111 protein-coding genes, 2 tRNA genes and 4 pseudogenes (1 of these 117 running past the window's edge) are annotated in these 113204 nt (G+C 70.4%); 54 read left to right on the forward strand and 63 right to left on the reverse strand.

Translation table 11 applies throughout. The features are described 5' to 3' along the window. Positions 1-364: 364 nt before the first annotated feature. Positions 365-617, forward strand: a pseudogene (locus tag CU044_RS10605) (Tn3 family transposase); the annotation flags it as partial. 72 nt (positions 618-689) lie between these two features. On the opposite strand, the gene CU044_RS10610 reads toward CU044_RS10605, so the two are convergent. Continuing rightward, on the reverse strand, positions 690-1448 hold the full coding sequence (locus CU044_RS10610) for an SDR family oxidoreductase (RefSeq protein WP_129768264.1): 759 nt from the start codon (positions 1446-1448) through the stop codon (positions 690-692). 148 nt (positions 1449-1596) lie between these two features. Between CU044_RS10610 and CU044_RS10615 the strand changes: the two genes are divergently transcribed. From CU044_RS10615 to CU044_RS39475, 5 genes are all read left to right on the forward strand, one after another. After that, complete coding sequence (locus CU044_RS10615; RefSeq protein ID WP_129768265.1) at positions 1597-2250, forward strand: TetR/AcrR family transcriptional regulator; 654 nt, start codon at positions 1597-1599, stop codon at positions 2248-2250. A 110-nt stretch (positions 2251-2360) separates the two neighbouring features. Next, on the forward strand, positions 2361-2831 hold the full coding sequence (locus CU044_RS10620; protein ID WP_240045480.1) for a hypothetical protein: 471 nt from the start codon (positions 2361-2363) through the stop codon (positions 2829-2831). 277 nt (positions 2832-3108) lie between these two features. After that, on the forward strand, positions 3109-4233 hold the full coding sequence (locus tag CU044_RS10625) for a site-specific integrase (protein ID WP_129768266.1): 1125 nt from the start codon (positions 3109-3111) through the stop codon (positions 4231-4233). Next, entirely contained in the window at positions 4230-4565 is a 336-nt protein-coding gene (locus tag CU044_RS10630; RefSeq protein WP_129768267.1) for a helix-turn-helix transcriptional regulator, read from the forward strand. Before CU044_RS10625 ends, CU044_RS10630 begins: the two co-directional genes overlap by 4 nt. After that, positions 4562-6091 (forward strand): hypothetical protein, encoded by a 1530-nt coding sequence (locus tag CU044_RS39475; protein ID WP_129768268.1) that lies wholly within the window; start codon positions 4562-4564, stop codon positions 6089-6091. The genes CU044_RS10630 and CU044_RS39475 overlap by 4 nt, the downstream gene beginning before the upstream one ends. Positions 6092-6116: 25 nt before the next feature. On the opposite strand, the gene CU044_RS10640 is transcribed toward CU044_RS39475, so the two are convergent. After that, positions 6117-6473 (reverse strand): hypothetical protein, encoded by a 357-nt coding sequence (locus tag CU044_RS10640; protein ID WP_129768269.1) that lies wholly within the window; start codon positions 6471-6473, stop codon positions 6117-6119. 630 nt (positions 6474-7103) lie between these two features. Between CU044_RS10640 and CU044_RS38475 the strand changes: the two genes are divergently transcribed. Then, positions 7104-8156, forward strand: a complete 1053-nt coding sequence (locus CU044_RS38475; RefSeq protein WP_240045507.1) for a DUF4157 domain-containing protein — start codon at positions 7104-7106, stop codon at positions 8154-8156. 100 nt (positions 8157-8256) lie between these two features. Here CU044_RS38475 and CU044_RS40015 read toward each other — a convergent pair whose 3' ends face one another. After that, positions 8257-8382 carry a hypothetical protein gene (locus tag CU044_RS40015; protein WP_275670185.1) on the reverse strand — a complete coding sequence of 42 codons (126 nt, stop codon included), beginning with the start codon at positions 8380-8382 and terminating at the stop codon, positions 8257-8259. Continuing rightward, a complete protein-coding gene (locus tag CU044_RS10655; RefSeq protein WP_240045481.1) occupies positions 8366-8575 on the reverse strand; it encodes a hypothetical protein in 210 nt (69 codons plus the stop codon). Before CU044_RS10655 ends, CU044_RS40015 begins: the two co-directional genes overlap by 17 nt. A 264-nt stretch (positions 8576-8839) precedes the next feature. Between CU044_RS10655 and CU044_RS10660 the strand changes: the two genes are divergently transcribed. Together CU044_RS10660 and CU044_RS10665 are read left to right on the forward strand one after the other, a co-directional pair. Continuing rightward, on the forward strand, positions 8840-10183 hold the full coding sequence (locus CU044_RS10660; protein ID WP_129768270.1) for a sensor histidine kinase: 1344 nt from the start codon (positions 8840-8842) through the stop codon (positions 10181-10183). Between the two features lie 110 nt (positions 10184-10293). Further along, positions 10294-10959 (forward strand): response regulator transcription factor, encoded by a 666-nt coding sequence (locus tag CU044_RS10665; RefSeq protein ID WP_129768271.1) that lies wholly within the window; start codon positions 10294-10296, stop codon positions 10957-10959. On the opposite strand, the gene CU044_RS10670 is transcribed toward CU044_RS10665, so the two are convergent. From CU044_RS10670 to CU044_RS10685, 4 genes are all read right to left on the reverse strand, one after another. Then, entirely contained in the window at positions 10920-11249 is a 330-nt protein-coding gene (locus CU044_RS10670; protein ID WP_129768272.1) for a DUF6332 family protein, read from the reverse strand. The genes CU044_RS10665 and CU044_RS10670 overlap by 40 nt on opposite strands. A 60-nt stretch (positions 11250-11309) precedes the next feature. Continuing rightward, complete coding sequence (locus CU044_RS10675; protein ID WP_129768273.1) at positions 11310-12056, reverse strand: maleylpyruvate isomerase family mycothiol-dependent enzyme; 747 nt, start codon at positions 12054-12056, stop codon at positions 11310-11312. A 23-nt stretch (positions 12057-12079) separates the two neighbouring features. Further along, complete coding sequence (locus tag CU044_RS10680; protein ID WP_129768274.1) at positions 12080-12427, reverse strand: hypothetical protein; 348 nt, start codon at positions 12425-12427, stop codon at positions 12080-12082. 95 nt (positions 12428-12522) lie between these two features. Then, positions 12523-13794 carry an MFS transporter gene (locus CU044_RS10685; RefSeq protein ID WP_165371849.1) on the reverse strand — a complete coding sequence of 424 codons (1272 nt, stop codon included), beginning with the start codon at positions 13792-13794 and terminating at the stop codon, positions 12523-12525. Positions 13795-13911: 117 nt separating this feature from the next. Here CU044_RS10685 and CU044_RS10690 point away from each other — a divergent pair, with 117 nt between their 5' ends. Next, a complete protein-coding gene (locus CU044_RS10690; protein ID WP_129768276.1) occupies positions 13912-15129 on the forward strand; it encodes an ROK family protein in 1218 nt (405 codons plus the stop codon). A gap of 76 nt (positions 15130-15205) precedes the next feature. Here CU044_RS10690 and CU044_RS10695 read toward each other — a convergent pair whose 3' ends face one another. After that, positions 15206-15730 (reverse strand): ATP-binding protein, encoded by a 525-nt coding sequence (locus tag CU044_RS10695; protein ID WP_193563926.1) that lies wholly within the window; start codon positions 15728-15730, stop codon positions 15206-15208. Between the two features lie 257 nt (positions 15731-15987). After that, entirely contained in the window at positions 15988-16305 is a 318-nt protein-coding gene (locus tag CU044_RS10700; protein WP_129768277.1) for a hypothetical protein, read from the reverse strand. A gap of 289 nt (positions 16306-16594) precedes the next feature. On the opposite strand from CU044_RS10700, the gene CU044_RS10705 reads away from it, so the two are divergent. Further along, positions 16595-17731 (forward strand): PLP-dependent cysteine synthase family protein, encoded by a 1137-nt coding sequence (locus CU044_RS10705; protein ID WP_129768527.1) that lies wholly within the window; start codon positions 16595-16597, stop codon positions 17729-17731. Positions 17732-17811: 80 nt separating this feature from the next. Here the strand turns inward: CU044_RS10705 and CU044_RS10710 are convergent, their stop codons facing one another. From CU044_RS10710 to CU044_RS10720, 3 genes are all read right to left on the reverse strand, one after another. Next, positions 17812-19896: a hypothetical protein gene (locus CU044_RS10710; protein WP_129768278.1), complete on the reverse strand. Its 2085-nt coding sequence runs from the start codon at positions 19894-19896 to the stop codon at positions 17812-17814. 162 nt (positions 19897-20058) lie between these two features. Further along, positions 20059-20493: an SRPBCC family protein gene (locus tag CU044_RS10715; RefSeq protein ID WP_129768279.1), complete on the reverse strand. Its 435-nt coding sequence runs from the start codon at positions 20491-20493 to the stop codon at positions 20059-20061. A gap of 70 nt (positions 20494-20563) precedes the next feature. After that, the gene (locus tag CU044_RS10720) at positions 20564-21451 is read right to left on the reverse strand and encodes a DeoR/GlpR family DNA-binding transcription regulator (RefSeq protein WP_129768280.1); all 888 of its coding nucleotides are present in this window, start codon (positions 21449-21451) and stop codon (positions 20564-20566) included. A 170-nt stretch (positions 21452-21621) separates the two neighbouring features. Between CU044_RS10720 and CU044_RS10725 the strand changes: the two genes are divergently transcribed. Beyond that, positions 21622-24087: a hypothetical protein gene (locus tag CU044_RS10725; RefSeq protein WP_129768281.1), complete on the forward strand. Its 2466-nt coding sequence runs from the start codon at positions 21622-21624 to the stop codon at positions 24085-24087. Here CU044_RS10725 and CU044_RS10730 read toward each other — a convergent pair. From CU044_RS10730 to CU044_RS10750, 4 genes and pseudogenes are all read right to left on the reverse strand, one after another. Then, a complete protein-coding gene (locus CU044_RS10730) occupies positions 24057-26483 on the reverse strand; it encodes a right-handed parallel beta-helix repeat-containing protein (protein WP_129768282.1) in 2427 nt (808 codons plus the stop codon). The two genes, CU044_RS10725 and CU044_RS10730, sit on opposite strands and share 31 nt — an antisense overlap. Positions 26484-26858: 375 nt before the next feature. After that, positions 26859-27470: a hypothetical protein gene (locus CU044_RS10740; RefSeq protein ID WP_165371850.1), complete on the reverse strand. Its 612-nt coding sequence runs from the start codon at positions 27468-27470 to the stop codon at positions 26859-26861. 281 nt (positions 27471-27751) lie between these two features. Continuing rightward, positions 27752-27850 (reverse strand): annotated as a pseudogene (locus CU044_RS39480) (MOSC domain-containing protein); the annotation flags it as partial. A gap of 155 nt (positions 27851-28005) precedes the next feature. Then, positions 28006-28491 (reverse strand): DUF6643 family protein, encoded by a 486-nt coding sequence (locus CU044_RS10750; protein ID WP_129768285.1) that lies wholly within the window; start codon positions 28489-28491, stop codon positions 28006-28008. A gap of 249 nt (positions 28492-28740) precedes the next feature. Between CU044_RS10750 and CU044_RS10755 the strand changes: the two genes are divergently transcribed. Next, positions 28741-30048, forward strand: a complete 1308-nt coding sequence (locus tag CU044_RS10755) for a TerD family protein (protein ID WP_240045482.1) — start codon at positions 28741-28743, stop codon at positions 30046-30048. Positions 30049-30110: 62 nt separating this feature from the next. Here the strand turns inward: CU044_RS10755 and CU044_RS10760 are convergent, their stop codons facing one another. After that, on the reverse strand, positions 30111-31376 hold the full coding sequence (locus CU044_RS10760; protein ID WP_129768287.1) for a glycosyltransferase: 1266 nt from the start codon (positions 31374-31376) through the stop codon (positions 30111-30113). 58 nt (positions 31377-31434) lie between these two features. Here CU044_RS10760 and CU044_RS10765 point away from each other — a divergent pair, with 58 nt between their 5' ends. Further along, complete coding sequence (locus CU044_RS10765) at positions 31435-32313, forward strand: aspartate/glutamate racemase family protein (protein WP_240045483.1); 879 nt, start codon at positions 31435-31437, stop codon at positions 32311-32313. A 182-nt stretch (positions 32314-32495) separates the two neighbouring features. After that, a complete protein-coding gene (locus CU044_RS10770; RefSeq protein WP_129768289.1) occupies positions 32496-33056 on the forward strand; it encodes a hypothetical protein in 561 nt (186 codons plus the stop codon). A 171-nt stretch (positions 33057-33227) separates the two neighbouring features. On the opposite strand, the gene CU044_RS10775 is transcribed toward CU044_RS10770, so the two are convergent. Further along, a complete protein-coding gene (locus CU044_RS10775) occupies positions 33228-34289 on the reverse strand; it encodes an O-antigen ligase family protein (RefSeq protein ID WP_129768290.1) in 1062 nt (353 codons plus the stop codon). Between the two features lie 331 nt (positions 34290-34620). Here CU044_RS10775 and lnt point away from each other — a divergent pair, with 331 nt between their 5' ends. The 4 genes from lnt (at position 34621) to CU044_RS10795 (ending at position 39792) form a co-directional block, all read left to right on the forward strand. Next, complete coding sequence (gene lnt / locus CU044_RS10780) at positions 34621-36228, forward strand: apolipoprotein N-acyltransferase (protein ID WP_129768291.1); 1608 nt, start codon at positions 34621-34623, stop codon at positions 36226-36228. Positions 36229-36237: 9 nt separating this feature from the next. Next, complete coding sequence (locus tag CU044_RS10785; RefSeq protein ID WP_129768292.1) at positions 36238-36717, forward strand: NUDIX domain-containing protein; 480 nt, start codon at positions 36238-36240, stop codon at positions 36715-36717. A 56-nt stretch (positions 36718-36773) separates the two neighbouring features. Further along, entirely contained in the window at positions 36774-37649 is an 876-nt protein-coding gene (locus CU044_RS10790; RefSeq protein WP_129768293.1) for a 3-hydroxybutyrate dehydrogenase, read from the forward strand. Between the two features lie 220 nt (positions 37650-37869). Beyond that, entirely contained in the window at positions 37870-39792 is a 1923-nt protein-coding gene (locus CU044_RS10795) for a GAF domain-containing protein (protein WP_240045484.1), read from the forward strand. Positions 39793-39844: 52 nt separating this feature from the next. Here CU044_RS10795 and CU044_RS10800 read toward each other — a convergent pair whose 3' ends face one another. Continuing rightward, on the reverse strand, positions 39845-41251 hold the full coding sequence (locus CU044_RS10800) for an MFS transporter (RefSeq protein ID WP_240045485.1): 1407 nt from the start codon (positions 41249-41251) through the stop codon (positions 39845-39847). A 683-nt stretch (positions 41252-41934) separates the two neighbouring features. On the opposite strand from CU044_RS10800, the gene CU044_RS39485 reads away from it, so the two are divergent. Then, positions 41935-42105, forward strand: a complete 171-nt coding sequence (locus CU044_RS39485) for a hydrophobic protein (protein WP_129768294.1) — start codon at positions 41935-41937, stop codon at positions 42103-42105. A 124-nt stretch (positions 42106-42229) separates the two neighbouring features. On the opposite strand, the gene CU044_RS10810 is transcribed toward CU044_RS39485, so the two are convergent. Further along, a complete protein-coding gene (locus CU044_RS10810) occupies positions 42230-42598 on the reverse strand; it encodes a low affinity iron permease family protein (protein ID WP_129768295.1) in 369 nt (122 codons plus the stop codon). Positions 42599-42852: 254 nt separating this feature from the next. Between CU044_RS10810 and CU044_RS10815 the strand changes: the two genes are divergently transcribed. The 11 genes and pseudogenes from CU044_RS10815 (at position 42853) to CU044_RS10860 (ending at position 49778) form a co-directional block, all read left to right on the forward strand. Then, complete coding sequence (locus tag CU044_RS10815; protein ID WP_129768296.1) at positions 42853-43167, forward strand: gas vesicle protein; 315 nt, start codon at positions 42853-42855, stop codon at positions 43165-43167. 64 nt (positions 43168-43231) lie between these two features. Then, positions 43232-43651, forward strand: a pseudogene (locus CU044_RS10820) (gas vesicle structural protein GvpA); the annotation flags it as partial. Positions 43652-43692: 41 nt separating this feature from the next. After that, positions 43693-44406, forward strand: coding sequence for a GvpL/GvpF family gas vesicle protein (locus CU044_RS10825; protein ID WP_129768297.1), 714 nt, complete (start codon positions 43693-43695; stop codon positions 44404-44406). Between the two features lie 23 nt (positions 44407-44429). After that, positions 44430-44687, forward strand: coding sequence for a gas vesicle protein GvpG (locus CU044_RS10830; RefSeq protein ID WP_129768298.1), 258 nt, complete (start codon positions 44430-44432; stop codon positions 44685-44687). A gap of 25 nt (positions 44688-44712) precedes the next feature. Further along, positions 44713-45351 carry a hypothetical protein gene (locus CU044_RS10835; RefSeq protein ID WP_129768299.1) on the forward strand — a complete coding sequence of 213 codons (639 nt, stop codon included), beginning with the start codon at positions 44713-44715 and terminating at the stop codon, positions 45349-45351. Further along, positions 45344-46522 (forward strand): SRPBCC family protein, encoded by a 1179-nt coding sequence (locus CU044_RS10840; RefSeq protein ID WP_129768300.1) that lies wholly within the window; start codon positions 45344-45346, stop codon positions 46520-46522. The genes CU044_RS10835 and CU044_RS10840 overlap by 8 nt, the downstream gene beginning before the upstream one ends. A gap of 60 nt (positions 46523-46582) precedes the next feature. Then, positions 46583-46815: pseudogene (gene gvpJ, locus CU044_RS39490) on the forward strand (gas vesicle protein GvpJ); the annotation flags it as partial. A 15-nt stretch (positions 46816-46830) separates the two neighbouring features. Next, a complete protein-coding gene (locus CU044_RS39495) occupies positions 46831-46971 on the forward strand; it encodes a hypothetical protein (protein ID WP_240045520.1) in 141 nt (46 codons plus the stop codon). Further along, the gene (locus tag CU044_RS10850) at positions 46968-47519 is read left to right on the forward strand and encodes a GvpL/GvpF family gas vesicle protein (RefSeq protein ID WP_240045486.1); all 552 of its coding nucleotides are present in this window, start codon (positions 46968-46970) and stop codon (positions 47517-47519) included. Before CU044_RS39495 ends, CU044_RS10850 begins: the two co-directional genes overlap by 4 nt. Then, positions 47500-47784 carry an STAS domain-containing protein gene (locus CU044_RS10855; protein ID WP_240045487.1) on the forward strand — a complete coding sequence of 95 codons (285 nt, stop codon included), beginning with the start codon at positions 47500-47502 and terminating at the stop codon, positions 47782-47784. The genes CU044_RS10850 and CU044_RS10855 overlap by 20 nt, the downstream gene beginning before the upstream one ends. A gap of 980 nt (positions 47785-48764) precedes the next feature. Beyond that, complete coding sequence (locus CU044_RS10860; RefSeq protein WP_129768302.1) at positions 48765-49778, forward strand: NADPH:quinone reductase; 1014 nt, start codon at positions 48765-48767, stop codon at positions 49776-49778. Positions 49779-50563: 785 nt separating this feature from the next. Here the strand turns inward: CU044_RS10860 and CU044_RS10865 are convergent. Next, a complete protein-coding gene (locus CU044_RS10865) occupies positions 50564-50860 on the reverse strand; it encodes a hypothetical protein (protein WP_129768303.1) in 297 nt (98 codons plus the stop codon). Positions 50861-51014: 154 nt separating this feature from the next. Then, positions 51015-51674: a tetratricopeptide repeat protein gene (locus CU044_RS10870; RefSeq protein WP_129768304.1), complete on the reverse strand. Its 660-nt coding sequence runs from the start codon at positions 51672-51674 to the stop codon at positions 51015-51017. 692 nt (positions 51675-52366) lie between these two features. Here CU044_RS10870 and CU044_RS10875 point away from each other — a divergent pair. The 5 genes from CU044_RS10875 to CU044_RS10895 all read left to right on the forward strand — a co-directional run bounded on the left by CU044_RS10875 (position 52367) and on the right by CU044_RS10895 (position 63807). Further along, positions 52367-55081, forward strand: coding sequence for a glycoside hydrolase family 97 catalytic domain-containing protein (locus CU044_RS10875; protein ID WP_129768305.1), 2715 nt, complete (start codon positions 52367-52369; stop codon positions 55079-55081). Positions 55082-55357: 276 nt separating this feature from the next. Further along, a complete protein-coding gene (locus tag CU044_RS10880) occupies positions 55358-56209 on the forward strand; it encodes a hypothetical protein (protein WP_129768306.1) in 852 nt (283 codons plus the stop codon). 337 nt (positions 56210-56546) lie between these two features. Further along, positions 56547-58298 carry a ThuA domain-containing protein gene (locus tag CU044_RS10885; protein WP_240045509.1) on the forward strand — a complete coding sequence of 584 codons (1752 nt, stop codon included), beginning with the start codon at positions 56547-56549 and terminating at the stop codon, positions 58296-58298. Between the two features lie 110 nt (positions 58299-58408). Beyond that, the gene (locus tag CU044_RS10890; RefSeq protein WP_129768308.1) at positions 58409-60961 is read left to right on the forward strand and encodes a PQQ-dependent sugar dehydrogenase; all 2553 of its coding nucleotides are present in this window, start codon (positions 58409-58411) and stop codon (positions 60959-60961) included. A 62-nt stretch (positions 60962-61023) separates the two neighbouring features. After that, the gene (locus tag CU044_RS10895) at positions 61024-63807 is read left to right on the forward strand and encodes a glycoside hydrolase family 95-like protein (protein ID WP_193563927.1); all 2784 of its coding nucleotides are present in this window, start codon (positions 61024-61026) and stop codon (positions 63805-63807) included. Positions 63808-63935: 128 nt separating this feature from the next. Here CU044_RS10895 and CU044_RS10900 read toward each other — a convergent pair whose 3' ends face one another. Next, complete coding sequence (locus CU044_RS10900; RefSeq protein WP_129768309.1) at positions 63936-64463, reverse strand: GNAT family protein; 528 nt, start codon at positions 64461-64463, stop codon at positions 63936-63938. A 105-nt stretch (positions 64464-64568) separates the two neighbouring features. Here CU044_RS10900 and CU044_RS10905 point away from each other — a divergent pair, with 105 nt between their 5' ends. Continuing rightward, the gene (locus tag CU044_RS10905) at positions 64569-64964 is read left to right on the forward strand and encodes a VOC family protein (RefSeq protein ID WP_129768310.1); all 396 of its coding nucleotides are present in this window, start codon (positions 64569-64571) and stop codon (positions 64962-64964) included. Between the two features lie 233 nt (positions 64965-65197). Here the strand turns inward: CU044_RS10905 and CU044_RS10910 are convergent, their stop codons facing one another. The 11 genes from CU044_RS10910 to CU044_RS10960 form a co-directional block, all read right to left on the reverse strand. Beyond that, positions 65198-65476 (reverse strand): gas vesicle protein K, encoded by a 279-nt coding sequence (locus CU044_RS10910; RefSeq protein WP_129768311.1) that lies wholly within the window; start codon positions 65474-65476, stop codon positions 65198-65200. Beyond that, entirely contained in the window at positions 65473-65703 is a 231-nt protein-coding gene (locus CU044_RS10915; RefSeq protein WP_129768312.1) for a gas vesicle protein, read from the reverse strand. The genes CU044_RS10910 and CU044_RS10915 overlap by 4 nt, the downstream gene beginning before the upstream one ends. A 2-nt stretch (positions 65704-65705) precedes the next feature. Continuing rightward, positions 65706-66557 (reverse strand): GvpL/GvpF family gas vesicle protein, encoded by an 852-nt coding sequence (locus CU044_RS10920; protein ID WP_129768313.1) that lies wholly within the window; start codon positions 66555-66557, stop codon positions 65706-65708. Next, entirely contained in the window at positions 66554-66913 is a 360-nt protein-coding gene (locus CU044_RS10925; RefSeq protein WP_129768314.1) for a gas vesicle protein, read from the reverse strand. The genes CU044_RS10920 and CU044_RS10925 overlap by 4 nt, the downstream gene beginning before the upstream one ends. After that, positions 66910-67848, reverse strand: coding sequence for an SRPBCC family protein (locus CU044_RS10930; RefSeq protein ID WP_129768315.1), 939 nt, complete (start codon positions 67846-67848; stop codon positions 66910-66912). The genes CU044_RS10925 and CU044_RS10930 overlap by 4 nt, the downstream gene beginning before the upstream one ends. A gap of 6 nt (positions 67849-67854) precedes the next feature. After that, complete coding sequence (locus CU044_RS10935) at positions 67855-68592, reverse strand: histone protein (RefSeq protein ID WP_129768316.1); 738 nt, start codon at positions 68590-68592, stop codon at positions 67855-67857. Next, complete coding sequence (locus tag CU044_RS10940) at positions 68571-68852, reverse strand: gas vesicle protein GvpG (protein ID WP_129768317.1); 282 nt, start codon at positions 68850-68852, stop codon at positions 68571-68573. Before CU044_RS10940 ends, CU044_RS10935 begins: the two co-directional genes overlap by 22 nt. A gap of 1 nt (position 68853) precedes the next feature. After that, positions 68854-69600, reverse strand: a complete 747-nt coding sequence (locus tag CU044_RS10945; protein ID WP_129768318.1) for a GvpL/GvpF family gas vesicle protein — start codon at positions 69598-69600, stop codon at positions 68854-68856. A gap of 3 nt (positions 69601-69603) precedes the next feature. Continuing rightward, complete coding sequence (gene gvpJ, locus CU044_RS10950) at positions 69604-70050, reverse strand: gas vesicle protein GvpJ (protein WP_129768319.1); 447 nt, start codon at positions 70048-70050, stop codon at positions 69604-69606. A 38-nt stretch (positions 70051-70088) separates the two neighbouring features. Continuing rightward, entirely contained in the window at positions 70089-70409 is a 321-nt protein-coding gene (locus tag CU044_RS10955; RefSeq protein WP_129768320.1) for a gas vesicle protein, read from the reverse strand. A gap of 221 nt (positions 70410-70630) precedes the next feature. After that, entirely contained in the window at positions 70631-70918 is a 288-nt protein-coding gene (locus tag CU044_RS10960) for a hypothetical protein (protein ID WP_129768321.1), read from the reverse strand. A 375-nt stretch (positions 70919-71293) separates the two neighbouring features. On the opposite strand from CU044_RS10960, the gene CU044_RS10965 reads away from it, so the two are divergent. Together CU044_RS10965 and CU044_RS10970 are read left to right on the forward strand one after the other, a co-directional pair. Next, positions 71294-71830, forward strand: a complete 537-nt coding sequence (locus CU044_RS10965) for a sigma-70 family RNA polymerase sigma factor (RefSeq protein WP_129768530.1) — start codon at positions 71294-71296, stop codon at positions 71828-71830. Then, a complete protein-coding gene (locus CU044_RS10970) occupies positions 71821-72453 on the forward strand; it encodes a hypothetical protein (protein ID WP_129768322.1) in 633 nt (210 codons plus the stop codon). The genes CU044_RS10965 and CU044_RS10970 overlap by 10 nt, the downstream gene beginning before the upstream one ends. Positions 72454-72484: 31 nt before the next feature. Here CU044_RS10970 and CU044_RS10975 read toward each other — a convergent pair whose 3' ends face one another. The 4 genes from CU044_RS10975 to CU044_RS10990 all read right to left on the reverse strand — a co-directional run bounded on the left by CU044_RS10975 (position 72485) and on the right by CU044_RS10990 (position 75007). Next, positions 72485-73381: an SRPBCC family protein gene (locus tag CU044_RS10975; protein WP_129768323.1), complete on the reverse strand. Its 897-nt coding sequence runs from the start codon at positions 73379-73381 to the stop codon at positions 72485-72487. A 6-nt stretch (positions 73382-73387) separates the two neighbouring features. Beyond that, the gene (locus tag CU044_RS38480; protein WP_165371851.1) at positions 73388-74017 is read right to left on the reverse strand and encodes a hypothetical protein; all 630 of its coding nucleotides are present in this window, start codon (positions 74015-74017) and stop codon (positions 73388-73390) included. 87 nt (positions 74018-74104) lie between these two features. After that, positions 74105-74545, reverse strand: a complete 441-nt coding sequence (locus CU044_RS10985) for an Asp23/Gls24 family envelope stress response protein (RefSeq protein WP_129768325.1) — start codon at positions 74543-74545, stop codon at positions 74105-74107. Positions 74546-74617: 72 nt separating this feature from the next. Further along, entirely contained in the window at positions 74618-75007 is a 390-nt protein-coding gene (locus tag CU044_RS10990; RefSeq protein ID WP_129768326.1) for a hypothetical protein, read from the reverse strand. A gap of 349 nt (positions 75008-75356) precedes the next feature. On the opposite strand from CU044_RS10990, the gene CU044_RS10995 reads away from it, so the two are divergent. The 5 genes from CU044_RS10995 (at position 75357) to CU044_RS38485 (ending at position 78708) form a co-directional block, all read left to right on the forward strand. After that, complete coding sequence (locus CU044_RS10995; protein ID WP_129768531.1) at positions 75357-76337, forward strand: acyl-CoA dehydrogenase family protein; 981 nt, start codon at positions 75357-75359, stop codon at positions 76335-76337. Beyond that, entirely contained in the window at positions 76334-77098 is a 765-nt protein-coding gene (locus CU044_RS11000; protein WP_129768327.1) for a PIG-L family deacetylase, read from the forward strand. Before CU044_RS10995 ends, CU044_RS11000 begins: the two co-directional genes overlap by 4 nt. Next, the gene (locus CU044_RS11005; RefSeq protein WP_129768328.1) at positions 77095-77712 is read left to right on the forward strand and encodes an SAM-dependent methyltransferase; all 618 of its coding nucleotides are present in this window, start codon (positions 77095-77097) and stop codon (positions 77710-77712) included. Before CU044_RS11000 ends, CU044_RS11005 begins: the two co-directional genes overlap by 4 nt. Beyond that, positions 77709-78461, forward strand: coding sequence for a glycosyltransferase (locus CU044_RS11010; protein ID WP_129768329.1), 753 nt, complete (start codon positions 77709-77711; stop codon positions 78459-78461). Before CU044_RS11005 ends, CU044_RS11010 begins: the two co-directional genes overlap by 4 nt. A 91-nt stretch (positions 78462-78552) precedes the next feature. Beyond that, on the forward strand, positions 78553-78708 hold the full coding sequence (locus CU044_RS38485; protein WP_240045510.1) for a DUF6131 family protein: 156 nt from the start codon (positions 78553-78555) through the stop codon (positions 78706-78708). 111 nt (positions 78709-78819) lie between these two features. Here the strand turns inward: CU044_RS38485 and CU044_RS11015 are convergent, their stop codons facing one another. The 4 genes from CU044_RS11015 to CU044_RS39500 form a co-directional block, all read right to left on the reverse strand. After that, positions 78820-80148, reverse strand: coding sequence for an enolase C-terminal domain-like protein (locus CU044_RS11015; RefSeq protein WP_129768330.1), 1329 nt, complete (start codon positions 80146-80148; stop codon positions 78820-78822). A 176-nt stretch (positions 80149-80324) separates the two neighbouring features. Further along, positions 80325-81662 (reverse strand): gluconate:H+ symporter, encoded by a 1338-nt coding sequence (locus CU044_RS11020; protein ID WP_129768331.1) that lies wholly within the window; start codon positions 81660-81662, stop codon positions 80325-80327. Positions 81663-81794: 132 nt separating this feature from the next. Next, positions 81795-82754, reverse strand: a complete 960-nt coding sequence (locus tag CU044_RS11025; protein ID WP_129768332.1) for a 5-dehydro-4-deoxyglucarate dehydratase — start codon at positions 82752-82754, stop codon at positions 81795-81797. A 356-nt stretch (positions 82755-83110) separates the two neighbouring features. Continuing rightward, positions 83111-83365, reverse strand: a complete 255-nt coding sequence (locus tag CU044_RS39500; RefSeq protein WP_240045488.1) for a hypothetical protein — start codon at positions 83363-83365, stop codon at positions 83111-83113. Between the two features lie 12 nt (positions 83366-83377). Between CU044_RS39500 and CU044_RS39505 the strand changes: the two genes are divergently transcribed. From CU044_RS39505 to CU044_RS11045, 4 genes are all read left to right on the forward strand, one after another. Continuing rightward, positions 83378-83767, forward strand: coding sequence for an FAD-dependent monooxygenase (locus CU044_RS39505; RefSeq protein ID WP_345790129.1), 390 nt, complete (start codon positions 83378-83380; stop codon positions 83765-83767). Positions 83768-83934: 167 nt separating this feature from the next. Then, on the forward strand, positions 83935-84504 hold the full coding sequence (locus CU044_RS11035; protein ID WP_129768334.1) for a TetR/AcrR family transcriptional regulator: 570 nt from the start codon (positions 83935-83937) through the stop codon (positions 84502-84504). A 109-nt stretch (positions 84505-84613) separates the two neighbouring features. Further along, entirely contained in the window at positions 84614-85798 is a 1185-nt protein-coding gene (locus tag CU044_RS11040; protein WP_129768335.1) for a GDSL-type esterase/lipase family protein, read from the forward strand. A gap of 150 nt (positions 85799-85948) precedes the next feature. Then, positions 85949-86035, forward strand: a tRNA-OTHER gene (locus CU044_RS11045). A 96-nt stretch (positions 86036-86131) separates the two neighbouring features. Here the strand turns inward: CU044_RS11045 and CU044_RS11050 are convergent. Beyond that, the gene (locus CU044_RS11050; RefSeq protein ID WP_129768336.1) at positions 86132-86521 is read right to left on the reverse strand and encodes a phosphopantetheine adenylyltransferase; all 390 of its coding nucleotides are present in this window, start codon (positions 86519-86521) and stop codon (positions 86132-86134) included. Between the two features lie 56 nt (positions 86522-86577). Here CU044_RS11050 and CU044_RS11055 point away from each other — a divergent pair, with 56 nt between their 5' ends. Further along, the gene (locus CU044_RS11055; protein ID WP_129768337.1) at positions 86578-87357 is read left to right on the forward strand and encodes an AraC family transcriptional regulator; all 780 of its coding nucleotides are present in this window, start codon (positions 86578-86580) and stop codon (positions 87355-87357) included. A gap of 26 nt (positions 87358-87383) precedes the next feature. Here CU044_RS11055 and CU044_RS11060 read toward each other — a convergent pair whose 3' ends face one another. The 8 genes from CU044_RS11060 to CU044_RS38495 all read right to left on the reverse strand — a co-directional run bounded on the left by CU044_RS11060 (position 87384) and on the right by CU044_RS38495 (position 95820). Further along, positions 87384-88754 (reverse strand): FAD-binding oxidoreductase, encoded by a 1371-nt coding sequence (locus tag CU044_RS11060; RefSeq protein WP_240045489.1) that lies wholly within the window; start codon positions 88752-88754, stop codon positions 87384-87386. Next, positions 88751-89293, reverse strand: coding sequence for a flavin reductase family protein (locus tag CU044_RS11065; RefSeq protein ID WP_129768338.1), 543 nt, complete (start codon positions 89291-89293; stop codon positions 88751-88753). Before CU044_RS11065 ends, CU044_RS11060 begins: the two co-directional genes overlap by 4 nt. Positions 89294-89417: 124 nt before the next feature. Next, a complete protein-coding gene (locus CU044_RS11070; RefSeq protein ID WP_165371853.1) occupies positions 89418-89933 on the reverse strand; it encodes an SRPBCC family protein in 516 nt (171 codons plus the stop codon). Beyond that, complete coding sequence (locus CU044_RS11075; protein ID WP_129768340.1) at positions 89930-92299, reverse strand: MMPL family transporter; 2370 nt, start codon at positions 92297-92299, stop codon at positions 89930-89932. The genes CU044_RS11070 and CU044_RS11075 overlap by 4 nt, the downstream gene beginning before the upstream one ends. Continuing rightward, a complete protein-coding gene (locus CU044_RS11080; protein WP_193563929.1) occupies positions 92296-93315 on the reverse strand; it encodes a hypothetical protein in 1020 nt (339 codons plus the stop codon). The genes CU044_RS11075 and CU044_RS11080 overlap by 4 nt, the downstream gene beginning before the upstream one ends. A 57-nt stretch (positions 93316-93372) precedes the next feature. Then, on the reverse strand, positions 93373-94812 hold the full coding sequence (locus CU044_RS11085) for a cytochrome P450 (RefSeq protein WP_129768341.1): 1440 nt from the start codon (positions 94810-94812) through the stop codon (positions 93373-93375). A gap of 17 nt (positions 94813-94829) precedes the next feature. Continuing rightward, positions 94830-95510 carry a methyltransferase domain-containing protein gene (locus CU044_RS11090; protein ID WP_165371854.1) on the reverse strand — a complete coding sequence of 227 codons (681 nt, stop codon included), beginning with the start codon at positions 95508-95510 and terminating at the stop codon, positions 94830-94832. 211 nt (positions 95511-95721) lie between these two features. After that, positions 95722-95820: transfer RNA gene (locus CU044_RS38495), tRNA-OTHER, on the reverse strand. A gap of 178 nt (positions 95821-95998) precedes the next feature. Between CU044_RS38495 and CU044_RS11095 the strand changes: the two genes are divergently transcribed. Further along, positions 95999-96748, forward strand: a complete 750-nt coding sequence (locus tag CU044_RS11095) for a GDSL-type esterase/lipase family protein (protein ID WP_129768343.1) — start codon at positions 95999-96001, stop codon at positions 96746-96748. Here the strand turns inward: CU044_RS11095 and CU044_RS11100 are convergent. From CU044_RS11100 to CU044_RS11130, 7 genes are all read right to left on the reverse strand, one after another. Beyond that, the gene (locus tag CU044_RS11100; protein ID WP_193563930.1) at positions 96735-97991 is read right to left on the reverse strand and encodes a beta-ketoacyl-[acyl-carrier-protein] synthase family protein; all 1257 of its coding nucleotides are present in this window, start codon (positions 97989-97991) and stop codon (positions 96735-96737) included. The two genes, CU044_RS11095 and CU044_RS11100, sit on opposite strands and share 14 nt — an antisense overlap. Next, positions 97991-98230 (reverse strand): acyl carrier protein, encoded by a 240-nt coding sequence (locus CU044_RS11105; RefSeq protein WP_129768344.1) that lies wholly within the window; start codon positions 98228-98230, stop codon positions 97991-97993. Before CU044_RS11105 ends, CU044_RS11100 begins: the two co-directional genes overlap by 1 nt. A gap of 20 nt (positions 98231-98250) precedes the next feature. Beyond that, positions 98251-98727 carry a hypothetical protein gene (locus CU044_RS11110; RefSeq protein ID WP_129768345.1) on the reverse strand — a complete coding sequence of 159 codons (477 nt, stop codon included), beginning with the start codon at positions 98725-98727 and terminating at the stop codon, positions 98251-98253. Beyond that, positions 98727-99242, reverse strand: coding sequence for an SRPBCC family protein (locus tag CU044_RS11115; protein ID WP_129768346.1), 516 nt, complete (start codon positions 99240-99242; stop codon positions 98727-98729). Before CU044_RS11115 ends, CU044_RS11110 begins: the two co-directional genes overlap by 1 nt. After that, positions 99235-100572 carry an aminotransferase class III-fold pyridoxal phosphate-dependent enzyme gene (locus CU044_RS11120; RefSeq protein ID WP_129768347.1) on the reverse strand — a complete coding sequence of 446 codons (1338 nt, stop codon included), beginning with the start codon at positions 100570-100572 and terminating at the stop codon, positions 99235-99237. Before CU044_RS11120 ends, CU044_RS11115 begins: the two co-directional genes overlap by 8 nt. Positions 100573-100586: 14 nt before the next feature. After that, complete coding sequence (locus CU044_RS11125; protein WP_129768348.1) at positions 100587-101726, reverse strand: acyl-CoA dehydrogenase family protein; 1140 nt, start codon at positions 101724-101726, stop codon at positions 100587-100589. A gap of 110 nt (positions 101727-101836) precedes the next feature. Further along, a complete protein-coding gene (locus CU044_RS11130; RefSeq protein ID WP_240045490.1) occupies positions 101837-103393 on the reverse strand; it encodes an aldehyde dehydrogenase family protein in 1557 nt (518 codons plus the stop codon). Between the two features lie 337 nt (positions 103394-103730). Here CU044_RS11130 and CU044_RS11135 point away from each other — a divergent pair, with 337 nt between their 5' ends. After that, the gene (locus tag CU044_RS11135; protein WP_129768349.1) at positions 103731-104738 is read left to right on the forward strand and encodes a DUF2156 domain-containing protein; all 1008 of its coding nucleotides are present in this window, start codon (positions 103731-103733) and stop codon (positions 104736-104738) included. Here CU044_RS11135 and CU044_RS11140 read toward each other — a convergent pair. From CU044_RS11140 to CU044_RS11150, 3 genes are all read right to left on the reverse strand, one after another. Then, positions 104722-105519: an AfsR/SARP family transcriptional regulator gene (locus CU044_RS11140; protein WP_129768350.1), complete on the reverse strand. Its 798-nt coding sequence runs from the start codon at positions 105517-105519 to the stop codon at positions 104722-104724. The genes CU044_RS11135 and CU044_RS11140 overlap by 17 nt on opposite strands. Positions 105520-106079: 560 nt before the next feature. Beyond that, positions 106080-106739: a response regulator transcription factor gene (locus tag CU044_RS11145; protein ID WP_129768351.1), complete on the reverse strand. Its 660-nt coding sequence runs from the start codon at positions 106737-106739 to the stop codon at positions 106080-106082. Next, positions 106736-108061 carry a histidine kinase gene (locus CU044_RS11150; protein WP_193563932.1) on the reverse strand — a complete coding sequence of 442 codons (1326 nt, stop codon included), beginning with the start codon at positions 108059-108061 and terminating at the stop codon, positions 106736-106738. The genes CU044_RS11145 and CU044_RS11150 overlap by 4 nt, the downstream gene beginning before the upstream one ends. A gap of 134 nt (positions 108062-108195) precedes the next feature. On the opposite strand from CU044_RS11150, the gene CU044_RS11155 reads away from it, so the two are divergent. From CU044_RS11155 to mptB, 3 genes are all read left to right on the forward strand, one after another. Further along, positions 108196-109104 (forward strand): ATP-binding cassette domain-containing protein, encoded by a 909-nt coding sequence (locus tag CU044_RS11155; protein WP_129768352.1) that lies wholly within the window; start codon positions 108196-108198, stop codon positions 109102-109104. Beyond that, the gene (locus tag CU044_RS11160) at positions 109101-109988 is read left to right on the forward strand and encodes an ABC transporter permease (protein ID WP_129768353.1); all 888 of its coding nucleotides are present in this window, start codon (positions 109101-109103) and stop codon (positions 109986-109988) included. The genes CU044_RS11155 and CU044_RS11160 overlap by 4 nt, the downstream gene beginning before the upstream one ends. 135 nt (positions 109989-110123) lie before the next feature. Beyond that, complete coding sequence (gene mptB / locus CU044_RS11165) at positions 110124-111662, forward strand: polyprenol phosphomannose-dependent alpha 1,6 mannosyltransferase MptB (RefSeq protein ID WP_129768354.1); 1539 nt, start codon at positions 110124-110126, stop codon at positions 111660-111662. A 45-nt stretch (positions 111663-111707) separates the two neighbouring features. On the opposite strand, the gene CU044_RS11170 is transcribed toward mptB, so the two are convergent. Beyond that, on the reverse strand, positions 111708-113204 hold the 3' portion of the coding sequence (locus CU044_RS11170) for an FUSC family protein (RefSeq protein WP_240045512.1). The gene runs 693 nt beyond the window's last position; only the last 1497 of its 2190 coding nucleotides appear in the window; its start codon lies off the right edge, out of view — the gene reads right to left on this strand; it ends in the stop codon at positions 111708-111710.

Raw genomic sequence — 113204 nt, forward strand, 5'->3', positions numbered from 1 at the left:
CCAACCGGCCCCTACACGAAGCAAGTTCATTCGCCCTCATACCATCAGGAAACCACCAAGACGACCACTTGCCCAGAGACGTAACAAAGCCCTACTAGGGCCTCTCGTTTGGATCATGCCGGGCTGATCCAAACGAAAGACCCTAGGCTAGGTGTGTCGTCCGGTTCGCCGGGGCGTCCCGTACTCCGGCCTCGGGGAACAGCGGTTGGCGCCGAGAACGATCATGGTCGGCCAGCACACCGGCTGGAGGCTCCGCTGGGGTTCGCGGAAAGATCGCCGGGCGGGTACCGGCGCTGGCTACGGTCCGCTCGTGCCGGTGGGGTTTCTGACTGATGAGCAGGCTGAGGCGTACGGGAAGTTCGCCGAGGACCAGCTCGGCGCGCCCGGTCTGGTCCTCAACGCCATCGTGCTCCGGACGACGCGCTACATCGACGCCGCCGTCGCCCAGCTCCAGGCTGAGGGCCACGAACTCCGCGAGGAGGACATCGCCCGGCTCTCCCCGCTCAAGCACCGCAACCTGAACCTGCTCGGCCGTTACAGCTTCACCGCCTCGAACCCCCGCCGCCGGCGTCCTGCGCCCGCTTCGGGACCCTGATGCGCCGGAGCTGGACGAGGACGAGACCGGCTGGGAGCGAGTCGGGGCCGTCGCTGCCTGCGTCTCTATAGGCCGTCGCCCGGTCACTCAGAGGTCAGAGGAGGGCGCCGCCGGAGACCTCGATGCGCTGGGCGGTGACCCAGCGCAGGCCCTCGGAGGCCAGCGTGGCGATGGCGTCGCCGATCTCCTCAGGTTCGCCGACGCGGCCGAGCGCGGTCTGTCCGGCCAGAACCTGGCGCATCTCGGCGTCGTCCCGCATCGCTCCACCGTTGAAATCGGTGGCGGTCGGTCCCGGGGCGATGGAGTTGACCCGGATTCCGCGCGGGCCGAGTTCTGCGGCGAGGGTGCGGCTCAAGGCTTCGACGGCGGCCTTCGAGGCGGAGTAGACCGAGGTGGCGGGGCTGGTGTGGCGGGTCAGTGACGTCGAGACGTTGATGACGCGGCCGCCTCGGGTCAGCAACGGCACAAGTGACTGGATGAGGAAGAACGTGCCCCGGACGTTGGTGCCCATCACCGTGTCGAAGTCGTCGATCGTGACGTCCTCCAGCGGTCCGAAGATCCCCACTCCCGCGTTGTTGACCACGATGTCGAGCCGCGAAGTACCCCAGCGCTCCAGCTGCTCGCTCAGTTCGGAGGTGAAGGACGCGAAAGAGGAGACGTCGCTGATGTCGAGCCGGAGAACAGCGGCAGTCCCACCCACCGCCTGCACCTGTTCCACCGTCTTCTCGGCCCCGGCCGCATCACCGCGGTGGGTGACCACGACCCGCACCCCGCGTGTGGCCAGAGCGATGGCCGCGCCACGTCCGAGGCCGCGATTCGCACCGGTCACCAAAGCGATCTTGTCGATCGTCATGAACTGTTCCTCCACCGCGCGGCCACCGGAATTCACCCGGCGCCACAGATACCATGCGAGTCACTCGACTCGCCTTGCTCTCGTACCGTAAGCAGGACTCCCGAGGCGAGTCAAGTGACTCGCCTCGGGTCTGCGGCATACTGTCCGCATGGCAGCAGAACTCTCCGCACACCACCGCAGACTCGCTCAGCAGAAACGCGAGGCGATCACCACCGCAGCCACAGAACTGTTTTTGGATCGCGGCTACGACGGCACCTCACTGGCCCGGATCGCCGAAGCGGCCGGGGTCTCGAAGTCCACCCTGTTCAAGCGGTTCCCCACCAAGGCGGCCCTCTTCGAGGCCATCGTCACCGAGTCCTGGCAGCGTGACGCCGGCGACGCTGCCGCGCGGCCACAGGCCGGAGATCTGCGCTCCGGACTGACAACCGTCGGCCACCGCTATGCCGACCTGGTCGGCCAGCCCGGCATGACAGCCCTGTTCCGGATCGTCATCGCCGAACTGCCTCGTTTCCCCGAACTGGGACGGATGCAGTTCCAGCTCGGCAAACTGCCCTACTTCACCTCCGTTCAGCACTACTTGGAATCCGAGCACGAGGCGGGCAACGCTGATGTCCCGGACGCGGCGAGCGCCGCGAACCAGTTCCTCGGCATGATCGCCAACTACGTCCTGTGGCCCCGCATGCTGCTGACCGACTGGAACCCCGCAGCCTCCGACATCAACGACGCCGTCGAACAGGCCGTCCAGACCATGCTCGCCAGATACACCCCGACCCGCCGGCCTGACCCGAAGCCGGAACGTTGACACTGGCGCGCAATGCTCAACATCCGCGACGCCTCCACTCGGCGGCGCATGTCGGTAAACGAGGGTTTGACGACAGGTAAGGTCCGATCCTCCGTACGACGGGGCCCGCAGTGGCGAACCTGGTGAACCTGGTCTACAAGCGGGTCTCGACCGACCAGCAGTCGACCGCCCGGCAGAACCTCGTCCTGGACGAGGCCGGGATCGAGGACCCGGTTGTCTTCGAGGAGGACCCGGGCACCTCCAGCCGCCTCCACCCGCTCCAGCGGCCGAGGTTTCGCGAACAGGACATCCCCGCCCCGGAGTTGCTGGTCACCCTCGACATGCCGGGCAAGGTCGCCGACTTCCTTCGCTCGGCCGACCTGGAGCCTGCCGAGCGGGCCGCGCTCGACGAGGGGGCGACCGTACGGCGAGGCCAGGGCTGCACCCTGCGCGTGACCGCCATCCCCGCCGTGCACCGTCAGCTCCTCGACCGCTGCCAGCCGCTCGACGGCGGCCAGGGTGTCCCGGCTGTTCCGGACCGGCGCAAGGCCCGTCGCGAGTACGAGAACCGCGTCAGCACGCTCGCGCCGATCGGACCATGATCGTTCTCAGCGTCAACGGCTGTACCGATGTTCCAATCGCCGCCAATTGCATTGGATGCGAACTGGCGACGGTTGATGTGTCGGCACCAGCAAGGGCGGACGACGCGTCGCTGAACAGGGGCGTCGGGCTCCGTTGCGTCGCGCGACGGTAGCGGCTGGCGAGCCCCGATGGCCAGCCGCTGTCACTCGTCCGGATGGGCGGCCTGCGGTTTCGCCCCTGACTCGCATCCGATGCGGTTTTCTCGCATTGGATGCGAGCTACGGAGAGTGGTGGACGGTGAGGTTCAACGGGACGGTCCCGGGGGCGGCGAGACTGCACCTGACGGACGGCGTCGCACTGTTGCGGCCGGAGGAACAGGTCTTCTCCGCGATGCTGGGCGGATTCGCCAATCAGCAACTCGCACGGAACCTGGCCCGCTCGACTGTCGAAGGGCGGGAGAACACGGTGAAGGCGTTCACCGCCTACGTGAACGCCTTCCCCTGGCAGTGGACGCCGGCCATGGTGGATGAATGGCTCGGTGACCTGCGCTCATTGCGTGATCTGAAGCGTTCGACGATCCGCTCGTACTCCGAGGCCATCCGCTCCTTCTGCCACTTCGCCACCGACCCCCTCTACGAATGGGCCACCACGTGTGAAGAGCGGTTCGGCTCCCATCCGGTCCAGATCGTGCACGAGTGGAACACCGCGGTGCACGTCCAGGACAACGAGTCCGAGGCGAAGAAGCGTGCCTTTACCAAGGCCGAGCTGCACGCCTTCTTCGCTCACTGCGACGACGAGGTGGCTCGCATCCGGGCCTTCGGCCGCAAGGGCTGGCTGCCCGCGTTCCGCGACGCGACGTTGTTCAAGACCGCGTACGCCTTCGGCACGCGACGCAACGAAACACGGATGCTGGACGCCGCTGACTTCGGCCGCAACCCTCACGGCGCCGAGTACGGCGAGTTCGGTCTATGCCGCGTCCGGTTCGGTAAAGCCAAGAAGGGCTCGCCGCCCAAGCGACGCACAGTGCTGACCGTCTGGGACTGGGCCCCCGACATCCTGGACGAGTGGTTCACCGAGGTCCGGCCGCTGTTCGGAGGCGAAGGGAACCCGGCCGCCTGGCCCTCTGAGCGCGGACTGCGGATCGGTTGCCAGCGGCTCAACTCCCGGTTCATCACCTACCGCCAGGCCCTTGGCCTGGACGAGGGACTGGACTTCCATTCCTTCCGCAGGTCCTACGTCACCCATCTGATCGAGGCCGGCTGGGACCCGCGCTTCGTCCAGGAGCAGGTCGGTCACGACCACGCAAGCACGACCGCGATCTACACCTGCGTGAGCTCCGACTTCCGCACCCGCACACTCCGCCGACATCTGGACGGCACCATTGCCGCCGCACTGGAGAGCCAGGCCGGGAGGCAGAGGTGAAACGCAAGGTCGGCTACACGTGGAAGCTGCGCGAACTGATGGGCACTCACGGCATGTTCACCACCACCGAGCTGGTGCCGCTACTACGTGACCGCGGCATCGACCTGTCAGCTTCCCAGGTCCACCGACTGGTCTCCGGCACCCCCGAGCGGTTGTCGCTCCAGGTCTTGGCCGCGCTCTGCGACATCTTCTCCTGCACGCCGGCTGACCTGGTCACCACGACCGCCGAGAACGCCGGAGTCCGCAAGACCGCGACCGGTGATCTCCCTGCCTTGCCGACGGCGGTCGCGAAACTGCGGCCCCGACCGGCCCGAATCCTTCCTGACGAATGAGCCCCGCCTACACCCCCGAGGAGTGCGAACGCTGGCACAAGAGGACTTGCGCCCGCTGTCAGCGCCACGGCTGGTTCGCCGCCCGCTGGTCGGACGGCTTTGTCTGCCGCACCTGCCACGACAAAGCTCTCTGTATTCGTGGAACCTGTCCCGAGTGCGGAGTCGAGCGTGCTCTTCTCGGCCTACGTCCGAGCGACCGCATGCAGATCTGCTCCGACTGCGCGGGCTTCATGATGTCCTATCGATGCTCCCGCTGCGGAGAGGAAGGCAAGCTGCACGGAGGCCGGCTCTGCACCCGCTGCACCGTTGCCGACCGGCTTTCCCAGCTACTGGACGACGGCACCGGCCGCATCCGCCCCGAACTCGTTCCGCTGGCCGACTTGCTTCGGACCATGGACAGGCCGTTGTCCGGTCTCGCCTGGCTCGACCGGAACAAGGAACGCCCCGATTCCACCGCCGACTGGCTACGCCGACTCGCCACCGGCGACATCGAGCTGACCCACGAAGCCTTCCACAGCCTCGAACCCTGGCGGGCCGCCGCCCACCTGCGGGAACTCCTCATGTCCTGCGGTGTCCTACCCGCCGTCGACAAGCGGATCTGCTCGCTCGAACGATGGCTCATCGGCCACCTCGCCGACATTCCTGACCCCGACCACGCTCAGGTCATCCGCCGGTTCGCCACCTGGGAAGTGCTCCCACGCCTGCGGACCAGCAGCCAGAAGAAGCCGATCACCCCGGCAGCCCGTCGACATGCCGCTGACCAGGTTAAGCAGGCCACAGCCTTCCTCACCTGGCTCGCCGCCCGTGATCACACCCTTGGCACCTGCGGCCAGACCGGCATCGACGCCTGGCACACCGAGCAGAACGAGTACACCCGCAACACCATGCGAGCCTTCCTGCTCTGGTGCTCGGCCAGCAAGCTCACCCGGCCCTTCCGGCTGCCCCCGGTCCACATCCGCCGGGCCACCCCGATGCCGCAGCCCGAACGACTGGAACTGATCGGGCAGCTCCTCACCGACCCGGACCTACCGCTTCGTACTCGGGTCGCGGGCGTGATCGTCCTGCTCTATGCCCAACCACTCAGCCGAGTCGTGCGCCTCACCCTGGACGACGTCGGCCACAGCAACGACCAGACGTTTCTCCGCCTCGGCGAACCGCCGTCCCCAGTGCCAGAACCGCTTGCGGAACTGCTACATCGTTGGATCAGCAGCCGGGACAACATAAACACCGCGACCAACCACGCCTCCCGGTGGCTGTTTCCCGGCCGCCGGGCCGGACAACCGATGCACCCCGACGCTCTTGCCGCGCTCATCAATGACATCGGCATCCCGATCACGGCTGGCCGCACAGCCGCGATCCGGCAACACGTTCTGGAAATGCCCGCGCCGGTCGTCGCTGAGGCTCTCGGCTATCACCGGGTCACCACAGCCAAGCTCGCGTCCGAGGCCGGAGGCACCTGGAGCCGATATGCCGCCGGAGACCACTGGCGGTCACCACCCGGCTGGACCCCACAGAGCAATGCCTGAATCTGCGGTCGGCCGAATGAACCTTCTACTCCGCAGGAAGAGGACTCAACGGGATCTGGGACAACGCCCAGCGCGTGAACGTGAGCAGATCCTCGCCGACGATGTCCTCAAGCCGTTCGAAATCCTCCGGCAGCACGTCGAGCAGGAAGTGCTCGACTTCCCGGTCGGCCCGCTTGATCAGGACGAGGCAGCGATAACAGGGCTTGGGAGGACGCTCAAGAAGGATCGCTCGCAGAGACCCCGTCGCATCCTCGGCCAGGTACTGATCCAGCCATCCAGGCTCGCGTCCCCTGCCGAGGTTGAGGCGCTCGCTCTTCGAACTCAGCTCTATGAGGACCTGCTTGGTCACACGCTTGATCTCTTTGGGGACGTTCAGCGGCATGAAGGCAGGTTATCCACCAACGGCCAGAACGCGAGGGGCTGCCAGCACAGACCATGGCCTGCGGCACCCCAACACACAGTGACTGCACCGACGCTTTGGCAGCAATACTCGCGACAGTTGAATACGCGAGTCCACCAGTACCGAGGCCGTAGAAGCCCCCGAGTTCGCGGAAACTGAAGGTTCTTCAGCGCGAACCCACGGGTTCACCGGTGTGCGTCAGGCTGATGCATCGGTGAGTTCGGGTGGAACACGAGGATGGTGAGCGATCCGAAGGGCTTCGACGGTGGTGTCGGCGGACATCTTCGCCTATGGAGGGCGCCCGCCGAACTGCCAGTTGTGCACCTCAATCGTTCCTTGACCGGGTTCCTCACGCGCGTGCAGCGATCCCCGGAACGGCCTCCGGTGCCCACTCGGGGGGGGGCATCCACTGTGACCGTGAGGGCAGTTGACCGGCTGCCCCGAGGTTGCCCCCACGGACCTTCCGCCGCCCTGAGCGGTCCGGTAGGACTGGAAGATCAGCCGTCCAGCGTGAAGGGGATCGTCGTGCGTGCACACCGAACACCAGCCCAGCGGGCCGCTGAACAGGACAAGGACCGCCGTGCGGCCGTGCCCATCACCCCGGCTCAGCGGATGCTGGCACTACAGCGCTCGGTGGGCAACGCGGCCGTGTGCCGTGCCGTGGAGGAGGAGCGGCACGTGCACGCGGCGGGCTGCGGCCACGACCAGGTCGTGCAGCGCCGGTCGGCCGTGCACGAGGTGCTGCGTTCGCCGGGGCGGCCGCTGGACGCGCCGGTGCGCGAGGAGATGGAGGCCCGGCACGACGGTGCCGACTTCGGCGGGGTGCGCGTCCACACCGACTCCGCGGCCATGGACTCGGCGGCGGAGATCGGTGCGAAGGCGTACACCTCCGGCTCTCACGTGGTGTGGGACGGCCGGGACAAGCACACCCTCGCCCATGAGCTGACCCATGTCATCCAGCAGAGCCGGGGTGTCGTGCCGGGTACGGACAACGGCTCGGGCCTGCGCGTCTCTGACCCCTCGGACTGGGCCGAACGCCAGGCGGAGGACACCGCCCGGCAGGTGATGACGGGCCCGGTGCCCGCGCTGCGGGCCATGCGGGACGAGACCACGGCCGGGCGCGTTGCGGCGGCGGGCGCGACCTCCGTGCAGCGCATGGAACTGGCCACCAACCCGACGACCCTCACCGAGAGCGACTCCGACTACAGCTCGGAGGACGACCTCAGCGCCCAGGAGAAGCAACTGCCGGCACTCACGTCCGAGAGCGCCGTGGCGGCCGCGGTTGCGGCGGGCGGCGAGACGGTGGTCACGCTGTGCCGGGGTGAAGATATGCCGAAGATTCGGGCGATGCAGCAGCAGAGTTCGGCTGGCGGCGCGGCCTCCGACTCGGCCACCCCCGCGCCCACTGCCGAACAGGCTGCGGCGCAGTTGGCCAGGGGCAGGCGCTACCCGGAGTTCACGACCTCGAGGTACACGGCACGGCAGTTCAGCCGGCAGGGACCGCGAGGCGTCGTGGTCGTCCGCATCAAGGCCAAGTACCTCATCAAGGGGTCCGAGCCCGAGGACGGTTGGGTCGCACTGCACAGTGCGCCGGTCGAGGTGATCGCCGTGGTCGACCGCAGTAAGGGCAAGTCGGCGTCGGGGAAAGCGGTCAACGCCTCCTGAGCAGCTCAGCCGGGCCGCCCGGCGGACCGTAGGGGCAGGCCGTCCGACCCCTTTCCGTGCTTCCGGATCTCTTCAAGGAGGCAACCAGGTCGAGCGGGTTTCATTGCGAGGGCTGCTCGGCGGCCTGCTGCAGCAGGGCCAGTGCTGAGTCTGCGTAGCGCATCGCGGTCTTCTCGTCGAGCCCGAAGACCTCCGCGAGGTGGAGTGGGTCAGGGCCTTTGGCCATGGCTTCTTCGAGCCAGGACCTGCATCTGATCCAGGTGCCCGACGTCCCCGCGGATGGTGCCGTCCGCCAGCCCTGCCGAGGCCCGTGCGAGGACGAACCCGGACAGGACGTCGGTCTCGAACCGCTCCAGCTCCTCCGCCGACGCGGGCGCCCAGTGCTCGCGCAGGTCCCGTACGACTGCCAGCGCCGCCAACCCGAGCCTCCTCACCTTCGACCCGACTGCGGATCGGTCGGACGAGATGAGAATGCTTCGGGAATCCCGAAGTTACGTCACAGGCCAGCAGAGCACACGAAGGAGGAAGAACCCCCCGGCCACAGGGGCAGGGGCTCGGCCGGGCTCAGGAGAACTCACGGGATGTCGCACACTCCCCGAGGCGTCCCGTACTCCTCCGGGAGTACGCCTGATCACCCCGCCCGGCTGACGCCCGGAACGCGCCGCCGGTTTAGCGTGACCGCTATGGAAGAGCAGCACAGCCGCCGGGGCCGGTGGCGGGAAGGGAGCCGGGCCGGGGGCCGGGGCGCCGACGGCCCCCACTGCCGGCGCACCGGTCCTCCCTGGGCGCGCGGCGTCGGCCACCGGCCGTACGACGGGCCTCTCCGGGGACAGGACGGACCGCCGTCCCGGCTGGACGGGGCACGCCGTCCCGGCCGCCGCCCCGGCGGCAGGAGAGGCCGGCTGCCCTGGCGGTCCACCCTGTTCCTGGCCGTCTTCGTCCTGGCGGGGACCGCCTTCGCCGCCGCCGACCAGCCCGATCGGCAGCCCCTGGACGTCTACGCGCGGCTGCTGCTGCTCGCCGGTCCCGCGCTGCTGCTGTTCCGCCGGAAGCACCCCGTCGTCGTTGTCTTCGGGGTCTGGGCGACCGCGCTCGTGTACTTCGCCGCCGGTTATCCGTACGGACCTGTCTTCGTCACCGTCGCGCTCGCCTGCTTCGCCGCGATCGTCACGGGTCACCGGCAGGCGGCCTGGTGGGCGGTCGGCACGCTCTGGGCGGGGCATCTGCTGATCGTGCACTGGCTCTACCGCTGGCTGCCCCCGGCCCACGACCGGCCCGCGCCCTGGGGAGAACAACTGGTCATCGCGGCCTTCGTGCTCGCCCTCTGCGCGGCCTCCGAACTCGTACGGCTACGCCGTGAACAGTGGGCCAGGGAAGGCGCCGAGCGTGCGGTGGCCAAGAAGCGCCGGGAGAACGAGGAGCGGCTGCGGATCGCCCGTGAGCTGCACGACGTACTGGCCCACTCCATCTCGGTCATCAACGTCCAGGCGGGCGTGGGGCTGGCCCTGCTCGACTCCGATCCCGAGCAGGCCCGCACCGCCCTCACCACGATCAAGGCGGCGAGCAAGGAGGCACTCGGCGAGGTACGGCAGGTCCTCGACACCCTCAGAACGCCCGGCGACGCCCCGCGCGCCCCCGCCCCGGGCCTCGACCGGCTGCCCGAGCTGGTCGAACAGGCCGCGAGTGCCGGACTGGCCGTCGACATCCGACGGGACGGGGAACGGGCGGCGCTGCCGCCCGGCATCGATCTGGCCGCCTTCCGGATCATCCAGGAGGCGCTGACCAACGTGGTGCGCCACTCCGGGTCCCGTACGGCCGAGATCGGCCTCGGTTACGCGCCCGAGCTGCTGGAGCTGCGTATAGACGACGCGGGCCCGGCCACCGGCGGCGACACGGGCGGCGGCGGCAACGGTCTGGTCGGCATGCGCGAGCGGGCCGCCGCGCTCGGTGGCACGATCGAGGCCGGCCCGCGTCCGGACGGCGGTTTCCGCGTACGGGCCACGCTCCCGCTGCGCCCCGGAGACTGAACACCCGGCGTCCGGAAGCGGCCCGCACACGCCAGGGCCGGAACACCCAGGGCCTGAGCCGAGCTTGAACACCCAGGGCCTGAGCAGGGCCTGAACGCCAAGGAGACACCGTGATCCGTGTACTGCTCGCCGACGACCAGTCGCTCGTACGCGCCGGCTTCCGCGCGCTGCTCGCCGCCCAGCCGGACATCGAGGTCGCGGGCGAGGCGGCGGACGGCGAGGAGGCGCTGCGACGGGTGCGTGAACTGAGCCCCGATGTGGTGCTGATGGACATCAGGATGCCGCTGCTCGACGGGCTCGCCGCGACCCGCGGGATCACCGAGGACGGCCGGCTCGACCAGGTGAAGGTGGTCATGCTCACCACCTTCGAACTCGACGAGTACGTCTTCGAGGCGATCCGTTCCGGCGCCTCCGGCTTTCTCGTCAAGGACACCGAACCGGAGGAACTGCTGCGCGCGGTGCGGGCGGTGGTGGAGGGGGACGCGCTGCTGTCCCCGGGGGTCACCCGTCGGCTCATCGCGGAGTTCGCGTCCCGCTCCAAGGCGCCGACGGGCCTCGCGGAACTGGCGGTACTCACCGAGCGGGAGCGGGAGGTGATGGCCCTGGTCGGGATCGGGCTCTCCAACGAGGAGATCGCCCGCAGGCTGGTCGTCAGCCCGCTCACGGCCAAGACACATGTCAGCAGGACGATGGTGAAGCTGGGCGCCCGCGACCGGGCCCAACTGGTCGTCCTCGCCTATGAGTCGGGGCTGGTACGGCCGGGCTGGCTCGGCTGACCGGCCCGCGTCTCCGGTCGCCGTCCCGGGAGTTGTCCTGTCGGGCCCCGGCCGGGGCGCGGGAAGCGCCACAGGACCTGGACGACGCGCGCCACGAACGCGAGACACGCGGCGACGGCGGCGACGCTCCGGAGCGCGTCGGGCAGGTCGAAGTACCACGCGGGTCCCGCGATGACGCCGTACACCAGCGCCGCCGCGAACGCACCCGTCAGTACGGCGAAGCCGATCTCGACCGTGATGGCGTCCCGTTCGGCGTCGCTGCGCGTGGTCCCCGCGATCCGCTTCCCCATGGTCCGAGTCTGACCTCGCCCGTGGCCCGGGGCAAGACGCCACCCGGGGACGGGACGCGGTCAGACGGCGGATCTCTCGCGCCAGAGCCGGGCGGTTTCCGGATCGCCGGTGAGGGTGAGGGCGCCCGGCGGCAGCCGGTTCCAGAGCGCCAGATAGAGCCGCTCGGCGGGACCGGCCATTTCGCAGTCCGCGGGGCCCTCCGCGGTGCGGTCGGTACGCGGAGGCCCGGCGGAGATCCGTACCGTCCAGACGTCGTCCGTGTCCGTCGTCCGTACGCGCAACACCCGCGGTGCGTCGGACCGTACCCGGCTGCGTTCGCGGCCGTGGAAGCCGGTGAGCAGCTCGTCGATGCCGTCCGCCGCCAGACCGGTGCCCAGCGGAGGGGCCGCCGTGTCCCGGACCGGCCCGAGCGCGGAGTGCGCGTCCACGCGGTGGACCGCCGTCTCGTGCGCCTGCCGCCGGGCCCAGAACGCGAGCGGTGTGGGCGCGGGCAGGAAGGTCCAGCAGGTCAGTCCGGCGGGCGCTTCGGCCAGCGCGGCCACCAGCAGAGCGTGTGCCTCCCGGTACCACTCGACGAGCGTGTCCCCGTCGAGATCAGGCTCGGCTTCGGGGCGGCGGGGATTGAGCTGCCCGTTCGTCACGAAGCCCGTCGCCCAGCGGTGGACGGTGCCCGCGTGCCGCAGCAGATCGCGGATCCGCCAGTCGGGACAGGTCGGCACCGGCGCGTCCGTACCGGCCTCGGCCGCCGCGTCGGCCAGGGAACGGCCGTCGCGGGCAAGGCAGATCAGGTGTTCAGCGGTCTCCACGCCCCGCATTGTGCCAGTCGGCGTCAGGCCCCGTGGGGGTGCGCCGACCCCTGCGTGTGACGGAGCAGCCGTACGAACGCCCCGATGGCCGCCGCCTGGATCAGCACCGAGAGCACCAGCGCCGGATAGAGGAAGCCGGCGGACTCCGCGACCGCGTCGCCGACCAGCCCGCCGCCGACGAAGAACGCGAAGATGGTCGGCGCGGCGAGGAAGAACAGCCACACCCCGGCGAACGAGGCGTCCTGGTGCTGTACGAAAAGGGTGTCGACCGCGACGAACACCGTCACCGCCGCGACCAGGCCGAGATAGACCTGCGACGCGCGATTGCCGAAGGTCAGCCGCGCGAGTCCGGTCAGCCGTCCTGAGTTCATTGCTCTGTCTCCCCTGAAGTGGTTGTCCCCTCCAGGGTGGTTCTGTCCGAACGGATGTGCCTGAGTACGGCTACTCATCCGTCGGTCGTGCTCACTCAGGCCGGCCGCGCGGACTCCGCGGGGTCCGCCGACGCGTTCCGCGCGGAGTAGCCGATGAGCGCGGCGGCGCCCGCCAGCAGGGCCACCGTGGTCAGCGCGAGAGGCAGCGTGAACCAGTCGGCGAGAAAACCGATCGCGGGCGGCCCCAGCAGCATCCCGCCGTACCCCAGCGTCGAGGCGGCGGCGACCCCGCCGGGCCCTGCCAGCGCCCCCGCCCGGCCGATGGCCACGGGGAAGATGTTGGCGAGGCCGAGACCGGCCACGGCGAAGCCGGCCAGAGCCAGCGATGCGCTGGGCGCGAGAGCGCCGACCAGCATGCCGAGCGCGGCCGTGACGCCGCCCGCGACCAGGGCGCGGGTCTGGCCGAGGCGCTCCAGCAGAGCCGTACCGGACAGCCGTCCCGCCGTCATGGCGAGGGCGAAGAGCGAGTAACCGGCCGCCGCCAGACCGGGGGTGGCGCCCAGGTCCTGGGTGAGATGGAGCGCGCTCCAGTCGGCCATCGCACCCTCGCCGTAGGCCGTGCACAGGGCGATCACACCGAAGAGGACGACCAGGCGCCGGGTGCGTCCGTCGAGCCGCCGCGGCCCGGCCGCCGTCCCCTTCACGGTCTCCGCCGGCTCGCGCTCCCGCTCCGTACCCTCCGGAACGGGCGCGTGGTGCCGGAGCAGCGCGGGGCCGGTGACGGCGGTGACGAGCAGACCGGTGCCGGTCAGGAGCGAGAGATGGACGGCGGGGGAGAGGCCGCCCGCGACCAGCCCGCCCAGACCCGCCCCGATCATGCCGCCGAGGCTGAACGCGGCGTGGAAGCTGGAGATGACCGGGCGCCGCAGGGCGGCCACGAGATCGACGGCCGCGCTGTTCATCGCGACGTTCAGCCCGCCGTACGCGGCGCCGAAGACCAGCAGTACCAGCCCGAGCGTGAGGGCCGAGTGCGTCTGCGGCGGCAGCACGATACTCAGCGAGAGCAGTACGGCACACACCACCGTCACCGGATGGCTGCCGAAGCGCCGGCAGAGCCGGCCGGTGAACACCATCGTCACGACGGCGCCCGCGGAGACGCCGAGCAGCGCGAGTCCGAGGGCGCTCGCCGAGGCCCCGGTCTGCTCCTTGATGGCGGGGATACGGACCACCCAGCCGGCGAACATGAAACCGTCGAGGGCGAAGAACACGGTCAGCGCGATGCGGAGGCGGGACAGCGAGGACCGGGAGCCAGGTTCTCCGTCGCGCCCTCCCGAGAGGACCGTCCTTACTTTGTTTAGGTGCGGCACAAAGTGAGCATAGGGGCCCTGGCCCGTGCTCACAAGCCGCCGGTGGCGCCCCGCGGGCCGTCGGCAGTGCCCGACGGACCGTCGGCACGGGGCGCGGATCATGGGAGACTCGCCCCCATGAACGGCAAGGGGACGACCGCCCGGACGAGGCTGGAGAGAGGCCGCGGCGCACTCGGTCCGGCACTGGAACTGGTGCACACCGGCCGTGCGCCCACCCGCGCGGTGCTGACCGCGGAGCTGGGAGTCACCCGCGCCACCGCGGGCGCGGTCGCCGCGGAGCTGGAGGCCCTCGGTCTGATCCGGGTCGACTCACGTCCCGGCGCCGGCGCCGGTTCCCAGGGCAGGCCCTCGCACCGGCTGTCCGTCGACGACACGGGGCCCGTCGCGCTCGCCGCGCAGGTCCACGCGGACGGCTTCCGGGCCGCGTTGGTCGGGCTCGGCGGCCGGATCGTCGCCACCGCTCCCGTGCGCGGTACGGTCACCGCGGATCCGGCGCAGATCCTCGGGGAGGTCGTCGAGGCCGGGGCGGGGCTGCTGCGGACCACCGGGCTGCGCTGCGTCGGCGCGGGCCTCGCCGTACCGTCGGCCGTCGCCGAGCCGGAGGGCACGGCGCTCAACCCCCTGCATCTCGCCTGGCCCGCCGGGGCGCCGGTGCGGGAGATCTTCGCCGAGCGGGTACGCGCGGCGGGCATCGAGGGCCCCGCGTTCACCGGCAACGACGTCAACCTCGCCGCGCTCGCCGAGCACCGGCACGGCGCGGGGCGCGGCGCCCAGCATCTGCTCTGTGTCGCGACCGGACACCGGGGGGTGGGCGGCGCGCTGGTGCTCGACGGCCGGCTGCACACCGGCAGTGCGGGCCTCGCCCTGGAAGTCGGCCATCTCACGGTCAACCCCGAGGGCCGCCCCTGCTATTGCGGCAGCAAGGGCTGTCTCGATGTCGAGGCCGACCCGCTCGCCTTCCTGACCGCGGCCGGCCGCGCCCCCGGCCCGGAGGTCTCGCTGCTCCAGCAGGCCCGCGACCTGCTCCGCACGGAGCACGCGGACCCCGCCGTACGACGGGCCACCGAGGAACTGATCGACCGGCTGGGGCTCGGGCTCGCGGGGCTGGTCAATATCCTCAACCCCGACCGCATCATCCTGGGCGGCCTCCACCGGGAACTGCTCGACGCCGACCCGGAACGGCTGCGCGCCGTCGTCGCGGACCGCAGTCTGTGGGGCCGTAGCGGCGGCGTACCCATCCTGCCCTGCACCCTCGACCACAACAGCCTGGTGGGCGCGGCCGAGGTGGCGTGGCAGCCGGTGCTGGACGATCCGCTCGGCGCGCTGGCCCCCTGACCGTGGGCCGTTCGGGTGGTCCGGGTGCTTCGGGAAGCGGCGCCTTCGCCGGAACGCCGCCGGCGGCCGGTCACGGTCAGCTGATCACGGCCGACCTGGCCCAGGCGTGCCCGTGTTCCCTGGTCATGGCGCCGAACTCGGCGCCGGGAAAGGGGCCGTCGGTCGTCGCGCCGTACACCGGGCGCAGCGGCAGGGCGAGCGCCGCGGGCGGTGCGGTGAGGGTGAACCAGATGCTCTTCCCCGTGTCCCCCCGGGCCCGTATGCCCCAGCTCTCGCTCACCGCCGCGATCAGGGCGAGGCCACGGCCGCCGGTGTCGAAAAGACTCGCGTCGCGGATCGTGGGGAGGCGCGGATCATGGTCGCTGACCGAGACCATGAGCCGTTCGAGGAGAAGCTCGATATCGACAGTGCACCGTTTGTCCGGCTGTGCGTGCCGGTGGACGTTGGTGAGCAGCTCGGTGACACCGAGCGCCGCGTAGTCGATCAAGGGATCGAGATGCCAATAGCGCAATTGCGCCGAGATTATTCTGCGGACCTGTCCGATCCGCGACGGCAGGGCGTGGAGCTCCACCGTGCAGTGCCTGCTGGGCTGGCTGATCACGGCCACGACTCCCCGAAAAGAGGTCCGGAAGAAGACGAAGATCGGATCCAGCAACTGGCGCGTTGCCGATCCCGCCCGGCGGGGCTGGATCACAACGTCACCGCCGGTTAACCCTGAGTGATGTGAGATCAGAGTGAACCCAGGGGCTCGGCTTCGCAACTCGGGCAGACCGGACCGCCGTTCGTGGCAGGTTTCCAGTGAATTCCGGCAGAATTCCGGACATATTTCGGGCGGGCCGGTGGGGCGTGCCCGGCGGCTCAGGTTTTGGTGTGGCTCGCCCTGCTGACGGTGTCCATGAAGCGCCCGGCGAGCGCCGTCGCGTCGGGCCTCCGGCCGCGCTGGCCCATGGTCAGCCGGTAGCGGATCCCGTTCAGGGTGGCGACCGTACTGCCGCTGCCCGCGAACCACGGCTTGGCCGTACGCACGGCCCGCAGGGGCGCGCTGTCGATCACCCGGCCGTAGCTGGTCAGCAGGGCCAGTCTGCCGTCCTGGATCAGGACCTGGCCCGCCCTGGTGAGTGAGCGGGGCCATCGCTCGATCCGTACCCCGCGCGCGCTGAACTCCGGCTCAGCCATGGCTCTTCAGCCCCCTCCGTGCCCATTCCCCGTGCCCGTTCCCCTCAAGTCCCCTCAAGAGTCCCCACAAGGCAGTGTGCACAAGTATGCGGGCAGGCACCAGAGCGCGTTTCCGGCGGGGTCCAGAAGCGATTCCTATGGCTGCCCAAAGTCAATGTTTGCGCAGGTGGTGGCGGTACCGTTAAGGGACGGGGGCCGGTTCGACGGACGAGGAACGGCGCGCATGACTGGACGAGACGGATCCGGTACCGACCGGACGGCGGCGGCCGCGGGCGGGACGACGGCGCCCATGGACGGCCGGGCGACGGCGCTCACGGACGGCCGGGCGACGGCGACCGTCGACGTGGACCGCAGCGATCCCGCCTACCGCGCATGGCTCAAAGAAGCCGTACGGAAGGTCCAGGCCGACGCCAACCGCTCCGCCGACACGCACCTGTTGCTCTTCCCGCTGCCCGAGCGGTGGGGAATCGATCTGTATCTGAAGGACGAGTCGACCCATCCGACCGGCAGCCTCAAGCACCGGCTCGCCCGCTCGCTCTTCCTCTACGGGCTGTGCAACGGGTGGATCAGGCCCGGCGCACCGGTGATCGAGGCGTCCAGCGGCTCGACGGCCGTGTCCGAGGCGTACTTCGCGAAGCTGATCGGGGTGCCCTTCATCGCCGTGATGCCCCGTACCACCAGCGCGGAGAAGTGCCGGCTCATCGAATTCCACGGCGGGCGCTGCCACTTCGTGGACGACTCGCGGAAACTGTACGAGGAATCGGCCCAGTTGGCGGCCAGGACCGGCGGCCACTACATGGACCAGTTCACCTACGCCGAGCGCGCCACCGACTGGCGCGGCAACAACAACATCGCCGAATCGATCTACCAGCAGCTGAGACTGGAGCGCTATCCGGTGCCCGCGTGGATCGTCGCCACGGCCGGCACCGGCGGCACCTCCGCGACCATCGCGCGCTACGTCCACTACATGCAGTACGACACCCGCATCTGCGTCCCCGACCCGGAGAACTCCTGTTTCTTCGACGGCTGGACCCGGCACGACGCACAGGCGTGCAGCGAGCGCGGCTCGCGGATCGAGGGCATCGGCCGGCCGCGGATGGAACCGAGCTTCGTGCCCGGCGCCATCGACCGGATGATGAAGGTGCCGGACGCGGCGAGCGTCGCCGCCGTGCGCGCCCTGGAGCGGGCCATCGGACGCAAGGCCGGCGGCTCCACCGGTACCGGGCTGTGGAGCGCGCTGAAGATCGTCGCGGAGATGGTGGCCGAGGGGCGCAAGGGCAGCGTGGTCACCCTCCTCTGCGATCCGGGCGACCGCTATCTCGACAAGTACTACTCGGACGCCTGGCTGGCCGGACAGGGGCTGGACATCGCGCCGTACACGGAGACGCTCGACCGCTTCCTGGAGAACGGCGTCTGGCCGGACTGACGGACCGGCGGACGGACCGGCGGGCTGGCCGGCGGACTGACGGGCGGAGGGGGCGGCGGCGCGGAGGGGCTCTGGGCCTCTCAGCCGATCGCCCGGAGGCCGCCCCCGCCGGTGAGCCGCGCCGACAGCCGTACGGAACCCTCCCGGGGCGCCCGCACCGCCAGCGTCGTCGCCCTCGTGTCCGCCCGCACGCTGCCGGTGGCCTCGATCCGCGTGACATCGCGGCTGCCCGCGGCGAGCAGGAACCACTTCCCCGAGGGCGACTTCCAGCGTGTCCCCGCCAGGATGTGCTGCCCGTACCTGCCGCAGGACGCGGTGTTCCCCTTCTCGGCCACCACCGTGCCCGGCGCGTTCGCCACGGACGCGGGCCGCTGGAACTGCACCAGGATCCGGCCGGGGCCGCGCCAGGTGTCGGCCCGCGTGCAGACCCAGGTGGACCGCCCGCCCGATTCCGGGAGCGACTGTTCCGCGAACGCCCAGTTGTTGACGGCCCGTACGCCGGAGCCGCGCAGCGTACGCAGCGAGCACGCGGTACGCGCCCAGCTGAGCAGCGCCGGACCGCCCGTGGCCTCCTGGGGGCCGCGCGCGGGCGCGTCGCCGGGAAGCGAGGTGTACGTGAGATGCGCCGGGGAGGGTTCGCCGAGGTCCGTGACGAGGAACGAATGCCGTTCCACGATCCGTTCCGAGGAGCGCAGCTCCAGCACCGGCCAGGCCACGCAGTCACCGCCGGACGCCGGAGCCGGTACGGCGCCGGTCACGCCGTCGGCGGAGACGTCGAGGCCCCGGGCGGGAGTGTCGGGCGCCAGCAGATCGCGGGTGGCCGACCCGGCGATCCAGGGGGCGAGCAGATAGCGGGCTCCGTCCGGGGTACGGCCGACCGTGAGCGCGGCGGCCGTCGTCATATCCGCCTGGTCGGCGCGGGCGAAGGCCAGGGACGGCGCGTCCGTGCCGGGCGCCGGCTCCCCTCGGTTCCCCGACTCCGGCAGCGACTCCGGCAGCGGCTCCGACCCGGGCAGTGGCCCCCGCTTCGGCACCGGCACCCGCGGCGCGACCGGCTCCGCGTACCGGACGATCCGCTGGCCGTCGTGGAGCAGGACCACCGCCGCCCCGTCCAGATCGCCCGCGTACAGCAGACGCGGCGGCTGCGCGGGCGGCGCCGTACCGGTGCCGGGGGTGGCGGAGACCCTGACGGCGGGCCCCGGGCCGCCCCAGACGCGCAGCGCCCGCTTCAGCAGCGCGGTGTCGTCGGTACGGCCGCCCCTGGCAGGCCAGACGGAGAAGTCGATCCGGGAGGTGTTGGCCCACGCGTCCCGCGGCGCGCGTTCCAGCAGGGCCGGGTCGAGGGCGCGGGCGAGCGCCGCGGTACCGGCCGGACCGTAGAGGTAGCCGTCCCCGCGGACCCCCGCGACGGATCGCTCCGGGGCGCCGTCCTCGGGCAGGGACACCGCCAGCACCGCCCCGGCCAGCGCGATCGCGACGGCCGCCGCCGCGATCCTGGACCGCTGCCTGCGCCGCAGCAGATCGGTCGGCCGGGTGTGCACCGTACAGGGGTCGAACTCCGCGGTACCGAGCAGCTTTCCGGCCCGGCCGTCCCGGTGGGCGGCGAGCCGTTCCGCCGTACGCACGGCGGCGGCCGGGTCCGCCACCCCGGCGTCCTCCAGCAGAGCGCGCACCGCCTGCTCGGACAGGCCCTCCAGCACACGCAGGGAGAGCGCGGCGCGCGCGGGCGCGCTGACCGTGGACAGGGCCTGGTCCAGGGCGAGTTCGTCGGTGCCGCCGGCCCGGGGGAAGAGCCGCAGCCCCACGACGAGCGGCAGGCCGGCCCGCGGCCGGGAGGCCCGCACCCGCCACCAGGGCGACGGCTGGTCATGGGTGAGCGCGGCGCGCAGCACCTGACCCCGTAGCCAGGCGTAGGCGGAGCCGCTCGGCGTGCGCTGTCCCGGCACCCGCGCCCGCGGGCCGCCCTTGCGCGCGGCCGGCAGCACATGCTGGACGGTGGCGTGCGCGGTGAGGACGCGTCGGTGGCGGCCGAGTGCGGGAGGGAGGGTGAGATAGGCGAGCCGGACCAGCCGCGGGTAGTGCTCGACGAGGGCGGCCTCGGCGTCATTGACGCCGGGACGCGGGCCCGTTGTGGCGTTGTCGGTCGGCTGTCGGTGGGTCGGCATGGGGACGGTGCCCTTCCGCATGTGCTGACGCGTCGTCGCTCGGCGCTGCTCAACAGGCCAAACGAGCGAAGGGGGCGAAGGTCACAGCGGAGTGATCATGTCCGGCCCGCAGGACGGAAGTTGACGCGTCCTCGGCCGACATCACGCGGGGTGGACACGGTCTCAGTGACGCAGCAGCCGGTCAACGGCGCGCCCGAACACCACCCTTCCGGCACGTTCGGTCAGCGGGGCGAGCGGCCTCGGCAGCAGACCGATCCGCAGCTCCTCCTCCCAGCGCACCAGCGTCCCGCCGGCCGCTTCCCGTACGTGGATCTCGGCCCAGCCCGTGATGGCCCGGCCGCGCTTCGCCAGCCGGCAGAGGCCGGGGACGCCCGGCGCGGGCGGCTGCCAGCGGACGACCTCCATCGGGTCGTCGAACGCGGCGCGGCCGAGTCCGGTGCGGGCGACGAAAACGGTTCCGGTGCGGGTGGGACCCGGCGTCAGGACGGAGATCCGCGTCAGCGGCACCTGGTGCGCGTGGGCCGGCCAGTCGGTGAGCCGGCGCCAGACCTCGTCGGCGGACAGCGGTGAGGTGCGGTCGATACGGAAGGCGCTCACCCGGCGATCGTAAGCCGCAGGTCCCGCCCGGAGCCGCACGTCCCGCCCGGCATGATCCGAACGAGAGGCCCTAGTCGTCCTGCCGCGGTACGGCTCCGCCCGTCGGCTCGCTCTCCGGCGGCTCCGCCGGCCCCTCCGGATCGCCCGCCACCACCAGCCCCGGCAGGTACTCCGCGATCTCCTCACGGGCCGCGGCCGGCAGTCCCGAGTCCGTCACCAGCGTGTCGACCTGGTCCAGCGTCGCGAAGGAACTCAGCCCCACCGTCCCCCACTTGGTGTGGTCGGCGACGACCACCACCCGGCGCGCGGACCGTACGAAGTGCCGGTTGGTCTCCGCCTCGCCGAGGTTCGGGGTGGACAGACCGGCCTCGGCCGAGATGCCGTGCACCCCGAGGAAGAGCACATCGAAGTGGAGCGAGCGGATCGCCTGGTCCGCCACCGGGCCGACCAGCGAGTCCGACGGCGTACGGACCCCTCCGGTGAGCACCACCATCGCCGCCCCCGGCCGCTGGCCGCCCCCGCCCCCGGCGGCCCGCTGGCCCGTGTGGAACACATCGGCGACCCGCGTCGAGTTGGTCACCACGGTCAGATCCGGTACGTCCAGCAGATGATGGGCCAGGGCGTACGTGGTCGTACCGCCGGACAGCGCGATGGCGCTGCCGGGCACCGCCATGGCCGCCGCCGCCCGCGCGATGTCCTCCTTGGCGCTCAGTTCCAGCGCCGACTTCGCCTCGAAGCCCGGTTCGTGCGTGCTGGCCTCGACCACCGGCACCGCGCCGCCGTGCACCTTCTCGATGACACCCTGGCGCGACAGCGCGTCCAGATCGCGGCGCACGGTCATGTCGGAGACGCTGAGCCTGCGCGTCAGCTCGTTGACCCGGACCCCGCCGCGGCGGCGCACCTCGTCCAGGATCAGGGCACGGCGCTGCTCCGCGAGAAGATTCTGGTTGTCGCTCACCGCAGGGCCGGTCCTTCCACGTCGTCGTGTTCGGTCGTCAGGGGCTTCATCCTCCCATGCGGTTCCGGCGCACGCTCCGGTGGTTGGCGGACTCGGAGGGAGGGGAGATTCAGTGGGGGCCGGGGCGGCCCCGCCGTCGTACCGAGTCATTCCGAGAGCGAGCCACCGAAGTGTCCCCAGAATCACCGGATCCGGATCCGCGAAGCGGCGGAACCGCGCTCGAACTTCTGGTCCACGGCGTCGGCGGGGCCACCCCGCAGAAGATGCTCGACGATCCGCGTACGGTCAGGATCACCGGAGACGAGACGGCCGCCGTCTACCGGCGCGCCGACGACGTGGACGCCGAGCTCCACCCCGAGCGCTACCGGGGCCGGCCGGTCCCCGAGGCGTACTGCTGGTCCAATCTCACCTCGGGCAATGGCTCGCGCGCCCTGTGGCTGCTGCTGCTCCCGTTCATGGTGGTCAACCTCGCGCACTGGATGCGGCCGGCCACGAAGGGCCTGGGCAGGTCGCAGCGGCTGTACGGCGTGCTGGTACGGCTGGTGGCGCTCACTCTCACCGTGCTGCTGACGGCCGCGGCCTGCGAGGTCGCGCTCGATCTGACGGCGTGGCAGTGCGCCGGATCGGCGCGGTGCGTCGCGGACCGCTCCTGGCTCGGCTTCCTGTCGCCGGAGCAGCACGGCTGGTGGTCGCAGCCGGGGCGCAGGCTGGCCCTCGCCGCCGTGGTGCCCACCGCGCTGGTGGTGCTGTTGTGGTACCTCTCGAACCGGACCTGGAGCGCGTACGAGGCACAGCGCCCGCCCACCGACGAGCTCCCCGTCGGCGCACCCGCCGCCACGCGCGAGGCGCCCGGCACCGAAGGAGCGTCGGCCGCTGACGGGGGCCGGGCCGCGGACGAGAGCGGGGCCGTGGACGAGGGCCGGGCCGCGAGCGACGACCCGGTGACGGTACGGCCCGCCCTCGGCCGCCCCGGCTTCTGGTACGGACGCAGACTGGTCGCCCGGCTCCGTGCCGCCCACACCGCCGCAGGCTTCCTCACCATCGCGGCGGCGCTCACGGCCGCCGCCACCGACCACGACCGGAGCGCCGACGCCGGCCCGCTCGGCCCGCTCGGGCTGCTGCTCCAGGCAACGCTGGCCGGATGCGCGGCCGTTGTGCTCTGGGTCGTGTGCAGCCGGGGCCGCAGTGAGCGCAAGCGCGACGGCTCCCTCGACAAGCTGCTGATCAGCGCCCTGCCCGCCACCGCGCTCGGCGTGCTCGTCCTGGCCGTCGTCCACGCCGCCTGGTCCAGGCCCGGCTGGGTCTCCGCCGGCGGGCTCCCCGGCAACCTGACCTTCCTGGTGCTCGCGCTGGCACAGATCGCCCTGATCGTCGTGCTCGTCGTCACGGCCCAGGTCCTGCACCGCCGCGCGCCGCATCCACGGATCGCGATGCGCGGCCTCGGCGGGCCCGCCGTCGCGATGCTCGCCTGCGCCCTGGGCGGGGTGATGACCGGCGGCGTCGCCCAGCGCGTGGCCGACTGGCTCGACGGGGACGCCACCCCCGGCATGGACGAAGGAGCGATCGTGGGCCCGCCGGTGCTGCTGAGCTGGCAGGCCTCGGTGATCCCCGTACTGCTCGTGCTGCTGCTGATCCCGGTCGCCGTCCTCGGTGTCCGTACCGTACGGGCCGCCCGCAGGCTGGCCCCGCTGATCGAGCGGGAGTACGAGAAGGAGACGGCGGACCCCTTCCGTACCCGCCAGGTGGCGGGCGCGCGGGCCAGGGCCGCGCTCACCGACTACGCGCCCCGGCTCGTCGGAGTGCTCTCCGGGGCCTCCCTGCTGCTCGGCGCGGGCGCGGTCGCCGGGTCATGGCTGAGCGGACAGGTGCCGGGGGAGGCCGCGGAAGGCACCGACTCCTTCGTCGAGTCCGTGGCCGACACCGCGCAGTCGATCGGCTCCTGGCTGGTCGGCCTGGGCTTCCTGCTCTTCGTCACCTGGGGACGGCGTGCCTACCGTGACGCCTCAGCCCGGCGCACCATCGGCATCCTCTGGGACGTGGGTACGTTCTGGCCGCGCGCGGCCCACCCCTTCGCGCCGCCCTGCTATGCCGAGCGCGCGGTCCCCGACCTCACCTGGCGGATCCTCTCCTGGACCGGCCGCACCGGTGGCCGGCTGGTTCTGTCCGGCCACTCCCAGGGCAGTGTGCTGGCCGCGGCGGCCGTCTGGCAGCTGCGGTCCGCGACCCGTCACCGGGTGGCGCTGCTGACGTACGGCTCACCGCTGGAGCGGCTGTACGGCCGCTGGTTCCCCGCGTACTTCGGCGCCGAGCAACTGGGGCAGCTGAGCAGAGAGGTGCACTGCTGGCGCAATCTGTGGCGGTCCACCGACCCGATCGGCGGCCCGGTGCGGGTTCCCGAGGACGGCGACCGACCGGAGGTGGACCGCGGGCCGCTGAGGGACCCGCTCGCCTACAGCCGTACGGTGCTCCATCCACTGCCCGAGCCGATCCTCGGCCACTCCGACTACCAGGCGGACCCGGTCTTCGCGGAGGAACGCGCCGCGCTGCTCGACCGGCTGCCCCCGGCGGCGCTGCCCACGCAGCGGGGCGAACGGGAACCCGAGGGTCAGGGCAGTTCGGGCAGATCGTCCGCGTAGAGCAGGGTCAGGTCGTCCGTGCTGGTCTCCGGCAGCTGGGCGACCCGGCCCGCGTGCCGCTCCACCATCGACTCGAACGTCTGGCGCGCCGTACGGCCGTTGCCGAAGGCGGGCCCCTTGGGCAGCGCCGTGAAGTACTTGAGCAGCGCCTCGGCCGTGCCCTCGCCCAGCCGGTACTCCTGCTCCTCCGACTGCTGCTCCACGATCCGCAGCAGTTCCTCGGGCACGTAGTCGCTGAAGGTGATGGTCCGTGAGAACCGGGACGCGACACCGGGGTTGACCGTCAGGAACCGCTCCATCTCGGCGGTGTACCCGGCGACGATCACCACCACCGCGTCCCGGTGGTCCTCCATCAGCTTCACCAGGGTGTCGATCGCTTCCTTGCCGAAGTCCCGCCCCGAATCCTCGGGGGAGAGGGCATAGGCCTCATCGATGAACAGCACGCCGCCCCGCGCCCGGTCGAACGCCTCCTGCGTACGGATCGCGGTCGAGCCGATGTGCTCGCCGACCAGGTCGACCCGGGAGACCTCGACGAGATGGCCGCGCTCCAGGACTCCGAGTGAGTGCAGGATCTCGCCGTACAGCCGGGCCACGGTCGTCTTGCCGGTGCCGGGGGAGCCGGTGAAGACGAGATGACGGCGGACGGACGCCGCCTTGAGGCCCGCTTCCTTGCGGCGGCGGCCGACCTCGATCATGTCGGTGAGCGCCCGGACCTCGCGCTTGACGCTGTCGAGGCCGACGAGAGAGTCGAGTTCGCCGAGGACGGCCTCGGAGGCACGGGCGGGTGTCGTCACCCCGGGGACGGCGTCCGTGAGCTGGGCGGTGGCACTCTGCGTGCTCTGCGCCGGCACCGAGCCGAGGAGCCCGGTGGACTGGGTCGCGGTCAGCACGGCCGAGGGTTCCAGGGACGGCGTCGGCGGGGCCAGTACACCGCTCTCGTCGCTGGTGCAGTCCTCGACGGTCGGCCCGTCCTCCGCGAAGTCGTACCCGCCGCGCGCGCACCGTTCCGTACGGCACCGGGTGAGCGTCGTACGGCAGCCGTCCATCACGTGGAAGCCGTAGCCGCCGCTGCCCGTCACCCGGCAGCTGTGGAAGGTGCCCCGGCCCTCGGCCGAGACGTAGAAGCCGGCCTCGGCGGGCGAGGTGACCGTGCAGCGCTCGATGGTGGGGTCGGCGCCCTTGGTGACGATGACGCCGGTCTGGACGCCGTCGATGGTGCAGGAGTTGAGCGTGCCGCCGCTGCCGTGGTCACGGAACCAGGCCCCGGTGGACACCTCCCTGATCCGGCAGTCGTCGAGCTGCGCGGTGGCCCCGTCGCTCACGGACACCGCCGTGTTGCGCACCTGCGAGATATCGGTGTCCACGACATCGGCGCGCGAGCCGCGGTCGAGGACGAAGAGCGCGTCGGGTACGTCGTGCACCCGGCAGGAGTCGAGCACGACGGTCGCGCCGTCGCTGACCCAGACGGCCGGGTAGTCGCCCGTACTGTCGTGGATCTCGCACTGGTTGGCGTCGACGCGGGTGCCCGGATCCCAGACGGAGAGCCCGTTGCGGCCGAAGCGGCGCACCGTCGAGCGGGTCAGCGTCAGCACCGAGCGGGAGCGCAGATCGACGGCGTTCTCCGGGATGTCGTGGATATCGCAGTCGGAGAGGGTCAGTACGGCGTCGGTGTCCAGGGTTATCCCGTCCGCCGAGGTGCGGTGCACGGAGGAGTCGGTGAGATGGGCGGCGGCCCGGGACGCGATCTGCACGCCGGTGCCCTTGATCTCGTAGATCTCGCAGCCCACCGCCTCCAGACCGCTGCCCTCGCCGGTGACGGACAGCCCCGAGCCCGAGGCGTGGTGGATCCGGCAGCGCTCCAGCCGCGGATGCGCGCCGCCGCGCACGGAGACACCGGCCTGTCCCGCCGCGACGATCTCGCAGTCCTCGAACACCCCGCCCGCGCCGTCGAGTACGCCGATGCCGACCCCGGCCGGATTGTCGACGGTGCAGCGGCGGACGGTCGGGCGGGCCGCGCCGCGCACCTCCAGGCCGGCCGCGGAGCGCGTCACGATCCGCAGATCCGACAGCTCCGGTGTGCCGTCCTCGACGAGCAGCGCGGGGGCCGCCGAGTCCTGTCCCTCCACATGGAGGTCCTGGACGGTGGCGGAGGCGCGCACGGTCAGCGGTACCCCGTCGGCGGGCGCGATGCGTACGGAGCCGAGCGAGCCCTCCGGGCCGCGCAGCGTGACCGCCCGCGTGACGACGAGATTCTCCCGGTAGGTGCCCGGGGCGATCGTGAGGACGTCGCCGTCACCGGCGGCCTCCAGGGCAGCGGCGAGGGAGGCGTATTCGCCTGTGCGGCGCCGCCAACGCGATGTTCCGGTGTGCGTCACCTGGACCGTGCCCTGTGCCATGGCGCTGCTGTGCCCCCACCTCGTGCGTGTGCGCGTGCTCTGCCGTCCCGGGTACCGGCCCCGGACCCCGGCCGCGAAGGCGGACCGGGCGGCACCACCGTAGCGCGCGTGGAGGCGCCGAGTTGACGTGAACGGCCAGGGCCTGTCTTCAAAGTAGCGCCGTCCGCCCGGAGGGCGGGCTCGGCGGCGTCCGGTGCGTGCGATCGCAAGGCGGAGGGTCGCCCCAGTACTGGACGTACTGGGGTGATCCCGACAACGCCGCGAGCGTGCGTGCCGGACGCCGCCGAGCAGGCGGGACTTTGAAGACAGGCCCTCATACTGGGCTTCGTCTCGGCTGCCAGGATGTGCCGCCTCGACGGCCGGGAGGGCATCGCCTCAACTGCCCGCGCCGGTACGGCCCCAGTCGGGACCGGCTGCGGCCCAGGCGCGGTCGAGCCGCCGGTAGCGCCGCTGTACGAGCCGCCATACGATCAACCGCCGCGCGCCCTCCACGAGTCCGACGGCCAGGGCCGTCGCACCGAATCCGGCCAGGACCGCGTGAACGCGCGCGCTGGTCGCGTTCATCGGGCCCCGTACCTGCTTGTCGGTCCGCCGGTCGGTCCACATGCTGAACGTGTCGCCGGCGCGCGGATCGCGCAGCGGGGCGGAGACCGTGCCGGTCCGCGCGCTGCCGTCCACCGCGTACCAGGTGGCGGTCACGCGGGTGCCCGAGGAGCGCTTCGAGAGTGACTCCGCGTCGTAAGCGGTGTGGTGCTGGTCGGCCGCGCGGTCAACGACCACGGCGGTCGTGCGATGCCGCTGCTCGTGCTGGACGCGAACGGTGTCCCTCAGTGACGAGTCAAGGGTGTTGCGGCAGATCCAGCCAACGGCGGGGGTCGCGAGAGCGAACAGCAGCACCGCTGTCAGCGCGACCCAGGCCTCCACGAGATCGGTGCCTCGGCGCAGGGGATTGTGCCGCCAGCGCCAGAGTCCCACGATGATGCGCACAGTCCCGCACCTCCTTCCCGTGTCCCTTTTAGCCGTAGGGAGCGGGATTTACGCGCGAGGGACCGCAAGAGAGAGCAAGCTCACCTCGATGCCCCCTGCACGTAACGTGTGGGATACCGGGTGGTGTTCCTGTGACGCGTGGGTTTCGCACAGGTGTCACGCCGGACGAACGGGCGTCCGGGAAGGCGTGGTTCGGGACGGGAAGCGCGACCTCACCCACAGCGATGCGCCGCCAGTCGCCGCCAGCCGTCCTCCGTCCTCCGGAGACGTACTCGTCCGGCCCCGGCCACCACGGAATTCGGCCGGAACCGTTCCATGGGAAGCGGGCCCTCGTCCGAATGATCTCCTTGCGCGACCGAGGAGTTGAGGGCGTCGAGCGCGCGAGCGCCAGGCGACGTCCTGCCGGCCACCCCGGGACCCCGGCAGGTCAGTACCCCCCGTCGGTACGTCCGTGCCGTCGGCGCTCCCGCGTTGTCACTACGGCCGAGCCGTCACCACTGCCTCACTACCTCACTGCCCAACCGTCCCCGCGCTGTCAGTACCCCCGCGTCTGGTAGGGCCGGTTGTACGGATCGTCGTACTGCGTGTGCGTGGGCTGCGCGGCGGGCACCGGACGCGAGGCCGCCGGACGCATCGCCTCATAGCCCGTACCGGGCATGGGGCGCTGCGGCTGCGCCTGCTGCTGGGGCTGCTGGCCCGGGTAGCCCCGGGGCGGCGCCTGCTGCGGGATGTACGGCGCGGGCGCGTGCTGGAGCGGCATGGGCTGCTGCGCCTGCTGCTGGTAGCCGCCCCCGTACGAGGAGTACGAGGCGGCCGACGGTGAAGGAGCCGCCGGGAGGGCGGGCAGCGCGGCGGGCAGAGCCGGCAGATAGCTGTTGCCCGTGTCGTAGGCGGAAGGCACTCGGATCGGGGCGATCTGAGGCGTGCCCCGCTCCGCGACCAGGGAGTCGTAGATAGGGGTGTCCGGGAACGACGGCGCGGTGTAGTAACCGCCGCCGTAGGTGGCGCGGGGGGAGGTCATAGGACATAAGTTAAGCCCACCATGTGCCGGTTGGGGAGTCCGATAAGGGGGTTGTTTCGGGAGCTGTGGGTGACTTCGGATCCCCAATGCGAGCGAACATGGGAAAAACGGTCGTCCGATGGCGTTCAGATCGTGTAAAGGGCAGGCTAGCGGGGGGTTACGGCGATCCGACGGGGTCCGGCCGGTGTTCCAGCGATTAGGTTGGCCGCGGGTAATCTTCGGACACCGCGACTCGCGATGGGGGCGAGCATGTCCATGCTTAAGGGAGCCAATCTTCCGGTACAGGCGCAGGCCGTCCGCGTCGAATTGGGATGGCGTTCAGGACCGGGGGTGCCGGACGTCGACGCCTCGGCACTCCTCCTCGTGTCGGGAAAGGTCCGCTCGGACGCGGACTTCGTCTTCTACAACCAGCCGGCCCACACGTCCGGGGCCGTACGCCACGAGGGCAAGAAGACCGGCCCGGACGGCGTCACGGACACGCTCGCGGTGGATCTCGCCCGGGTCGAGCCCGCCGTCGAGCGGATCGTCGTGGCGGCCTCGGCCGACGGCGGCAGTTTCGGCCGGGTGCCCGGTCTGCGGGTGAGGGTGCTGGACGCCGCCTCCGGCACCGAGATCGCGCGGTACGAGAGCCAGGACGCGACGGTCGAGACGGCGTTCCTCCTCGGTGAGCTGTACCGGCGCCAGGGGAGCTGGAAGTTCCGGGCGGTGGGGCAGGGCTACGGCAGCGGACTGGCGGGCCTGGCAACGGACTTCGGTATCTCCGTCGACGATCCGGCGCCGCGCACCGCCCCGGCGGCCCCGGCGCCCGTACGTCCGGCGCCCGTACGGTCCGAGCCGGTACGCCCCGAGCCCGTACGCACCACGAGGCCCGCCGCTCCGGCTCCGCCCCCGCCTCCGGCCGCTCCGGCGCCCGCGCCCGTCCGGCTGAGCAAGGTAACGCTGACGAAGGACGCCCCGTCCGTCTCCCTGGCCAAACAGGGCGGCACCTCGGGCGCGATGCGCGTCAACCTCAACTGGCAGATGCGCAAACAGTTCCGGGGCTGGGGCGCCAAACTCGGCCGCGCCGTCGCCAACCACAGCGACCTCGATCTCGACCTGTGCGCGCTCTATGAACTGACCGACGGACGCAAAGGCGTTGTCCAGGCGCTCGGCAATGCCTTCGGCGCGCTCAACCAGCCGCCGTACATCCATCTCGACGGCGACGACAGGACCGGAGCGGTCTCCAGCGGCGAGAACCTCACGATCAACCTCGACCACAAGGACCGGCTGCGTCGCGTCGTCATCTTCGTGACCATCTACGAAGGCGCGCGCAGTTTCGCGGAGCTCGACGCGACCGTCACTCTCCAGCCGCAGCACGGAGCCCCCATCGACTTCGCGCTCGGGGAATGCACGGTGCCCTCGACGGTCTGCTCGCTGGCCCTGATCACCAATACCGGCTCCGACCTCGTCGTCCAGCGCGAAGCACGTTTTCTCGTACCGGAACGCGGAGTGAGCCCGCAGCGCACCATCGATTACGCCTATGGCTGGGGCATGAACTGGACGCCCGGCAGGAAGTGAACCGTGCGCGAAGTCCGGTCTCCCGCGACGTGGTGGGTCAGGGGTCGCGCGACGCGGTGGGTTCAGGGGTCCGGCGCGGTCTCGGGACGGGTGTACGTGCGCCCCTTCCAGGCCGCGCCCCGGCCCCGGTAGTGCCGCACCGCGGAGTCGACCGTCATCAGCAGATAGAGGAGCGCGGTGAACGGCAGCAGCGGGGCCAGCCACGGCGACAGCCGGTAGTACCGCAGTATCGGGAGATACGTGCCGGTCATCACCGCCCACGCGGCGAACCCCAGCCACCCCGCTTCCGTGTCCCCGCCGAACACCCCGGCACAGAGCGCGACGGGCGGCGCCAGATAGACCACCGCGAGGCCCGCCACGGTGAGCACGAGCAGCAGCGGGTTGTGCCGGAGCTGCGCGTAGGCGCTGCGCGAGACCATCCGCCAGAGATCGGCCAGCCGCGGATAGGGGCGCACGCTGTCCACCCGCTCCGCCAGCCCCAGCCAGATCCGTCCCCCGCTGTGTCTGACCGCCCGCGCCAGTGACACATCGTCGATCACGGCCTGACGGATCGACTCGGGCACCCGCGCGCGCTCGGCGGCCTCCGTGCGCAGCAGTACGCAACCACCGGCCGCCGCCGTGGTGCGCGCGCCGGGGCTGTTGATCCAGCGGAACGGATAGAGCTGCGAGAAGAAGTAGACGAACGCCGGCACGACCAGCTTCTCCCAGCCGCTCGCGACCCGGAGCCGCGCCATCTGCGAGACCAGGTCCAGTTCGTGCGTCCTGGCCGCGACGACCAGCTCCCGCAGACTGTCGGGCTCATGGGCGATATCGGCGTCCGTCAGCAGCAGGTACTCGGGGTCGCGGGCGCGGGCCAGCGCGATGCCGTGCCGCAGCGCCCACAGCTTCCCGGTCCAGCCGGGCTCCGGTTCACCGGGCGTGGCCACCGTCAGCGGCAGCCCGCCGTACCGCGCGGACAGTTCGCGGGCCAGTCTGCCCGTACCGTCCGCGCTGCCGTCATCGATGAGGAATATCTCCGCCCGGCCCGGATAGACCTGTGCCAGCAGGGACGGCAGGGACTCGGGCAGTACGGCCGCCTCGTCCCGCGCGGGTACGACGAGAGCGACGGACGGCCACCGCTTCGGATCGTCGTGGTCGGCGCCCTCCGGGCGTCCCCGCTGGTCACGGTCGCGGCCGTGACCGGTGCCGTCGTAGCGCGAACCCTCACCGGCGGCACCGTCCTCGCGCGCGGGGAGCCGTTGGTCGGTCCGCCAGAAGAACCCCTGACCCAGCAACAGCCAGCCCCAAGCGGCCAGCGAACCCATGGCGATCCAGGCAACGGTGCTCATTCGCCGCAGTCTGCACCACATCGACCGGACCGCACATGCTGTCGACTATGGTGACTGGGTGAAGATCGCACTCATGGACTCCGGCATCGGTCTGCTGGCGGCGGCCGGTGCGGTTCGGCGGCTGTGCCCCGAGGCCGACCTCGTCCTCTCCTCGGACCCCGACGGGATGCCCTGGGGTCCCCGCACCCCCCGAGATGTCACCGAACGCGCGCTGGTCGTCGCACGGGCCGCGGCCCGACACCGCCCCGACGCACTGATCGTCGCCTGCAACACGGCGTCCGTACACGCCCTGCCCACGCTCCGCGCCGAGCTGGAGCCGCGGCTGCCGGTCATCGGTACGGTCCCCGCGATCAAGCCCGCGGCGGCGGGCGGCGGGACCTTCGCGATCTGGGCCACCCCGGCCACCACGGGCAGCCCCTACCAGCGCGGTCTGATCCGGGACTTCGCCGCGTCCGCCGGGGTCACCGAAGTGCCGTGCCCAGGGCTCGCGGACGCCGTGGAGAACGCCGACGAGGCCGCCATCGACCGCGCGGTGGCCGCGGCCGCCGCGCTGACCCCACGTGATGTAAGGGCCGTCGTCCTGGGCTGCACCCATTACGAACTCGTCGCGGAACGTATCCGTACCGCCCTCCGGCTGCGCGGTCTGCCGGCCGTCGTCCTGCACGGCTCGGCAGGCGCGGTCGCCGCGCAGGCGCTGCGCCGTATCGGCGCGCGGTCCGCTGACGCAGGGGTGGAAGACGGCGGGGAAGGTTTGGTCCCCGCTTCGGCGGATCAGGGGGCCACCGGGGTGAACGTTCCCTTGAACGGTCCGGTGAACGGGGTTCCGGTGACCGGGCGCCTCACCGTGCTGCTCGGCGGGCGCGAGTCCGCACTGCCGGAACCCGCGCTGGCGTATGCCGAGGGGCGGCTGCTCGTCGCCGTCAGCCAGGTTCACTGAAGGGCTTGCCGAGGGCGTGCCGACGAGTGCGCCGTTCCGCTGAGGAAGAGTGCGCCGTTCCGTTGAGGAGTTCACCGGGAACGGCGATCGGAGGACGAGCGGCCGCCGGACCCTGTGACGTAGCCCTCCATTCGGCGGCCAAAAGAATCCTCCTTGGGTGGAATCTGAGTACGCTGCTTGCCATGAGGGAGTACCCCCGGCAGGAGGGCCAAGGCGCCGAGCCCCTGCCCGAGACCTGGACCGGGCGCGCCACCAACCGTGTGCAGTGGCTCCTCGCCGCCGCGGGCGCCGGGTGCGTCGCGCTCGGGGTGCAGCTGGCCGTGGACTCCAACTGGGCGTCCGGTGTCACCGCCCTGCTGATGTCCGTCGTCGGCTGTGTGGCGGCGGGCCTGCTGATCCTCTTCGGCACCCTGGCCTTCGTCCATGTGGCGGTCAGAGTCGACGGCGACTGCCTGGAAGTGCGCTGCGGCCACATGGGACTGCCCCGTCGGCGTATCGAACTGGCGCATGTCGTCGACGCCGACTTCGTCCCCCGGGTCACCCCGCGCCAGTGGGGCGGCTGGGGATACCGCTGGCGCCCCGAGATGGGCACCGCCGTGGTGGTGCGCCGAGGAGAGGCACTCGTCCTCAAGTTGGGCGACGGCAGGACCTTCACGGTGACGGTGGACGACGCCGAGTCGGCGGTGAGGGTCATCCGCGGCCGGCTGCTGCTGCTCCCCAAGCCCAACGCGGCAGGCGTCTGAGCCGCGGTTGGAGCCGTCGTTCCGCCGGCGTCCGAGCCGCTCCCGCCGGTGTCCGGGTCGGCCGCTCCCGTCGGCGTCCGAGCCGCTCCAAGCCGCTCCCGCCGATCTCCGGCCCGTTCCGCCGATGTCCGGGCCGTTCCGTGGAGTCCGTCCGGGCCCGTTCCGTGGAGCCTATGCCGGGCCGGCCGCCCTGCGCGCCGTCGCCAGGCCCGCGAGCAGGCTCGCGCCCGCCGTCACCGGTGTGAAGCTCAGCGCGTTGCCCACGCTCGCCAGCACGGCCAGTGCCGTCAGGGTGGCGCCCGCCGTCAGTACCACCGGGGTGGAGCAGGGCGAGCGCCCCAGTCCGTACAGCAGCCAGCCGAAGACCGCTCCCAGCAGCAGTACGCCCACCACGCCCTGTTCCGCGGCCTGCTGGAGCGGTGCCGAGTGCGGCGTGCCGTCGGTGTCCAGCGACTGCGAGACGGTCGGGCTGAGATCGCCGAAGCGGTCCGGCCCCACGCCGAGCACCGGATTCGCCTTCGCCAGCTCGGCCGCGTCGTGCCACAGCGCCACCCGGTACTGGGTGAGCTGTCCCTCCAGCGAGACCGAGAGCCCCTCGGGCAGCGCCCGCTCCGCCACCGCCCAGGACGTACCGACGACCAGCGCGGTCGCCAGCCCGAGGCCGGCGAGGGCGAGCAGCCGGCGCCGCATCCTGGCCGCCGCCAGCGAGCAGAGCAGTACCCCGAGCGCCGCGACGAACCCCACGAAGGAACCGAGCAGTACTGCGGTGCCCGCGACCGCCAGCGCCTGTAGCCGCAGTGCCGTGCGCGCGGCCGGCCGCCGGGCAGCCGTGGCCGCGCAGCAGGCCGCGCCCGCCGCCAGGACGAGCAGCGCGGTGACCGCGCCAGCGCCGCCCGACTGAGCGACGACGGCCACCGTCGTGCCGAACGTCCTCTGGCTCGATACGAGCGCCGCCACGAGCGCGCCGACCGACACGACGGTCGCGGTGGCGACCGGCACCAGCGACCCGCTGATCCGGCCGAACACGTATCCCGCGGTGACGGCGAGCACCGCGAGCAGGGCGCCCTCGGGTCTGCCGTCGCGCCCCGCCGCGCTGATCAGCGGCCATACGGCGCAGCCGCCGAGGACCAGGGCGCCCAGCACATCGGGTCCGCGGCCTCGTTCTCCCCCGGGGGCGCGGAGGTGTTCCCGTACGGCTTCCCGTACCGCGGAGTGTTCCGCCGGCGCAGTCATCCCGTCGACCCCCTGAGCTGTGACGGACCCTGTCCGATGACGGCCGGATCCGGCCGTCAGATGGTGGTCAGGGCTGGCGCACACGGTAACCGCAATCGTGGGGATATGTGGAGACCTCGCGGAGGAACGTTACTGCGCACAGATGGCGGGTTGTTCTGCGGGGTCACCCGGCGATCTCCCGACCGGATCACTCGATCGGGCTACTCGACAGCGACGGATCGGCGGGCGCCCGTCGGCCGGATCGACGGGCCGGCCGACGGGCAGCCCGGCGGACCGGCCCAGGGATCACCGTGCTCCCCGGCGCACAGCGGATCACCGTAGACTCCGCCGGGTGAGCGCCACCATGACCACCGTTGAGCCCCCTCCGCCCGCCTCCGCGCCCGGCGGCGGGCAGCGCCTGCTGCGAGGTCTCGCCAGGCCCGGCGCCGCGCTGGTGTCCGGCGTACTGCTCTACGCGAGCTTCCCGCCCCGCACCCTGTGGTGGCTGGTACTGCCCGGCTTCGCCCTGCTCGCCTGGAGCCTGTACGGGCGGCGGGCGCGCGCCGGGTTCGGCCTCGGCTACCTCGCGGGCCTCGGCTTCCTGCTCCCGCTGCTGTTCTGGACGGGCGCCGAGGTCGGGCCGGGGCCCTGGCTCGCGCTCGTCGCGGTCGAGGCCCTCTTCATCGGCCTCACCGGACTCGGGATCGCGGTCGTCAGCCGGCTGCCCCTGTGGCCGGTCTGGGCCGCGGCTGTCTGGATCCTCGGTGAGGCGGTCCGCGCCCGGGTGCCGTTCGGCGGATTCCCCTGGGGCAAGATCGCCTTCGGCCAGGCCGACAGCGTCTTCCTTCCCCTCGCCGCGCTCGGTGGTACGCCGGTGCTCGGCTTCGCCGTCGTGCTGTGCGGCTTCGGACTGTACGAGACGCTGCGCCGGCTCCTCGCGTACCGCCGGACCGGAACGCTCCCGCGCCGGGCCATGGCCGCCGCCGCGGCCACCGTGTTCGTCCCGCTCGCCGTGGCGCTCGCCGCCCTGCCGCTGGTCGACGACTCCGCCGAGGACGGCACCGCGACCGTCGCCGCCGTACAGGGCAACGTGCCGCGAGCCGGTCTGGAGTTCAACGCCCAGCGCCGCGCGGTCCTCGACAACCACGTACGCAGGACCCTCCAGCTCGCCGCCGATGTGAAGGCCGGCAAGGTGCCGCGGCCCGACTTCGTGCTGTGGCCGGAGAACTCCTCCGACATCGACCCGTACCGCAACGCCGACGCGCGCGAGGTGATCGACCGGGCCGCCGAGGCGATCGGGGTCCCGATCTCCGTCGGCGCCGTCGTCACCCCCGACACCGGACCGCTGCGCAACACCCAGATCCTGTGGGACCCGGAGCGCGGCCCGACCGAGACGTACGACAAGCGGCAGATCCAGCCCTTCGGCGAGTTCCTGCCGATGCGCTCGCTGGTGAAGACGATCAGCCCCGGATACGCCGAGATGGTGCGCCGGGACTTCGGCCGCGGCACGAAGCCCGGGGTCTTCGACCTCGCGGGCACCGAGGTGGGGCTCGCGACCTGTTACGAGGCGGCCTTCGACTGGGCCGTACGGGACACCGTCACGCACGGCGCCCAGCTGATCTCCGTGCCCAGCAACAACGCCACCTTCGACCGCAGCGAGATGACGTACCAGCAGCTGGCGATGTCGCGGGTACGGGCGGTCGAGCACAGCAGGACCGTGATCGTCCCGGTCACCAGCGGCGTCAGCGCGATCATCCAGCCGGACGGGACGATCACCCAGCAGACCGGGATGTTCACCCCGGACGCCCTGGTCGCCGAGGTGCCGCTGCGCTCCTCGCTCACCCCCGCCACCCGGCTGGGCACCCTGCCGGAAGGCGTGCTGGTGGCCGTCGCGGTGGGCGGACTCGGGTGGATGGCGGTCCGTTCCGTGCGCAACCGGCGCCACACGGCGGGCGGTTAGGGTCGGAGCATGGCAACACCTGACTTCATCCGAGAGATCCGGGCCACCGCCGGACACCAGCTCCTTCTGCTGCCGGGCGTCAGCGCGATCGTCTTCGACGACGAGGGGCGTGTGCTGCTCGGCAGGCGCGCCGACACCGGGCGCTGGTCGATCATCGGCGGGATCCCGGAGCCGGGGGAGCAGCCCGCGGTCACGGCGGAGCGCGAGGTGTACGAGGAGACCGCCGTGCGGTGTGTGGCGGAACGGGTCGTGCTCGTCCAGGCGCTGAAGCCGGTCACCTACCCCAATGGTGACCAGTGCCAGTACATGGACATCACCATCCGCTGCCGCGCCGTCGGCGGTGAGGCGCGGGTCAACGACGACGAGTCGCTGGACGTGGCGTGGTTCGCCGTGGACGCGCTGCCGGCGCTGGAGGAGTTCGCGCTCTTCCGGATCAAGCAGGCGCTCACCGATGCACCCACATGGTTCGAACCCACCAGTTCGGAGTGAAGTGTGGGCGCTGACCATATCGGTCGGGGCCGACGCCGCTCCTTAAAGTGCGGAACATGACCGCGCCCACCACACCCGAGTCCGTACCGGGTCCGGGCCCCCGAACACCGGGGTCCCGCATTGCCGACCGTCCCGTAGCCGCCTCCGATGCCGTTGTCCCCGCCTCTCTCCCTCTTGATCTGACGGGCCGCACCGCGCTGGTCACCGGCGCCGCGAGCGGTATCGGCCGGTCCTGCGCGCTGCGACTCGCGGCGGCGGGGGCCCTGGTCAGAGCAGTGGACCGGGACGCTCACGGTCTCGACTCGCTGGCCGAGGAGGCCGACGGGCTGCCCGGGACGGTCGAACCGCGAGTCCTCGATCTGACCGATCTCGACGCGGCGGAGCGCGTGGCACGGGATACCGACATCCTGGTCAACAACGCGGGACTGCAACTGGTCCGCCCCATCGAGGACTTCCCGCCGGACGTGTTCCACACCGTCCTGACGGTCATGCTGGAGGCGCCCTTCCGGCTGATCAGGGGCGCGCTCCCGCACATGTATGACCAGGGCTGGGGTCGGATCGTCAATATCTCCTCCGTACATGGGCTGCGCGCCTCCCCGTACAAGTCGGCTTATGTGGCGGCCAAACACGGCCTCGAAGGACTCTCCAAGACCGCCGCCCTGGAAGGCGCTGCGCACGGGGTCACCTCCAACTGCGTCAATCCCGCCTATGTGCGCACACCACTGGTCGAGAAGCAGATCGCCGACCAGGCGGAGACACATGGCATTCCCCGGGAGCGGGTCGTGGCCGATGTCCTGCTCCAGGACTCCGCGCTCAAGCGGCTGCTGGAACCGGACGAGGTGGCCGAGGCGGTGGCCTATCTCTGCACTCTTCAGGCGTCGTTCATCACGGGCACCTCCCTCGCGCTCGATGGCGGCTGGACCGCGCACTGACCTCGGGCGGGTAACTGTAGGGTCCCGGCGGGGGCATCGGCCGTGGCCCGGACGGGGGTTGGCGGTGCCCCGGGAGGGGGCCGGCGGTGGCTCGGACGCCGGTTGGCGGTGGCCCGGACGGGCGCCGGCAGTGGCCCGGGAGGGGGGCCGAGTTGTTCACATCGCATCCGTTGTCCACAGGGCTGGCGCGGCCGGCCGTAGGGCGGGTAATCCTGTGTCCATGTCCGATGCCATGTCCCACGACCAGGCTTCCTACCTGGAGCTCCTCGCACGCGGCGCCGCGCCGGAGGCGTACGACCGCCCCGCGCTGCTCGCCCGTGCCGAGGGCGCCGGGCCGGAGGCGCTCGCCGCCTTGGAGCACGCCAAACGGCTCGCCCTGCGGGTACGGGCCGAGCTCGCGGAGCGGCGGCGCCGCGAGGCCGAGCTGTCGGCGCTCTTCGAGACCGCGCACGACCTGGCGGGGCTGCGCGATCTGGACGCCGTGCTCCGCGCGATCGTCCAGCGCGCGCGTTCGCTGCTGGGCACGGAGGTCGCCTACCTCTGCCTCAACGACCCGGCGGCGGGCGACACGTACATGCGGGTCACCGAGGGCTCGGTATCGGCCCGCTTCCAGCAGCTCCGCCTCGGCATGGGGGAGGGGCTCGGCGGACTCGTCGCGCAGACCGCGCGCCCCTACGTCACCGACAGCTACTTCGACGACCCGCGCTTCGAGCACACCACGACCATCGACTCCGGTGTACGGGACGAGGGGCTGGTCGCCATCCTCGGCGTGCCGCTGATGCTCGGCAGCCAGGTCATCGGTGTGCTCTTCGCCGCGGACCGCCATGCCCGGGTCTTCGAGCGCGAACAGATCGCGCTGCTCGGCTCGTTCGCCGCGCACGCGGCGGTCGCGATCGACACCGCGAATCTGCTGGGGGAGACCCGGACGGCGCTCGCCGAGCTGGAGAAGGCCAACGGGATCATCAAGGAGCACAGCGCGGTCATCGAACGCGCCTCGGACGTGCACGACCGGCTGACCGAACTGGTGCTGCGCGGCGGGGGTGTCCACGACGTGGCGAGCGCGCTCTCCGAAGTGCTCGACGGCACGGTGGAGTTCGCGCACCCCGATTCCCCCTCGGTGACCGCGCTGGAACTGACCGGCACCGCGGGCCGCGCCAAGCGCCACGGCGAGGTCTGGGGCGCGGCCGTATCGGCCGGCGGCGAACTGCTCGGCGCGCTCGTCCTGCGCGGGCATCCCGGCCTCGACCCCGTCGACCAGCGCACCCTGGAGCGGGCCGCCATGGTCACCTCCCTGCTGCTGCTCGCCCGCCGCTCCGCCGGGGAGGCCGAACAGCGGGTGCGGGGCGAACTGCTGGACGACCTCCTCGACGCCCCCGACCGCGATCCGCGCCTGCTGCGAGAGCGGGGCGCCCGGCTGCGCGCGGACCTCGACGCCCCGCATGTGGTGCTGGCCGCCCGGATCGACGGCCCCGCCCCCGACACGGCCGGCGCCTCGGGAGCCACCGAACGGGAGACCGCCGACCGGCGCCGCCTGTGGTCCGCCGCGTCCCATCTCGCGGCGACCGGACAGGGCCTGGCCGCCACCCGCGACGGCGGCACGGTCCTGCTGCTGCCGCTCGCCCCCGGCGACAGCGCGGCCGAGCTGGCGCGACGTACGGCCGGGCAGCTCGGCGGCGCCCTGCGTGAGTCCGTCACCATAGGCGCGTCCTCGGTCATCGAGGCACCCGCCGCGCGTCCGGGCGCGATAGCCGAGGCGTACGCGGAAGCCCGCCGCTGCCTCGACGCCCTGCGGCTGCTCGGCCGCTCGGGCGACGGCGCTGCCGCCCAGGACCTCGGCTTCCTCGGTCTGCTGCTCGCCGACACCCGTGACATCGAGGGCTTCGTGCACCGCACCATCGGCGAGGTCGTCGCGTACGACCTGCGCCGGGGCACGGACCTCGTACGCACCCTGGGCGCCTACTTCGCGTCCGGGATGAGCCCGGTCCGTACGAAGGACGAGCTGCACGTCCACGTCAACACCGTGGCCCAGCGGCTCGAACGCGTCGGCCGGCTGCTCGGCCCCGACTGGCAGTCACCGGCGCGGGCCCTGGAGATCCAGCTGGCGCTGCGGCTGCACGCCATGTCGGAGGCCGTCGTACGGTGAACGGGGAGTTCCACCGTACGACGGCCTCCGACAGTGCCCCTCAGACTCCCCCTCAGACTCCGCTGATACGGGAACCGGCGTCATCGGCCCGGCGCGGCGCGGGCACCCCCTGCCGGGCCGGCTCCGCCTCGACATCGGCCAGATCGCGATGCCGGGTCTCGCGGGCGCACACGATGGCGACGACGGTGATCAGCGCGGCGGCGATGACATACAGGGCGATCGGCGTCGAGCTGTCGTAGTCGGCGAGCAGCGCCGTGGCGATGAGCGGCGCCGGCGCGCCGGCCGCGACCGAGGAGAACTGCGCGCCGATCGAGGCACCGGAGTAGCGCATCCGGGTCGCGAACATCTCCGAGAAGAAGGCCGCCTGCGGCGCGTACATCGCACCGTGCAGCACCAGCCCGACCGTGACGGCCACGAGCAGATTGACGAAGCTCGCGCTGTCGATCAGCGCGAAGAACGGGAACATCCAGGCACCGACGCCGATGGCGCCGATCAGATAGACGGGCCGGCGCCCGATCCGGTCCGACAGCGCGCCCCAGGCGGGGATCACCGCGAAGTGGACGGCGGAGGCGATGAGTACGGCGTTGAGGGCCGTCTGCTTGCTCAGCCCCGCCGAGGTCGTGGCGTACACCAGGATGAAGGCGGTGATCACGTAGTAGCTGATGTTCTCGGCCATCCGCGCGCCCATCGCCACCAGCACATCCCGCCAGTGGTGCCGCATGACGGCGACGAGCGGCATCTTCTCCGTACCGGCCCCGGCAGCCGCCGCCTTCCGCTCCTCGGCCCTGGCCAACGCCTCCTTGAAGACCGGTGATTCATCGACGGAGAGCCGGATCCACAGCCCGACGATCACCAGCACCCCGGAGAGCAGGAACGGAATGCGCCATCCCCACGAGCCGAAGGCCGCGTCCGAGAGCAGCGCGGTGAGCGCCGACAGCACCCCGGTGGCGAGCAACTGCCCGGCCGGCGCCCCGGTCTGCGGCCACGAAGCCCAGAACCCGCGCCGCTCGGCGTCCCCGTGCTCGGACACCAGCAGCACGGCCCCGCCCCACTCCCCACCGAGCGCGAACCCCTGAATCAGCCGCAACACGGTCAACAGCACGGGCGCCGCCGTACCGATGGTGGCGTGCGTGGGCATCAGCCCGATGGCGAACGTCGCCCCGCCCATCATCAGCAGACTCAGCACCAGCAGCTTCTTGCGCCCGATCCGGTCGCCGTAATGCCCGAACACCAACGCGCCGAGCGGCCGCGCGGCGAACCCCACGGCGTAGGTGAGGAAGGACAGCAGCGTCCCGACGAGCGGATCGGAGTCGGGAAAGAAGAGCTTGTTGAACACCAGCGCGGCGGCGGAACCGTAGAGGAAGAAGTCGTACCACTCGATGGTCGTGCCGATGAGGCTGGCGGCGACGATGCGCTTGAGGGAGCTGGGCGTTGGGGGAGCGGATGCCGAGGCAGCCATGGTTACCACTTCCGGACGGTTGGCGGGGACGATTGCGTGTCGCCACACCGTAGGAATGCCCAGGTCAGGGGCCCATGTGGTGGGACACCATAGTTCGGACCCGAGGTGTGCGTATGCGACCCATGCCAGGCATCCGCGGCACGCGGCACGGGCATGATCGACAGCGGAGCGGGCGGTGTCGCGGATGCCTTTGTGTATGTCCCGAGGCCAAGGCCGAGATAGCTCCGTAACTCCTGGACCGTCTCTCCGTGGGCTCGAATAACGTGCGGTGCTGCAGGCAGTGGTAGAGGTGGCCGAGCAGCTTGTTGAACTAGGGTCTTTCGTTTGGATCAGGCCGGATCAGGGAGCGGGGTCTGGTGGAGGGGGTCCCTCCCGTGCCGTTCAGGCTACGGGGGAGGATCGCAAGGCGGAGGAGGGAGCCATGGCGGAGCCCTGGTGACCGACGACAACGCGGCGAGGCGCGGCCCGCCGCGGCAGCGGCTGATGTCACCGCGGGCACGCGAGCCCGGCATGATCCAAACGAGAGGCCCTAGCGGCACTCCACCAACGGCCAGAGCGTCATACCCGCCGACACTCGCCTGGTCGCCGTGGTCGATCGGCTTCGGATTTCGCGTGTGCACTGGCTGTGCCCGCACCGCGCGGAGCCGGATGGCTCTGCGCAGCCCTTGAGGTCAGTGCTTGCAATGGTTCCTGTTGTTCTTGTTCTGCTGCTCGCTTTGGTTCTTTTCGGTGCGGGGTTCGCACTCAAGGCTTTGTGGTGGATCGCCGTCGTCGTGCTCATTGTTTGGGTGCTCGGCTTCGTTATCCGTCCTGCCGCGCACGGTGGAAAGCGCGGCAGCTGGTACCGCTGGTAAGAAGTATTCGATACGGAGGCCGGCCCCGACAGTTTCTGTCGGGGCCGCCCTCCGTTCTGCCCGACTCCCGGGGGCTGATACCCGGAGGCCCGGGACTGGGGAACGGACGGGCGCGCGAACGTCATCAGGTGTCGTCCTCGATCTTTTTCGCCTCCCGGAGATCGCGCACGGCTGTCCCCGGCCTGCCTTCCTGGGTTTCGAGGAGCGCGGCGGCTATGGCGTCCAGTTTCAGCTGAATGGCGTGCTCCGCGCGGCGCTCGGAGTTCTTCAGCAGGGCCAGGAGCAGGAGCGTCACGGCGGTCATCGACTCGCCGGCGAGCAGTAGCCAGGTCACATCAAGCTTGGCGAGGTGCGCGCCGACGACGATGCCGACAAGGACCATGCAGACGCCGAAGAACGCCGGTGAGCTGGTGAAGTTGGAGACGTACTCCGCCAGGCGGGCGAACCGTCCGGGCCTGTCGCCACCACGGTTCGCAGGATGTTGAAGGCTCATGGGGGTCGACCGTACGGCACGGTCCGCGGCGCGACTCGGCAGAGCAGGCGCAGCAGCCGTCGCCGTGGCTCACAGACGGACGTGTTCTCTCCTCGCTGAATTTCGTACAGAGGACGGGCGGTCCTCGCGAAGTCGCCTTTCTCCCTGCTTCGTTGAGCAAAAGAACGGTCTCTACGGGCTTCGATCGATGAGGTCGGCCGGAATTCGCTGTGCTTTCTCTCACGCATACGTTCGGATCGGAGGGGCACTCGCCAGTGACACCACGAACGGTGGCCGGCCGAAATGACAGCAAGGACGGCAAGGAGAAGCAGACGCGTATCGATATCTCGACGGCGATGCGCAAAGCAGCCGGAGAACTCGCCGAACTTCTCCAGCGCGAGCCCGGTTCCGTGTCCGCTCTGAAGGCTACGGACGATGGGTGGACCGCGTATGTGGAAGTCATCGAGATCGAGAAGATCGCCGACACCACAAGCGTTATGGCTTCCTACCGCGTCTCTCTCGACGGTCGGGGCCGGCTCGTGGGCTACGAACGAATTCGCCGGTATTCACGGGGGCAGGTCGACCGCTGAGTCGCGTCCACCACCGTGATCGGACCGGATCATATGACACAACTCATTGGAAGGAAGACCGACGTTGAGTCTCGTGCAACAGAGCAACGCCTCCAGCAGTGGGAGCGGATCTGGAAATCTCTACGACATTCTTGAGCTGATTCTCGACAGGGGGCTCGTCATCGATGCCTTCGTACGCGTCTCGATCGTGGGCATCGAGATCCTCAAGATCGATGTGCGTGTCGTGGTCGCCAGTGTCGACACGTATCTGCGATTCGCCGAGGCGTGCAACCGGCTGGACCTCGAATCGGGCCGCAAGGCCCCGACGCAGCTCACCGACATCGTCGGGGACACGGTCGAGAGCGGAGCCAAGGGGAAGTCGAAAGGAGCGCTGACGGGCGCGGTGGAAGCCATCAGCGATTCTTTCCAGGGCAGCCATGGCGACTCCGGCTCCGACGACGACAAGGAGCGGGAGAAGCGGCCGGCGCGCAAGACCGCTTCGTCCAGCAGCAGCGCCGTACCGCTCAGCGCCGGGAGGAATAGCCGATGCCCACGTATATCTACGCCATCACCTCGGCCGACCATCCCATGCGGTTGGAGGGACTCAGTGGCATCGGCGACCCGCCGTCCGTTCTGCGTGCCGTCAAGACGGAGACGCTGGGCGCCGTTGTCAGCGACACGTCGCCGGGCCTGCGCGCCAAGCGCCGTGATCTCGTCGCGCACCAGAGCGTGCTGGAGCGGCTGATGGCCGACGGCGCCGCGCTGCCGATGAGGTTCGGGCTCGTCGGCCCCGACGACGATCAGGTTCTCACTGTGCTGCAAGCGGAACGGGACAGCTATGTGACACGTCTCGCGGAGCTCGACGGGTGCCTGGAGTACAACCTGAAGGTCGCGCGGGCGGAGGAGAGCCTGCTGCGGGAAATACTCGCCGAATCCGACGAAGTGCGCCGGCTGAGCGAGTACACGCGGCAGAACCCCGTGGCCCAGGACGAGAAGATGATGCTCGGCGAGCGCGTTTCGCAGGAGATCCAGATCCGTCAGAGCGCGGTGGCGGGCGACATCCTCGGCGTGCTGGCTCCGTCGGCGGAACGCAGCTCCGAGGCCGATCCCGCCAAGGCCCATTTCCTGAACGTCTCCTTCTTGGTGAAGCGTGACGGGGCCGCGGCGTTCTCACAGGCTGTGCACGAAGAGGCGGAACGCCGGGGTGACGACTACGAGTTCACCCTGAGTGGTCCGTTGCCTCCTTACAGTTTCGTCTGACTTTCGCTGACGGGGGGATCCCCATGGGCCTCTTCACGCACATTCTCACCCTTCCGCTCGCGCCTGTGCGAGGCGCCATCTGGGTTCTCGATCAGACGGTGCTCGCGGCGGAAAGGGAGTATTACGACCCCGATCCGGTGCGCAAGGAACTGGCCGACCTGGAGAAGGAGCTGCTGAGCGGCGGTATTACCGAAGAAGAATTCGATCGGCGTGAGGACGCACTGCTGGACAGGCTCGACGAGATCGAGGCGCACCAACGAGGCCTGACGGCCGATACCTGATACGGGGAGAATGAGGTGACGAGAGATGACAGGGAACGTCAAGATAGCCGTCGCTCTGGCGGGCGGATACCTGCTGGGACGCACGAAGAAAGCAAAAATGGCCATCGGCCTCGGAATGTTCCTGGCGGGCAAGAAGCTGAGCTTCGATCCGAAGCAGCTCGGTAAACTGGTGGCCAACTCGCCTATTCTGGGCGCCCTCAACGACCAGGTCCGCAAGGAACTGGTGGACGCTACGAAGTCCGCCGCCACCAACGCGCTGACGCAGCGGGCGTCCGGCCTGGCCGACTCCTTGCATCAGCGGACGCTGGACCTCGATGGCAGGGCCGGCCGCGCCGAGGACGACGAGGACTTGGACGAGGCCGACCAGGACTTCCGTAACGACGACGCCGGCAACTCCGACGACGAGCACGACGAGCACGACGAGCACGACGAGCACGACGAGCACGACGAGCACGACGAGAAGCCGGCGCCGGGGCGTAGGGCCGCCGCCAAGCGGACCGCCAAGCCTGCGGCCAAGGCCGCGTCCGGGGCTCGCAGGACCGCCTCGAACCGCACCGGCGAGACGCGCAAGAAGACCTCGTCCGCCACGCGGAAGGCGACCTCGGGGGCGCGCAAGACCGCTTCGGCGGCCGGCCGCAAGGAGCGGGGTGGCGGCAATGGCTGAGTCGACTCTGACCAGGTTCAAGGACGAGGTGCCGAAGAACCCGGCCACCGACCGTCTGAAGGAAGAGCTTCAGAACTACCTCAAGGCGCGTGCCCAGCACGCCGTCACCAGCCTGGGGCACCGCCTCGGCGAAGGCGTCGGCAAGCTGGCCGATCCCACGAACGGTCCCGGCGGGGCCGTGAAGAGTCTGGCGAAGGGCGGTCAGGCGCTCAGTGAGGGCAAGTCCCCCGCCCAGGCCGCCATGGCCGCCGGCACCTCTCATCTGAAGGACACCATCAAGGACAAGGTCAAGGGTTTGTTCGGCAAGGGACGCAAGGGCGGCGGCGGCAAGTCGAAGAGCGTCACCATCACCGAGGACATCGACGTCGGTGTGCCGGTGCGTGAGGCGTACGACCAGTGGACGCAGTTCCAGGAGTTCAGCACTTTCGCCAAGGGTGTCGTGAGTGTCGAGAAGGCCGACGACACCAGCAGCAACTGGAAGGTGAAGGTCGCCAAGTCCACCCGCAGCTGGAAGGCGAACGTCACCGAGCAGGTGCCGGACGAGCGCATCACCTGGACCACCGAGGGCGCCAAGGGCACGGTCAAGGGCGTGGTGACCTTCCACGCCATCACCGACAACCTGACGCGCGTCCTGCTGGTTCTCCTCGAATACTTCCCCAAGGGCCTGTTCGAGAAGACCGGCAACATCTGGCGCGCCCAGGGCCGCCGGGCCCGTCTCGACCTCAAGCTCTACCGCAAGTTCATCATGATGCGCGGCGAGGCCACCGACGGCTGGCGTGGTGAGATCCGCGACGGTGAGGTCGTGCTGGAGCACGACGAGGCCGTCGAGGAGGAAGAGGCCCGTGCGCGAGAGGAGGACGAGGAGGGCGAGGAGAGTCCCGAAGTCCGGGACGGAGCCGACCTGGAAGAGTCCGAGCGCGACGCCGAAGACCGCGACGCAGAGGACGAGGACGAGGGCGTCCCGGATGACGAGGCCGACGAGGAGTACGCCGACGACGAGGACCTCTCCGAAGAAGGAGACGAATACCGCGACGCGGATGCTCCCGACGACGATCCTGCTGACGAGGAGCCTGCTCCCGCAGAGGACGGGTACGAGGACGAGGTCGTGGACGAGGAGGAAGACGAGCCGGCCCCACGGTCCCGGCGCCGTACCGCCTCGGGCCGTCGCTGACACACTCCGCCGCACCACAGACAGGGCTGATTCCACGTGTCCGATTCACTGGCCGGCCGTATGGGGGCCGCCTCCGGGGTGTCCCCGTACGGCCGGCAAGGACAATCCGCCAACCTCGCCGACATCCTTGAGCGTGTCCTGGACAAGGGCATCGTCATCGCGGGCGACATCCAGATCAATCTCCTCGACATCGAGCTGCTGACCATCAAGCTGAGGCTGCTGGTCGCGTCCGTGGACCGGGCCAAGGAGATGGGCACTGGTGGGAGCACGACCCCTCGCTCTCCTCGCGTGCCCGACCGGCACACCAGGTGAATGGATCCCACGGCTCACACGCGGCCCACGACGCGTCGCCGGACGACAGGGCCGCCGACCCACTGGCACTGGAGAACGCGCAACTGCGCGCCGAGCTGGCCGAGTTGCGGGCAGCGAAAGACAAGGAGGAGCGGTGAGCGGCGCCGACATGCACCCCGTCGCCCTGTCGATGAGCTATGTCTACGCGGTCGGCCGTACGGGAGCGGTGCTGGAATCCGCCCTCTCCGGCCGGGCCGGGCTGCATGGCGGTTCGCTGCGGGCGGTGCGCGCCGGGGATCTCGTGGCCCTGGTGTCGTCGGTGCCTCACGACGCCTTCGACACGGACGGTCTCAGGGCACAGACGGAGGACATCAAGCGGCTCGAAGTGCTGGCCCGCACCCACCACGCCGTGGTCGAGGCCGCCTACGGGACCGCGACCGTTCTGCCCATGCGGCTGGCCACGGTGTATCTGGACGACGAGCGGGTGGCGGACATGCTCTGTGAACGGGCCGCGGAATTCGCTGCCTTGCTCATCCGGCTCGAAGGACATGTCGAGCTGGGCGTCAAGGTCTACGCAGATCCGCAGGAGGCCGCCAAGACCGGCGCGGCGGTGAGCGAGCCTGTGGCGTCCGGCCCGGGGCGGGCGTATCTGCAACAGCGCCGAGCCCAACGCCACCACCGGACCCGTGCTGCGGGTGGTCGGTGAACTCGACTACGCGCAGGCCACCATCCTGCGCGAACAGACCGAACGCCTCGTCCTGAGCCCGGGCCAGAACCTGGTCATCGACTTTTCCGGCCTGGAGTTCTGCGACTCCACCGGCATCACCGCCCTCCTGGCCGCCCGTCAGCGTGCCCAAGCGGCCGGCGCCGACATGACTCTTACCGCCGTGCCCGCCAACACCCTGCGCATCCTCACCATGATCGGCCTGGACCAGGTCTTCACCATCCATCCCAACAGCGACACTGTCTGAGCTTCAGCTCCACTCAGCGGGATGGAAGAGGCATACGGCACGGTCCTGGTCATCGCGCCACTGCCCCGGGGGCTACCCGGACACCACGATGTCCGTCGTGATCACCGACCCCTGCAGTGCACAACCGTGGCGAGGGCAGGGCCGCGCACCCACGACTCGAAGGTCACACGAGCCGCTACCGCCTCCAGTACGACCACGCACCGGTCAGGCCCGCGCGCGCAGAAGCGAACGCGCCTTCCCCGCCGACCCGCGTCATCCGAACCACCAACAAGGCGGCTCCGTACGATCACGCGCGCACGGCGGACCGAGCCGCCTGTCACGACGCCAGCAGGGGCCGGTAACTCGACCTCGGCCAGGCATCGGTGAACTCATGACGGGCCACGAGGCATGATCTCGCGTAGCCGGGGAAACCGCCCTCGCACTGAGCGAGCTGCCGCACCTGGAAGGCAGGAAGCCCGATCGTTCCCTCCGCCTCCCGGACGGGAGCAGACGCCGAGCAGGGGGAAGGACCGGCTGATCCAGGCGGCGGGCGCTCCGGCTGCACGGCAGGCGGGGGCCTGCTCGGTCAGATCCGAGCCTTCGGCTCTGGTGTGAACGCGGAGGAAGACGGCTGTAGGTTCTCAGCCTCGCTGTCAGGCGGTGACTCTGTGATCTGGGGTTCTTCTCCTCGTCTCAGGATGTGTCCCTGGGCTGCTGTCTCTGGCACGTGTCATTTTCTCGGCTTGAAGTGCGAAGAGCACTGGACCACGTCGCCGACCGTAGTCGCGCCGGAATTCGGAGAGCTCCTCACCACGGCCCGGTCTATACGCCTCCGCGGACATGGCACCGCACGACCCGGCGGTACCGGGACCCAGCAGAGTTCGCGGGACTCCCGGAATATCTCGTTCCATAAGGGGGTTCGGAGGGTGTCCCCTACAGACTGGCATCCTCCCTGGTGTCGGCCGACTGTTCACCGGGGGCGAGCAAATGAAGGGTGAGAGATGAAGTGCGTCGTCCGGACGGCTGCCGGCGGACCCGAGGTTTTGCAGCTCGTCGAGCGTCCGGTGCCCGAGCCCGGTCCGGGCGAGGTCCGGGTCCGGGTGCATATCTCGGGCGTCAACCCGACCGACTGGCGCAGCCGCAGACGTGCACTGCCGCCGGGCATGGATGAGCAGGTGCCCCACCAGGACGGCGCCGGGGTGATCGATGCCGTCGGTCCGCAGGTCGACCCGGCACGGATCGGACAGCGGGTGTGGATCTGGGAGGCCGCGTGGGAGCGGCCCTGGGGGACGGCACAGCAGTACACGCTCGTCCCCGACCGGCACGCTGTTGCCCTGCCAGACCACGCTCCGTTCGAACTCGGCGCGGCCCTGGGCGTCCCGGCCCTGACCGCCCATCGCGCGCTGACGGTGCATGACGGCGGGCCGGGTCGTATCGCGCCCGGTTCTCTGCGGGGTGCCACCGTGCTGGTGGCGGGCGGCGCCGGCGCCGTCGGCAACGCGGCCGTCCAACTGGCCCGTTGGGCCGGAGCGCGTGTCGTCACCACGGTCAGCGGCCCCGCCAAGGCCGCACTGGCTCGCGCGGCCGGTGCCCACCGGACGGTCGACTACCGCACGCAGGACGCGGTCGCGGAGATCCTGGGTTTCGCCCCCAAGGGCGTCGACATCGTGGTGGAGGTCGCGCCGGGCGCCAACGCCGCTCTCGACATGGCGGTGGCCGCCCAAGGGGCCGTGGTGGCCTACTACTCGGGCGGCGAGAGCGAGCGGCTGTCCATCCCGGTGCTCACCTCACTGCCGACGAACCTGCGCTGGCAGAGCGTCTATGTCTACACCGTCCCGCCTGCGGCGAAGCGGCAAGCGCTCACCGACATCGCGGCGGCCGTAAACGCGGAGGCACTGCGCGTGGGCGAGGAAGCCGGACTGCCGCTGCACCGCTACGCCCTGGAGCACATCGCTGACGCCCACGCCGCCCTCGAACGGGGTGTCGTCGGGAAGGTCCTGCTCGACGTCCCGTGACCGTGACACCGGCCGCTGGGCGAGGGCCATTTCCCCGAAAGTCTCATCTCCATGTCGTATCCGATATCCAGCCGATATCGGCCGTGGGATCCGACACGAAGTGCCAGATCGTACTGCGCTATGGCAGGCAGTCCATCAGGTGGGGCGCACCGGTTCGCCGGTCACGGGTGATCCGGGCCTCCACCGCGCTCGTGTAGCTTCACCCTGCACCGGCGCCCGCCTGAGCCTGCGGGTACCCCGTGCAGCGCTATGTCCGTGCTCCCCCGCTCGCCGCACGATCGACGTCGACCTGAGCGAGATACTTCATGTCGCCAAGGCGGACATCCCGTCCGGAAATCCTCTTCAACCCTGCTGGTGCCAGCTCTCTCGAACCCATGCCTACCGCATCTCCGTGACGATGATTGGAAGAGAAGCCCGGTCGTCGCCGTCCTCGGTGAAGGAGCGGACGTCGGCTTCGACGTCGACCTCTCACGAGGCGTAACCGCGCGCAAATTAGGTCTGATCGGACATTTGCTGACCCTGTGCTGGCTCTACCGACGAGTAATCATATTCTGAGTCCTCGGTATGGGTAGGGCCTGGCTTGGCGTCGTCTGGTCGCGGGTTGTAGTCAGGGTGGCAGGGCGCAGACAGCTTCATGGACGGCCCCGCTCAGTCCAAAGGCGGGAGAAGAGGCGCCTCGAAGCGCGATCGGCTGGAGGTGCTGGAGGTATTGGCATCGTCCGGCGAAGTCGGCGAGTCGGCTCTATAGAAGCCCGGACGACGAGATGAACCCTTCAGATATGCGGTCACCGTGCCCAAGTCCCCCGAGCCGTCACGAGACCTGTGACCTTGCTCGGCAACGGGATCTGGCGGGTCGAGGTCGGCGCGGACGGCGCGGTCCTGTTCGCCGTCTCCGGAGCGCGGAATTCGTTGAGGTCGAGTCCGCACAGTGCCCAGTTCGCGTCGCAGCAGTAGAAGTGAGCGATGGCGTCACTCGGCCGTGCCACGGCTGGGATGGGGGCCGTGGCCGAGAGTTGGCCGCGGGCGCGCGCGACGATCGTTCGGGTGGCCTGGTCAAGAGCTGCGAGGAACAGGTCCGCCATGAACCGGGAGGGTAGCGCGTTGTCTTCCGTGACTGCCCAGGGTTCGCCTCGGCCCGAACTCACCAGAACCGTGGCGTGCCACCCTCACCGGTCACTCGCGCGAGGGTTGCCCCGCCCCGGGCACGGGTCCGCGCCCGGCGCCCGGCCGGCCCGGTCAGGCGTCCGGGCGCCAGCTCATTCCGATCACCTCGACGGGCGGCGCCGACAGTCGCTCAGCCAGGGCGGTCCATCGGGTCGCCTCGGCGGCGTCGCCGCGGGCCTCGTAGTACGTGGCGAGCTTCCGGGCCCCGCGCGGATCGCCGAACTCCCGCGCCGCCCGGCGGTACCAGGGCTCGGCCGCCGTCAACTGACCCTTGTTGTCGTACAGTCGGCCGATGTTGAAAGCGGCCTTGTCCGACCCCAGCTCCGAGGCCCGCAGATACAGGCGCATCGACTCGTCCTCGTCCCGGCCCTCCAGCAGCTTCCCGAGATTGAGCAGCGCGTCCCGGTGCTCGTCCGCCGCCGCCCGGCGGTACCAGCGCTCGGCCTCCTCCGGGTCACCCTCCTCGTCCGCGTGGAGACCGAGGCTGTACGCCGCCTCGGTGATCCCGGCGTCGGCCGCGCGCCGCCACCACTCCCGCGCCCCGTCGAGATCCCGCCAGACCGCCAGGCTGTCGCCGAGATCGTTCGCCGCGCCCGCGTGGCCCGCCTCGTATGCCTCCCGGAACAGGTCCTCGGCGTCCAGCGCTCTCCCCTCGCGCAGCGCCTCCACCCCGCGCTCATGAAGCTCCCGCGCCTCCGCCGTGACCTCGGGTGATTGTCCTGCGTCGCTCATGTCCCGCCTCCCAACCCGCAATGACGAACCCGGCCCCCCGGCGGTTCCGTACGACCGCTCGGCGCATCATCGCGGCCGACGTCGTGTCCATCGTCGGGGGCCAGGCGTCTCGGGCGGTTCTCGGGCATGTCTCCGAATCCACTCACAGCGGCTCACTGGGCCGGCGAAGAGGCGGGAGATCGCTCATCAGGGTGGGCCGGAGTACGACGAGTTGTTTCCGTCCGCCGGGTGTCCGTGGGGTGGCGCGGTGGCCGGCGGAGCGCCGATGAGGCTGGCGGCGACGATGCGCGTGAGGGAGCTGGGCGTTGGGGGAGCGGTGCCGGGGCGGACGTGACCAGTTCCGGACAGTTGGCGGGGACGATTGTGTGTCGCCGCGCCGCAGAAACAGGCAGGTTAGTGGCACATGTGGCGGGACCACATAGTTCTGGGGCAGCTATGCGCGACCGCTATGAGCGCGTGGTTCGGGCTCGCCGTCACGGAGGACGGCTCGGCATCGGCTGTGCGTTATGGATTCTGTTGGATTCTGTGCGACAGGCCCTGGCGGATCCGGTGGATTCCGGCGGACAATTCACAGGACGGGCGCCCCTTCAGGCTCAGCCCTGTCGTCTTCAACTCGCGCCCCGCGTTTGCCCAGTGGGTCCGGCTCCGGCCGCACCCGTGACCGCGCCGCTCCCGAGTGAGAGGGACAAGCGATGACGAACAGCAGACCGAGTTCAGCCCATCGATTGCGTGCCGCGTGTGCGACCGTGCTCGCAGGGGTGCTGTGCCTGGTGACCCCGGCGGTGGCTCAGGGCGACGCGAGCGACACCCGGCCCGGCGTCTCGGTTCAGGCTGATGGCCCCGTCTGGACCGTGTCCCGTGGAGGACCCGCCGCCGACGTACGACTCGACCCCGCCGACGGCTCCGTCACCCTCGCCGTACGCGACGGGAGCCGCACCCTCGTGGAGCCCTCGCCCGTCGGCATCGTCACCGAGGAAGTGGATCTGACGCACGGGCTGCGTCTGGTGGACCGTAAGGACCGTCATATCGCGGAGCGGTACACCACCGTCGTCGGCAAGGAGCGCCGTCGCACCGTCGACATGGCCGAGTCGCGCTTCACCCTGCAAGGGGCGGGCGGGGCCCGGGTCGACCTGGTCGTGCGCGCGGCCGACGACGGGGTCGCCTACCGCTATGTGCTCCCCGGCGGCGACGGCGACGGTGGCTCGGGCGCCGTGCTGCGCGAGGCGTCCGGCTTCGTGCTGCCGGGTGACGCGCCCGCCCGGCTGAGCGACTACTCGGTCAACTACGAGCAGCCGTACGACGGTACGACCGCCGCCGGCGCGGAGAGCGGACAGTACGCCTACCCCGCGCTCTTCCAGGTGGGCGACGACCACGTACTGCTCTCCGAGGCGGACGTCGACGGCCGCTATCCCGCGAGCCGCCTCGTGCACACGGCGGGCAGCAGTCGCTATGACGTGGCGCTGGCCGACCCGTCCGTGCCCGTGCCTTCCGACGGACCGCTCGCGACCCCCTGGCGGACCGTGATCGCGGGCGATCTGGCCACCGTGACCGAGTCCACGCTCGTGGACGACCTGGCTCCGCCGTCCCGTGTCGCGGACACCTCCTGGATCCGCCCCGGAAAGGTCGCCTGGTCCTGGCTCGCCGGCTTCGGCGCGGCGCAGCGCAGCCTGGAGACCCAGCAGCGGTTCGTGGACTACGCGGCGGCGCACGGCTGGGAGTACGCCCTGGTCGACGACGGCTGGAACACCACCGACTGGATGCCGCAACTGATAGAGTACGCCGAACGGCGCGGCGTGGGCGTCCTGTTGTGGATGCACTGGACCGATCTCGACACCGCCGCCGAGCGCACGGAGCAGCTCGACAAGGTCAAGAAGTGGGGCGCCGCCGGACTGAAGATCGACTTCATGGACTCCGACTCGCGCGAACGCATGGGGTGGTACGACGAGATCCTCCGGGACACCGCCGACCGTGAGCTGATGGTCAACTTCCACGGCTCGACCCTCCCGCACGGCATACAGCGCACCTGGCCGCACGTGATGGCGATGGAAGGCGTGCACGGCGCCGAGCAGGGCGATGTCCAGGCCGACGACATGGCGACGCTGCCCTACACGCGCAACGTGGTGGGCTCCATGGATTTCACCCCCATGGGCTTCCAGTTCGGGCAGCGCAACAACACCGAGGCCGCCGAGCTGGCGCTCTCCGTCGTGTACGAGTCCGGGTTCCAGAACTACGCGGGCAGCGTCGAGGCGTACCGGGCCCGGCCCGAGGTCGCCCGGTTCCTCGAACAGGTCCCGACCGTCTGGGACGAGAGCCGGCTCGTCGCCGGTGTGCCCGGTGAGGGGGCGACCTTCGCGCGCAGGAACGGCGACCGGTGGTTCCTCGGCTCCGTCAGGGCGGGCGACGCGCGTACGGAGCGGGTGCCGTTGACGTTTCTGGGACCCGGTTCATGGCGGGTCGATGTCGTGCGGGACGGCGCCGACGGGCTGGTCAGGCAGAGCCAGTTGATGGGCCGTCAACACACGCTCACCGTACCGGTGTGGGCGGACGGAGGCTTCGTCGCTCAGATCTGCCGCGCCGTGCCGGGCCGCGAGAGCTGCGACCGGCCCGTGGAGGCGGTGCCGGTCGGCACGTTGTCCGTAACCCCCGCGAAGGCCGACGCCCGGCCGGGAGCGACGGTCGACATCCAGGCGAGCTTCGTGCTGGACGAGGCGGGCCCCGCCGAAGACGTGACGCTGAGCGCCCGTACCCCCGACGGCTGGGCGGTCGACGGCGCCGGCGCGACGGCGGACGAGCTGGCCGACGGCGCCGAACTGACGGCGTCCTGGCGGGTCACGGTCCCTGTCGATCCGGCGTACGGGGCCACGGAGATCCCGGTCACGGTGGCCTACCGGGACCCGGCCGCCCGGCGGGGCGCGCCGCCGCTGACGGTCGAGCGCACGGTGCGTGTCTTCGTGGCGCGCGAAGGCATTGTGTACGTCAGCTCGTTGCCGTTCGTCTCCGAGACGAACGGCTGGGGCCCGGTCGAGCGCGACCTGTCCAACGGCGAGAACGGCGCGGGCGACGGCGGCCCGCTGCGGCTCGGCGCCGTGACGTACGACAAGGGGCTCGGGGTGCACGCGCGGTCCGAGGTGACCGTCGATCTGAACGGCGCGTACGACCGCTTCACGGCCCGGACCGGCATCGACGAGGAGAAGCCGGACAAGGGCTCGGTGGTCTTCGAAGTGATCGGCGACGGCCGGGTCCTGGCTGGCAGCGGCGTGCTGGGGCCGACGGACGCGGCGCACGCGTTCGACATCGACGTGAGCGGGGTGCGCCGGCTGACGCTGCGCGTCACGGACGGCGGCGACGGCATCGACTCGGACCACGGGGACTGGGCGGACGCGCAACTGCGGGAGAACGACGCGTAGGGCGTGTTGGAGGAGCCCCATCTGCCTGCCCATGTGCCCATGTGCCCATGTGCCCGTCTGCCCGGCTGCCAGGCGGACGGGCACCTTCCTCGGGAACCTCCTGGGGCTTGATCGTTCGGCTCGTGGCGCTCGCGAGGAGCGACGAGCGCGGGTCGCCCGACCTTCGCGTCTGGTCCTCGACTCCGCCCCCGGACGCACGCCCTGTCGGAGGCGAACAAACTGCCCCCGGTCACCACGGACCGGGGGTTGTCAGTGGCAGGTGCCAGAATTTCCCTCATGTCTCTCGCCGACCTGACTTTCGATCGCTGGCGCGCCCTGGACCGGGACGCCGCACACCGCCGTGCGCGGGAAGCCGCACAGCAGGTGAACGGCCGACTGGTCGACTTCGACGGCGGCCCGCATCCGGGCGGTTCTCTGTATCGCGCGGTGATCGAGCGCGAGGGACAGCGGTTCGCCCTGATACCCGGCGGCGAGGTGCGGGTGGGGTTCGACCTGGAGGCCTGGCGGCCACTGCCGGAACAGCTCGACTCGTACCGCACCGAGAGCCTTGCCGCCGGGTTCGGTTTCGACGACGACCTCACCGACCATCTCGCGCGGTATCTCACCCCGAGGCGTTCGGTCACGGTGCCGACCGTGCTGATGGCGGTGGAGCCGGAGGAGCCGGAGGAACTGCCCGGGGAGGGCCGTTCCGTCGTGGAATCCCTCGCTGAGCGCGGTCTGCGACTGCCCGGTCCGGACGAGTGGGAACACGCCTGCGGGGCAGGCGCGGAGACGCTGTTCCGCTGGGGATCTGCCTGCCCGCTCGACCGTTCCCCATACGGCGACAGCGGCGCCGTCGCCGCCGACGGCGCTGACCACGACCGCCCGGCCGACCACCGGCACCGGCCGAACGGCTTCGGTCTGCACATAGCCCGTGACGTCTACGAGTCGGAAGTGACGTCCGACAGGGGATCGGTCTACGGCGGCGACGGCGGCGAGGCGGTCTGCGGTGGGTACGGCGCCTTCGTCAGCTGGCTGCCCCTGGCGACCGCCAACCGCAACCCCGGCATGGCCGAATTCATCAACGGCCCCGAGGGCGAGGACATGAGCGACGAGTTCGGTGTCCGTCCGGTCCTCGACCTCGGCTGAACGGGGCGCATGCTCCGTCTGGTTCGGCCATGACTCATGACGGCGTGAAGATCCGATCAATCGCGCTGGCCGATTCCCGCTCCCCACACTGCTGTTGAGCCCGTCTTCGCCAGGGGAGAGGTCAAGGGGGACATTTTGTCATGGGGGAAAACTAATCTTCGGATAGTTCAGCGCCGACCCTTGACCCTCCTAGACCTCCGATGTTCACTACGCCTGACGACGCCGCCGCCTCGTCGTACCTCACCGCTTCGCTCAGCCAGCGCCCTCGCGCGCCCCGAGAGAGGACCGGATAGTGCGCACTGTGTCCCGTGCCCTGATCGCGCTCGTACTGGCGGCCATGTCGCTCGTCGCCGCACCGCAGGCCCCGCCCGCCGAGGCGGCGCCCGCGTCGACCGCCGACCCGGCCGTGGCCCGAACCGGGGCCGACGCCCAGGCCCGGCCCTCCGCCACGGCCGGTGCTGCCGCGCCCCTCACCAAGGTGCTGGTCTTCTCCAAGACCGCCGGATTCCGGCACTCGGCCATACCGGCCGGGATCGCCGCCGTCCAGAAACTCGGCGCGGCCAACGGGTTCACCGTGACCGCCTCGGAGGACGCCGGGGTGTTCACCGCCGCCAACCTGGCGCAGTACCAGGCGGTGATCTGGCTCTCCACCACCGGTGACGTGCTGAACCCCACGCAGCAGACCGCCTTCGAGTCGTACGTCGCGAACGGCGGCGGTTACGTCGGTGTGCACGCCGCGGCCGACACCGAGTACGACTGGCCCTGGTACGGCGGCCTCGTCGGCGCGTACTTCGCCTCACACCCCGCCACCCAGCCGGCCACCGTCAAGGTCGAGGACCGCGCGTCCGTCTCCACCTCGCATCTGCCGCAGCGCTGGACCCGTACCGACGAGTGGTACAACTACCGCGCCAATCCGCGCTCGGCGGTGAAGGTGCTCGCCAGCCTGGACGAGACGTCGTACTCCGGAGGCACCATGGGCGATCATCCGATCACCTGGTGCCAGGACTACCGGGGCGGACGGTCCTGGTACACCGGGCTCGGCCACACCGAGGAGTCGTACGCGGACCCCGCCTTCACCACCATGCTTCTCGGCGGCATTCAGACCGCGGCCCGCGCCAAGGCCGCCGACTGCCGTCCGGAGACCGGCTACACGCCGCTGTTCGACGGCAGCCAGGCCAGCCTCGACACGTGGCGGCAGGCGGGCGCGGGCAGTTTCAGCCTCGCCGACGGCACGCTCTCCTCGGTCGGTGGCATGGGCCTGCTCTGGTATCCGGTGACCCCCTTCGCCAACTACTCGCTCAAGGCCGACTGGATGATGCCGGGCGACGACAACGGCGGCGTCTTCATCGGCTTCCCCGACCCGCAGGGCGACCCCTGGAAGCCGGTCGACCTCGGCCACGAGATCCAGATCGACGCGTCCGACGGCGACCCGACCCGTACCACCGGGAGCGTCTACAGCTTCCGGGCTCCCGACACGGCGGCGCGGGCGGCGGCGCTCAACCCGCCCGGGACCTGGAACAGTTACGAGATCGCGGTGCACGGCCGGCACGTCGAGATCTGGCTCAACGGCGTCAAGATCAACGACTACACCAGCAACCGTGACATCGCCCTCGGTCACATAGGCCTCCAGAACGACGGTGCGGGCCTGGACATCAACTACCGCAACGTCCGCATCAAGCAGGACGGCGCACCGGCCACCGATCTGGCGCGGGGCAAGCCCGTCACGGTCACCAGCGTCGAGCCCGGCAGCACGCACGTGGGTGCCAACGCGGTGGACGGCGACTCCACCACCCGCTGGGGCAGCGCGTACTCCGACCCGCAGTCGATCACCGTCGACCTCGGCGGCGTCCATACGCTCCAGCGGGTCCGGCTCAACTGGGAGACCGCGCACGCCACGGCGTACACGGTCCAGACGTCCACGGACAACGTCACCTGGCGCACCGTCAGTACGGTCACGGCGGGCAACGGGGGTCTCGACGAGATCGCCGTGAGCGGCACCGGGCGGTACGTACGGGTCCAGGGCACCACACGCGCGACGCAGTACGGCTACTCCCTCTGGGACCTGGCCGTGTACGGCACCAGTCAGTAACCAGTCACCACTCGATCGACCCGCCCGGACGACCTGGGGCGTGACAGCACGCCTGTCGCGCCCCGGGCCGTCGGGGCGCCCCCACCCCGCGATCGGCCCCTGGAGGTTCCGTGTTGCCGCGCGCTGTCGCCTGCCTGACCGCCCTGTTGACCCTGACCGCGCTTCTGCTCGCGCCCGGTGCCGTGGCAGCCGACCCGGAGACCGGCGGGAGACCCGCGGCCACCTTCGCGACGACCACCGACCGCAAGGCCGCCGCCCCGCCGCCCACCAGCGGTTTCGAGAGGGTCAAGCTCGACGGCGGTCTCGGCATGGGCGAGCCGATCGAGCTCGCCGTACTGCCCGACGGCAAGGTCCTCTACATCAACCGCGGCACCAGCGCCGCGGGCGGCCAGGTCCGCCTCTACAACCCCGTCACCAAGTCCACGACGGTCGCGCTGACCATCCCCCTGGACGCCCGCTTCGAGGACGGGCTGATCGGCATCACGCTGCACCCGAAGTTCGCCACCACCGGCTGGGTGATGCTGTTCTACTCGCCCAAGAGCACCCCGCTGGTGAACCGGATCTCCCGGTTCACCTTCAGCCAGAGCACCAACACCATCGCCCCGTCCAGCGAAGACATGATCATCGAGTGGCCGACCGAACGTGAGATGTGCTGCCACTCGGCCGGCTCCATGTCGTGGGACACGGCGGGCAACCTCTACTTCGCGGTCGGCGACAACACCAACTCCGGCGGCGACGCGCAGGGCATGGCCCCGATCGACGAACGCCCGTCGCGGCACGCGCAGTTCGACGCCCAGCGCACCTCGGGCAACGCGAACGATCTGCGCGGCAAGATCAACCGTATCCACCCGGAGGACAACGGCACGTACACGGTCCCCGACGGCAACCTCTTCGCCAAGGGCACCGCGGGCACCCGTCCCGAGGTCTATGTGATGGGCGTGCGCAACCCGTACCGCCTCTGGGTCGACAAGAAGGCGAACAACACCCTGTACTGGGGCGAGGTCGGCCCCGACGCCGGAGCGACCATCCCCGCGCGCGGCCCGGCGGCGTACGACGAGTTCAACCGGGCGACCGGCCCCGGCAACTACGGCTGGCCGTACTGCGGCGGCCCCGACGTGGCATACAACGACTGGGACTTCGCGGCCAACCAGCCGCGCGGCTGGTTCCCCTGCGGCGGCGGCACCGGCCCGGTCAACAACTCCCCGCGCAACACCGGCATCCAGCAACTGCCGCCCACCAAGGCGTCGTTGGTGTGGGAGCAGCACGGCGGCAGCAAGGAGTGGCCGCAGCTCGACAACCCCGGCGGCTGCGGTTCGCCCAACCACGCCGAGGTCTACCACTACGACGCGAACCTCAACTCCGACGTCAAGTGGCCTCAGTACTACGACAACAAGCTGCTGATCTCCGAGTACTGCCGTAACTGGATCAAGGAAGTGCAGTTCAGCAACGGCAACGCGTCCACCGGTACGCCGACGGCGATCGAGCCGGTCCTGGACGGTATGAAGTTCGTCCACCCGATCGACATGGAGTTCGGGCCGGACGGCTCGCTGTATCTCCTCGAATACGGCAGCGGCTACTTCTCGGGCGCCGAGGACGCCGGCCTCTACAAGATCAACTATGTCCAGGGCGGCCGGTCGCCCCTCGCCAAGGCCTCCGTGAACAAGGACAACGGACTCGCGCCGCTGGCCGTGATGTTCTCCAGCGCCGGCAGCAGCGACCCGGACAACAACCCGCTCAGCTACGCGTGGGACTTCACCGACAACGGAAGCACCGATTCCACGGCCGCCAACCCGTCCTTCACCTATCCGTCGAACGGCAGCTTCCAGGCGAGACTCACGGTCAGCGACGGCACCGGCCGCACCGGCACCGCGACGATCCCGGTCGTGGTCGGCAACAGTCGCCCCACGCTGACGATCTCGCAGCCACCGGCGGGCGGCGCGTTCGAGTGGAACGAGAACGTCACCGTCACCGCGTCGGCGACCGACCCCGAGGACGGCTCGTCCGGCCCGATCGACTGCTCGAAGGTGATCGTACGGATCGCCCTCGGCCACCAGGAGCACGCGCACGAGGTCGCCGAAGGCACCGGATGCTCCACGACCTTCAACACCGGACCGATCCACTCCGGCCTGGACGCCACGCAGTTCTACGTGGTGCGGGCCAGCTACACGGACAAAGGCGCCAGCGGCACCGTACCGCTGACCGGAGAGAAGGAGCTCAGCCTCTGGCCCAAGAAGTGGCAGGCGGAGCACTTCGCGCAACTCTCCGGACCCCAGGTCATCACGGCCGCCGGCGCCGAGGGCGGCAAACGCCTGGGCGACGTGCAGAACAACGAGTGGGTCAAGTACCACCCGGTGAGCCTCAAGGGCGTCACCGGCATCAGAGCCCGCGTCTCCTCCGACAAGGCGGGGAACGTGGCGACCTTCCGGTACGACTCCGTCACCGGCCCCGTGGTCGGGCGGGTGACCGTGCCCAACACCGGCGGCTGGGAGACGTACACCGAGGTGAACGTGGACGTCACGAACGCCGTGGAGCAGCCGCGTGATCTCTTCGTGGTCTTCACCGGCGGCTCCGGCGCCATTCTCGACCTCGACAGCTACACCTTCACCGGGCCCGGCATCAGCCGTCCCGGCTCCATGACCGCCCGTGGGAGTGATGCTCAGTGACCACCGCGAGATCCGGCCGATCAGCGAGTCCGGCCGCACGTATGAGATACACACACGAATGCATGCACGCACGCACGAACGGACGCGGGAACGGACGCACGAACGGACGCGGGAGAACACGCGCCGCACGCCTGCTGGGCGCGCTGCTCGTCCTCGTCTGCACCGTGAGCGGCCTGTCGGGCGGCTCACCGGCCGTGGCCTCGCCCACCGACGCCGCCTTCAACTCCTCGACCGGCGCGCTGAACGTGGACTACGCGAAGTACCTGTCCAAGCACGACATCGTCTACAACCGGCCGACCACCGAGCCCAAGCACGGTCTCACGGTCGGCAACGGCCGTACCGGCGCGATGGCCTGGCAGAACAACGGCTTCAACATGCAGGTGTCCGGTGTGGACACCTCGCAGCAGACCGCCTTCGGCGCCGGGCTGGTCAACCTGTCCACCACCCCGGCGATGGACAGCGGCTACTCCACCTTCCAGCAGCGACTCTCCCTCTACGACGGCACCCTCACCACCACGTACGACAACAACCGCACCGTCACGGTGATGGGCAAGCCCAACTCGGAGGTCATGGGCATCCATGTGGAGGACACCCGCTCCGGGGTCTCCGCGATCAACCTGGATCTGAGCCTGTGGGACGTCGCCGGGCTCGGCAACAGCGGCGATGTGCCGAACATCGACACCTGGCGGACGGTGACCACGTACGCGGACTCCACCGGCGCCGGACTCAGCCGCGGCCAGGCGGACCCGCAGAACTTCGGCTACACACTCGGCGCGACCGTGGAGGGCGCCGCGTACACCGCGCGCGTCGTCGACGGCCGCAAGGTGCGGCTCTCGATCACACCGGACTCCAGCTACACCATCTGGTTCACCGCGAGCAGCCGACTCAACGCCCCGAGCCACAACTCGGTCGCCGAGGCCAAGCGCGCGCTCGCGGAGGTCACGGCCGCCGGATACACCAGCACCAACAACAGCTACCTCAACTGGTGGCACGCGTTCTGGCAGAAGTCGTTCGTCCAGTACTCCAACGGGTCCCGCGAAGCGGACTACATGGAGAACGTCTACTACCTCTCCACCTACATGATCGCGGCGGCCGGATACGGGAACTATCCCGCCCACTTCATCAACGGCGTCTTCCGGGCCACCGGGGACGCCACGAAATGGAGCAACGCGTACTGGTACTGGAATCAACGGGACATCTACAACTCGTTCCTGGCCTCCAACCACGCCGATCTCATGAACGGGTTCAACAACCTCTACAGCCGCAATTTCGACGCGCTGAAGGCATACACCAGGACCCGGTACAACGTGGACGGCATCTGGGTGCCGGAGACGATGGGCTGGGACGGCAACGCGCGCGGCACGGTCAACAGCGACTTCACCAACAACATATGGTCGACCGGCACAGAGGCCGCGTACAACATGTACCTCCAGTACACGTACACGAACGACGCCAACTACCTGCGGAACACGGCCTATCCGTTCATGCGCGAGGTCGCCAAGTTCTACCAGGCGAAGCTGTCGTTCAACAGCTCGACCGGCAAGTACTACGTGGCCACGTCCCACGCGCACGAGACGTACTGGAACGTGCCGAACGCGATCACCGACCTGGCGGCCGTACGCACCCTGTTCCCGCTCGCCATCAAGGCGAGCAACCAGCTGGGCCTGGACGCCTCGCTGCGGCCGCAGTGGCAGAACATCCTGGACAACCTGATCGCGTATCCCTCCGACACGAACGCGAACACCTATCTGCCGCACACGCCCCCGATCGCGCAGACGCGTAACAACGAGAACGTCGCGGCCGAACTGATCTGGCCGTACGACCTCACCGGTATCGGCTATCCCGACCAGCAGAAGGCGATCAACACCTGGAACGCCAGGCCGTTCCCGTACGGAAACGTATGGGCCAACGACGCGATCCAGGCCGCCAGACTCGGGCTCGGAAACCAGACGCTCCAGGGTCTGAAGACCATGCTGCAGAAGTACCAGAACTACCCGAACGGCATGACCAGCAACACCAACGGCGTCTTCGAATATCTCGGCGTACATCTGGCCGCGACGAACGAGTCTCTGCTCCAGTCGTACAACGACAAGATCCGGGTCTTTCCCGCCGTGCCCACCGATTCCACCTTCGTCGGCAAATTCAGCCTGCTGGCCAAGGGCGGATTCATGGTCAGCTCGGAGAGGGAGGCCGGCGAGGTCAAGTACGTCGGACTGAAGAGCCAGTTCGGCAACGCGGCCCGTGTCGTCAATCCGTGGGGGACCCAGGAGGTCAGGGTCCGCAGGACCTCCGACAACGCCATTGTGACGACGTCCAGCAGCGCCGAGATCACCTTCAACACCGGGGCGAACCAGGTGTACGTCGTCGAGCGGACCGCCAAACCGCTCAGCTCCTACAGCCAGACGCAGCTCACCGGCACCGCGAACCAGGGCATGAAGTCCCTGGCGGGCACCAGCTCCACACTGGGGTCGAACGCGACCGTCGATCCGATGGTGAACAACACCGCGCTGACGTACGACAGCAACTGGCACCTCACGAACAGCCGCGGTTACGGCGACTTCAACGACGACACCCACCACAGCACCACGGTGGACGCGGTCGCGTCGTACACCTTCACCGGCACCGGTATCCAGTATCTGTCCGAACGCAACGGCGACATGGGGACGGTCGACGTCTATCTCGACAACGTCCTCCAGGCCACGGTGAATCTCAGAGCCGACGGCGCGAGACAGGTCCAGCAGGTCGTGTGGCAGAAACAGGATCTCGCTCGTGGCTCGCACACGATCAGGATCGTGAACCGCAGTACATCCGTGGGAATGGTGGACGCGTTGCGTATCACTCCCTGACCCACATCCTGACGGGCCGCCCATGACCGTGGCCCCGCGTGGAGGACGCCGCGCGGGGCCACACCATGAGGGGGGAGCCTCGGGCCGGGAGGCCGACCACCGGCCGGGGTCACCAGGCGACTGGTCGGTCAGTCGCCGAGAATCCGCTCCCACAGCAGCCCGTCCCGCCAGCTCCCGTCGAGAAAGATCGAGGAATGCGCGACACCGTACGGGCTGAAGCCGTTGCGGCGCAGCACCCGCTGCGAGGGCACGTTCTCCAGATTCGTGGACGCCTCGGCGCGGTGCAGCCCGAGTTCGTCCGTCATCACCCGGAGTACGAGCCCGACGGCGTGTCCTGCGTGCCCCTGATTCTGGGCGACGCCGGCGATCCAGTATCCGACGGAGCCGCGGCGCAGGTGCGGCTGCGGCAGGATGCCTCCGACGGTGATCTGCCCGATCACCTGGTCACCGGCGAGCACCACGCCCGGCCAGACCGAGCCGGCCCGGTATCCGGCCAGCAGGCCGTCGATCCGCTCCGCCTGGCCCTTCGGCGTGAAGAAGTCGGCCGGCTGGGCCGGTTCCCACGGCCGGAAAGCCTCGAAGTCCCGCACCCGATGCGCGGCTATCGGGGCGGCGTCGGTGGGCTCGATCAGGCGGATCCTGGTGCTGCCGCGCATGTGCTGATCCTTGTCGCAGTGCGTTGGATGAAACAGCAAGCGTAGGCGAGCGTGCCCGCGCCGCCGCTGTACCCTGAGCCCTCGTCCGTACTGCCTGGGGGAAGCATGACAAGCAGGTTCACCGAGTTGGCCGTTGACTGCCACGACCCGGAGAGGCTCGCGGCCTTCTGGTGCGACGTGCTGGACTTCACGGTGATCGACCGGAGCGAAGGCAGGGTCGAGATCGGCTCCTGGGTGCCGACCGTCGAGGAGGTCCGGGCCCGCCAGATGCCGCCCACCGTGCAGTTCATCCAGGTGCCCGAGGGCAGGACCGCGAAGAACCGGCTTCACCTCGATGTCAGCCCGATCGACGGCAGCACGGAGGACGAGGTGACCAGACTGCTCGGCCTCGGCGCCACCACGGCGGATGTGGGCCAGGGCCCGGACCGGAGCTGGGTGGTCATGGCAGACCCGGAGGGCAACGAGTTCTGCGTCCTGCGCAGCCTGGCACCGCGGAGCTAGGCCGTGTGCCGGAAGCCTTCCAGTGTGTCCAGGTGGCCGGTCGCCTCGTCCGGCAGCGGCACGGCTGTCAGGTGAGGACCTCGTCGACGGCGGTCCAGCGCGGGACCGGCCTCATCCCGGAGGGCAGTCTGACCGTCTTGCTGTAGCCGAACTCACGCAGGGTCGTTCCGCCGAACGGGCCGGCCCGGCCGGCTGCCGGCGGTGGACGACGATGGCGACGGCCTGTAGCGGTGTCAGTCGCGGGGCAGCAGTGTTCCCAAGGGGCCGAGATCCAGATTGAGGTCTTCCATGCTGAGCCCGTGTTGTTCGCAGAGTTCATTCATGCGTTCGTCGAGCAGCATGAGCGTGGTACCGATGCGGTCGACCTGCTCGTCGGAGAGATCGCCCTGCTCGACCCGGCGGATCGCCTGACGTTCCATGAGCTGACGCAGGAGTTCCACGATGGTCAGGACCAGGGCGACCAGATCGCGTCCCATCTGATCGCGGTCCACGTCGATGCGCGTACTGGTCACAGTGGTCCTCCGTCCGCCCAGGGAGCGGGAACGCGTTCGCTCACCGAGGAGAGCAGGGCGTGCAGCGACAGTCTGACCAACGGGACGTCCGCGATCGCGATGACGAGGTCGCCGCTCACGACCACGCCCGTCGCCAGTACCCGGTCCAGGAGATCGACAAGAGGCACTCCGATGGGACCGGTCAGCGGCTCCGGAGTGGCCCAGGGGACGGGCTCACGCGTCGTCATCCTCATACCTCGCCGACGAAGGAGTAGGGCACCCAGGGTCCGGACATCTCGATGTCCATGCCGGTCGAACGGCGGAGTGCCGTGACCGTACGGGCGACGTCGTCGTACCGCTTCTCGTCCACCAGGTAGGCGGCGTTGAGCACTTGCGTCCTGCGCGGCTCCAGCGGTTCCTGAGCGTGTGTCCGCAGCTGCCGGGATGCCGCGGCCACGGTGCGCATCGCCGTGTCCACCGTCTCGGCGGCGCGCAGTGCTTCGTCATGGTGCTGTTCGCGCCGCTTCTGGATGCCTCGCTTGCGGTCCAGGTAGGCCCGGCCGTCGCCGGAGGACGGACGGCCACGGCCCGCTCCTACGGACGAGGACGAGGACGAGGACGAGGGCGAGGGCGATAGCGCGGGCGCGGGCGTCTGTGCGGCGGCGGGTCGGGGTGTTGGCGGCGCGTACACCTTCACTCCCCACTCGACGCGCCCCTCGATACGGCGCAGCGCGGTGTGGAGGCGTTCGGCGTCCTGCCGAAGGCCGTGCCGGGCTCGCTCGTCACTCCGGTAGAGCGTGGCCAGCGGAAGGGGTACCGTCGCTCCACGCGCCGCGACCGCGGAAACGACGTGGTGATGAGCACGGGCGCAGCGCTCCAGTTCCCCCTGGTCCGAGAGGCGTTCGCGCCAGGCGTCCTCGCTGAAGCGCGCGGCCTCGACATGCTGCACGACGGCCGTGAGCGCGCCGAGGGACAGGGGCCGCACCGGGGAGTTCTCGCCGAGTCCGGGGAGCGTCGCGAGTGCGTGGTGGTCGATGTGCGCGCAGACGGCGAACACGTAGGTGGCGGTGTGGTTCTGAAGCGTGGGTCCGGGGGCGGTCATGTCCCTCGCCTCTCCTTGGCGGGCGTTGAGGGCGGGGCCGGTTCGAGACTGGATTCGAGGGCTTCCAGGCGGGCGCGGAGTTCGTCGTTCTCGTCCTGGAGGGCCGAGCGCGCGGCGCGTGAGCTGAGAGCCGGGTCGGTCTCCCACCAGTCGATGCCGGCCTTTTTGGCGGTCTCCACGGACGCGACGAACAGTCGTAGCCGGATGGTCAGCAGTTCGATGTCGAGCAGGTCGATCTTGATGTCGCCGGCGATGACGATGCCTTTGTCGAGGACGCGTTCGAGGATGTCGGCGAGGTTGGTGGTGCTCGTGCCGTGGGCGGGGGCGCCGTCGTGTCTGAAGTCGACGGAGGTCACCGTGCCTCTTCCTCTTCCTCGTCCTCATCCGGCTCCTCTTCGTCCTCGTCCTCGTCCTCTTCTTCGTCCTCGTACGTCCAGTCGCCGTCCTCCTCGTCCTGTGCGGCCTCTTCCTCTTCCATCACCTCTTCGTGGGTGCGAACGACCTCGCCGTCACGGATCTCGCCCCGCCACGCGTCCTCGGGCTCTTCGTCGGTGAGTGTGACGTAGCGCTGGAAGTGTTTGAGATCCAGACGCAGACGCCGTCCCTGCGCACGCCACAGGTTTCCGGTCTTCTCGAAGAAGCCGGACGGGTAGTACTCGACGACAATGACGATCCGGGTCAGTGCCGGTGCCAGCTCGTGGAAGCTGACCGCTCCCCGGGTGGTGCCCTTGGCGCCTTCCGAGGTCCATACGATGCGCTCGTCGGGCACCTGCTCCTGAACTGTCGCTTTGAAAGCGCGGGTCGAGGGACCGACCTTGGTCTTCCAGTCGCTCGTCACCTCATCGCTCTGCGACACATCGCGTACGCCTTTGGTGAAGCCGCTGAACTTGTCGTACTGCGTCCAGTGGTCATAGGCCGTACGGAGAGGCACACCCACATCGAGCACTTCGATGATGTTCGTCACCTTGGTGTCTCCGGACGTGCGTCCCCCGCTGCCACCGCCGAGGGCCTCCTTGGCCTTGCCCAGGACGCTGTCCTTCACGCCCTTCACCTTCTCCGAGAGGATCGCCTTGAGCGGTGATTCACCCTGGAGGAGACGGGAACCGATCGCCGGCAGCGTTCCGCCGTTCTTCGCGACGTCGGCGAGCTGACCGGTGACGTCCGTCAGTTTGTCGGCGGCCTTCTCGGCCAGGCACGCCACTTGGGCACCGACATAGTTCGAGATCTCCTCGCGCACGCGCCCGAGAGGCGAATCCCCGGAATCGGAGGTGTCCTGTGTTGCCCTGGTCATGTCGGACTACCTCCGGCGATCGGCGCGCGTGTGGGGCTTCGTGGCCGCCTTCTTCGCGACAGCCTTCTTGGCAGGGGCAGCCCTCTTGGCCGGGGCCGCTTTCTTGACCGGGGCCGCCTTCTTGGCGGGTGCCGCGGCCTTCTCGGCGGAGGCGGCACGTTTGGACGTGGCTGCCTTCCTGGCCCTGTCCCGGCCGGCGGACGCCGACTTCTGGGCCGCCCCGACGGACTTGCGCTGCCCGGAGGAAGCGGGCCTGGCGGATTCACGGGCGCCCCGTCGGCGATGCCTGGGCGGTGCCTCCTCCTCCGGCTCTTCCTCTTCCTCCTCCTCTTCTTCCTCCTCGTACTCCGCCTCGGGCTCTTCCTCGTACTCGTCCTCCGCCTCGGGCTCTTCGGGATCTTCCTCGTACTCGTCCTCCGGCTCCTCGCCCTTGGCGCCGAGGCCGAGCGTGCGTTCACTGATCGCGTCCGCGAGAGAGCCCAGGTTCCGGCCGGCGACGGCCGTCAGCGCGTTACGAGCCGCTTCGAGGCCCTCGGTGCGCAGCTGCTCCTGAAGCTCCGCCACCTGGGGTACCTGGCCGAGGCGCCGTACCCCCTCGGCGACGAGCTGTCGCGGTTCGAGGCCGAAGCGCCTGCCCGCCAGATAGGTCACAGCGGTCAGGGCGAGCCGTCCCTTCCTGGTGCGGCCCAGCACATAGCCGGCCGCGACCGCGGCGGCCAGCGTTACCTTGGTTCTCTCATCCATGAGTGCACCACCCTCGATCGTTCGCCCGGTCCGGCTCCCGCTTCGTCCAGTCGGTCGAGCAGCCGTTCCTCTGCCTCCTCGAATTCTTCGAGGCTGAGATATCCATCTTCGAACTCCTTGTTCAGCACGCTGAGTTGCGCGCGAATCAGAGCGGGGTCGTGAATCTGACGGTCGGCGGCGTCCATGAGCTGGTCGGCGATCCACGACACTCCGCGCACCGGGGCCAGCGGGAAGAGGAGGAGTCCGCTGATCAGACCCATGTCACGCTCCCGCGCCCGCGAAGGGGCCGTCGGCCTCGACGAAGCTGTAGCAGGGCAGCGGTCCCGCGACACGCAGTTCCACCCGGTCCTGTCGACCCGCGGCGAAGCCCCGCGCCGCGGCCCGGAACCGGCCGTCGGCCGCTCGGTCGACAAGGAAGGACATATTGAGCACACACCCGGGGACCTCAGGTCCCGCGGCGACAGCGTGGGCCAGGGGCGTCAGCTCCCGCACGGCGTCCCGTCCCGCCTCCGCGGCCCTGCGCGAGAGCGCCGTGACCACCGCTTCACCCAGGCGCAGATTCGCCTCGTAACCGGGACGTCGTCGTGCGGCTTCATGAAGCCTCTGGACGTTCCTGTCCTCCCGGACGAGAGAGGCCAGCGCGTCGGACGGGGCGAACGCCTTGAGGTTCACCTCGACCCGTCCGGCGATCCGTTCCAGAGCCGTGAGGTGACGGTCCTCGGCCGCCGCCAACTGCGCACGGACCGCGGCCTCGTCCGGTGCGACCATGCCGAACCGCATCGGGAGAGACGGTCCTCCGGCGCTGAGCCGCAGCAGGAGATCCTGGTGGGCGAGCAGGTCGCGGCGCCGCGCACGCAGTTTCGGCGGGGCGTCACTGACCACCGCCCCGAGCCGCCCCTCCACGAGGACACGAAGGGGAAGCGGCGGGCTTCCCACTCCTGCGGCTCCTCGGGGGGCGCGCCGCTCCGCCCCGACGATCGCGTAGACGTACACACCGTCGCCTGTCACCGGTCAGTCCTCCGCGGAACGACGGCGCATGCCGGTACGGGCGGGGACGCGCCGCCGCGGCCTGGTCTCCTCGGCATCGTCGTAGTCCTCGTCGTCGTCGCCGGCGCCGACCGCGTGGCGCACTTTGTCTCCCACCGACTCGGCCGCCTTCTTCACCTTGCGCTTGCCGACAGCCTTCGCGGCCCCGCCACCGAACAGTTCCGGGACCGTCGTACTGCGCGAGTCGAGCTCCAGATCCAGCCGGTTGCACGCCTCGGCGAACCGGAGGTACGTGTCGACGCTCGCCACGACGATCCGGGCATCGATCTTGAGGATCTCGATGCCGACCAGGGAGACCCTGATGAAGACGTCGATCACCATGCCCCGGTCCAGGATGAGTTCGAGCGTGTCGTACAGCGTGCCCGCGCGCGGTACGCACGCGACCTCGTCGGAGTAGGTGGTCGTTCTCATGGGGGGCGTCCTCTCGTCAGCGGGTCGGCTTGCCGCGCTCACTCGTCGGCGGCGCCTCTTCGATAGCGGCGGACCCGGCGGTACTCGAGGAGTTCGCCGTCCTGATCCACGTGCACCTCGTAAGAAGCCAGCAGACTCGTGGTGTCCGGAATCCGGGCGAGCTCCAGAACGTCGACGACAACACACCAGCCGTCGTCGGTACGCCGTACACCCGACACACCTTCCGTACGGTGGCTGATCAGGCTCTCCAGCCGCTCGCGCGCGGCACGTGCGGCGCCTTCCGGCCCGTGTCCGGGCGAGGCATGCCGACGAGCCGCGGTTGATGTGGATCTTGGCCGCGTTCGGGGTTGTTCTGCCATACGGCAAGTCTCATCGTTATCCGGCGCACCGCATCCGCAGCAGGCGCCCCGTCTCCGCCATGGCGTTGACCGACGACTTCATTCCGTGAGCGGCGGACGTCTCCCTCCAGCCGGAATGGCCCGCGCTCCTGCGGGGCCGCGGCGTATGCGTCCGACCAGTGGGATTGAGCCGACAGGGGGAGCGGACGGGTGCTGCCGCAAGCGCGCCTCGACGGTGTCGCTCACCGCACCCGCGTCCTGTACTCGGTGCGGGGGGTGGTGCCGGTGCCGTACGTGCCGCGGGGGGTGGCGCCGTAAGTGCTCCGGGGACGGTCCAGTGGCTCTCGGCGCCCCTCACCGCTCCGGGTGGGTACGTAGTCGGTGACATGCACATCGCCGCGCGCCAGGTAGCCGGCGATCAGGCCCACCAGGCCCAGGACCGCCACGACTATGAAAGCCCCGAAGCCGCCGAAGTAGCCGGCGAACCCCAGCGCCAGGCCGGTCATGAGTCCCGCCATGGTCGTGTTCATCGTTTGCGCCTTTCCTCACGTCGTGGCCTCTTCCCGCGCACCGCTCGGGGCCGCACGCCAGGGGGAGAGGGGAGATCGTGGATCACTCCAAGGTCCCTCACAAGGTTGGACACAGAAAATCCGAAATCGTCACACTTATTCGTTCTGTGCGTCGGGCGTACGCTCAAAGGAGGGGCGTCCGACCTGACCGCGTCGTCGGGCCCACCGGGGGCGGGAGAGGCCACGCGGCCCACGAGAGCGATCGCCTGGGAAGCGACAGTGGATGCGAAACAGGGAAGACGCACACCACCGCGCCGCGCAGCTCCGAGCCCGGCCACCAGGCCCGAAGCGCCTGCGGCCGAGGGGATCGGTGATCCGGGCGACGACCTGGCCGGCCTGGACGACGGCCTGCTGGTGGCCCGGTCCGCCGAAGGGGACGATGACGCGTTCGCCGAGCTGGTCCACCGCCACAGCGCACCACTGCTGGCGCTGGCTTACCACATGCTGCGCAACGTCCCGGACGCCGAGGAGGTCGTACAGGACGCCTTCATCAGCGCCTGGCGGCGGCTGCCGGAGTTCCGCGGGGACGCGACGTTCCATACATGGATGTACCGCATCGTCACGAATCGATGCCTCAATGTCCTGCGCGGGCGCGCGCCTTCGGTGTCCTTGGACGCCGTTCCCGAACCGGCGGCCCACGACGCCGGTGGGGAACCCGCCCGTGCCGCCGAAAGCGCGGCCGCCACGGCGGCGTTGGTCCAGGCGCTCCACCGTCTCCAGTCCGGCCAGCGTGCCTGCTGGATCTTGCGTGAGCTGCACGGACTGTCGTACCAGGACGTCGCACAGGTCCTGGGGGAGAGCGAACAGACCGTTCGCGGCAGGCTCTTCCGGGCACGGCGCACCCTGATGAAGGAGATGTCCTCATGGCGCTAGACGACCCCCGTGCCACATGCCCGTGCGACGAGCCGGCGGCCTCGCACCAGGACGTCGACGCCGCGGAACTCGTCGGGGACGAGCGGCTGCCGTGCGGGCGACTGGTGGGCCATGTCTGGCAGCAGGCCCGCGCCCCCCTCGACCAGAACGACGCCCACACGGCCGACTGCCCGTTCTGCCGGCAGGCGGTCGAGGGTCTGGCAGCCCTGGACAACACCACCCGCACACTGCGTGCGGAACACCTCGGCGCTCACTCGGTCGCCCGGCGGATCATGCGCGCGGTACGCGCCGAGGTGCGGCTCGGCCGACTGCTGCCCTTGGACGATCCCGCGCAAGGACTGTGGATCGCGGAGACCGCGGCGGCGAAGGTCCTGCGCGGAGCCGCTGACCGCGTCCCCGGAGTGCGCGCCGCGAGCTGCCGCATCGGCCCCGTCGGCGGCGGTACCCACGTGATCGTCACCATGACCCTCGCCATGACTCTCGACCAGCCCCTCCCCGCTCGGGCGACCGCGGTCCGCCGGGCCGTCGCGTACGCCGGTGTGCGAGAGCTCGGCCTCGCCATCAGTGGCATCGACCTGAGGGTCGTGTCCGTATGGGAGCCTCTGACATCGCCCCCCACATGACCCGCGACGGCATACCGGAACCCGTCACCATCTATTCGTCTTCGTCTTCGTCTTCGCCGTCTTCGTCTTCGGCCGCGTCCTCGGCCTCGTCCGCTTCCGCTTCCGCTTCCCGTTCCTCGTCTTCGAGGGCTTCTTCGTGGGTGCGGACGACTTCGCCGTCGCGGATCTCACCACGCCAGCCGTCGGCGTCTTCGTCGGCGAGAGTCACGTAGCGCTGGAAATGCTTCAGGTCCAGCCGGAGCCGACGCCCTTGAGCTCGCCAGATGTTGCCCGTCTTCTCGAAGAATCCCGAAGCGTAGTACTCGACCACCACGACGACGCGCGTCAGGTCCGGGGTCAACTCGTGGAAACTCACGGCTCCGTGGGTGGTGCCCTTGGCGCCCTCCGAGGTCCAGACGATCCGCTCGTCCGGCACCTGCTCCTGCACGCTGGCCTTCCAACTCCGGTTGGAGGGGCCGACCTTGAGCTTCCAGTCCGATTCGATCTCATCGGACATATTGACGCTGCGCACTCCTTTGGTGAACGAACTGAAATCCTCGAACTGCGTCCACTGGTCATACACACTGCGCAGTGGCAGCCCTATGTCGATGACCTCGACGATATTGGTGGTCTTCGTGTCGCCCGCTTTCCCCCCGCCCCCGCCCAGCGCCTCCTTGGCGCCGGAAACGACCTTGTCCTTGGCGCCCGTGAGGCCCTGGGAGAGAAGATCCTTCACCGGCGATCCACCGCCGAGGACACGTTTGCCGAGGGCGAGCACGCCTCCGCCGCCCTTCCCGGAGTCCGTGGGATCGGCGAGATCCGTCAGTTTGCCGACGGCCGAGCCCACGATGCGCTGGGCTCGCGCTCCGACGTAATTGCCGAGTTCCGTGCGCAGTTCCTGGAGCGGGGAAGCGACGTCGGTTCCCGGGCGTTCATCCGTCTTGGCCATCGCGGTTCACCTCCGCCTGCCCCGGCCGGCGGGAGGCTTCTTCGCCGCACTCCGCCCCGGTGCCTTGTCCTTTGCCGCCTTCCGGTCCGCCGCCTTCTTCTCCATGGCCTTCTTGGCCGGCGGATTCTTCGGCCCCGGCTTCCTGTCCGTGGGTTTCTCCGCAGGCGCCTGCCTCGTCGGTCGGCGCCGGGTGCGCCGGGGAGGCTCTTCTTCCTCCTCCTCCTCTTCCTGCTCTTCTTCTTCCTCCTCTTCCTCGGGTTCCTCCGGCGCGGAATCTTCGTAGGACTCCTCGTCGGGTTCCTCGTCCTCCGCCTCACTGTCCGCTTCGCTTTCCAGCAAGGAGCGCGTCCGCTGCTGGAGGGCATCAGTGACCGATGCGACACCTCGGTTCGTCATTCCTGACAAAGCGGAACGCCCGGAAGTCAGCAACTCGCCCCGAACCTGCTCGCTGAGCTGACCGAACTGGGGACTTTCGGCGAGTTTCCTGATTCCCTGGCCGATCAGGGACAAGGGATCCAGACTCCGGCCCGCTACGACGGACAGAAGGCCGAGGGCGAGCTTCCCGTTCTTTGTGCGTCCGACGACATAACCCGCCGCGACGCCCGCGGCCAGAGTCGCCTTGGTGCTGGTGTCCATAGCATTTCCTCTGAAGAATGCGGTCTCTGCTGCCCAGCGGGCGCCTTCGTCTCCACGAAGGGTGACGGACCCTCGCGGGCCGGGTCATCACCGTGCGCGGGCGGGCTCCCGTGATCTGTCCTCCTCGTCGTCCATGCCGGGTACGTGTACGTCGAGAACGCTCACGTTGGTTTCCACGACCTCCCGCCCCGTCATTCTTTCCACCGCGTCGGTGACGTTGGAGCGGATGTTGTCGGCGGCTTCTTCGATCGGTGTCCCGTACTCGACGACGATGTCGAGGTCGATCGCCGCCTGCTTCTCGCCGACTTCGACCTTCACGCCCCTGGCGGGGTCGTCCGAGCGGCCGACCTTGTCGCGCATGGCACCGAGGGTCCTGGACACACCCCCACCCATCGCGTACACGCCGGGCGTCTCCCGGGCCGCTATACCGGCGATGGTGGATACCACCGCGTCCGCGATATCCGTCTTTCCCTTCACCGCGCCGTTTCTGCCGGTGTGCGCCGAGGGTGCGGTCGCGCTTGTTTCCATGACGGACTCCTTCGCTGTTCGAGTCGAGTGAGATGTCGGGTGAGAGTGAGCCATGACGGCCACGTCCGATGGTCAGTTCTGCGAGTCCTTGCGGTCCCGTGCGTCCTGGGGGTCGACCCCGGTGTGGGCGGTGGCGTCCCTGCTTCCGCTGGGGCGCCGCGTGCGCCCCTTCGGGCCGGTGTCGTGCATGCCCTCGCTCTTGGATTTCCTTGCCTGGTCCTCGCCGCGCCGGGAGCGGCTCTCGACCGGTGTGCCCTCGGTCGACCGCTTCTTGTCCTCGGCGGAGGGCTCGCGGCGCGCGTCGGAATCGGGGGCGTAGCGGTCCGGGTGGAAGGAGCGATGTGCGCTGGGGTTGTCCTGTTGGGAGGTCTCGTCCACGTCCGGTGACCATCCGTGCTGATCGCGTCCCTTGAACCGGCCCGGGCTCTCGCCTTGCGGGTCGCGGCTGTTTTTCTTCGGCATGAGTAGGGCCTTCCTGTCGAGCTCTCGCGTGCCCCGGGCGAGCGGCGGCACATACTCCCGAGTGTACGCAAATCACCCAAAAGGGTACTTTTCAGAGTCTCCGCCCAGGGGTCGGTGGGGCGACAGTCCGGGCGCCCCTCGCGCCCGGCCACGCTTGCGGGGGTGGACGCACCGGCGCAGGGTTGAGAAGGCGGCCATGGCGTCCGCTTCGCCCCGTTCTTGCCTGCTTTCTCAGGAGGAAAGGTTGACCGCTGAAGCGACTTCTTCCGTCGGACGCGCTTCCTTCGCGGACTCCCGTCCGGGCTCTCCGCCGGAATCGGGGGAGGCGAGTGCCGACGACCGCGCGGCGCTGTGCCGACCGGTCGCGGCGCGTTTCTCGGCCTGGGTCGAGGACTCCTCGGCGGAGGTTCCCCTGCCTGGCGGGGGCCGTACCCCGGAGCGGTTCCGGGTCCTCTCCGATCTGGGCCGGGAGGATCTGTGCCTCGCGCGCCTGGGTGAGGGACACCTCGACGCGACCGCGATCCTCGATGAACTGGGTGGTGCGCCGCCGGGCCCCGGCGAGCGCTGGGGCGTATGGGCGGCGCATCCACCGGGCCCCGGACTCCTGGCGAACCGGCACGGTGGCGGCTGGCAGTTGAACGGTGTCAAGCCGTACTGTTCCGGCGCTCATGTCTGTACGCACGCGCTGGTCACCGCGGACAGCGACGAGGGACGCCGTCTGTTCGCCGTACGCACCGGCCACCCCGGGATCGAGCCCGTGCCGGGCACCTGGCAGGCGATCGGCATGGCCGGCAGCGACACCCCCGACATCGGGTTCTCCGCCGTGCCCGCCGAACCGGTGGGCGGCGCCGGGGACTACCTCGACCGCCCCGGCTTCCCGCACGGCGGCATCGGCGTCGCCGCTTGCTGGCTCGGCGGAGCGCACGCTGTGGCCGACACCCTGCTCGCGGCGGCAGGGAAGCGCACCCCCGACGCCCACACCGCGGTCCACTTGGGCGCCGTGGACGTACTGCTCAGCTCGGCGCGCACGGTCCTGGAACAGGCGGGCGCCGACATCGACGACGACCCGCTGGACGCGCGGGGCGGCGCGCGCGTGCGCGGCCTGCGCACGCGCGCCCTGGCCGAGATGGTCTGCACCGAGGTCCTCACCCGGGTGGGACGCGCCACGGGCGCGGGTCCGTTGTGCCACGACGCGCGGCACGCCAAGGCCGTGGCCGATCTGACCGTCTACATCCGTCAGCATCACGCCGAGCGCGACCTCGCGGAACTGGGACAACTGCTCGCCGGAAACCTCGCCGGAAATCTCGGCGGGGACGGGGACACCCGGTGACCGGCGTACGGCAGGCGGCGGCCGAGGCCATCGACGGGCCGGGCACTCCCGAAGCGCGGTGGGCGTCCTGGGAAGGCCTGCGTCGCCTGCCCGTCGCGGAACTTCCCGTCGGCCCCGTGGTGGTTGTCGCCGCACACCCGGACGATGAAGTGCTCGGCTTCGGCGGCTCCTTGGCCGCTCTCGCGGAGGCGGGCACCGAGGTGCGTCTGCTGTCGGTCACCGATGGTGAAGGCTCACACCCGCGCAGCGCGCGGATCACGCCCGACCGGCTGGCCGCGGTCCGCGCGGGCGAGCTGCGGGCCGCCCTTGCCGAGCTGGGCCTGACAGGACCGCCACCGCGACGGCTGAGCCTCCCGGACACCCGGGTGCACCGGCACGAGCCGCAACTGCGGGACAGCATCGCCGGACTGCTCGGAGAGGCCGGCGCCGCTCTCTGTGTCGCACCGTGGACAGGGGACCTGCACAGCGACCACGAGGCCGCGGGCCGGGCCGCGGCGGCCGCCTGTCTGACGGCGGGGGTCCCGCTGTGGCTCTATCCCGTGTGGATGTGGCACTGGGCGCGCCCCGCGGACCCGCGCGTCCCCTGGCGGAGCGCCGTACGCATCCCGCTCACGAGCGGGGCACTGGAGCGCAAGAGGCGTGCCATCGAACGGTTCGTCAGCCAGATCGCGCCACTCGTGGACGGCGCGGAGAACGCGGCGATCCTGCCGGCGGAGGAGCGGGCGCACCACAGCAGGCCCTACGAGGTGGTGTTCCGGTGAGCACGCCCGCCGCCTACTTCGAGGCGATGTACGACGCGTCGCCCGACCCCTGGGGTCTGGCGGAACGCTGGTACGAGCAGCGCAAGTACGCCCTGACACTCGCGTCCCTGCCGCGCCGCCGCTACCGCCGCGCTTTCGAACCCGGCTGTTCCGTAGGGGTGTTGACGGCGCTGCTCGCCGCCCGCTGCGACCGGCTGCTCTCCACCGACCGTGTCCCCTCCGCGGTCAGGACGGCCTCCCGGCGCGTACACGATCTGCCGCACGTCGAGGTGCGTCGGCTGACCGTCCCCGACGAGTGGCCGCCGGGCACCTTCGACCTCGTCGTCCTGTCCGAAGTCCTCTACTACTTCGACGATCACACACTGGACCGGCTGTTCACACGTGTCATGGACAGCCTCGAACCCGGTGGGACGCTCGTCACCGCGCACTGGGACCACCCCGTCCCCGAACACCGGCGCGTCGGCTCGGAACTGGCCCCGCTGGCGGCCTCCCTGCCCGGCCTGAGCCTGTTCGCGGCCTACCGCGATCCCGACTTCACCCTGAGTGTCCTCACCCGTCGCCACCCCGACGGGAGCGCCGGGCCGTCGCCGGCCGCCGACGAGGGGTTGGTGTGAACACCGCACCGGCCGTGTGCGTGGTCGTCATTCCCGCGCACAACGAGGCCGCCACCCTCCCGGCGGCACTGCGGAGTGTGCGCACGGCCGCCCGCCATCCGGCGCTGACCGGCGTCGGTGTACTGACCGTGGTCACGGCCGACGACTGCGGCGACGACACCGCCGCCGTCGCGCGAGCGCTCGGCGCACACGTCGTCGAGATCCCCCGCCGGAATGTGGGCGCCGCCCGCGCCGCCGGGATCGCGCGGGCCCTGGACATCCTCCGTCACCACCGGGACGGTGTCTGGATCGCCTCCACGGACGCGGACACGGTCGTGCCCTCCCACTGGCTCGCCCACCAGCTGCACCACGCGCGCGGCGGCTGGGACTGCGTCGTCGGTACGGTGCGCGTCGCGCCGCACCCTTCGCTCACCGCCGCGGCGGCCGTCCGGCACGACGCCGGCTACTTCGCCGGCCGCCCGAGCGCGGTCGGCGGCTGGTCACATCCTCATGTGCACGGCGCCAACTTGGGAGTGGCCGCCGCCTCCTATCACCGGGTCGGCGGCTTTCCCGAGCTGAGACACGGTGAGGACCGCGCGCTGGTCGCCGCCCTCGAACGGGCCGGTCGACGGATCGTACGCACCGACCAGTGCCCCGTCCTCACCTCGGGCCGGACCACCCCCAGGGCCCCCTACGGTCTGGGGGCCCTGCTCCGTTCGACGGCACAGGACCTGTCCGGTTCCGGGCACGGCCGCGGGGACCGGCCGTAGCTTCGCCACAGCCGCGCGAGGGCCGCCCGCGGGTTTACCCGGGGGTCATCCGGGGATCTCTGACATGGGGGACTCCATGATCGGAGGCAACATGATCATCGTCGGAGTCATTCTGCTGATCATCGGTTTCGTGGTCGGCATCCACGTTCTGTGGACGATCGGCATCATCCTGGCAGCGATCGGCATCGTGCTCTGGGCACTCGGAGCGCTGGGGCACGCGGTCGGCGGCCGGCGGCATTACTGGTGACACTTCTGGTGCGTTCGTGACGCCCCTGGCGCGCGCCCTCAGCCGGCTGTCCGGCCGAGGGCTCCTGGCCCTGTCAGACGTCGCGCGCGGCCACCTCGTACCGCGGCGCCCTCAGCGCACAAGGCAGGGGCGTTTGCTGTCGAACGTCCAGTCGGGGACGAGGTAGCGCATCCCGACGGCGTCGTCGCGCGCCCCCAGCGCCTTCTCCTGGTACAGGTCGTGGGCCGCCAGGAGGCGGTCCATGTCGATCTGGACTCCCAGGCCGGGGGCGTCGGGTACGGCGATCTCGCCGCCGACGATGCGCGGCGGGGCGGTGGTGAGGCGCTCCCTTCCTTCTTGCCAGATCCAGTGGGTGTCCAGGGCGTTGTACTCGCCCGGGGCCGCGGCTCCGCAGTGGGTCACCATGGCCAGGGAGATGTCGAAGTGGTTGTTCGAGTGGCATCCCCAGGTCAGGCCCATCGCATGACACAGCTGAGCCACTCGCACCGAGCCCTGCATGGTCCAGAAGTGCGGGTCGGCCAGCGGGATGGACACCGACTGGAGGGCCAGGGCGTGGGTCAGCTGCCGCCAGTCGGTGGCGATCATGTTGGTCGCCGTGGGAAGGCTGGTGGCGCGCCGGAACTCGGCCAGGATCTCACGTCCGGAGTAGCCGCCTTCGGCTCCGCACGGGTCCTCGGCGTACGCGAGGGTACCGACCAGGGGCCGGCACAGCTCGACTGCCTCGCGCAGCGACCACGCGCCGTTGGGGTCGAGGGTGATCCGGGCCTGGGGGAAGCGGTCCTTGAGCGCGCGTACGGCCTTGACCTCTTCGCCGCCCGCCAGGACGCCGCCCTTGAGTTTGAAGTCGCGGAAGCCGTACAGGTCATAGGTGGCCTCGGCCTGGCGGACGATCGCCTCGGGCGTCAGGGCCTCCTCGTGCCGGATCCGGTACCAGTCCACGGCGGAGCCGGGATCGCGGACGTACTCCAGGTCGGTGCGGTCGGGGTCCCCGACGTAGAACAGGTAGCCGAGGACCCGGACGGAGTCGCGCTGCTGCCCGTCGCCGAGGAGTGCCGCCACGGGCACGTCGAGGTGCTGTCCCAGGAGGTCGAGCAGCGCCGACTCGACGGCGGTGACGGCGTGGACGGTGGTGCGCAGGTCGAAGGTCTGGTCGCCCCGTCCGCCGGAGTCGCGGCCGGCGAACCGGTCCCCGATCTCGCGCAGGACGCGCTTGTGGTCGCCGACCTTCGCGCCGACGACGAGGGGCTCGGCGTCACGCAGCGTCTGGGTGATCTTCTCTCCGCCCGGTACCTCCCCCAGCCCCGTACGTCCCTCGGAGTCCTTGAGGACCACCACGTTGCGGGTGAAGTAGGGGCCGTGCGCGCCGGAGAGGTTGAGTTCCATGCTGTCCCGGCCGGCGACCGGGTAGACGGAGAGTGCGGTGACGGTCGGCTGGCTCATGACCGGGTACCTCCGGGGGTGCGGCGGCTGTGCGCCGGGGTGGCTGTCAGTGGCATGGGGGTGGTGAGTCCGATTCTCATCAGGATGCGTTCTGTCGCGAGGCGATCGGAGGTTTCGGAGGTTTCGGGGGCTTCGGCGGTTCCGGGGGCTTCGGCGGTCGCGGAAGGCGCGGTGATTCACAGGCTGAGGACGTCGAGGACCCACTCGACCGCGAGCACGCCGCCCAGCCCGAGGACCGCGAGCACCGTCGTGTAGGTGGTGCGGGTCTTGATCGCGTCGATGACCGAGAGGTTGAAGTACTCCTTGAACATCCAGAATCCGGGGTCGTTGACGTGGGAGAGCGCGATCGACCCGCAGGAGACGGCGAGGACCATGAGTTCGGGGTGGACCCCACTGCCCGCCAGGAGCGGCAGCACCACGCCCGAGGCCGTGACGACGGCGACCGTCGCCGACCCGAGAGCCACCCGGAGGATGACCGCGATGAGCCACGCGAGGATGATCGGCGAGATGGACCAGCCGTGTGTGAGGTCCTTGATGTAGTCGGAGATCCCGCCCTCGACGAGGACCTCCTTGAAGGCGCCGCCGGCTCCGATCACCAGGAGGATCATCGCCATCGCCTGGGCCGCCGAGGTGCAGGACGCGCTGACGTCCGCCAGGCCGCGGCCGATCCGCGGTCCGAACGCCCAGATCGCCACGAGCAGGGTCAGCAGGAGCGCGATCGGCGCCGATCCGATGAAAGCGACGAAGTGCAGGAACGGGTTCGCACCGGATACGGCCATGTCGGTCACCGCCGCGCCCGCGATCAGCACCACGGGGAAGAGGGCCACGGACAGCGACCAGGCCATGCCGGGCATCTCCTCGTCGGTGAACACGCGCTCACTCACGAGCCCCTTGGGTATGGAGGGGTTCATCGCCCTGACGAAAGGAAGGCGCGGCCACACCAGGGCGATCAGCGCGCCGATGGGGACGGCGATGAACAGGCCGTAGAACAGCGTCAGGCCGACGGAGGCGTGGAAGGCCGCGGCCACGGCGGTGGGGCCGGGGTGGGGCGGGAGGAAGCTGTGCATGGTGGACAGGGCGATCGACATCGGCAGCCCGACCCACAGCAGGTTCGCCCCGGTGACGCGGACGATGGTGAACGCGACGGGCACGATGATGACGAAGGCGACCTCGTAGAACATGGTGACGCCGATGAGCATCGCCGTCACCACCATGGCCACCTGGACCCCACGCGGGCCGAAGGCGTCGAGGAGCTTGCCGGCTATGCGCTGCGCCGCGCCGGAATCCCCCATGACACGGCCGACCATGGCACCGAGTCCGATGGTGAGCATCGTGTCACCGATCTGGCCCCCTATACCGTCCGAGAGGACGTCCGGGATCTTCGCCACAGGAATCCCCTGGACCAGCCCGACCCCGACCGCGACGAGCAGAAGCGCGGCGAAGCCGTTCAGTCTCAGCCTGGTCATGAGGAGGAGCAGAATGAGAACGCTGATCCCGACGACGAGCAGAGGCATGTCAGTTCCCCTTTGAACTGTGGGTCGAGTGGCCGGAGGCTCCGCGGGGCCGTCGGTGGCGCGGTGGCGCGGTGGGGCGGTACGGCGGCACAGCGGGCGCGGTGTGGGGCGTGGTGGGCGTTCGCGTGCTCGTCAGCCCGGTCGTCGTACGGCTCCCACCAGGTTCAGGCCGTCGTCCAGCACCTTCGTCAGCTGGGCGAGATCGTCCGGACCGGGGTCGGTGAGCGGGGCGCGTACCGGACCGACCGGGAGGCCGCGCAGCCGGGCGGCGGCCTTGACCAACGAGACGGCGTAGCCGGGCACCCTGTCGCGCAGCTCGACCAGCGGGACGTAGAAGTCCCGCAGGAGCGTGTCGACACGAACCGCGTCCCCGTCACGCAGAGCGGTGAAGAAGGCGTTCGCGATCTCGGGCGCGAAGGCGTGAACGGCCGACGAGTACGCGGGAACGCCCACCGTGCCGTAGGCGCGGGCCTGGATCTCGGCGGTGGCGGCGCCGTTGAAGAAGAGAAATCCGTCAGGTGCCGCGAGTGTGAGGCGCTGGAGGCGGTCGAGGTCGCTGTGCCCGTCCTTGAGCCCGATGACGGTGGGGATGTCCGCGATACGGCGCAGGCTGCCGGCGGTGAAGGCGACTTGGCCGCGCTGGTACGCGATCAGCGGCAGCCGGGTGCCGGCGGCGATCCGCCGCAACTGCTCCACCAGACCGTCCTGCGGAGCCTCGACCAGGTAGTGGGGCAGCACCAACGCGGCGTCCGCGCCCGCCTCTTCGGCGATCCGGGCGAAGCGCAGCGCCTGCGCCCAGCCGTAGCCGATGCCCGCGACGACCGGTAGCCGGCCGTCGGTCACCTCGACCGTGGCCGTGACGACCGCGCGGTACTCGTCCTCGTCCAGTGCGCCGAACTCCCCGGTACCGCAGGCGGGGAACACCGCGCCGGGCGCCGTGGCCAACTGGGCGGTCAGGTAGGCCCGGTACGACTCCGGATCGAGGCCGCCGTCCTCGCGGAAGCTCGTGAGAGGGAAGGCCAGCACCCCACGCGCCATGCCGTCACGCAGCCGCTGGGTAACGCCTTCGACCTCCGCGCTGAACCGTGTCATGAAGCCTCGTCCCTGTATGCAGATGGCGTCTACGTATGGGAACAGAGGTTAGGGTCGTGAACTGGGTGGGGTCAATGGGTGTGGACGGCACGGATGTGGCGCCGTGGTGTGGTGGGACCGCCTCTCGCGCCGTTCGGCCGCGCGCTGTTGGTAGGTGTGGGCGAGGGGGTGCTCGGTCCGGTCCCGGGCCGGTCGGCGCTGATGTGCTGCCGAGAGGGCCTTGTTCGTGGATGTGAACTCAGGCCCTCGGTCTCCGGTCATCGGCCGTTGCCCGGGGGTGCGCGACGGCTGCCCGGGGGTGTGCGACGGCCGATGACGCCGTGGCTGGGTGCCTGTTCCTGAGGCCCCTGGTGGTCCTACTCGGAAGCCGGCTGGTCGTCGAGGGCCGCGAGGTGTGTGGTGAGGTCGTCGGCGAAGCGCGCGAGGAGGCGGCCGAAGTCCTGGCGGTCCTGCCGGGGCCAGTCCGCGAGGGCGTCGGTGAACCATCCGATGAGGGTGCGCATGTAGCGTCCCGCCGCCGCGCCGTCGGGGGTCGCTTCGATGAGGCGGGCCCGCTGGTCGTCCGGGTCGGTGACCCGGAGGACCAGGCCGCGCCGCTCCAGCTCGTTCACCTGCCGGGTGATGTGCGGTTCTTCGACACCATCAGCCAGATCCGCATGCCCCGCTGGTCCACCGGACGGGTCGCCCTCGCCGGCGACGCCGCCCACGCCCCGTCCTTCCTCTCGGGACAGGGATCCAGCATCGCGCTGGTCGGCGCCTACGTCCTCGCCGGTGAACTGGCGTCCCACGGCAGCCACATCGCGGCCTACGCGGCCTACGAGGACCGGACGCGGGAGTTCGTGAAGCTGAACCAGGACCTCGCCACCGCCGGAGGCGCCAGCGTCCTTCCCCGAACCGCCGACGAACTCGCCCTGCGCAACCGCGCCCTGCGCGATCCCGCCCGCCTCCCCGGTGACCAGGGACGGTCCGCCAACTCCGCGCTCATCCTCCCCGACTACGCCGACGCACGCTGACCCTGAATGGCTGTACGGTCCGGCGGCTCCCGGCTCCCGGCTCCCGGCTCCCGGCTGTGCGCGGGGGTGGGCGCGCGCTCCGTTCAGTGGCCGCTTAGCTCCTCACGTGATTTGCCTAGGACGATTAGGTAGACGCATAATCGACTCAGGCTGAGGGAAGGATGGTCATGGCAAGAGCTGGGCTGACCGCGGAACGACTGACACGGGCGGGGGCGGAACTGGCCGACGAGGTCGGCTTCGACAAGGTGACCGTCTCGGCGCTCGCCCGGCGGTTCGGTGTTAAGGACGCGAGCCTGTACTCGCATCTGAAGAACTCCCAGGACCTCAAGACCCGGATCGCTCTGCTGGCCCTGGCGGAACTCGCCGACCGGGTCGCCGCCGCCCTGGCGGGGCGGGCCGGCAAAGACGCCCTGGTGGCCTTCGCGAACGCCTACCGCGACTACGCCCGGGAGCACCCCGGCCGCTACGCGGCGGCGCGGCTCAGGCTCGACCCGGAGACGGCGGCCGCCAGCGCCGGCGGCAGGCACGCGCAGATGACGCGGGCGATCCTGCGCGGCTACGACCTGACGGAGCCGGACCAGACCCACGCGGTCCGGCTGCTGGGCAGCGTCTTCCACGGCTACGTCAGCCTGGAGATGGCCGGCGGCTTCAGCCACAGCGCCCCCGGCTCGGAGGAATCCTGGTCACGGGCGCTGGACGCGCTCGACGCCCTGCTGCGGAACTGGCCCGCACCCTGAACCCGGCCACCACGGCATCCACCGGCCGCCGACACACCGTCAGGACCTCCCGGCGCGACCGGACTCCTCGGTCGTCTTGGCCCAGGCATCTTGATCAACAGGCGGAGAAATGAACACCACGCACAACTGGATCACCACACCCATCACCACCGACATCCTGCGCGGCGCGCTCGACCTGGAACACACCGCGCACGGCGTCCTGCCGCACCGGCTGCCCGCCCGTGCCCGCGCCCAGTACTCCGACGGACAGCTCGCCATGGCCGAGTCCCAGCCCTCCGGCGTCCGGCTGGCCTTCCGCACCGGGGCCACCGTCATAGAACTGGACGTGCTGCCCACCAAGCGGGTCTACGTGGGTGCCCCGCCCCGTCCCGACGGTGTGTACGACCTGCTCGTCGACGCCCGCCTGGCCGGCCGGGCCAGTGTGACCGGCGGCAACACCCTGACCATCGACATGACCACGGGGACCGCCGAGCACCGGCCGGGGCCCGTCGGCAGCCTCCGCTTCGCCGAACTGCCCGACGGTGTCAAGGACATCGAGATCTGGTTGCCGCACAACGAGACCACCGAACTCGTCGCCCTGCGCACCGACGCCCCCGTCGAGCCCGCACCGGACCGGGGCCGCAAGGTATGGCTGCACCACGGCAGTTCGATCAGCCACGGCTCCGACGCCGCGAGCCCCACCACCACCTGGCCGGCGCTGGCCGCCTCCCTCGGCGGTGTGGAGCTGATCAATCTGGGTCTGGGCGGCAGCGCCCTGCTGGACCCGTTCACCGCCCGCGCGCTGCGGGACACCCCCGCCGACTTCATCAGCGTCAAGATCGGCATCAACGTGGTCAACGCCGACCTGATGCGTCTGCGCGCCTTCACCCCCGCCGTCCACGGCTTCCTCGACACCATCCGCGAAGGCCACCCCACCGCACCGCTGCTGGTCGTCTCGCCCATCCTGTGCCCCATCCACGAGGACACCCCGGGCCCCAGCGCGCCCGACTTCAGCGACGTCAGCGAGGGGAAGCTCCGGTTCCGGGCCACGGGCGACCCCGGGGAACGGGCCGCCGGGAAGCTGACGCTCAATGTCATCCGGGACGAACTGGCCCGCATCGTGGAGCAGCGGGCGGCCGAGGACCCGAACCTGTGGTATTTGGACGGCCGTGAACTCTACGGCGAGGCCGACGCCGCCGAGTTGCCGCTGCCCGACCGGCTCCACCCGGACGCCGCCACCCACCACCGCATCGGTGAGCGCTTCGCCGAACTGGCCTTCGCGCCCAACGGGCTCTTCGCGGACCGCAGCGCCTGACGCCCGCGTTCCGCGCGCGCGGCCACCGGGAGAACGGCGCGCACGGCCAACGCGCTTGAGGCGTCTCAGGACGGTGTCAGCGAAATCTCAGGCGGGTCCAGCAGAATCATGAACACCGAAGGGAACGGGGGAGACCCCGCCCCGAGGTGGGGAGAGGTACCCGAAGCGGCCCAACGGGGTTCCGGGGAAACCTGGACCGGGTGCAAGCCCTCGCAGGTTCGAATCCTGCCCTCTCCGCACACCGGTGGCCCGGCCGCCGCCCGGTCCGGGCGGCGGCCGGGCAGTGGACACCGGGGAGGCGAGGTGCGGACGCGCACCTCGCCTCCCCGGTGTTCAGGCGTTCTTGCGCCAGACCAGGACGGCCGCCACCGCCAGCAGCGCGATCGCCGCGATATCGATCCGCGCCACCCGCATCGTCGCGTCGTTGAGCCCCGGGGCGGAGTAGGCGAACAGCAGGAACGTGCCCATGCTGACCCCGCCGCCGACGAGGGCGGGCACCCGGAGCGACGGGATGAACGCCGCGCAGAGCAGGGCGATTCCGACGAGCCCCAGTAACACCGCGCGGTGCCGCAGAAGCACCGTCAGATCAGCGGAGTGGGGACCGTCGATCGACACCCCGTAGGCCGTGGTGATCCGGGACGGGGCCAGTGCGACGACTCCGGGCAGGAGGTTCACCGCACCCACGACGACGAACAGCGCGGAGGTGAGTCGGTCGGTCCACATGTTTTATCCGTTCAACAGAAGAAAGGGATGATCGGGGTGTTGGTTAGCATGCCCGCATGCGACCGGCGCTGCTTTCAGAAACGTGCCGTGACCAGGCCGCGTTGTGGTTGTGGCCGGGGCACGCGCTGTATGTCGGACCGTCCCTCGAACTGGACGTCCACTCCGGGGCGGTGAGCTGTCTCGCGGTGGGCGTCGACGGGGAGTTCACGGTCCGGCTGGAACACGGCCGGGCCCGCGCCGCCCGCACGGCGCTGGTGGCGGCGCGGGTGCGGCACCGGATCGTGGCCGGCGGGGGCCGGATGGCCTTCTGCTACCTGGACCCGGCGTCCGCGCGCGAGCGGGCGTGCCGCCGGCTGATGAGCGGGAGCGCGGAACTGGCGGGAGACCACCGGTACGAGCACGAACTGGCCTCGCTGGCAGCCCTGTTGGAACAGGACGCGCCGCTGTCGACCGTACGGCGGTGGCTGGACCTCGCCGGACCCGACGGCCTCTCGGGCCGCCGGGACCCGCGCGTACAGCAGGCGACCCGCCGGCTCTCCGAGGGGTCCGGGCAGCGGCTCCCGGCAGCGGAACTGGCGGCGGAGGCCGGTCTGTCCGTCTCGGCTTTCCTGCGGCTGTTCCGGGCCGAGACGGGCACGACGTTCCGCCGCTACCGGATGTGGACGCGCATGCTGCGGGTGGCGACCCTGCTGGAGACCTGGCCCGATCTCAGCACGGCGGCCGTCGAGGCGGGCTTCGCCAGCCCGTCCCACTTCAGCAGCGCCTTCCACGCGATGTTCGGCCTGCGGCCCAGCAGTCTGTTCTCCTCTCGGCTGACGATCAAGGCCGCCGGATAGGCGGGACGGACCCACGGACGCCGGTCTCATGGTGTGCGGCGGGCTTCCCGGTCCATGCTGTTCAGGTAGGCCCGCAGAAGTCCCCTCGCCGGGCGCGCGGTGAGCGGGACCCGTGGGGCCCGGTCGCGGTGCCACGGGTGGCCGACGGGGCCACGGGCCGCCGAGGCGTCCTCGACGAGGGACTCCGCGACATGCGATCCATGGGCCACCGACATGGCCAGGCCATGACCGCAGCAGCCGCCGATGTACCAGACGTCCGGGTGGCCGCCGACGCGGCCGACCACGGGAAGGTCATCGGTGGTCATGCCTATCTGTCCCGACCAGCGATGGCTGACCGGCACCTCGGCGAGGGCGGGGTGCAGTCGCCGCAGCCGCTCCTCCAGCCAGGTCCAGGTGGCGGTGCGCAGCGCGGCGGCCCGGCCGGCGGGCAGCCCCGGCAGATGGACGGCCCTGCCGCCGCCCACCACCAGCCGGCCGTCGTGGGTGAGCCGGAAGTACGGCGCCAGGGACATGCTGTCGACGAGGGACGTTCCGGTGCCGCCGCCCAGCGCCGCGCGGGCCTCGGGGCCGAGCGGGGCGGTGGCGACGGCGTGCACCTGAAGGGGCAGGACCGTACCGACCGGCAGCCCCAGCGGCCCGGCCGCCGCGTTGACGGCCAGGACCGCCTTGCGGGCCCGGAGCGTGCCGCTGGGGAAGAGCAGTTCGGTGGGGGTGCCGCCGTCACCGGGGTGCATGCCGCGCAGGGGGCTGTCGTCGTGGAAACGGACGCCCTTCGCGGCGCAGGCGGCGGCCAGCGCACCGCTCAGCGCGGCCGGGTCGAGCGTGGCGGCGGAGCGGTAGAACAGGCCCGCGTGATACGGGACATCGAGGCGCTCGCGGATGCCGGCGGCCGACAGCACGGGGACGTCCAGGCCGAGCGCCTCATACGTCCGCGCCTGCCGGGCCAGGGACGCCAGGCCGGAGGCGCTACGGGTCGCCACGATCTGCCCGCCCCCGCGCAGCCCGCACGGCGCGCCCAGCTCCTCCGTCAGCGCGACCACGCGCTCCACCGCGGCCTCGGAGGCCAGATACATGTCCCGCGCCATGGACGGGCCGTAGCGGCGGGCGGCCCGGTCGATGGACGGACCGACCCGGGGCCCGAGGAGGCCCGTGCCCCGGCCGCTCGCACCGGCCGCCGGATGGCGGGCGTCCACGACGACGACATCCAGGGAGGGATCGCGTTCGATCAGGTGGTAGGCGGTGGACAGACCGGCCAGGCCGGCTCCCACCACGGCGACATCGGCGGTGAGCCCGCCGGTCACCCGCCCGGAGGACGCGCCGGCGGTGGCCAGACCGGGACGGTCTCCGGGGGAGGCGTCGGGCGCCCAGCAGGGCTCCTCCCGTACCCGGGCCGTCACCGCTCGCCCCCTTCCGCCAGGGTGTGGAAGGCGCGGTCGTGCCAGATCAGGGGCCGTCCGCCGGCCGTGTGCAGGGCGGCCACACGCCCGACGACGAGGCAGTGGTCGCCGTACGCGCGTACCTCCTCGGTCCGGCAGACCGACCAGGCGAAGGTGTCCGCGAGCACCGGTGCGCCGAGCACCTCCTCGTACGTTTCGGCGGCGAAACGCTCGGCGGGGGTGGCGGTGGAGAACAGCCGCGCCCGGCCGCTCTGTTCCGCGTGCAGCAGGTGCACCGCGAAGGCGGACCCGGGTGTGATGGCGGCGAGCGTCCGCGAGGTGTGGGACAGGCAGACGAGCAGCAGCGGCGGGTCGGCCGAGAGCGAGGTGACGGTCGAGACGGTCGTCCCCACCGGCCCGTCGTCCGAGGGCGCCGTGACCACGGCGACGCCGGAGGCGAGGCCGGCGTAGAAGTCCAGGCAGAGTTGGGCGCCGGGAACGGACGTCTGATCCACTTCCGGGCCGCCGGTACGCGCACCGGCTATGACGGGCTGCATCATGGGGCTCCTTCCTGTCCGGTTTCTTGTGTTCTGTTCCGGCGGCCCGGGGGCGTGACGGCATGGCGGAGCCAGCCGCCCGCGGACCGCGTCCCACGGGCGGACGGCGCTACTTCCGCAACATGTCCTAGCGGCCGGACTCCAGCGTGTCCCGCAGTGCCACGAGGGTGGTGCGCATGGTCTCCCGGTTGCGGGCCCTGCGGCGTACGACGCCGGTCACCAGCGGCGTGACGGCGGTGAGCGCCATGCCGAACGGGCCGGAGCGCCGGTCCCGCCACTCCTCGTGCACCTCGCACCCCTCGGGCAGCGGTGTGAAGCGGTACGTCCAGCCCGCCACCGCGATACCGAGGAAGCTCACATGGAAGGCGAAGGCGCGGCCGGGCTCCGCCTCGACCACACGGCACAGGGTCGGCCATGGCAGCCATCGCGCGCGGTTGCGTCCGATGAACCGCATGCCCGTCCTGGCCGGGCCGTTGCGTCCGATGATCCACGCGCCGCGGCACTCCGGGCTCCACTCGCCCATCCTCGCCACATCACTGACCGCCGCGTAGGCGGTCTCCGGCGGCACACGGATGACGATGCTCTCGGATATCCGTGAGGGGGAGTCGGTTTCGGGCGGTGTCGCGGCGGTCTGGTCGGTCACTTGTGGGTCGTCCTCTCCATGCCGGCCATCTCCGTGGCCTGTACGGGTTCGGGCACGTGCGTGGGCCCCGGGGCGTGCTTGCGGCCCGGCAGCCACCAGTTCCAGCGGCTCATCAGGCGCATGGACGCCGGGACGATCAGCAGCCGGATGACCGTCGCGTCGAGCGCGATGGCCAGAGCCATGCCGAGGCCCAGTTGCTGCATGGGCAGGATGCCAGTGAACGCGAAGGCCGCGAAGACCGCGACCATGAGGACGGCCGCGCCGGAGATCAGCGGCATCGTGGCGGACATACCGCGCGCCACGCTGCCGATGTCGTCCCCGGTGGCGAGATGGTCCTCGCGGACCCGGCTGAGGAGGAAGACCTCGTAGTCCGTGCTGAGGCTGAACAGCAGGGTGACCAGCAGTACGGGAACGAAGTTGGTGAGGTGGCCGTCCACGTCGAAGCCGAACAGCCCACCGCCCAGGCCGTCCTGGAAGACCAGCACCAGCACCCCGTACGTGGCGCCCACCGAGAGCAGGTTCATCGCGATGGCCTTGAGCGGCAGGAACAGCGAGCGGAAGGTGAGGAGCAGCAGCAGATAGATGACGGCGAGCATGGTCGCGATGACCGGCACCAGCCTGTCCTCGATCACCTTGTTCGCGTCGACGCCCTCGGCCGTCTCCCCGCCGACGTCGATGGTCCAGCCTCCGCCGCCGGCCGTGAAACCGGCGGCCTCGGCGCGTACGGACGTGAGCAGGTCCCGTACCGGGCCGGAGGAAGCGCTGTCATCGCCCACCACCTCGATGAGCGTGGTCCTGCCGTCTCCGGACACGAAGTGCCCGACCGTGGCACGGGCGTCGGCGGGAAGCCGGTCCGGCGCCGCGAGGACGGCGAACGGCCGGTCCCGGCCGGCCTGGCGGAGCGTGCCGATCGCCGAGTCGGTCCGTACCACCCCCGGCAGTCCGGCGACGGAGTCGTGGAACCGCAGCAGCTTCGCCACCTCCGCGTCGGAGCGCTCGTGGAGCGGTACGCGCGACTCGACGACCACCTGGACCGGCGCGGCGCTGCCCACCCCGAACTCGTCCCTGACCGCGTCGTACCCCTGGCGTACGGCCGCGTCCGCGGGCACGACCCGGGCGTCCGGGGTGAAGGTGTCCAGGCGCAGGGCGGGCAGGGCGAGCGCGGTCAGCGCCGCGACACCCGCCACCAGGAACAGCACCGGGCGGCGCATGACCGCGTGGGTCACGGCGACCCAGCCGCCGCCTGACCGGGCCGTGTTCGCCGCGCGGCGGCCGATCCGGCCCCACTCGATCCGGGACCCCAGCAGATGCAGCAGCACGGGGAGCAGCAGCACACTGGTCAGGACCGAGAAGGCGACCACGACCACGGCACCGAGAGCCATCGACTGGATGACGCTCAGATCCACCAGGAAGAGGGTGGACATGGCGGCCACGATGGTGATGCCGGACGCCACGACGGTCTCGCCCGAGGAACGCAGTGTGCGCGCGAGCGCGCGCTCGCGGTCCTCCCGGGAGAGCGGGCCGCCCCCGGTCGGCAGTTCACTCTTGAACCGCATGATCATGAAGAGCGAGTAGTCCACGCCCACGCCGAGCCCCAGCATCGTGGCGGCGTTCTGCACGAACACCGAGAGCTCGGTCCGCCGGGCGACGAGCGCGAGCACCGCGAGGGCGAAGACCACCGAGGAGACGCCGACCAGCAGGGCGGCGAGCGCGGCCGCCACGCTGCGGAAGAGCAGCAGCAGGACGAGGAGGATCAGCGGCAGGGTGACCAACTCCGCGAGGATCAGCCCGCGTTCGCTCAGATGGTTCACCTCGCCCCACAGGGCGGCCTGGCTCACCAGCGACACCCGCAGGCCCTGCGGCTCGTACTGCCGGCTCAGCCTGTCCTGGATGCCGGGCAGCAGGCGGCGCGCGGTTCCGTCGTCCAGCTCGGAGCCGACGCGGACCAGCGCGGTACGGTCGTCGTCGCCGAGGAAGGCGGCGCGCGCCCGGTCACCGGTGAGCGTCGTGTATCCGTAGCCGCCCGAGGCCCTGAGGGTGTCGTCCCCGAGCACGGCCTCGGCGGCGTCCCGCACCCGCGCCTCGAAGGCGGGATCGCCGGCCCGGTGCCGGGTGTCCTTGATCACGAGGGTCAGGGAGGTGGCGCCGCGCCCGTCGAACCCGTCGGTGAGCCGCTCGGCGGCCACGGCGGAGCCGGAACCCGGCACGTACCACCCACCACCACTGAGCAGCCCCGGCAGCGGGGCGGCCTGCCAGCCGGCGACCACGAGCAGCAGCAGCCACAGGACGGCGAGCGGCCGTCGCCGACGGCTGGTCAGGCGGGACAGACGCGTCGGTAACCGGGACGGGGCGCGGCGGTCCCTCATGCGCGGATCGCGATTCCGTGTTCGCGGTCGTCGGTCAGGATCTCCATCAGCGCGCGATTGTCCGTGGTGAGACGGTGGCGCTTGCCGGTCGCCTTGTTGACCATCTCCAGCTCGCACCTGCCGATCTTGGTGTTCAGGCAGTGCTTGATGCCACCGGGCGGGTTGTAGTAGTTGAGTCCGACGAAGTCCTCGGGCGCCGCGGTGAAGCGGCCCCGGATGGCGACGGTCTCGTCGGAGCTGCTGAAGTCCCAGTAGAAGTAGCCGAAGTCGGCCTTGGCCTTGAGCGCCTGGCGGGGCGCGGACAGGGAGTACTCGCGCTCCTCGTGGCGGAGCACCAGGAAAGTGATCTTCGGCGTCTTGACCGGGCCCACCAGCTTCGTACGGCCGGTGACGATCTCCAGGAAGCTGTCCGGGTGCTCGTCGAACCCGGCCACCTGGCCGAAGGCGTAGTGATCGGTGTGCCGGCTGCCCCAGTTGTGGTTCTGGCTGCCGGTCCAGCCGTCGACGTCGATCGTCTCGCCGTCGACCGTCAGCTTGCCGCTGTACGTCGCCAGGGGGACCCCGACCAGGCTCTTGGCCTTGGGGAAACCTCCGGTGTACATGCCAGGCGGCAGCAGGAGCAGCGGTGGTTCCGAGCCCTCGTACGTCAGGTCCCAGCCGATGTGACCGTTGGTACCGGCCGCCTCGCCCTTCAGCGCGCCCGTCTCCAGGACCCGGTCGTTCACCCGGGCGCCGAAGGAGTCGGGGCTGAAGTGGCAGTCGGAGATCGGGTATTCCTCCTTGGCCACCACATGACGGCCGGTCGTGCCGTCGAAATAGATGGCCCACAGTTCACCGATGGCGGCCTGGGGCATGCCGGCGGGACTGAAGATCGTGTACCGGATCCAGAAGGCCCGGGGCTCCGTCGGGTGGTTGCCCCGCTGGTAGAAGCTCTCGTAATGGCCGGCTTCCTGCCCCGGACGGTACTGCGTCCAGTTCAGGCGCTCCGCGTCCGCTGTGCTGGGGTCCAAGTTCATCGGGTCCGTCTTCCCATCCGATACCGGTACTGGCTGCTGTGCTGTGCGGTGCTCTGCTTATGGAGCGCCGGGCGCTCCCGTGCGCGCGTGCGCGGTCATGGACATTCCGTAGCGCGGTCGCAGGGTGATCGACGCCTGGTTGACGACCCGGTGCGAGGGCACGTGCCGGAACTCGTACCGCCGTACCAGGGCGGCGAGCAGCAGATGTGCCTCCATCAACGCGAAGTGCTTGCCTATGCAGAGATGCGGACCGGCTCCGAAGGGCATGTGCGCGAAGCGGTGGCGGCCCTTCCTGCCCTCGGGGGAGAAGCGTTCCGGATCGAAACGCTCGGGGTCGGTCCAGTGCCGCTCATGGCGGTGGATGTTGTAGAGATTGACCAGCAGCCGTGAGCCGGCCGGCACGGTGTGGCCCCCCAGCACGGTGTCCTTGAGCACCAGCCTGGGGACGATCGGCGCGGACGGGTACAGCCGCAGCGCCTCCTCGAAGACCTGGAGCGCGTACGGCATGGCCGCCAGGTCGTCCATGGTGGGCATACGGTCGCCGAGGACCTCGTCCACCTCGTCCTGGACCCGGCGCAGTGCCCGGCGGTTCCCGGAGAGCAGATAGAAGGCCCAGGTGAGGGTGATCGCGGTGGTCTCGTGCCCGGCGCCGAAGGTGGTGATGACCTCGTCGCGGACCTCGCGGTCGCTCATGCCCTCGCCGGTGTCGGCGTCCCGTACGTCCAGCATCATGTCGAGCAGATCGGGCGGTCCTTCACCGCGGGGGACACCGCCGGCCGCCGCCTTGCGGCGCTCCGCGATGATCCCGTACGTCATCTCGTCGATGCCCCTCATCACCTCCTGGAAGCGGCGGTTGCGCGGTGTGGGCCACTGGGTCGGCGGGCTGAAGGGGTTCTGGAGGCGGTCGAAGGCGTAGTTGATGGCGACATCGACGGCCTCCGGGCTGATGCCGTCCCTGGTCTGCTCGACATCGGTGCTGAACATGCACCGGCTGACGATGTCGAGCGTGACCCGCATCATCTCCTCGTGCACATCGACCACATCGCCGCTTCGGTACGTGGCGGCCATGTGGGTGACCTGATTCGCGGTCGACTCGGACATCGACTCAAACATGCGGGCGATCGCCTGCTTGGTGTAAATGGGCTGCATCATGCGCCTGTTGCGCATCCAGCTCTCGTGATCGTCGCTGGTGAGCAGGCCCTCACCGAGGATCAGCCGGAGCGGGTTGTCCGGGCCGAGCTTGCCGTAGGTCGCGCTGTCGGTGAGCACCTCACCGGCCAGCTCGGGGCTGGACACGCCGTGCACGACGACAGGACCGAGCCGGTAGCGGACCAGATCACCGTGGTCGCGCCAGCCCTGGTGCATGGCGTCCAGGATGTCCTTGCGGAAGTCCAGGACGCTGCCCAGCACGGGCAGCCCACGCGCCTCCGGCGCGGAAGGGGGCGTCGCCCCGTACGCGGACGGAGCGGTGGCGGCGGTGCCGTGTGTAGCCGTCATACGAGAATCCCTCCCCTTCACTTCCGGGCCAGGGCGCAGACCCAGCCGAACGAGCGGAGCGGCTCCGCGACGAACCGGGCGTCCTGGAAACCGGCCTTGCCCAGCATCTCCACCAGATCGGCCCCCGAGAGGATCCGCAGACCCTCCCGCTCGGAACGCTCGGTGAACCGCCGCCCGAGCAGACGCTGTTTCGCCGTGGGCCTCTCGGCGGCCTCCCGGCTCATCTCCAGGGTGATCGCCACCTGGCCGCCGGGCTTGAGCACCCGGTACGCCTCGCTGAGCCCGCGCATCGGGTCGGGCCAGAAGTAGAACGTCTCGATGGCGCTCACCTGGTCGAAGGACGCGTCCTCGTACGGCAGAGCGCCGGCGTCGCCCCGCTTGATCTCCACCCGTCCCGCGGCGACGCCGTCGACATTGCGCCGTACGGACTGACGGACCATCTCCTCGGAGTAGTCCACACCGGCGACGAACCCCTGAGTCGCCTGCTCCGACAGCAGCTTGACGGCCATACCGCCGCCGCAGCCGATGTCCAGGACGCGCTGGGAACGGCGTATCTCCATGTGCTCGATCGCCCACACGGTGAGCGTACGGTGCTGCTTCGCCATCACATGGCCGATCAGCCGCCCGGCGCGCCCGTTCGGCTGCCGGAAGTTGTCCTCCACCAACTCCAGCGGCCTCTTCAGCAGTTTGTCGATCATCCGGACTTCCCTTCGCGGTTCGCAACGTCTCGGGTGGTGCCACGGAAGGGGACGCCGACCCCGGAGGGCGGGCCCGGCGACTTCCGGGAACGGGTATGCGGGCCACGGCGCGCACAGCGGGCGGCGCGCCGGTACCCCGTCTGCCTGACGGCCCCGGGCGCGGTTCCCGCACCCACGGGAACGGCGCCGCGGCACGGCATCGGATGGTCGGCGGAGAGGGCAGGATTCGAACCTGCGCGGGCCGGAGCCTGTACGGCGACCCGATCCGGGTTGCCCCGGAACCCCGTTGGACCACTTCGGGTACCTCTCCCTGCCGCGGAGGCGGACCGGCCGCCGCTCCCGCCGCGCCATCGATGCTGCCGCAGTTTCCTGAGATCACGCTGAGATCCTCCTGAGACCGCTCGCTCCGGTCCGGACAGGTGCACATCGGTGGAGTGGACCGGAATCGAAGCGGGCAGCAAGGAAGGGTTCAACGGGAGGGGAACACCATGAACGACACGACCGAACAGCGAAAGTCCCTTGTCCGGGAGGGTGCCGACCCGCGGTGCCTGCGGCCAGGCGAGGCCGGACGGCTCCTCGCCGGTGCCCCATGGCGCCGCCTGGTGGTGCTGGGCGACATAGCGGTGGAGCGGGCCGCGGAACAGGTCGACGGATACGGGCCGAGGCCCTGGTACGACCGGGTCGCGGCCGCCCTGGGCGACGCCGCCGAGGGCTTCGCGTACCTCAACCTCCTCGGCCGGCGGGAGCTGCGCGCCGCGCAGGTGCGCTCCGGGCAGCTCCCGGCCGCTCTCGCCTTCCGGGGAGACCTCGCGCTGGTCTGCTGCGGCACCGCGTACACACCGGACGAGGCGCTCGACATGTACGGACCGACGGCGGAGCTGGCACGGATCGTCGCGCCGCTGCGTGACGCCGGGTACGACGTCGCGCTGCTCGGCTCCTACCAGCTGGCGGGCTGGCCCGGACTGCCGGCCGGCCGCCGGGAACAGGTGGCCGAACAGCAGAAACGGGTCTCCGAACAGGCCAGGGCCGTCGCCCTGCGCCACGGCACGCTCTACATCGACCTGGCGTCCCACTACTCCGACACCGAGGTGGCGGCCGTGTGGAGCCGCGACCGGGCGCGGCCGAACAGCCTCGGCCACGCGGTCGCGGCGGCCTCCGTGGTGCGTGCCCTCGGCGGCAGGACGGCCGCCGCCGTGCCCACGGCCGGGGCCGACCACGGCCCGGTCAGGCCCTGGTGAACAGCAGTACGGCATTCTGACCGCCGAATCCGAAGGAGTTGCTGACGGCCACCTCGGCGCGCAGGTCGCGTCCGGCCTTGAACACCATGTCCAGTTCCAGTTCCGGATCCAGGCTCTCCAGATTGGCGGTCGGCGGGATGTGACCCTCCTGGAGGGTCAGCGCCGTCACCACCGCCTCGATGGCCCCGGCCGCGGCCAGGGAGTGGCCCACCACACCCTTGACGGAGGTGACGGCGGGCCGCTCCCCGAGCACCCGGCGGATCATGCGGGCCTCGGTGGCGTCGTTGAGTACCGTCGCCGTGCCGTGCGCGTTGACATGGTCCACCTCGCCCGCGCCGACCCCGGCGTCACGCAGCGCGGCGCGCATGGCGAGCTCGGCGCCTCCGCCGTCCGGATCGGGGGCGGTCGCGTGGAACGCGTCGGCGGAGGCGCCGTACCCGCTCACCATGGCCCGGATCGTGGCTCCGCGCGCCCTCGCGTCCTCGGCGCGTTCCAGGACGAGTACGGCCGCGCCCTCGGCCGGCACGAAGCCGTCCCGGTCGGCGTCGAAGGGACGGGAGGTGGCGGTCAGATCGTCGCGGCGGCCGGCCAGGGCCCGCATCTGGCCGAAGCCCGTGACGAGCGAGGGGACCAGGGGTGCTTCCGTACCGCCGGTGATCACCACGTCGCAGGCTCCGCTGCGCAGCAGTTCGCGTGCCGTGCCCACCGCCGTGGTCCCGGAGGCGCAGGCCGTCGCCGTCACCAGGCTGGGTCCCCGGGCGCCGAACATCATGGACACGTATCCGGCGCACATGTTGGGCGACAGCATGGGGACGAGCAGCGGGGAGACCTTGCGCGCTCCGCGTTCCAGCAGCACCTTGTGCTGCTTCTCCCAGGTGGCGGCGCCGCCGATGCCGTTGCCCAGGACGACACCGACCCTGGTGGCGTCCCAGGAGTCCCGGTCGAGGCCGGAGTCGGTGACCGCCTCGTGAGCGGCGACCAGCGCGAGCTGGCTGCTGCGGTCCAGTCGCCACAGCTGCTTGCGTTCGATGAGCCCGCCGGGGTCGAAATCGGTGACGGCGCACGCGAAGTCGGCGGGTATGCCGGCGAGCGCCGGTACGTCGGTGGCCGCCGTACCGGCCCCGGCACGGATCCGTTCCCAGCTCCGCTCGACCCCGGTCCCGGCGGCCGTGACCATGCCGACCCCGGTGATCGCGGCGTCGAACGGGGCCTGTGCCGGGGCGGTCGTCGGTGGACGGCCCATCAGACGGTGGCCAGCTTGCCGGAGATGAGCTCGGCGGCCTGCCCGACGGTCGACTCGGGGCCCAGGTCGCTGTCCTCGAGCGGTACGCCGAACTCCTCCTGCGCGGCGACGGAGAGCTCCACGAGGGCGAGGGAGTCGAGTTCGAGGGCGCTGAGCGTGCTGGTCGGTTCGATGCTCTCGGCGTCCAGGCCGAAGGTGCTGGTGAGCAGTTCCAGCAGGTGCTGGTAGACGTCGTCCATGAGGGGTTTCCTTCCGGAGCCTAGACGTTCGTGGGTGTGCCGGCGGCCGGTGCCGGCGCGGCGTCGAACTGGTCGGTGAAGCGGGAGTACGCGGGATGGGCCACCGGTTCGAACTCCAGCGCGAAGGGCTTGAGGAAGTTGCCGAACAGCGCGCGGTCGCCGAACAGATGGATGGGGATGACCAGCAGCGCCCACTCGGGGCCCCACAGCCAGATCCACGCGAGCACCACCAGGGTCTGGGTGACCAGGCTGTGCATGACGTTGTAGAGCACGTAATACGCCCGGTGTATCCGCTTGGACGCGCTGCGGTGGTACGCGATCGCCCCGGGGATGTATCCGATGAGATCGATATAGGCGAACAGCCCGATCGCGGGGAGCCATCTGACCTCGTCGAGATGGGTGAAGAAGAAGGCCGCGGCGATCACCAGGCCGAGCCCGTACTCCAGCCGGATCAGCCGGTAGGTGGTACGTGTCTCGAAGAGGTTCTTGCCGTCCATCAGCGCGATCCCGACGCGGCGGTGACGGGCGCGGCCATCACCTCGGCGACGGCGCGGGCGACCGCCTCGTCGCCGACCACCGAGGCGTTGCCCTCGAAGAGGCTGATGACGACACGGGCGATGGTCTCCTTGAAGACCCGCTCGGCGACCGGGTCGAGGATGCCCGCCAGGCTGGGGATACCGAAGTCGAACTCGGCGCTGAAGTCGACCACGCAGTCGTCGCCGTCCGCGACGAGCCGCCAGACACCGGCGAACTCGGCGAAGTCACCGTCGGTCTGCTCGAAGGTGATGGTCAGCCCGTCCCGGTCGAACCGGTCGGTCTCGGTCCAGCACAGGATGCCGTTGCGGAAGTAGACCTCCCAGTCGCTGACCTCCTGCGTGCCGGATTCCTGACGGGACGTCACCGAGCGGATGACCTCGGTGAATTCGGAGTACCGGCCGAACGCGCTGACGCGGTCGAACGCCACCGCCGCGTCGACGTCGTGGACGCGGACCTTCACTTGCACGCTACGCATGGATTTTGTCACCTTCTGCTGTGGGTGCGTACCGGGCGCCCTGCGCGCGGCACGCGCGGTCGACCGCCTCGTAGAAGAAGTCCAGGTCGCTTCTGGTCAGAACCGCCGGCGGGGTGAAGCGCAGGACGAGATGGGAGTTGAGGGAGTGGTTGGCGATGACACCGTTCATGATCAGCTCGATCAGGAGATCGCCCGCCGGCCCCGGCTGGGCGAACTCGATCCCCAGCAGCAGCCCTTGGCCCCGTACCTCACGCACGGCGTCGCCGTAGTGCGAGCGGACGATACGGTCCAGCTCCGGGAGGATCTCGGCGCCGAGCTCGCGGGAGCGGGTCACGAGATCGTCCTCGCGCATCGCCGTGAGCGCCCCGCGTACGGCGGCCATCGCCAGCGGCGCGCCGGAGAACGTGGACGTGTGCAGATACGGGTCCCGGTCGAAGGCCCTGAACGCCTCACGGGTGGCGACCACGGCCGACACCGGTACCACGCCGCCGCTGAGACCCTTGCCGACGAGCAGCACATCGGGGCTGATGTCCTCCCGGTCGGCGCCCCACCAGGAACCGAGCCGGCCCAGACCGGTCTGGATCTCGTCCAGGACGAGGAAGGCCCCGTACCGGTCGCACAGTTCCCGCACCGCGCGCAGATAGCCCGCGGGCGGGATCACCACTCCGGCCTCGCCCTGCACCGGCTCGACGAACACACACGCCTCGCCGGGGGTCGCCGCGAGCAGCGATTCGAGGGCGGCGGCGTCACCGTACGGAACATGGCTCGTCTGGGGCAGCAGCGGCCGGAACGGGTCCTGGAAGACGCTCTTGCCGGTCAGGCTGAGCGCGCCCATGGTCTTGCCGTGATAGCCGTTCTCCATCGCGATCAGCCGGTGGTGGCCCCGGGTGCGGGCCAGCTTGATGGCCGTCTCGGCCGCCTCCGCCCCCGAGCCGGCGAAGTGCACCCGCTCCAGTCCTCGCGGCGCCACCGACACCAGGGCGTCGGCGGCCAGGGCGACCTGCGGTTCGAGGAAGAGCCGGGTGGCGACGGGGTGGGTGGCCAGCTGCTCGGCGACATGCCGGATGACGGTGGGATGCCGGGCGCCCATCAGGAAGACGCCGTACCCCCCGCAGTTCAGGAAGCGTTCGCCCGTCGAGGTGGTGACCCAGGCGCCTTCCGAGGCCACCTCGATGTGCCCGCCGAACAGCTCGCCGAGGGTCGCCCGGCCTTTGCTGAGACGGGCCCGGTACAGCCTGCCCAGCTCCTCACGCCCGAGGGCGGGCGCGGCGGCGGGGACGGCCGGAGGCACGGCCGGCGGAAGAACGGATGTCGGTGTCGTCGATGGCATGGATCTCCCTCTCTTCAGGTCAGGCGCAGGGGATGGCCCGCGACGTGGTCGAGGTACGGGCCGGTGAAGCTGGACCGCGACGGCGGGTGGAACGACAGACCGTGTGCGGCGCCGGCCAGGTAGGCCACGTCGGAAGAGGACATGAAGGCCGTGCCGCCGAGCAGTTCGACGGCCTGGTTCAGCGCGTCGCCCAGCGCGTCCTGGGCGGCGTACCGGGCGACGAGCGTGCGGGCGAGCGCCGCGTTGCCGGTCTCGCCGTCCCTGATCATCCGGGCGGTGCCCTCCAGCAGCAGGGCGGCTGTCTCCAGCCGGGTGAGCACCCGGGCGCGGTCGGAGTCGCTGCCCCGGCCGCCGTCGACGACCCGCTCGACCAGTCCGCTGACGATGCCGAGATAGCAGGCGGAGATGAGCAGTTCGAACCAGATCAGGCCGACGGTCTGGAGATCGTCCAGATTCCCGGCGTCACCCTCCGGCTCGGTGCGCATCAGCAGCTGCTCGTCGACGAAGACGTCCGTGAGCCGCACCTCGTCGCTCTCCGCGCCCGCGAGGGTCCGGCTTCCCCAGAACGGATGGACGCTGACCCCATCGGTCTCCCGGGGAATCAGCAGCACCGCCATTCTCGGCTCACCGCTGTCGGTCGGCAGTGCCACGCTGGCGGTGAGCAGGTCCATCGAGTGCGACAGACTGCACGGCTTCTTGGAACCGTTGATCACATAGCCGTCGTCCGCCTTCGACGCCGACATCATCGGCGAGAGGATGCCCCGCCCCGGCCGGCCTTCCGCGAAGCCCGAGGCGACCAGCAGCCGCTGCTCCGCGATCCCTTCGAGCAGCGCCCACTCCATGCCGCTGCTCTGGATGGAACCGGCCAGCGTGAACAGCGTCGCCACCGAGAAGTGGTGCATCGTCGTGGCGATCGCCAGGGACGGTGCCCGGGAGGCCAGGGCCCGCACCACGGCGAGGGCCTGGAGCGGATCGGCTCCCGTCCCGCCGTAGGTCTTGGGGATCACCAGACCGGGACCGCCCGCCGTGCGGAAGTGGTCGAGGGCCGGGTTCTTCGGTGCTTCCAGCTCTTCCAGCGGGGTGCCGGAGAGCAGATCGAGCAGGCCGGGCAGGAATGATTCGCACGTCTCGCGTGCGGCTTCCAACGAGCGCATGGATCCCCCTCTGTTCTGTCGTTCCGTCGTCGTTCTGTCGTGATGGCTTCTGGGCCGCGGGGCGTGCGACGGGTCCCGTACGGGCCGTACGGGTCCGGTGCGCGGTGCGGTCAGCGGCCGGCGGCGGCCTGGAGGGCCTTCCAGGCGCCGAACACCGCTTCGGAGGGACGCGCGCCGGCGGCGACGCTCACGCCCTGGATGTGGGAGGTGCGCAGGATCGGGTAGTTGGCCTCGCCGAACACACCTCCGGTGAGCCCGGTCCCGCCGTGGGTCGGCAGATAGGGCAGGAACCCGATGTGGGAGTCGTTCACCTTGAGCAGCCCGCCCTGGGTGATCCGGGTCACGATCCGGTCGACCACCCCGGGATCCCGTGCCCACGCCGAGTTCCGCAGCCCGTAGGCGTTGCTGTTGACGAAGTCGATGAACCGCTCCAGCTGGACCTCGTCGGGGGCGGGCTCGGCCACGATCACCGGCAGCAGCGGGAAGAACGTCTCCTCGCGGACCGCCTGGACCTCCCGGGCCCCATCGAGACCGCGTACCCGCACCACCGTGGGTTCGAGGAAGATCCCGGCGGTGTCACGGGTCCCGTCCTCCTGGATCGCGTGCCCGCCGCAGATCAGCTCCGCGCCCCGGTCGAGGGCGTCACGCAGGCACGAGAAGAACTTCTCGTTGCGCAGCACCGGAGTGAGCAGAACGCCCTCCTCCGACGACCGGCCGGGCCTGATCCGCGCCGCCTTCTCGGCCAGCAGGGCGACGAGTTCGTCGCTGACGTCCGGGTGGACCACCACCTGGTTGGGGATCATGCACAGCTGGCCCGAGCCGTAGAAGCTCTCCGTGATGGCCTCGGCCGCCAGATCCAGGTCGGCGTCCTTCCACACCAGCACCACGTCGTTGCCGGCCAGTTCGAGGATCGGCTTCTTGCCCGCCGCGATGCAGCGCTCCTGGAAGCGCATCCCGTTCTCGCTGCTGCCGAAGTACATGATGTCGTCGACGAGCGGGCTCTCCAGCCAGGCGTCCAGCATCGGAGCCGGGTCGCCGCACACCACACCGAGGGTGCCCGGGGGAGCGCCCAGCTCGGCCAGTACCGGCGCCACCACCTCCTGGAGTACGTACATGACGCCCAGCGGGGCGCTGCGCGGTGCCCGTACGACCAGGGAGTTGCCGGCCATGATCGCGGTCACACCGAGCAGCGCGCTCGAAAGCGGCGCGTTCTGAGGGGGGTTGAGGCAGACCACACCGTCGGGGCGGCGGCGCACCGAGATCTCCCGCTCGCCGTGCCGGTACTCCTGGAGCATCTGGCTGCGGTAGAAGCCCAGTGACTCGGGCCCGAACACCTCCAGCGCCCCGGACACCTGCCAGCGGGCCAGTGCCAGCGGGTGCCCCTCCTGGACGAGCACATCGGTGATCCGCTCGGCCTGCTCGGCGAGCCTGCGGTACAGCAGGGTGCCGAACTGCTCGATCCGGATTTCCGGAGGGAACGCCGCCCAGGGCGCGGCGGCCGCGGCCGCGGCCTCGATCGCCAGATCCGTGGTCTGACGGTCCGCCCGCGCCACCCGGCCGACAATGGTGGCCGGCAGGTTCTCGGCGGGAATGCGGCCGCTCTCCAGCTTCCGCTTCATGGTGAGCGTGGAAAAGGCGTCGTCGAGCAGGGCGTCCGAGTCGACCACGTACACCCAGGTCCCGCTCGGAACGGCCTTTCCGTCAATGAGGGAAAGGTAGGTGGGGACTTCCTGACGAGGCGCTCCGGAATCTTCTTTTCCTGACGCCGAAGGCATCGCGATATCGCTGCTCACGCAGCCCCTCCGCTCTCCATTTCCCATCGGCAGACGGGAATGTTCGCAGTTCCAAGTGGTGGCTATGACCTTCACATGGCCACCTGAAAATCCTCGGAGACGGCGCTGAGACGGCGCTGAGACGGACGTTTCAGGCAAATGGAAGAGGTGCTGAGGAGCATGTCCCCGGGCACCGGCCCGGTAAATCGACGCCTCAGGCAACGGGAGTGAGATGACGACGCGCAGCGGAGAGGTATCCGACGAAGAAGTACTCGGGGTGCTGGAAAAGCTCCGTAAGGACGGCGACAATCCCAGCGCCTTCCTCGCGCTCAACTCCGGTAACGCGTACTTCACCGATCCGGCGGCGGACGGAGTGGTCGCCTATCGCGAGGCGGGCTCGTATCTGATCCAGTTCGGCGGCGTCCACGCCGCGCCGGAACAGCGGGAGGCGCTGCTGCGGGCCTTCCTCGCGCACGCGCGCCGGCGGCGCCGCAAGGTCGTCGCCGTACAGGTCCTCACATCGGATGTGGAGCTGTACGTGAGGTGCGGTTTCACGGTCAATCAGGTCGGCTCGTCGTACTCGGTGCACCTGCCCGACTTCGCCCTGCGCGGAACGCGCTTCATGAAACTCCGCAACAAGATCTCGCGGGCCCGGCGCAGCGGCCTGGAGGTGACGGAGGTCTCCCACGAGGAGTGCGCGGCGGACATAGCCGGCATCGACGGCGCGTGGCTGCGGAGCAAGGGCCGTCACGTCAAGGAGATCGAGTTCCTGGTCGGCGAGCTGGGCGGACCCGTACAGCACGCGCGCCGGCTGATGCTCGGCCGGCTCGACGGAGTGCCCATCGCCTATATCTCGTACTCACCCGCGTACGGCTCGCGTCCCGGGTGGCTGCACGACCTGAGCCGCCGGCTCCCGGACGCGCCGCCCGGTGTGATGGAGGCGATCAACCTGACCGCGCTGGAGATGTTCCGTCAGGAGGGGGCGGAGTGGCTGCACTTCGGCTTCACCCCGTTCACCGGACTGTCCGACGAGCACGATCCGCCCGAGGCCAGCGGCGCCACCCGGAAGATCATGCGGCTGCTGGCCGACCACGGGGACAAGGTCTATCCCGCGGCCAGCCAGCTCGCCTACAAGGAGAAGTGGGGTCCCCAGCTGGTACTTCCGGAGTATCTGGCCTTCCACGGGCGCGCGAGGCTGGGTGCCATCTGGCAGATCCTCCGCGTCACGAAATCCGTATGACCTCTTCCCCGGCCCCGGATATGGACAGATGGGGGGATTGCCGGAGGATGTCCTGGAACCTGTCTCTCAGTCCGTGTCCGGGCTGAAGTCCCAGATGCTGCGACAGGTACTCGCGGGTGCGGTGGTAGGTGTTGAGCGCGTCGGCCTGCCGTCCGGACAGGTAGAGAGCGGTGATGAGCTGTTCGCAGAATCGCTCGTGCAGCGGGTACCTGGCGTGCAGTTGCTCCAGGCCGGGGATGACGGCACGGGGCTGGTCGAGCCGGAGCCGGATATCGAAAAGCCTTTCGTAGGCTCCCACTCTGATCTCTTCCAGCTGGGTGTAGGCGACCTGACAGATCATTCCGTGCCCGGCGTCGATCAGCGCCGGGCCCCGCCAAAGGGAAACCGCCGCGGTCAGCAGATCAACGGCACCTCTGGGGTGGTGCTCGCTCGCCGCTTCGGCGCGGGCCACCAGGTGGAGGAGCCGGGAAGCGTCGACATCCTCCTCGGTCAGCTCCAGGACGTACCCGGTCGGTGAAGTCCGGATGACATTGCGCAGAGCCGCCTTCCCGCCGTGTGCGACCAGAACCCGGCGCAGCCGGGCGATATGACCGTGCAATGAGTTCTCGGCGCTGTTCGGAGGCTCTTCGCCCCATAGTTCGTCGATGAGTTCACTACGCGAAACGGAGCGCCCCACCGATAACGACAATGCCGCTAGGATCGAGCGTAATTTCTCTCCCGGTATCCGGACCTGAACCCCGTCATCCATTACTTCCATCGGTCCCAGAAGATTGATCTGCAATTGGTGCCCATTGCCTTTCTGATGCGACCGGGGATCAGGCGCATGGAACGCCTCCCCCGGGGCCGAACCTGCGTACCTGTCGATAGTGACGTCCTACTCGTAGGTAAGAAGGCGCGGCGCGACAGGTCGGATGTATCGGCCATGAAATTTGGCTCGTTCTCGACGTTCCATGCCAGATATCGCGCCAACGAGAGGTGGGTGCGCGCCACGTCGTCCGGAAGCTTCTCCTGGGGCGAGGAGAAAACGCCGAAGGCGCGGCCGGGCGCGGCCGGGCGCGGCCGCAGACCGAATGCGAAGTTCCGCTTGGGTGCCCCACCCCCGAACAGGCCCTTGCTCCGCCGGGCTTCGCGCGGGGGCGGTCCGGAACCGCCGAAACGGGCGGTGTTCGTTGATCTGAATTTGTTCAGTGATTTGCCATACACGTGCCGGGTGAAGTGGCATCAAGAGGCCGTCAGTTTCCGGTCGGTGCCGACCGGAGAACGGGGCCGCCGCCTTGCCCGTTTCCTTCCTGCCGCCGCCCGTTCCGCCCGGCTCCGGCGCGGGTTCTCGCCCGCGCCGGCTCAGGACGACGGTGTCACGAGGCCCGTCTCGTAGGCCAGGATCACGAGCCGCACACGGTCGCGGGCGTCGAGCTTGGCGAGCAGGCGGCTGAGATAGGTCTTGGCGGTGGCGACGCTGATGCAGAGCCGCTCGGCGATCTCGGTGTTCGACAGGCCGCGGCCGACCAGCGTCAGCACTTCCCGCTCCCTGTCGGTGATGCCGCCGAGATCCGCCCTTCGCGGTGGGCCGGCCGCCGGGCGGGCGGCGAACTCCTTGATGAGGCGGCGGGTGACGCTCGGTGCGATCAGGGCGTCGCCGGCGGCGACGGCGCGTATCGCGGCGAGGATGTCGTCCAGCGCCATGTCCTTGACGAGGAACCCGGACGCGCCGGCGCGCAGTGCCCCGTGGACGTCATCGTCGTCGTCGAAGGTCGTCAGCATGATGACGTGTGCGGAGCCGGTGGCCGTGGTGATCAGCCGGGTGGCCTCGATACCGTCCGTACCCGGCATCCGGATGTCCATCACGACGACGTCGGGGGCGAGTTCCCCGGCGAGGGCGACGGCTTCGGCGCCGTTCGACGCCTCGCCCACGACCTCGATGTCGGCGGTGTCGGTGATGACCATCTGGAGGGCGGCACGGACCAGGGGCTGGTCGTCGGCGAGCAGGACGCGGATGGTCATCGGGCGTCCGCCTTCGGCTCCGCCTCGGTCCACGCGGACCGTGGTACCGGCAGCCGGGCCGCGACCAGGAACCCGCCGCCGTGCCGCGGCCCGGCGGTGAAATCGCCGTGCAGGAGGGCGACCCGCTCGCGCATGCCGACGAGGCCGTACCCGGTGTCCGTACCGCCGCCGCCCCAGCCGCGGTCCGGGCCGCCGCCCCTGCCGCGGTTCGGGCCACCGCCCCTGCCGCGGTCCGAGACCTCGATGGCGAGCGCGTCGTCGAGATGGTCGACGCGCACCCGGCAGGACGTGGCCCCCGAGTGCCGTACGACATTGGTCACCGACTCCTGGACGATCCGGAACGCCGCGAGGTCGACGTCCGCGGGCAGCGGGCGGCGCCTGCCCCGCCATCGCAGATCCACCCGGACACCGGCGGCCGTGGTCGTGGCGACGAGCCGCTCCACGTCCGCCAGTCCGGTGGCCGGGTGCGGAGCGGCCGGTGCGGGCAGCGGGCCCTCGGGGGTACGGTCCCGGTCCCGGTCCGTACGCGCCTGTTCCTGGTCGGCCTGGCGCAGCGCGCCGAGCGTCCGCCGCAGTCCCGACAGCGTCTCGCGGCCGGCCTTCTCCACGGTGAGCATCGCCTCGCGGGCCCTGGCCGGCTGGGTGTCGACGACCCGGGCGGCGGCGCCGGCCTGAAGGGCGATGATGCCGATGCTGTGGGCGACCGTGTCGTGCATCTCCCGTGCGATGCGGAGCCGTTCGGCGGTGACGGCCTGGGCGGCGGCGCGGGCGTGCAGCTCCTCGGTGTGGGCGCGGGCCTGGAACACCGAATTGCCGACGAGCCAGGCGATGACGACGGTCAGGGCCACGTAAGGCTCGGCGGCGGTGCCGGCATCGTCGTCCGCGAACGGCCGCAGGACGAGGTAACCGGACAGCACGCCCAGCGTCACGGCTGCCGCGCGGAGCGAGATCCGCCGGGGCCGGGTGGCCGCGACGTACCCCAGGACGACATCCACTCCCAGGAACTGCGTCGGCGGGATCTCGTTCTGACGCCACGCCACCGTGGAGAGGACCGTCCCGGCGAGGACCAGCCCGTACGCCACCGACGCCCCGCGCCGGAGCAGGGCGCTGCCGGCCAGGACGAGCGCGAAGGCGAGGAGGAGCAGCGTCCGGGCCGCGAACGAGTGCAGTCCGTCCCGGGGATAGTCGAGCGAGTACCCGGGCCCCGGCGGCAGCACGACGTACTCGATGATGGGCTGCACGGCCGCCGTGAACCACACCAGCGCCGTCCACAGGCCCGGCGGTACGCGCTTGAGCAGCGGCAGAGGCGGTGAGGCGGACATGCCGCGATCGTAAACGGCATGCGTGCGGGCGGTCATCGGCCCGTGGTCGTACAACCGGGGTCGACATCGGCGCCCCTCGATTGCCGGCCGGAGCCGGACGACGGACACGACCGCCCACCGGCACCGTTGTCCCCGTGATCGAAGTCAACGAACTCACCAAGCGGTACGGCCGCACGACAGCCGTCAACGATCTGACCTTCACCGTGCGCCCCGGCCGGGTGACGGGTTTCCTCGGGCCGAACGGCGCCGGCAAGAGCACCACGCTGCGGATGATCCTCGGCCTGCACGAGCCCACCGGTGGCACGGTCACCGTCGGCGGCCGGCCCTTCCGCGACCGCCCCCGCGGTCTGCGCCATGTCGGCTCGCTGCTCGACGCGCACGATGTGCACGGCGGGCGCAGCGCGGTGGCGCAGCTGTCCGCCCTGGCCCGCGGCAACCGCATCCCGAGGCGCCGGGTGGACGAGGTGCTGGAGGAGGTCGGCCTCGTCGAGGTCGCACGGCGCCGCGTCGGCGGATTCTCCCTCGGCATGAAACAGCGGCTCGGTATCGCGGGCGCCCTGCTCGGCGATCCTCCGGTGCTGCTCTTCGACGAACCGCTCAACGGCCTCGATCCGGAGGGCGTGAAGTGGGTACGCGAGCTGTTCCGGCGGCTCGCCGCCGAGGGCCGCACCGTCTTCGTCTCCAGCCATCTGATGTCCGAGATGGAGCACACCGCCGACCAGCTGATCGTCATCGGCCGCGGGGAGCTGATCGCGGCGGAGAGCCTTGCGGAGTTCTCGGCCCGCGGAACCCGGCAGAGCGTCACGGTGGGCACACCCGCCGCCTCCGTCCTGAGCGACCTGCTGACGGCGCGGGGCGCGACCGTGCACGCGGACGGCGAGTCGCTCACCGTCACCGGTCTGGACTCGGTCCGGATCGGTGAGATCGCCCAGGAGCACCGCATCCCGCTGCACCACCTCCATACCCGGTCCGCCTCCCTGGAGGAGGCGTTCATGGAGCTCACGGCCGACAGCGTCCAGTACCCCGCAGGAGAATCCCGATGAGCGCGACCAGTTCCACGCCCACGCCCACGCCCACATCCACATCGGCGTCGTATGTGCCCGGCGGCGCATCCGGCGCCGCCGAACCCCGCGCGCGCTTCCGCGATCTGGTCGCCGCCGAGTGGATCAAACTCCGGTCGCTGCGCTCGACGTTCATCGCGTACGGCGCGACCGCCCTGGCCGTCCTCGCCTTCAACGGCGGGACCGCCTACGACACCTACAACTACTGGGGCATGCGCGACGCGGCGGACCGGGCCGGCTTCATTCGGGACGGAATCGCGCTCCAGCATGCCTTCACCGTGAACGGCGCCATGGTGATGGTGCTGGCCCTCGGTGTGATGGGCGCGCTCGCCGTCATCGGCGAGTACGGCACGGGCACGATCCGTACGACCTTCGCGGCCGTGCCCGCCCGCCGTTCGGTGATGGCGGCCAAGGCGGTCGTCGTCGCGGGGATCACGACCGTGTTCGGTGTGTTCGTCGCCGGAGCCTCGTTCGCGCTGACCCAGGCGATTCTCGGAGCCAGGGACGTGGGCGTCTCGATCGGCCATCCCGGCGCCCCGACCGTCGTGCTCGCGTCCGCCCTCCTCGCGCCGGTGTGCGCGCTCGCCGGTCTCGCGCTCGGCGCCGTCATCCGGCACACGGCGGCCACCATGACCGCCACCGTCGTGGTGCTCGTCCTGCTGCCCCTGGTCTTCACCGACGGCCGCCGCTGGTCGGCGGTGATCAGTCATGCCCTGCCCACGGAGGCGTGGATCCGGCTCACGGAGGCCGGCCACGCACGGACCGCCTTCCCCTGGACGGCCTCCGGAGCGTGGACCGTCTACGCGGTGTGGGCACTGGCCGCGGCCGTACTCGCCGTCATCAGTGTGCACAGACGCGACCAGTAGGAAGTGCCCGGGTCAGATGCCCCAGCGCAGTGCGATGGTGTCGCCCGCGTTGATGACTTTGCCCCGTGTGGCAATCTGCCCGACCCACTGGGGTGCGCCGCTGGTGGCCGCGGTCGTTCGATAGGTTGGCCGGTCATGTGGGCATTGAACGCCGGTGGGTACCGCCGGCTGGGCGCGGCCGGCTCCGTAGCGGCCGCCGCGGGCGGCTGGGTCGCCGGTACGCTGCCGGACCGTGAACCGTGGGGGATCTGGGTGCCCCACGGGGCCGGGTCCGCGGTGACCGTGGCGGGCGCCGTCCTGGCCTACGCCGGGCTGACGCTGCTCGTCGTCGCCTGGTGGCGGTACGGCAGGACCGGGGCCTCCACGCGCGACACGCTCGTCACCCTCGCCTGGTGGGCGACCCCGCCGGCGCTGGCGCCGCCGCTCTACAGCGCCGATGTGTACAGCTACATCGCCCAGGGCGCGATGGTCCTCGAAGGACACGACGTCTACAGCGCGGGGCCGTCCGTCCTCGACCCGGCCGGGCTCGGCGGCGACGCCGCCGCGAGTGTCGGCGGGAACTGGACCGACGCCCCCGCGCCGTACGGTCCGTTCTTCCTGATCCTCGCGCGCTGCGTGACCTGGGCGACGGGCGGGACGATCGTTCCCGCCGTGCTGGGGATGCGCCTCATCGCCGTGGGCGCGCTGGTGCTGATCGTGTGGGCCCTGCGGCGTCTCGCGCGCGAGCGCGGCACGAGCGAGAGCGGCGCGCTGTGGCTCGGGGCGCTCAACCCGCTGTTGCTCATGCATGTGATCGGCGGCATGCACAACGACGGGCTGATGATCGGTCTCATGCTGGCGGGCGTGGTGTTCGCCCTGCGCGGCAGGTGGATCGCGGGGGGCGCGCTCGTCGGGCTCGCCATGATGGTCAAGTCCCCGGCGGCGATGGCGCTGCTGTTCATCGGCGTGCTCGTGGGCAGGGCGGCGACCGGACCGCTCGTACGGCGGGTGGCGAAGGGCGCGGCGCCCGGCCTGGTCGCGGTGGCGGTCGCCGTCGCGGCGACGCTGCTCGGGGGCACCGGCTTCGGCTGGCTCAGGACCCAGAGCGTCGCGGGCACCATACACACCGCGCTCTCGGCCACCAGCGACGTCGGTCTCGGCCTCGGCGAACTGCTGCGCCTGCTGGCCGGGACCGACCCGGGCCCGGTCAAGGCCGCCGTCCAGAACCTGGGGCTGGGGGCGGCGCTCGTACTGATCGCGTGCCTGGCGTGGCGGACGCTGCGTGCCCGCCCGGACGCGGCCCGCGCCTCGGACACCGACCCCGCGCCGGAACGTGCCCGTCCCCATGCCCGTTCCCTGGACCCGGTCCATGCCCTGGGGCTCGCTCTCCTCGCCCTGGTCGCCCTCTCGCCGATGGTGCAGCCGTGGTACCTGCTCTGGGGCATGACGGTGATCGCCGCCACCAGGCCGTACGGCCGTACCGGCACGGTGCTGACCGTACTGTCGGCGGCGCTCGTCTACGAGACCCATCCCTCCGGGGCCACCCCCTGGTACGGCTTCATCCTGGTGGCCGTCGCGTGCGTGATCGGCACGCTTCTCGTCCGCCGCGACCGGAAGACACCGGACGCGGCCCCGCCGCCGGTCGACGGTCTTGCCGTCGCCGCACGACCCCGGACGCGCAGCGAGGTGCCGTAGCCGTCGTCGCGCGCCCGGCAGGGATGGGGGACCACGGGACAGCCCTCAGTCCTGAGCGGCCCTGCGCTCCGCGCGGTCGGCGACCGGTACGCCGAGGGGGCGCGCGAGGCCCGCCACGCCTTCGTCGAGGCGTTGCAGATGGCGCAGTACGCGCGCGGTCACCGTGTCCGAGTGCGGCGCGCCCGAGGCGTCGGTCCTGAGCATGGAGGCGATGCTCGCGCCGGACTCGACCTCGCCCTCGGTCCTCTCGTCCTTCACGCGCGCGGCGATCACTTCGATGTTGTGCGCGATACGCCGCCCCGCCCGCCCCAGGCGCGGGTCGGGCGCGACCGTCCTGCTCTGCGGCACCAACTCGGCCGTCGCCGCCAGGGAACGGGCGTGATAGGCGCAGGTCTCCAGCAGCGCCACCAGATAACGGACGGTCCTGCGCCGGACGCGCAGCGGGGAGATCGGATGCGTCAACGGCTTGGTGGAATCGCGCAGATCGTCCAGCGCGGTGTCCAAATCCCGCGCCTTGCCCAGCAGATCGGACGCCGGGCCGCCGCTGAGCTGCTCCACCGCCGCCGACACCACATCGCCGAGCCGGTCCAGGACCGTGCCCAGCAGTTCGTCGGTACGGCGGTCGGTGTGCACCGGCAGGACCAGTACGGCCGCGATGATTCCACAGACCGCGCCGAGCGCCGTCTCCTCGATGCGCAGGACGAGCACGTCGAAGCTGTACTTGTTCAGCAGCGTGTAGAGCAGTCCCAGCATCGCCGTGACGAAGAAGGACATGAGCGCGTACGACAGCGGCGCCGTGAAGAACATGGCGAAGATGAAGACCAGGACCAGCGTGAACGCGAGCCAGGTGTGGTGGCCGACCAGCCCCGCCAGTACGACACCGGCGACCACCCCGAGGACCGTACCGAGCACCCTCCGGTAGCCCTTGACCAGGATCTCGCCCGTGGACGCGGTGTTGAGGAAGACCACCCAGCAGGTCAGCACCGCCCAGTACCAGCGCTGCGTGGAGAGGAACTCACCGCCGATGATGGCCAGTACCGACCCCACCGAGACCTGGAACGCCGCCCGGGTGGTGGGGCGCCGAAGGCCGGTGCGGTCCTCCTCCTCGGACTCCTCGGGACCGGTGAGGGAGACATCCTCGGCGTCGAACTCCTCACGCGAACGCGTCGTCGCCGGTGAGTCGCTGGACTCGTCCTGCGGCCCGTCCAGCGCGAGGCGCAGGCCCAGGACGGCGCGGGCGACCTCACCGATGCCGCGGAAGACGTCCTGGACGGCGTCCGAGGCGCGCGGCAGCCGCTCCTCGTCGCGGTAGCCGAGCAGCCTGTTGCGTACATGCGCCAACGCCGTACCCCGGTCGTCGGTACCCGCGCGGGCCATCAGCAGGTGCAGTGCGTTCAGGTCCCGGCGCAGCGTCCCGATCACGTCGCCGTCGGCGGCCGTCACCAGGTTTCCCGTGGCCGGCACGGGCGCGTTCGGCAGATGAAGCGTGAGGGTGTCCGCGCTCTCGGCGCTGCGGGCGTTCAGCAGCAGTACGCCCAGCCG

This window comes from Streptomyces sp. L-9-10 (assembly GCF_004151105.1).
Classification (GTDB): Bacteria; Actinomycetota; Actinomycetes; order Streptomycetales; family Streptomycetaceae; genus Streptomyces.

Coding starts and splice junctions, on each gene's coding strand:
- CU044_RS10610 (WP_129768264.1), bottom strand. CDS start 1,448: ATGACGATCGACAAGATCGCTTTGGTGACCGGTGCGAATCGCGGCCTC.
- CU044_RS10615 (WP_129768265.1), top strand. CDS start 1,597: ATGGCAGCAGAACTCTCCGCACACCACCGCAGACTCGCTCAGCAGAAA.
- CU044_RS39475 (WP_129768268.1), top strand. CDS start 4,562: ATGAGCCCCGCCTACACCCCCGAGGAGTGCGAACGCTGGCACAAGAGG.
- CU044_RS10640 (WP_129768269.1), bottom strand. CDS start 6,473: ATGCCGCTGAACGTCCCCAAAGAGATCAAGCGTGTGACCAAGCAGGTC.
- CU044_RS38475 (WP_240045507.1), top strand. CDS start 7,104: ATGCTGGCACTACAGCGCTCGGTGGGCAACGCGGCCGTGTGCCGTGCC.
- CU044_RS40015 (WP_275670185.1), bottom strand. CDS start 8,382: ATGGCCAAAGGCCCTGACCCACTCCACCTCGCGGAGGTCTTCGGGCTC.
- CU044_RS10660 (WP_129768270.1), top strand. CDS start 8,840: ATGGAAGAGCAGCACAGCCGCCGGGGCCGGTGGCGGGAAGGGAGCCGG.
- CU044_RS10670 (WP_129768272.1), bottom strand. CDS start 11,249: ATGGGGAAGCGGATCGCGGGGACCACGCGCAGCGACGCCGAACGGGAC.
- CU044_RS10680 (WP_129768274.1), bottom strand. CDS start 12,427: ATGAACTCAGGACGGCTGACCGGACTCGCGCGGCTGACCTTCGGCAAT.
- CU044_RS10690 (WP_129768276.1), top strand. CDS start 13,912: ATGAACGGCAAGGGGACGACCGCCCGGACGAGGCTGGAGAGAGGCCGC.
- CU044_RS10700 (WP_129768277.1), bottom strand. CDS start 16,305: ATGGCTGAGCCGGAGTTCAGCGCGCGCGGGGTACGGATCGAGCGATGG.
- CU044_RS10705 (WP_129768527.1), top strand. CDS start 16,595: ATGGACGGCCGGGCGACGGCGCTCACGGACGGCCGGGCGACGGCGACC.
- CU044_RS10710 (WP_129768278.1), bottom strand. CDS start 19,896: ATGCCGACCCACCGACAGCCGACCGACAACGCCACAACGGGCCCGCGT.
- CU044_RS10730 (WP_129768282.1), bottom strand. CDS start 26,483: ATGGCACAGGGCACGGTCCAGGTGACGCACACCGGAACATCGCGTTGG.
- CU044_RS10750 (WP_129768285.1), bottom strand. CDS start 28,491: ATGACCTCCCCCCGCGCCACCTACGGCGGCGGTTACTACACCGCGCCG.
- CU044_RS10755 (WP_240045482.1), top strand. CDS start 28,741: ATGTCCATGCTTAAGGGAGCCAATCTTCCGGTACAGGCGCAGGCCGTC.
- CU044_RS10760 (WP_129768287.1), bottom strand. CDS start 31,376: ATGAGCACCGTTGCCTGGATCGCCATGGGTTCGCTGGCCGCTTGGGGC.
- CU044_RS10770 (WP_129768289.1), top strand. CDS start 32,496: ATGAGGGAGTACCCCCGGCAGGAGGGCCAAGGCGCCGAGCCCCTGCCC.
- CU044_RS10775 (WP_129768290.1), bottom strand. CDS start 34,289: ATGACTGCGCCGGCGGAACACTCCGCGGTACGGGAAGCCGTACGGGAA.
- CU044_RS10785 (WP_129768292.1), top strand. CDS start 36,238: ATGGCAACACCTGACTTCATCCGAGAGATCCGGGCCACCGCCGGACAC.
- CU044_RS10790 (WP_129768293.1), top strand. CDS start 36,774: ATGACCGCGCCCACCACACCCGAGTCCGTACCGGGTCCGGGCCCCCGA.
- CU044_RS10795 (WP_240045484.1), top strand. CDS start 37,870: ATGTCCGATGCCATGTCCCACGACCAGGCTTCCTACCTGGAGCTCCTC.
- CU044_RS10800 (WP_240045485.1), bottom strand. CDS start 41,251: ATGGCTGCCTCGGCATCCGCTCCCCCAACGCCCAGCTCCCTCAAGCGC.
- CU044_RS39485 (WP_129768294.1), top strand. CDS start 41,935: ATGGTTCCTGTTGTTCTTGTTCTGCTGCTCGCTTTGGTTCTTTTCGGT.
- CU044_RS10810 (WP_129768295.1), bottom strand. CDS start 42,598: ATGAGCCTTCAACATCCTGCGAACCGTGGTGGCGACAGGCCCGGACGG.
- CU044_RS10825 (WP_129768297.1), top strand. CDS start 43,693: ATGCCCACGTATATCTACGCCATCACCTCGGCCGACCATCCCATGCGG.
- CU044_RS10830 (WP_129768298.1), top strand. CDS start 44,430: ATGGGCCTCTTCACGCACATTCTCACCCTTCCGCTCGCGCCTGTGCGA.
- CU044_RS10835 (WP_129768299.1), top strand. CDS start 44,713: ATGACAGGGAACGTCAAGATAGCCGTCGCTCTGGCGGGCGGATACCTG.
- CU044_RS10840 (WP_129768300.1), top strand. CDS start 45,344: ATGGCTGAGTCGACTCTGACCAGGTTCAAGGACGAGGTGCCGAAGAAC.
- CU044_RS10860 (WP_129768302.1), top strand. CDS start 48,765: ATGAAGTGCGTCGTCCGGACGGCTGCCGGCGGACCCGAGGTTTTGCAG.
- CU044_RS10865 (WP_129768303.1), bottom strand. CDS start 50,860: ATGGCGGACCTGTTCCTCGCAGCTCTTGACCAGGCCACCCGAACGATC.
- CU044_RS10870 (WP_129768304.1), bottom strand. CDS start 51,674: ATGAGCGACGCAGGACAATCACCCGAGGTCACGGCGGAGGCGCGGGAG.
- CU044_RS10875 (WP_129768305.1), top strand. CDS start 52,367: ATGACGAACAGCAGACCGAGTTCAGCCCATCGATTGCGTGCCGCGTGT.
- CU044_RS10880 (WP_129768306.1), top strand. CDS start 55,358: ATGTCTCTCGCCGACCTGACTTTCGATCGCTGGCGCGCCCTGGACCGG.
- CU044_RS10885 (WP_240045509.1), top strand. CDS start 56,547: ATGTCGCTCGTCGCCGCACCGCAGGCCCCGCCCGCCGAGGCGGCGCCC.
- CU044_RS10895 (WP_193563927.1), top strand. CDS start 61,024: ATGCACGCACGCACGAACGGACGCGGGAACGGACGCACGAACGGACGC.
- CU044_RS10900 (WP_129768309.1), bottom strand. CDS start 64,463: ATGCGCGGCAGCACCAGGATCCGCCTGATCGAGCCCACCGACGCCGCC.
- CU044_RS10905 (WP_129768310.1), top strand. CDS start 64,569: ATGACAAGCAGGTTCACCGAGTTGGCCGTTGACTGCCACGACCCGGAG.
- CU044_RS10915 (WP_129768312.1), bottom strand. CDS start 65,703: ATGACGACGCGTGAGCCCGTCCCCTGGGCCACTCCGGAGCCGCTGACC.
- CU044_RS10920 (WP_129768313.1), bottom strand. CDS start 66,557: ATGACCGCCCCCGGACCCACGCTTCAGAACCACACCGCCACCTACGTG.
- CU044_RS10930 (WP_129768315.1), bottom strand. CDS start 67,848: ATGACCAGGGCAACACAGGACACCTCCGATTCCGGGGATTCGCCTCTC.
- CU044_RS10935 (WP_129768316.1), bottom strand. CDS start 68,592: ATGGATGAGAGAACCAAGGTAACGCTGGCCGCCGCGGTCGCGGCCGGC.
- CU044_RS10940 (WP_129768317.1), bottom strand. CDS start 68,852: ATGGGTCTGATCAGCGGACTCCTCCTCTTCCCGCTGGCCCCGGTGCGC.
- gvpJ (WP_129768319.1), bottom strand. CDS start 70,050: ATGAGAACGACCACCTACTCCGACGAGGTCGCGTGCGTACCGCGCGCG.
- CU044_RS10955 (WP_129768320.1), bottom strand. CDS start 70,409: ATGGCAGAACAACCCCGAACGCGGCCAAGATCCACATCAACCGCGGCT.
- CU044_RS10960 (WP_129768321.1), bottom strand. CDS start 70,918: ATGAACACGACCATGGCGGGACTCATGACCGGCCTGGCGCTGGGGTTC.
- CU044_RS10970 (WP_129768322.1), top strand. CDS start 71,821: ATGGCGCTAGACGACCCCCGTGCCACATGCCCGTGCGACGAGCCGGCG.
- CU044_RS10975 (WP_129768323.1), bottom strand. CDS start 73,381: ATGGCCAAGACGGATGAACGCCCGGGAACCGACGTCGCTTCCCCGCTC.
- CU044_RS38480 (WP_165371851.1), bottom strand. CDS start 74,017: ATGGACACCAGCACCAAGGCGACTCTGGCCGCGGGCGTCGCGGCGGGT.
- CU044_RS10985 (WP_129768325.1), bottom strand. CDS start 74,545: ATGGAAACAAGCGCGACCGCACCCTCGGCGCACACCGGCAGAAACGGC.
- CU044_RS10990 (WP_129768326.1), bottom strand. CDS start 75,007: ATGCCGAAGAAAAACAGCCGCGACCCGCAAGGCGAGAGCCCGGGCCGG.
- CU044_RS38485 (WP_240045510.1), top strand. CDS start 78,553: ATGATCATCGTCGGAGTCATTCTGCTGATCATCGGTTTCGTGGTCGGC.
- CU044_RS11015 (WP_129768330.1), bottom strand. CDS start 80,148: ATGAGCCAGCCGACCGTCACCGCACTCTCCGTCTACCCGGTCGCCGGC.
- CU044_RS11020 (WP_129768331.1), bottom strand. CDS start 81,662: ATGCCTCTGCTCGTCGTCGGGATCAGCGTTCTCATTCTGCTCCTCCTC.
- CU044_RS11025 (WP_129768332.1), bottom strand. CDS start 82,754: ATGACACGGTTCAGCGCGGAGGTCGAAGGCGTTACCCAGCGGCTGCGT.
- CU044_RS11035 (WP_129768334.1), top strand. CDS start 83,935: ATGGCAAGAGCTGGGCTGACCGCGGAACGACTGACACGGGCGGGGGCG.
- CU044_RS11040 (WP_129768335.1), top strand. CDS start 84,614: ATGAACACCACGCACAACTGGATCACCACACCCATCACCACCGACATC.
- CU044_RS11050 (WP_129768336.1), bottom strand. CDS start 86,521: ATGTGGACCGACCGACTCACCTCCGCGCTGTTCGTCGTCGTGGGTGCG.
- CU044_RS11055 (WP_129768337.1), top strand. CDS start 86,578: ATGCGACCGGCGCTGCTTTCAGAAACGTGCCGTGACCAGGCCGCGTTG.
- CU044_RS11065 (WP_129768338.1), bottom strand. CDS start 89,293: ATGATGCAGCCCGTCATAGCCGGTGCGCGTACCGGCGGCCCGGAAGTG.
- CU044_RS11075 (WP_129768340.1), bottom strand. CDS start 92,299: ATGAGGGACCGCCGCGCCCCGTCCCGGTTACCGACGCGTCTGTCCCGC.
- CU044_RS11080 (WP_193563929.1), bottom strand. CDS start 93,315: ATGAACTTGGACCCCAGCACAGCGGACGCGGAGCGCCTGAACTGGACG.
- CU044_RS11085 (WP_129768341.1), bottom strand. CDS start 94,812: ATGACGGCTACACACGGCACCGCCGCCACCGCTCCGTCCGCGTACGGG.
- CU044_RS11090 (WP_165371854.1), bottom strand. CDS start 95,510: ATGATCGACAAACTGCTGAAGAGGCCGCTGGAGTTGGTGGAGGACAAC.
- CU044_RS11095 (WP_129768343.1), top strand. CDS start 95,999: ATGAACGACACGACCGAACAGCGAAAGTCCCTTGTCCGGGAGGGTGCC.
- CU044_RS11100 (WP_193563930.1), bottom strand. CDS start 97,991: ATGGGCCGTCCACCGACGACCGCCCCGGCACAGGCCCCGTTCGACGCC.
- CU044_RS11105 (WP_129768344.1), bottom strand. CDS start 98,230: ATGGACGACGTCTACCAGCACCTGCTGGAACTGCTCACCAGCACCTTC.
- CU044_RS11110 (WP_129768345.1), bottom strand. CDS start 98,727: ATGGACGGCAAGAACCTCTTCGAGACACGTACCACCTACCGGCTGATC.
- CU044_RS11115 (WP_129768346.1), bottom strand. CDS start 99,242: ATGCGTAGCGTGCAAGTGAAGGTCCGCGTCCACGACGTCGACGCGGCG.
- CU044_RS11120 (WP_129768347.1), bottom strand. CDS start 100,572: ATGCCATCGACGACACCGACATCCGTTCTTCCGCCGGCCGTGCCTCCG.
- CU044_RS11125 (WP_129768348.1), bottom strand. CDS start 101,726: ATGCGCTCGTTGGAAGCCGCACGCGAGACGTGCGAATCATTCCTGCCC.
- CU044_RS11135 (WP_129768349.1), top strand. CDS start 103,731: ATGACGACGCGCAGCGGAGAGGTATCCGACGAAGAAGTACTCGGGGTG.
- CU044_RS11145 (WP_129768351.1), bottom strand. CDS start 106,739: ATGACCATCCGCGTCCTGCTCGCCGACGACCAGCCCCTGGTCCGTGCC.
- CU044_RS11150 (WP_193563932.1), bottom strand. CDS start 108,061: ATGTCCGCCTCACCGCCTCTGCCGCTGCTCAAGCGCGTACCGCCGGGC.
- CU044_RS11160 (WP_129768353.1), top strand. CDS start 109,101: ATGAGCGCGACCAGTTCCACGCCCACGCCCACGCCCACATCCACATCG.
- mptB (WP_129768354.1), top strand. CDS start 110,124: ATGTGGGCATTGAACGCCGGTGGGTACCGCCGGCTGGGCGCGGCCGGC.